This is a genomic window from Halanaerobium kushneri, assembly GCF_900156285.1.
GTDB lineage: Bacteria > Bacillota > Halanaerobiia > Halanaerobiales > Halanaerobiaceae > Halanaerobium > Halanaerobium kushneri.
Map to the genome: position 1 here is coordinate 230,687 of NZ_FTNC01000001.1, position 115,343 is coordinate 346,029.

At 34.1% G+C, this 115,343-nt stretch carries 114 protein-coding genes, 1 tRNA gene and 1 riboswitch (2 of these 116 running past the window's edge); of the genes, 6 read left to right on the forward strand and 109 right to left on the reverse strand.

The window, feature by feature from the left end; genetic code table 11:
• Both BW929_RS01095 and pepV read right to left on the reverse strand, forming a co-directional pair.
• Positions 1 to 116 carry the start of a M18 family aminopeptidase gene (locus BW929_RS01095; RefSeq protein WP_076543513.1) on the reverse strand. Its footprint begins 1,192 nt before the window's first position, so 116 of the gene's 1,308 nt are visible here — the first part of the coding sequence; it begins with the start codon at positions 114 to 116; its stop codon lies beyond the left edge, outside the window.
• Entirely contained in the window at positions 109 to 1,515 is a 1,407-nt protein-coding gene (pepV, locus tag BW929_RS01100; RefSeq protein WP_076543514.1) for a dipeptidase PepV, read from the reverse strand. Before pepV ends, BW929_RS01095 begins: the two co-directional genes overlap by 8 nt.
• 168 nt (positions 1,516 to 1,683) lie before the next feature.
• Here pepV and BW929_RS01105 point away from each other — a divergent pair, with 168 nt between their 5' ends.
• Complete coding sequence (locus BW929_RS01105) at positions 1,684 to 2,478, forward strand: alpha/beta hydrolase (protein WP_076543515.1); 795 nt, start codon at positions 1,684 to 1,686, stop codon at positions 2,476 to 2,478.
• A 17-nt stretch (positions 2,479 to 2,495) separates the two neighbouring features.
• Here BW929_RS01105 and pepF read toward each other — a convergent pair whose 3' ends face one another.
• The 42 genes from pepF to dprA all read right to left on the reverse strand — a co-directional run bounded on the left by pepF (position 2,496) and on the right by dprA (position 50,096).
• Positions 2,496 to 4,292 carry an oligoendopeptidase F gene (gene pepF, locus BW929_RS01110; RefSeq protein ID WP_076543516.1) on the reverse strand — a complete coding sequence of 599 codons (1,797 nt, stop codon included), beginning with the start codon at positions 4,290 to 4,292 and terminating at the stop codon, positions 2,496 to 2,498.
• Entirely contained in the window at positions 4,285 to 4,815 is a 531-nt protein-coding gene (locus tag BW929_RS01115) for a methylated-DNA--[protein]-cysteine S-methyltransferase (protein ID WP_076543517.1), read from the reverse strand. Before BW929_RS01115 ends, pepF begins: the two co-directional genes overlap by 8 nt.
• 1 nt (position 4,816) lies before the next feature.
• The gene (locus BW929_RS01120; RefSeq protein ID WP_076543518.1) at positions 4,817 to 6,658 is read right to left on the reverse strand and encodes an FAD-dependent oxidoreductase; all 1,842 of its coding nucleotides are present in this window, start codon (positions 6,656 to 6,658) and stop codon (positions 4,817 to 4,819) included.
• 35 nt (positions 6,659 to 6,693) lie between these two features.
• The gene (asnS, locus tag BW929_RS01125) at positions 6,694 to 8,085 is read right to left on the reverse strand and encodes an asparagine--tRNA ligase (RefSeq protein ID WP_076543519.1); all 1,392 of its coding nucleotides are present in this window, start codon (positions 8,083 to 8,085) and stop codon (positions 6,694 to 6,696) included.
• A gap of 199 nt (positions 8,086 to 8,284) precedes the next feature.
• On the reverse strand, positions 8,285 to 8,407 hold the full coding sequence (locus BW929_RS01130) for a desulfoferrodoxin FeS4 iron-binding domain-containing protein (RefSeq protein ID WP_076543520.1): 123 nt from the start codon (positions 8,405 to 8,407) through the stop codon (positions 8,285 to 8,287).
• A 113-nt stretch (positions 8,408 to 8,520) separates the two neighbouring features.
• Positions 8,521 to 9,744: an aspartate kinase gene (locus BW929_RS01135; RefSeq protein ID WP_076543521.1), complete on the reverse strand. Its 1,224-nt coding sequence runs from the start codon at positions 9,742 to 9,744 to the stop codon at positions 8,521 to 8,523.
• A gap of 32 nt (positions 9,745 to 9,776) precedes the next feature.
• Entirely contained in the window at positions 9,777 to 11,066 is a 1,290-nt protein-coding gene (locus BW929_RS01140; RefSeq protein ID WP_076543522.1) for a homoserine dehydrogenase, read from the reverse strand.
• 1 nt (position 11,067) lies between these two features.
• A complete protein-coding gene (thrB, locus tag BW929_RS01145) occupies positions 11,068 to 11,988 on the reverse strand; it encodes a homoserine kinase (RefSeq protein ID WP_076543523.1) in 921 nt (306 codons plus the stop codon).
• Positions 11,989 to 12,003: 15 nt separating this feature from the next.
• Positions 12,004 to 12,444 carry a dUTP diphosphatase gene (gene dut, locus BW929_RS01150; protein WP_076543524.1) on the reverse strand — a complete coding sequence of 147 codons (441 nt, stop codon included), beginning with the start codon at positions 12,442 to 12,444 and terminating at the stop codon, positions 12,004 to 12,006.
• The gene (locus BW929_RS01155) at positions 12,434 to 13,231 is read right to left on the reverse strand and encodes a polysaccharide deacetylase family protein (RefSeq protein ID WP_076543525.1); all 798 of its coding nucleotides are present in this window, start codon (positions 13,229 to 13,231) and stop codon (positions 12,434 to 12,436) included. Before BW929_RS01155 ends, dut begins: the two co-directional genes overlap by 11 nt.
• Positions 13,232 to 13,242: 11 nt before the next feature.
• Positions 13,243 to 14,169: a cell wall hydrolase gene (locus BW929_RS01160; RefSeq protein ID WP_076543526.1), complete on the reverse strand. Its 927-nt coding sequence runs from the start codon at positions 14,167 to 14,169 to the stop codon at positions 13,243 to 13,245.
• A gap of 3 nt (positions 14,170 to 14,172) precedes the next feature.
• Entirely contained in the window at positions 14,173 to 16,623 is a 2,451-nt protein-coding gene (locus tag BW929_RS01165) for a helicase C-terminal domain-containing protein (protein ID WP_076543527.1), read from the reverse strand.
• A gap of 2 nt (positions 16,624 to 16,625) precedes the next feature.
• Positions 16,626 to 17,465, reverse strand: coding sequence for a deoxyribonuclease IV (locus BW929_RS01170; RefSeq protein ID WP_076543528.1), 840 nt, complete (start codon positions 17,463 to 17,465; stop codon positions 16,626 to 16,628).
• Between the two features lie 68 nt (positions 17,466 to 17,533).
• A complete protein-coding gene (locus tag BW929_RS01175) occupies positions 17,534 to 19,624 on the reverse strand; it encodes a polyribonucleotide nucleotidyltransferase (protein ID WP_076543529.1) in 2,091 nt (696 codons plus the stop codon).
• A gap of 60 nt (positions 19,625 to 19,684) precedes the next feature.
• Positions 19,685 to 19,951: a 30S ribosomal protein S15 gene (rpsO, locus tag BW929_RS01180; protein WP_076543530.1), complete on the reverse strand. Its 267-nt coding sequence runs from the start codon at positions 19,949 to 19,951 to the stop codon at positions 19,685 to 19,687.
• Between the two features lie 98 nt (positions 19,952 to 20,049).
• Positions 20,050 to 20,973, reverse strand: coding sequence for a bifunctional riboflavin kinase/FAD synthetase (locus tag BW929_RS01185; protein WP_076543531.1), 924 nt, complete (start codon positions 20,971 to 20,973; stop codon positions 20,050 to 20,052).
• 17 nt (positions 20,974 to 20,990) lie between these two features.
• Complete coding sequence (truB, locus tag BW929_RS01190) at positions 20,991 to 21,884, reverse strand: tRNA pseudouridine(55) synthase TruB (protein ID WP_076543532.1); 894 nt, start codon at positions 21,882 to 21,884, stop codon at positions 20,991 to 20,993.
• Positions 21,877 to 22,854, reverse strand: coding sequence for a DHH family phosphoesterase (locus tag BW929_RS01195; RefSeq protein WP_076543533.1), 978 nt, complete (start codon positions 22,852 to 22,854; stop codon positions 21,877 to 21,879). The genes truB and BW929_RS01195 overlap by 8 nt, the downstream gene beginning before the upstream one ends.
• Positions 22,838 to 23,221, reverse strand: a complete 384-nt coding sequence (gene rbfA, locus BW929_RS01200; protein ID WP_076543534.1) for a 30S ribosome-binding factor RbfA — start codon at positions 23,219 to 23,221, stop codon at positions 22,838 to 22,840. The genes BW929_RS01195 and rbfA overlap by 17 nt, the downstream gene beginning before the upstream one ends.
• A 12-nt stretch (positions 23,222 to 23,233) precedes the next feature.
• Complete coding sequence (infB, locus tag BW929_RS01205; RefSeq protein WP_076543535.1) at positions 23,234 to 25,270, reverse strand: translation initiation factor IF-2; 2,037 nt, start codon at positions 25,268 to 25,270, stop codon at positions 23,234 to 23,236.
• A 30-nt stretch (positions 25,271 to 25,300) separates the two neighbouring features.
• Positions 25,301 to 25,561: an RNase P modulator RnpM gene (rnpM, locus tag BW929_RS01210; RefSeq protein ID WP_076543536.1), complete on the reverse strand. Its 261-nt coding sequence runs from the start codon at positions 25,559 to 25,561 to the stop codon at positions 25,301 to 25,303.
• 35 nt (positions 25,562 to 25,596) lie between these two features.
• Positions 25,597 to 26,817, reverse strand: a complete 1,221-nt coding sequence (nusA, locus tag BW929_RS01215) for a transcription termination factor NusA (RefSeq protein WP_076543537.1) — start codon at positions 26,815 to 26,817, stop codon at positions 25,597 to 25,599.
• 18 nt (positions 26,818 to 26,835) lie between these two features.
• On the reverse strand, positions 26,836 to 27,306 hold the full coding sequence (gene rimP / locus BW929_RS01220) for a ribosome maturation factor RimP (protein WP_084566039.1): 471 nt from the start codon (positions 27,304 to 27,306) through the stop codon (positions 26,836 to 26,838).
• Between the two features lie 245 nt (positions 27,307 to 27,551).
• Positions 27,552 to 31,775 (reverse strand): PolC-type DNA polymerase III, encoded by a 4,224-nt coding sequence (locus BW929_RS01225; RefSeq protein WP_076543539.1) that lies wholly within the window; start codon positions 31,773 to 31,775, stop codon positions 27,552 to 27,554.
• Positions 31,776 to 31,806: 31 nt separating this feature from the next.
• The gene (locus BW929_RS01230; RefSeq protein WP_076543540.1) at positions 31,807 to 33,513 is read right to left on the reverse strand and encodes a proline--tRNA ligase; all 1,707 of its coding nucleotides are present in this window, start codon (positions 33,511 to 33,513) and stop codon (positions 31,807 to 31,809) included.
• Positions 33,514 to 33,576: 63 nt separating this feature from the next.
• Positions 33,577 to 34,629 (reverse strand): flavodoxin-dependent (E)-4-hydroxy-3-methylbut-2-enyl-diphosphate synthase, encoded by a 1,053-nt coding sequence (gene ispG, locus BW929_RS01235; RefSeq protein ID WP_076543541.1) that lies wholly within the window; start codon positions 34,627 to 34,629, stop codon positions 33,577 to 33,579.
• A gap of 58 nt (positions 34,630 to 34,687) precedes the next feature.
• On the reverse strand, positions 34,688 to 35,761 hold the full coding sequence (gene rseP / locus BW929_RS01240) for an RIP metalloprotease RseP (RefSeq protein WP_076543542.1): 1,074 nt from the start codon (positions 35,759 to 35,761) through the stop codon (positions 34,688 to 34,690).
• Entirely contained in the window at positions 35,752 to 36,909 is a 1,158-nt protein-coding gene (locus BW929_RS01245; RefSeq protein ID WP_076543543.1) for a 1-deoxy-D-xylulose-5-phosphate reductoisomerase, read from the reverse strand. The genes rseP and BW929_RS01245 overlap by 10 nt, the downstream gene beginning before the upstream one ends.
• Before the next feature lie 27 nt (positions 36,910 to 36,936).
• Positions 36,937 to 37,998: a sporulation integral membrane protein YtvI gene (gene ytvI, locus BW929_RS01250; protein WP_076543544.1), complete on the reverse strand. Its 1,062-nt coding sequence runs from the start codon at positions 37,996 to 37,998 to the stop codon at positions 36,937 to 36,939.
• A 5-nt stretch (positions 37,999 to 38,003) separates the two neighbouring features.
• The gene (locus tag BW929_RS01255; RefSeq protein WP_076543680.1) at positions 38,004 to 38,813 is read right to left on the reverse strand and encodes a phosphatidate cytidylyltransferase; all 810 of its coding nucleotides are present in this window, start codon (positions 38,811 to 38,813) and stop codon (positions 38,004 to 38,006) included.
• A complete protein-coding gene (locus BW929_RS01260) occupies positions 38,806 to 39,525 on the reverse strand; it encodes an isoprenyl transferase (RefSeq protein ID WP_076543545.1) in 720 nt (239 codons plus the stop codon). The genes BW929_RS01255 and BW929_RS01260 overlap by 8 nt, the downstream gene beginning before the upstream one ends.
• A gap of 50 nt (positions 39,526 to 39,575) precedes the next feature.
• Complete coding sequence (locus BW929_RS01265) at positions 39,576 to 39,782, reverse strand: hypothetical protein (RefSeq protein ID WP_076543546.1); 207 nt, start codon at positions 39,780 to 39,782, stop codon at positions 39,576 to 39,578.
• Between the two features lie 2 nt (positions 39,783 to 39,784).
• Positions 39,785 to 40,342 carry a ribosome recycling factor gene (gene frr / locus BW929_RS01270; RefSeq protein ID WP_076543547.1) on the reverse strand — a complete coding sequence of 186 codons (558 nt, stop codon included), beginning with the start codon at positions 40,340 to 40,342 and terminating at the stop codon, positions 39,785 to 39,787.
• 26 nt (positions 40,343 to 40,368) lie between these two features.
• Positions 40,369 to 41,088 (reverse strand): UMP kinase, encoded by a 720-nt coding sequence (pyrH, locus tag BW929_RS01275; RefSeq protein WP_076543548.1) that lies wholly within the window; start codon positions 41,086 to 41,088, stop codon positions 40,369 to 40,371.
• Between the two features lie 116 nt (positions 41,089 to 41,204).
• A complete protein-coding gene (tsf, locus tag BW929_RS01280) occupies positions 41,205 to 42,104 on the reverse strand; it encodes a translation elongation factor Ts (RefSeq protein WP_076543549.1) in 900 nt (299 codons plus the stop codon).
• 172 nt (positions 42,105 to 42,276) lie between these two features.
• Positions 42,277 to 43,014, reverse strand: coding sequence for a 30S ribosomal protein S2 (gene rpsB, locus BW929_RS01285; RefSeq protein ID WP_076543550.1), 738 nt, complete (start codon positions 43,012 to 43,014; stop codon positions 42,277 to 42,279).
• 250 nt (positions 43,015 to 43,264) lie between these two features.
• Entirely contained in the window at positions 43,265 to 44,047 is a 783-nt protein-coding gene (gene codY / locus BW929_RS01290; protein WP_076543551.1) for a GTP-sensing pleiotropic transcriptional regulator CodY, read from the reverse strand.
• A 29-nt stretch (positions 44,048 to 44,076) separates the two neighbouring features.
• The gene (hslU, locus tag BW929_RS01295; RefSeq protein ID WP_199505763.1) at positions 44,077 to 45,474 is read right to left on the reverse strand and encodes an ATP-dependent protease ATPase subunit HslU; all 1,398 of its coding nucleotides are present in this window, start codon (positions 45,472 to 45,474) and stop codon (positions 44,077 to 44,079) included.
• Entirely contained in the window at positions 45,446 to 46,015 is a 570-nt protein-coding gene (hslV, locus tag BW929_RS01300; RefSeq protein WP_076543553.1) for an ATP-dependent protease subunit HslV, read from the reverse strand. Before hslV ends, hslU begins: the two co-directional genes overlap by 29 nt.
• Before the next feature lie 279 nt (positions 46,016 to 46,294).
• Positions 46,295 to 48,373: a type I DNA topoisomerase gene (topA, locus tag BW929_RS01305; protein ID WP_076543554.1), complete on the reverse strand. Its 2,079-nt coding sequence runs from the start codon at positions 48,371 to 48,373 to the stop codon at positions 46,295 to 46,297.
• A 24-nt stretch (positions 48,374 to 48,397) separates the two neighbouring features.
• Complete coding sequence (locus BW929_RS01310) at positions 48,398 to 48,886, reverse strand: DUF494 family protein (RefSeq protein ID WP_076543555.1); 489 nt, start codon at positions 48,884 to 48,886, stop codon at positions 48,398 to 48,400.
• Positions 48,887 to 48,950: 64 nt separating this feature from the next.
• A complete protein-coding gene (dprA, locus tag BW929_RS01315) occupies positions 48,951 to 50,096 on the reverse strand; it encodes a DNA-processing protein DprA (RefSeq protein ID WP_076543556.1) in 1,146 nt (381 codons plus the stop codon).
• 159 nt (positions 50,097 to 50,255) lie between these two features.
• On the opposite strand from dprA, the gene BW929_RS01320 reads away from it, so the two are divergent.
• Complete coding sequence (locus tag BW929_RS01320; protein WP_076543557.1) at positions 50,256 to 51,746, forward strand: TrkH family potassium uptake protein; 1,491 nt, start codon at positions 50,256 to 50,258, stop codon at positions 51,744 to 51,746.
• A 33-nt stretch (positions 51,747 to 51,779) separates the two neighbouring features.
• Positions 51,780 to 52,451, forward strand: a complete 672-nt coding sequence (locus BW929_RS01325) for a potassium channel family protein (RefSeq protein WP_076543558.1) — start codon at positions 51,780 to 51,782, stop codon at positions 52,449 to 52,451.
• Positions 52,452 to 52,488: 37 nt separating this feature from the next.
• Here BW929_RS01325 and BW929_RS01330 read toward each other — a convergent pair whose 3' ends face one another.
• The 5 genes from BW929_RS01330 to BW929_RS01350 form a co-directional block, all read right to left on the reverse strand.
• Complete coding sequence (locus tag BW929_RS01330) at positions 52,489 to 53,265, reverse strand: SIMPL domain-containing protein (protein WP_076543559.1); 777 nt, start codon at positions 53,263 to 53,265, stop codon at positions 52,489 to 52,491.
• Between the two features lie 67 nt (positions 53,266 to 53,332).
• Positions 53,333 to 53,755: an ExbD/TolR family protein gene (locus BW929_RS01335; RefSeq protein ID WP_076543560.1), complete on the reverse strand. Its 423-nt coding sequence runs from the start codon at positions 53,753 to 53,755 to the stop codon at positions 53,333 to 53,335.
• Positions 53,739 to 54,371, reverse strand: a complete 633-nt coding sequence (locus BW929_RS01340; protein WP_076543561.1) for a MotA/TolQ/ExbB proton channel family protein — start codon at positions 54,369 to 54,371, stop codon at positions 53,739 to 53,741. Before BW929_RS01340 ends, BW929_RS01335 begins: the two co-directional genes overlap by 17 nt.
• Before the next feature lie 15 nt (positions 54,372 to 54,386).
• Positions 54,387 to 55,493, reverse strand: coding sequence for an energy transducer TonB (locus BW929_RS01345; RefSeq protein WP_076543562.1), 1,107 nt, complete (start codon positions 55,491 to 55,493; stop codon positions 54,387 to 54,389).
• Between the two features lie 38 nt (positions 55,494 to 55,531).
• Entirely contained in the window at positions 55,532 to 57,352 is a 1,821-nt protein-coding gene (locus BW929_RS01350; protein WP_076543563.1) for a TonB-dependent receptor plug domain-containing protein, read from the reverse strand.
• Positions 57,353 to 57,493: 141 nt separating this feature from the next.
• Positions 57,494 to 57,680, reverse strand: a riboswitch (cobalamin riboswitch).
• A 218-nt stretch (positions 57,681 to 57,898) separates the two neighbouring features.
• On the opposite strand from BW929_RS01350, the gene BW929_RS01355 reads away from it, so the two are divergent.
• Both BW929_RS01355 and BW929_RS01360 read left to right on the forward strand, forming a co-directional pair.
• A complete protein-coding gene (locus tag BW929_RS01355) occupies positions 57,899 to 58,264 on the forward strand; it encodes a YraN family protein (protein ID WP_076543564.1) in 366 nt (121 codons plus the stop codon).
• Positions 58,265 to 58,329: 65 nt separating this feature from the next.
• Positions 58,330 to 59,853: a YifB family Mg chelatase-like AAA ATPase gene (locus tag BW929_RS01360; RefSeq protein WP_076543565.1), complete on the forward strand. Its 1,524-nt coding sequence runs from the start codon at positions 58,330 to 58,332 to the stop codon at positions 59,851 to 59,853.
• Here the strand turns inward: BW929_RS01360 and BW929_RS01365 are convergent.
• From BW929_RS01365 to BW929_RS01540, 36 genes are all read right to left on the reverse strand, one after another.
• Complete coding sequence (locus tag BW929_RS01365; RefSeq protein WP_076543566.1) at positions 59,836 to 60,282, reverse strand: QueT transporter family protein; 447 nt, start codon at positions 60,280 to 60,282, stop codon at positions 59,836 to 59,838. The two genes, BW929_RS01360 and BW929_RS01365, sit on opposite strands and share 18 nt — an antisense overlap.
• A 73-nt stretch (positions 60,283 to 60,355) precedes the next feature.
• Positions 60,356 to 61,168, reverse strand: coding sequence for a ribonuclease HII (locus BW929_RS01370; RefSeq protein WP_076543567.1), 813 nt, complete (start codon positions 61,166 to 61,168; stop codon positions 60,356 to 60,358).
• A complete protein-coding gene (gene ylqF, locus BW929_RS01375; protein WP_084566041.1) occupies positions 61,158 to 62,042 on the reverse strand; it encodes a ribosome biogenesis GTPase YlqF in 885 nt (294 codons plus the stop codon). Before ylqF ends, BW929_RS01370 begins: the two co-directional genes overlap by 11 nt.
• Before the next feature lie 87 nt (positions 62,043 to 62,129).
• On the reverse strand, positions 62,130 to 62,483 hold the full coding sequence (gene rplS / locus BW929_RS01380) for a 50S ribosomal protein L19 (RefSeq protein ID WP_076543568.1): 354 nt from the start codon (positions 62,481 to 62,483) through the stop codon (positions 62,130 to 62,132).
• 32 nt (positions 62,484 to 62,515) lie between these two features.
• Positions 62,516 to 63,100, reverse strand: coding sequence for an RNA methyltransferase (locus BW929_RS01385; protein WP_076543569.1), 585 nt, complete (start codon positions 63,098 to 63,100; stop codon positions 62,516 to 62,518).
• The gene (gene trmD / locus BW929_RS01390) at positions 63,087 to 63,845 is read right to left on the reverse strand and encodes a tRNA (guanosine(37)-N1)-methyltransferase TrmD (RefSeq protein WP_076543570.1); all 759 of its coding nucleotides are present in this window, start codon (positions 63,843 to 63,845) and stop codon (positions 63,087 to 63,089) included. Before trmD ends, BW929_RS01385 begins: the two co-directional genes overlap by 14 nt.
• An 11-nt stretch (positions 63,846 to 63,856) precedes the next feature.
• Entirely contained in the window at positions 63,857 to 64,369 is a 513-nt protein-coding gene (gene rimM / locus BW929_RS01395; protein ID WP_076543571.1) for a ribosome maturation factor RimM, read from the reverse strand.
• Between the two features lie 21 nt (positions 64,370 to 64,390).
• Positions 64,391 to 64,618 carry a KH domain-containing protein gene (locus BW929_RS01400; RefSeq protein ID WP_076543572.1) on the reverse strand — a complete coding sequence of 76 codons (228 nt, stop codon included), beginning with the start codon at positions 64,616 to 64,618 and terminating at the stop codon, positions 64,391 to 64,393.
• Positions 64,619 to 64,637: 19 nt separating this feature from the next.
• Positions 64,638 to 64,901 carry a 30S ribosomal protein S16 gene (gene rpsP / locus BW929_RS01405; protein ID WP_076543573.1) on the reverse strand — a complete coding sequence of 88 codons (264 nt, stop codon included), beginning with the start codon at positions 64,899 to 64,901 and terminating at the stop codon, positions 64,638 to 64,640.
• 49 nt (positions 64,902 to 64,950) lie between these two features.
• A complete protein-coding gene (gene ffh / locus BW929_RS01410; RefSeq protein ID WP_076543574.1) occupies positions 64,951 to 66,291 on the reverse strand; it encodes a signal recognition particle protein in 1,341 nt (446 codons plus the stop codon).
• 12 nt (positions 66,292 to 66,303) lie between these two features.
• Positions 66,304 to 66,648 carry a YlxM family DNA-binding protein gene (gene ylxM / locus BW929_RS01415; protein WP_076543575.1) on the reverse strand — a complete coding sequence of 115 codons (345 nt, stop codon included), beginning with the start codon at positions 66,646 to 66,648 and terminating at the stop codon, positions 66,304 to 66,306.
• Between the two features lie 458 nt (positions 66,649 to 67,106).
• On the reverse strand, positions 67,107 to 68,030 hold the full coding sequence (ftsY, locus tag BW929_RS01420) for a signal recognition particle-docking protein FtsY (protein WP_076543576.1): 924 nt from the start codon (positions 68,028 to 68,030) through the stop codon (positions 67,107 to 67,109).
• Positions 68,031 to 71,639 (reverse strand): chromosome segregation protein SMC, encoded by a 3,609-nt coding sequence (gene smc / locus BW929_RS01425; protein WP_076543577.1) that lies wholly within the window; start codon positions 71,637 to 71,639, stop codon positions 68,031 to 68,033.
• Between the two features lie 70 nt (positions 71,640 to 71,709).
• Positions 71,710 to 71,970 (reverse strand): stage V sporulation protein S, encoded by a 261-nt coding sequence (locus BW929_RS01430; RefSeq protein WP_076543578.1) that lies wholly within the window; start codon positions 71,968 to 71,970, stop codon positions 71,710 to 71,712.
• A gap of 148 nt (positions 71,971 to 72,118) precedes the next feature.
• Complete coding sequence (locus tag BW929_RS01435; protein WP_076543579.1) at positions 72,119 to 72,829, reverse strand: pseudouridine synthase; 711 nt, start codon at positions 72,827 to 72,829, stop codon at positions 72,119 to 72,121.
• 34 nt (positions 72,830 to 72,863) lie between these two features.
• On the reverse strand, positions 72,864 to 73,541 hold the full coding sequence (gene scpB, locus BW929_RS01440) for an SMC-Scp complex subunit ScpB (RefSeq protein ID WP_084566042.1): 678 nt from the start codon (positions 73,539 to 73,541) through the stop codon (positions 72,864 to 72,866).
• Positions 73,542 to 73,545: 4 nt separating this feature from the next.
• Entirely contained in the window at positions 73,546 to 74,274 is a 729-nt protein-coding gene (locus BW929_RS01445; RefSeq protein ID WP_076543580.1) for a segregation and condensation protein A, read from the reverse strand.
• 17 nt (positions 74,275 to 74,291) lie between these two features.
• Positions 74,292 to 74,933 carry a site-2 protease family protein gene (locus BW929_RS01450; RefSeq protein ID WP_076543581.1) on the reverse strand — a complete coding sequence of 214 codons (642 nt, stop codon included), beginning with the start codon at positions 74,931 to 74,933 and terminating at the stop codon, positions 74,292 to 74,294.
• Positions 74,934 to 74,976: 43 nt separating this feature from the next.
• Positions 74,977 to 76,608, reverse strand: coding sequence for a tRNA nucleotidyltransferase/poly(A) polymerase family protein (locus tag BW929_RS01455; protein WP_076543582.1), 1,632 nt, complete (start codon positions 76,606 to 76,608; stop codon positions 74,977 to 74,979).
• A 67-nt stretch (positions 76,609 to 76,675) separates the two neighbouring features.
• Positions 76,676 to 78,004: a nicotinate phosphoribosyltransferase gene (locus BW929_RS01460; protein WP_076543583.1), complete on the reverse strand. Its 1,329-nt coding sequence runs from the start codon at positions 78,002 to 78,004 to the stop codon at positions 76,676 to 76,678.
• 22 nt (positions 78,005 to 78,026) lie between these two features.
• On the reverse strand, positions 78,027 to 79,331 hold the full coding sequence (locus BW929_RS01465; protein WP_076543584.1) for a pyrimidine-nucleoside phosphorylase: 1,305 nt from the start codon (positions 79,329 to 79,331) through the stop codon (positions 78,027 to 78,029).
• 15 nt (positions 79,332 to 79,346) lie between these two features.
• Positions 79,347 to 80,159, reverse strand: a complete 813-nt coding sequence (locus BW929_RS01470) for a purine-nucleoside phosphorylase (RefSeq protein WP_076543585.1) — start codon at positions 80,157 to 80,159, stop codon at positions 79,347 to 79,349.
• Between the two features lie 13 nt (positions 80,160 to 80,172).
• The gene (locus BW929_RS01475) at positions 80,173 to 81,276 is read right to left on the reverse strand and encodes an aminopeptidase (RefSeq protein WP_076543586.1); all 1,104 of its coding nucleotides are present in this window, start codon (positions 81,274 to 81,276) and stop codon (positions 80,173 to 80,175) included.
• 37 nt (positions 81,277 to 81,313) lie between these two features.
• Positions 81,314 to 82,498 carry an endonuclease Q family protein gene (locus tag BW929_RS01480; RefSeq protein ID WP_076543587.1) on the reverse strand — a complete coding sequence of 395 codons (1,185 nt, stop codon included), beginning with the start codon at positions 82,496 to 82,498 and terminating at the stop codon, positions 81,314 to 81,316.
• A complete protein-coding gene (locus tag BW929_RS01485) occupies positions 82,498 to 83,031 on the reverse strand; it encodes an NUDIX hydrolase (RefSeq protein ID WP_076543588.1) in 534 nt (177 codons plus the stop codon). Before BW929_RS01485 ends, BW929_RS01480 begins: the two co-directional genes overlap by 1 nt.
• Before the next feature lie 13 nt (positions 83,032 to 83,044).
• Positions 83,045 to 83,833: a sporulation transcription factor Spo0A gene (spo0A, locus tag BW929_RS01490; RefSeq protein ID WP_076543589.1), complete on the reverse strand. Its 789-nt coding sequence runs from the start codon at positions 83,831 to 83,833 to the stop codon at positions 83,045 to 83,047.
• A gap of 86 nt (positions 83,834 to 83,919) precedes the next feature.
• Positions 83,920 to 85,599, reverse strand: coding sequence for a DNA repair protein RecN (gene recN, locus BW929_RS01495; RefSeq protein WP_076543590.1), 1,680 nt, complete (start codon positions 85,597 to 85,599; stop codon positions 83,920 to 83,922).
• A 24-nt stretch (positions 85,600 to 85,623) separates the two neighbouring features.
• Entirely contained in the window at positions 85,624 to 86,478 is an 855-nt protein-coding gene (locus tag BW929_RS01500; protein ID WP_076543591.1) for an NAD(+)/NADH kinase, read from the reverse strand.
• Between the two features lies 1 nt (position 86,479).
• Positions 86,480 to 87,307, reverse strand: coding sequence for a TlyA family RNA methyltransferase (locus BW929_RS01505; RefSeq protein WP_076543592.1), 828 nt, complete (start codon positions 87,305 to 87,307; stop codon positions 86,480 to 86,482).
• Positions 87,286 to 89,217, reverse strand: a complete 1,932-nt coding sequence (gene dxs / locus BW929_RS01510) for a 1-deoxy-D-xylulose-5-phosphate synthase (protein ID WP_076543593.1) — start codon at positions 89,215 to 89,217, stop codon at positions 87,286 to 87,288. Before dxs ends, BW929_RS01505 begins: the two co-directional genes overlap by 22 nt.
• Positions 89,217 to 89,783, reverse strand: coding sequence for a hypothetical protein (locus BW929_RS01515; protein ID WP_233493697.1), 567 nt, complete (start codon positions 89,781 to 89,783; stop codon positions 89,217 to 89,219). The genes dxs and BW929_RS01515 overlap by 1 nt, the downstream gene beginning before the upstream one ends.
• A gap of 630 nt (positions 89,784 to 90,413) precedes the next feature.
• Positions 90,414 to 91,319, reverse strand: a complete 906-nt coding sequence (locus BW929_RS01520) for a polyprenyl synthetase family protein (protein ID WP_076543594.1) — start codon at positions 91,317 to 91,319, stop codon at positions 90,414 to 90,416.
• A gap of 2 nt (positions 91,320 to 91,321) precedes the next feature.
• Positions 91,322 to 91,612 (reverse strand): exodeoxyribonuclease VII small subunit, encoded by a 291-nt coding sequence (xseB, locus tag BW929_RS01525; RefSeq protein ID WP_084566043.1) that lies wholly within the window; start codon positions 91,610 to 91,612, stop codon positions 91,322 to 91,324.
• Positions 91,605 to 92,861, reverse strand: a complete 1,257-nt coding sequence (gene xseA, locus BW929_RS01530) for an exodeoxyribonuclease VII large subunit (protein WP_076543595.1) — start codon at positions 92,859 to 92,861, stop codon at positions 91,605 to 91,607. The genes xseB and xseA overlap by 8 nt, the downstream gene beginning before the upstream one ends.
• A 13-nt stretch (positions 92,862 to 92,874) precedes the next feature.
• Positions 92,875 to 94,290 carry an NADPH-dependent glutamate synthase gene (gltA, locus tag BW929_RS01535; RefSeq protein ID WP_076543596.1) on the reverse strand — a complete coding sequence of 472 codons (1,416 nt, stop codon included), beginning with the start codon at positions 94,288 to 94,290 and terminating at the stop codon, positions 92,875 to 92,877.
• On the reverse strand, positions 94,290 to 95,120 hold the full coding sequence (locus tag BW929_RS01540; RefSeq protein WP_076543597.1) for a sulfide/dihydroorotate dehydrogenase-like FAD/NAD-binding protein: 831 nt from the start codon (positions 95,118 to 95,120) through the stop codon (positions 94,290 to 94,292). The genes gltA and BW929_RS01540 overlap by 1 nt, the downstream gene beginning before the upstream one ends.
• A 268-nt stretch (positions 95,121 to 95,388) precedes the next feature.
• Here BW929_RS01540 and BW929_RS01545 point away from each other — a divergent pair.
• A tRNA-Leu gene (locus BW929_RS01545) sits at positions 95,389 to 95,475 on the forward strand.
• A 61-nt stretch (positions 95,476 to 95,536) separates the two neighbouring features.
• Here BW929_RS01545 and BW929_RS01550 read toward each other — a convergent pair.
• The 24 genes from BW929_RS01550 to BW929_RS01665 form a co-directional block, all read right to left on the reverse strand.
• Complete coding sequence (locus tag BW929_RS01550) at positions 95,537 to 96,736, reverse strand: pyridoxal phosphate-dependent aminotransferase (RefSeq protein WP_076543598.1); 1,200 nt, start codon at positions 96,734 to 96,736, stop codon at positions 95,537 to 95,539.
• A gap of 141 nt (positions 96,737 to 96,877) precedes the next feature.
• The gene (nusB, locus tag BW929_RS01555) at positions 96,878 to 97,279 is read right to left on the reverse strand and encodes a transcription antitermination factor NusB (protein ID WP_076543599.1); all 402 of its coding nucleotides are present in this window, start codon (positions 97,277 to 97,279) and stop codon (positions 96,878 to 96,880) included.
• Positions 97,280 to 97,303: 24 nt separating this feature from the next.
• Positions 97,304 to 97,540: a DUF2273 domain-containing protein gene (locus tag BW929_RS01560; protein WP_076543600.1), complete on the reverse strand. Its 237-nt coding sequence runs from the start codon at positions 97,538 to 97,540 to the stop codon at positions 97,304 to 97,306.
• A 12-nt stretch (positions 97,541 to 97,552) separates the two neighbouring features.
• Entirely contained in the window at positions 97,553 to 98,092 is a 540-nt protein-coding gene (gene amaP, locus BW929_RS01565) for an alkaline shock response membrane anchor protein AmaP (protein WP_076543601.1), read from the reverse strand.
• A 32-nt stretch (positions 98,093 to 98,124) separates the two neighbouring features.
• Positions 98,125 to 98,565, reverse strand: a complete 441-nt coding sequence (locus BW929_RS01570) for an Asp23/Gls24 family envelope stress response protein (RefSeq protein ID WP_076543602.1) — start codon at positions 98,563 to 98,565, stop codon at positions 98,125 to 98,127.
• Between the two features lie 29 nt (positions 98,566 to 98,594).
• Complete coding sequence (locus tag BW929_RS01575) at positions 98,595 to 99,722, reverse strand: NAD(P)/FAD-dependent oxidoreductase (protein WP_076543603.1); 1,128 nt, start codon at positions 99,720 to 99,722, stop codon at positions 98,595 to 98,597.
• A gap of 25 nt (positions 99,723 to 99,747) precedes the next feature.
• The gene (gene efp / locus BW929_RS01580; protein ID WP_076543604.1) at positions 99,748 to 100,311 is read right to left on the reverse strand and encodes an elongation factor P; all 564 of its coding nucleotides are present in this window, start codon (positions 100,309 to 100,311) and stop codon (positions 99,748 to 99,750) included.
• A 127-nt stretch (positions 100,312 to 100,438) separates the two neighbouring features.
• Positions 100,439 to 101,506: a M24 family metallopeptidase gene (locus BW929_RS01585; protein WP_076543605.1), complete on the reverse strand. Its 1,068-nt coding sequence runs from the start codon at positions 101,504 to 101,506 to the stop codon at positions 100,439 to 100,441.
• Positions 101,506 to 101,952 (reverse strand): type II 3-dehydroquinate dehydratase, encoded by a 447-nt coding sequence (gene aroQ / locus BW929_RS01590; protein WP_076543606.1) that lies wholly within the window; start codon positions 101,950 to 101,952, stop codon positions 101,506 to 101,508. The genes BW929_RS01585 and aroQ overlap by 1 nt, the downstream gene beginning before the upstream one ends.
• On the reverse strand, positions 101,934 to 103,535 hold the full coding sequence (aroB, locus tag BW929_RS01595; RefSeq protein WP_076543607.1) for a 3-dehydroquinate synthase: 1,602 nt from the start codon (positions 103,533 to 103,535) through the stop codon (positions 101,934 to 101,936). Before aroB ends, aroQ begins: the two co-directional genes overlap by 19 nt.
• 218 nt (positions 103,536 to 103,753) lie before the next feature.
• The gene (locus tag BW929_RS01600; protein WP_076543608.1) at positions 103,754 to 105,079 is read right to left on the reverse strand and encodes a type II secretion system protein GspD; all 1,326 of its coding nucleotides are present in this window, start codon (positions 105,077 to 105,079) and stop codon (positions 103,754 to 103,756) included.
• Positions 105,069 to 105,797, reverse strand: coding sequence for a hypothetical protein (locus tag BW929_RS01605; protein ID WP_076543609.1), 729 nt, complete (start codon positions 105,795 to 105,797; stop codon positions 105,069 to 105,071). Before BW929_RS01605 ends, BW929_RS01600 begins: the two co-directional genes overlap by 11 nt.
• Positions 105,798 to 106,256 carry a hypothetical protein gene (locus BW929_RS01610; RefSeq protein WP_076543610.1) on the reverse strand — a complete coding sequence of 153 codons (459 nt, stop codon included), beginning with the start codon at positions 106,254 to 106,256 and terminating at the stop codon, positions 105,798 to 105,800.
• Between the two features lie 12 nt (positions 106,257 to 106,268).
• Entirely contained in the window at positions 106,269 to 106,733 is a 465-nt protein-coding gene (locus tag BW929_RS01615) for a hypothetical protein (protein WP_076543611.1), read from the reverse strand.
• Positions 106,724 to 107,467, reverse strand: a complete 744-nt coding sequence (locus tag BW929_RS01620) for a hypothetical protein (RefSeq protein WP_076543612.1) — start codon at positions 107,465 to 107,467, stop codon at positions 106,724 to 106,726. Before BW929_RS01620 ends, BW929_RS01615 begins: the two co-directional genes overlap by 10 nt.
• 2 nt (positions 107,468 to 107,469) lie before the next feature.
• The gene (locus BW929_RS01625) at positions 107,470 to 107,853 is read right to left on the reverse strand and encodes a hypothetical protein (protein ID WP_076543613.1); all 384 of its coding nucleotides are present in this window, start codon (positions 107,851 to 107,853) and stop codon (positions 107,470 to 107,472) included.
• 33 nt (positions 107,854 to 107,886) lie between these two features.
• On the reverse strand, positions 107,887 to 108,396 hold the full coding sequence (locus BW929_RS01630) for a PilW family protein (protein ID WP_076543614.1): 510 nt from the start codon (positions 108,394 to 108,396) through the stop codon (positions 107,887 to 107,889).
• Positions 108,368 to 108,778 carry a prepilin-type N-terminal cleavage/methylation domain-containing protein gene (locus BW929_RS01635; protein ID WP_076543615.1) on the reverse strand — a complete coding sequence of 137 codons (411 nt, stop codon included), beginning with the start codon at positions 108,776 to 108,778 and terminating at the stop codon, positions 108,368 to 108,370. Before BW929_RS01635 ends, BW929_RS01630 begins: the two co-directional genes overlap by 29 nt.
• Complete coding sequence (locus BW929_RS01640; RefSeq protein WP_076543616.1) at positions 108,768 to 109,250, reverse strand: pilus assembly FimT family protein; 483 nt, start codon at positions 109,248 to 109,250, stop codon at positions 108,768 to 108,770. Before BW929_RS01640 ends, BW929_RS01635 begins: the two co-directional genes overlap by 11 nt.
• Positions 109,251 to 109,254: 4 nt before the next feature.
• Positions 109,255 to 109,698, reverse strand: a complete 444-nt coding sequence (locus BW929_RS01645) for a type IV pilin protein (protein WP_076543617.1) — start codon at positions 109,696 to 109,698, stop codon at positions 109,255 to 109,257.
• A gap of 73 nt (positions 109,699 to 109,771) precedes the next feature.
• A complete protein-coding gene (locus tag BW929_RS01650) occupies positions 109,772 to 110,827 on the reverse strand; it encodes a type II secretion system F family protein (RefSeq protein WP_327077755.1) in 1,056 nt (351 codons plus the stop codon).
• Positions 110,824 to 112,494: a GspE/PulE family protein gene (locus BW929_RS01655; protein WP_076543685.1), complete on the reverse strand. Its 1,671-nt coding sequence runs from the start codon at positions 112,492 to 112,494 to the stop codon at positions 110,824 to 110,826. Before BW929_RS01655 ends, BW929_RS01650 begins: the two co-directional genes overlap by 4 nt.
• Before the next feature lie 278 nt (positions 112,495 to 112,772).
• Positions 112,773 to 114,347, reverse strand: coding sequence for a citramalate synthase (gene cimA, locus BW929_RS01660; protein WP_076543619.1), 1,575 nt, complete (start codon positions 114,345 to 114,347; stop codon positions 112,773 to 112,775).
• A 9-nt stretch (positions 114,348 to 114,356) separates the two neighbouring features.
• Positions 114,357 to 115,343: the 3' portion of a 3-isopropylmalate dehydrogenase gene (locus tag BW929_RS01665; RefSeq protein ID WP_076543620.1), read on the reverse strand. It continues 81 nt past the right edge of the window; 987 of the gene's 1,068 nt are visible here — the last part of the coding sequence; the start codon falls outside the window, past its right edge; its stop codon occupies positions 114,357 to 114,359.

A 115,343-nucleotide genomic window follows, 5' to 3' on the forward strand; every position in this document is an offset into this window, starting at 1 on the left:
GCGTTTAGTTCCTTAAAACCCGCCTTTTTTAATTGTTTTTTCAATTCTGCTGCTGCATGAAAAGCAGTTGGGGAATTATCAATAAATTTTATCAGTTCTTCTGCCTGTCTATTCATTTTCGTTCACCCCGGCTATATCAATAATTGCTTTGGCATAAATAGCAGCACTTTTAACCAGATCATCAATTCTAATATTTTCATCTTTTTGATGTGCCAGTTCAGGCTGTCCTGGAAAGAGAGGTCCAAATGCTACCCCCTTTTTAACTTTACGAGCATAGGTTCCACCACCAATAGCTATTGGATCACTGTCATCACCAGTAAATTCTCGATAGGCTGAAAGCAGCTTTTTGATAAATGGATCATCTTTTGCAACATATAATGGTTCGGCATCGCTCAACAATTCCACTTCAATAAGTCGATTAAGATTTTCTTTAATGTCAGCCACTACTTTTTCAGCACTGGATTTAACAGGATAGCGAATATTAACAATAAATTCTATCTTTGACTGATCTCCTTTAATAATACCTGTATTAAAAGTTAAAGCAGTTGGTACATCATCCTGATCCTTACAACCAATTGAAGCACCATCGTATTCAAGACCAATTTTATTCTTATAAAAATCCAAAAAATCTTTTACTCCTGAATTTACAAATGGAAGCTCAGCCAGTACAGAAATTAAATACGAAATAGCATTTTTACCATCTTCCGGCATACTCCCATGGGCTGAAATGCCATGATAGCTTAGTTTTAAATTTTCATTTTCTGACTCTAATTTTAACTGATTTTTATCATATTCAAGATCAGATAGCAATTCCAGCAATTTTTCTTTTTTGATTCCTGAAATCACTGCTTCTGCATAATCAGGAACCATATTAGTCGCATTTCCTCCCCTGATTTTTTGAAGCTGAAGGCCTTTCTGATTTTCAACTTTTAGGCTGGCTGAAAATTTAAGATCTAAAATCCCTTTTTCTGCATGGATGGCGGGGAAGGTTGCATCAGGACTGAAGGCCAGATCAGGCATTTGTTCTTTTTTCAGATAATAATCAAGAGAAGCCATGCCCGACTCTTCATTAGTACCGAGAATTAATCGCACTTTCTTATTCAACTCAACTCCAAGTTCCTGCACAATCTTCATTCCATAAAGAGCAGCAACAGCAGGCCCTTTGTCATCTATAGTTCCCCTACCATATATCTTATTATCATGAATTTCAGCAGCATAAGGAGGATATGTCCAATCACTACCCTCAGGTACCACATCCAGATGGCAGAGCAGGCCAAGCACTTCCTTTCCCTCTCCCATTTCTACATGAGCTGCCTGATTATCTATATTCTTTGTTTTAAAACCTAATTTCTCAGAGATTTCTAACGCTTTAGCCAGTGCTTTATAGACTTCTTTACCATAAGGATAATCAGCTTCAGCAGCTGCCTCAACACTGGGGATCCTAACCAGTTCCTGAGTGCTTAGAATCATGTTATCTCTTAAAAAATTTGCTCGTTCTTTAATTTTATCATTCATATTTTAGTTTAATAGTTTAAACTATTAAACCTTTCACCTCCTGCAGTTTAAATTTATTTTCTAAATATCATTCTATCACTTTTATTTATGAATTTAAAATAATATTCTTTTGAATTTTAATAAATGATATAATAAGATTAAAGAAAGAGAAAAAATGGAGGGTTTAAATTGCAATTAAATGAAATAGATAGCTTAACAAAGGTTAATCCTCTTGGAAGAGAGATTAAATATGGTTTTAATGATAATAGAATAAATACAGCAGTACTGTTAATCCATGGTTTTGGAGGCAAAAGCAGCAACTGGGATTTTGTTGCAAAAAAAATTAATAATCAGCTTAATTTAGCTGTATATATACCCAGATTGCCCGGCCATGCAACTAATACATCTGATTTTTTAAACAGCAGTGCTGAACAGTGGCTGCGTAAAGCTGTAGATAGTTATCTTTTTTTAGCAAATAATTATCAAAAAATTTATATTTCAGGTCTTTCAATGGGAGGACTGCTGGCAGCAATGGTAGCCTCAAACTTTAAAGTTGATAAATTATCACTTGTTGCCCCAGCCTTTTTTACAGTCAACAAAAATATAGTTTTTGCTCCTTATCTTAAATATTTTATTAAAAAAATGGACAATAATTTCAAAATTGATAAAAGAAATTTATCAAAAGCAGAAATTGATTATCATAATAACTACAGTTTTAATTATTATCCTCAGGCTCTGGCTGAATTATATAAATTAATGAAAAAAGGAAGAAAAAATGTTTCTAAAATAAAAACCCCAACCCAACTTATCTTATCCAACAATGATGAACAGGTAGCCAGTGAACGGATTAAAAATTATTTAAATAAAAAAATGGGACAATTTTTAATAGATCAGAAAATCTATCAAAAATCATCCCATGTAATCGTCAATGATGTTGAAAAAGAAAGATGTGCTCAGGATATCATTAATTTCTTTAGTGAATAAATTGAAAATGAACTAATTTATATTAACTTCTGCAGCTGTTTTAGATATTTTTTGAATTTAGCAGCTGCATTTTCTATAGCATCCGACTTTTCCATATCAACTCCAGCTTTTCGTAAAATATTAAGAGGATAATCACTACCTCCAGCTTTTAAAAATTCTAAATAATCTGCTGCAGCTTCTGCTCCTTCTGTCTGGATTTTTTCAGCCAGGGCAGCTGCGGCAGAATAGCCAGTAGCATATTTATAAACATAAAAGTTATAGTAAAAATGAGGGATCCTGGCCCACTCATAGTCCAGCTTTTCATCAATTACAAGAGTCTTACCAAAATATTTCTGATTTAACTTTCTATACATTTCTTTCATTTTCGGAGAAGTTAACCCTTCACCCGTCTCTACAGTCTCATGAATCATTTTTTCAAATTCAGCAAACATTGTCTGCCTGTAAACGGTTCCTCTAAAACCTTCTAAAAAGTAATTTAAAAGATAGAGTTTTTCCTCTCTGCTTTCTGCATTTTCTAGCATATAATCTAAAAGTAAGTTTTCATTTAGAGTTGAGGCTACTTCAGCTACAAAAATCTTGTAATCGGCATATAAATAGGGCTGATTTTTATTGGAATAGTAACTGTGCATAGCATGTCCCATCTCGTGGATTAAAGTGAAGAGATTGCTAATATCCTGAGTATAGTTCATCAGAATATAGGGATGAACCCCATAGCAGCCGCTGGAATAAGCACCGGAACGCTTACCTTTATTTTCATAAACATCAATCCAGCCCGAATTAAAACCCTCTTCAACCTTATTAATATAGTCCTCTCCCAGCGGTTTAACTGCTTTTTTTATTATATCTTTTGTTTGTTCATATTCAAACTTAAGGTCAACTTCCTTGATTAATGGTGTATAGGTATCATAAATATGAAGCTCATCCAGATCTAGCATTTCTTTTTTTAGTTCCATGTACTGATGCAGTGGCTTGAGATTATCCGAAACCGTATCAATTAAATTATTATAAACCTCTGTACTAATATTATCATTATCAAGAGCAGATTCCAGTGCACTGTTATATTTTCTGGCACGGGCATAAAAAATATCTCCCTTAACTGAACTGTCAAGTACAGCTGCAAAGGTATTTTCCAAATCCTGATATTCACCATGCATTCCCTCAAAAGCATCTTTTCTAACTCTTCTATCTTCATTTTTTAATAAGTCAATATATCTACCATGAGTCAGACGCAGTTCTTGATTATTTTCATCTTTAATCAGCGGAAATTCGAGGTCAGCGTTATTTAACATGCTAAATATGTTTTCTGAACTCTGTGTAACTTCTCCCGCTAAAGCCAGAATTTTTTCTTCTTCAGCAGAAAGATAATGTTTTTGCTGTCTTAAGATATTATCAAAAAAATGATCGAAAAATTCCAGCTTACTATTTTCTTTTTTATACTTATTTAATCTATCCTCGCCCAGCTGAATAATAGCTGGAACCATAAAAGAGGTTGAGTCAGACAATCTATTATAACACATCATTGCTTTATTTTTGTAGTTCTGATATTTTTCCAGTTGCGTATTTTGATCATATTTCATGTGAGCATAGGCGTATAACCGAGCTGTTTTTTCTTCAATATCAATAATTTCATTTAAAGAAGAAAGTAATTGATCAGCGCTTTCAGTAAAATCTTCTTTTAAATCTTTAATATTTTTAACTTTCTTTAATACCAGTTCCAGTTCAGTCTCAAAAGTTTCATCATCAGCATAAATATCATTTAAATTCCACTTATATTTATCATTAATTTCTGTTCTTTGTTTTAATTCTTTAGACAAAAGAAATCTTCCTTTCTAATTTTTTACTTCTATTATTTTCATGTTTTAATAACCATTCTTTACGCCAGACTCCACCTGAATAATGACTGAGTTTACCCTCAGCGGCAATCACTCTGTGGCAGGGTATAATAACTGCAATGGGATTACGAGAACTTGCATGACCAACTGCTTTTGCACCACCTGAATTTCCAATTGCTGCTGCCAGTTCTGAATATGAAAATGTTTTACCATAAGGAATCTTCTGAATGAATTTCCAGACTTTTAACTCAAAATAACTTCCGCTAAGTTGAATAGGAATGTCAAAAAAGTTTCTCTGCCCCATAAAATATTGATTTAATTGATCAAAAATCAGATTATAAATCTTTAAAATTTCTGGATCTTCATAAAAATTTTTCTGACAGTTGTTTTTTACTTCCCTTAGATGATCATCATATTCAACTCTTAATAATGCCTGGTTATTAAACTCAATTTTTAAGATACCAATTGGTGAGGGATAATATGTATGGTAGCTGGCTTTAGTCAAATTATTCACCCCTTATGTATTTCAATTCCGATGGAGTTCTAAAACGATCTAAAAAATGTGCTGACAAAATAATCATTTCTCTGCGACTCATATTTCTATTTTCAGCCAAAATACCTTCTAAATCTTCAGGTATTAATTTTAATTCTAGAGCTTTCTTAAAATAATCCTTCTGTTCCATTTCTAAAACCCGCTGACTTTCTGCTGCCAGCAATAATTTTAGTGCATTATAAGTACTCAATTTTTGATCTCTACTTAAAGTTTCAAGACTACCAGGAACCCATTCGTATAGAGTTTCTGCTTCCTTTTTCTGCATGATTTTTAAAATTATAGCTGTAAATTCTTTTTCCGTAGGAATAATATTTAATTTAAAATTATTATTATAGCCACCAATAGTAATCCCCCAGGAAAGTAATTTTTCCAGGCTCAATAACAGTTTCTCTTCTTTTATAATTGGTTTTTCGAGAGGATAATTACTTAAATCAAGATTTAAATTGAACCGAATTTTATTTAAACTTGCTTTATCTTTAGCAATCTCCAGCAGATTTTTATTTTTATTTAATGCCTCGGCAGCAGCTATAGCTGCTGCTTCTGCCGTATTCATTCCAACCGGTAAAACTCGACTGCTGGCAGCTGCCAGAGAACTATAACCACTACTGCGTCCAACTATCAATAAATTGTTATTTTTTCGAGCAATTAAAGACCTTAACGGAATAGAATAGTATTCTGGATTAAAAATCACAAAACCTGGATAATCATGATCCGCAGCCTGATAATCCAGCGGATAAGATGCCAGAGTTATAGCATCAAAAAATATTTTCTGACGAAATAAATCATCCACACCAAGCTGATACTCTGTTAAAAAATGTCTGCTTTCTCTACGATAAAGTTCAGGCGGTAAATCAGCAAGTTCTGAGTTTTTAAAGCCAGCTAAGTTTTGTTGAAGATAAACGAGTATTGATTCTGCTTCTACTGCAGCCTTCTTTTTTGCCTGTTTAAGAGATGATTCTAATAGAGGATTTACCCTGAATAAAAGCAGTGCATTGATATAAGCGTCATAGCTTTCTTGATTCTTTATAAAAACAATATTTAAACCCCGCAGACGTAAGTTTGAAGCCTGCGGCTGATAACTTTTGCCAAATTCAGAAAAACCCCAGGCATGATCATCTCTAAAATAACTTGCCCGATATTTATTATTTTTAAGAGCCTCTTTTAGTCTTGCAGGTTTAACATTGGAAAACTTTAAGATCTGGGTAGAAGCCATCCAGCTATTTTTTAAATTCATATCAGCTGTACCCAGGAAAAATTTTTCTCCTGCCTCTGCAGCAAGATCTCCATCCTGAGAAGCATCAATATAAAAATCAGACTCTATATTATAAACAAGATTTCCTTTTTTTATTCTTAACGATTTAATTGTATCATTATTTAGCTTAACTTGCTGCAGTTGAGCTGAATTAATAATTCGAATATTTTCTTCTGCTGCCAGCATTTCCATAAATGCTTTTTCAGCTTTTTGAGGAGTAAAAGAAATGGATCCGCCAACTTTTTGATGCCACTCTGAAAATAATCCTTTATTTATATTATTTGAGTTTCCATCATAATTTAAATCCAGAAAATTGAGAGCAGCATAGGTCATTAAACCTCCCGGCTTTTCTCTTTTCATCACCAGAGTAACTTTTTTATCCTGCCGCGCAGCAGCAACAGCTGCCATGACTCCTTCTGGTTCAGCTGAATAAATTAGAATTTCACTTTTAATGTTCTCAGCTGCAAAGAGCGAAAAATTTATAACTACAACAAAAAATACTGCAATTATAATAATCAGTAATGTTTTTTTCTTTATTAACATCTCTTTTCTCCTCTTATAAAAATAATTAATTATAGTTAAAATTTAGCGTTACCCGGTGTACGTGGGAATGAAATAACATCTCTAATATTTTGCATTCCTGAAAGATACATTAGCAGTCTTTCAAAACCAAGTCCAAAACCAGAATGCGGTACTGAACCATATTTTCTTATATCTAAAAACCACTCATATTTTTCCAGATCCATTTCCAGTTCTTCCATTCTGCTTTTTAGTTTATCATATCTTTCTTCACGCTGACTTCCGCCGATGATCTCACCAACTCCAGGTACCAGACAGTCTACAGCTGCAACAGTTTTATTGTCATCATTCTGACGCATATAAAATGCTTTAATTTCTTTTGGATAATCTCTAACCATAATTGGTTTTTTAAAATGCTTTTCTGTTAAATATCTTTCGTGCTCAGATTGCAAATCTACACCCCAGCTAACTGGATATTCAAAATCCTGGTCACAATTCTCTAAAATCTCTATTGCCTCTGTATAGGTTATACGACCAAAATCAGCTTCAATAATTTTTTCGATCATTTCCCGGCGACCTTCATCAATCCACTGATTAAAGAAGTCCATCTCTTCCTCTGCTTCCTCTAGAGCAAACCTGAATAAATTTTTAATAAAATCTTCCATTAATGTCATCATTTCATCCAGATTACAAAAAGCCATTTCTGGTTCAATCATCCAAAATTCTGAAGCATGACGGGAGGTGTTAGAGTTCTCAGCTCTAAAAGTTGGCCCAAAAGTATAAACATCACCTAAAGCTGTAGCAAGTAATTCTGCTTCCAGTTGACCACTTACAGTTAGACCTGTCTCCTGAGCAAAGAAGTCCTGAGAATAATCAATTTCCCCTTTTTCAGTACGGGGTAAACTATCAAAATCAAGTGTGCTCACCTTAAATATTTCCCCGGCTCCCTCTGCATCACCAGAAGTAATAATTGGGGTATGTATGTATTTAAAATCCTTATTGTAAAAATAATCATGGATCGCATAAGACATTTTGCTACGGAAGCGATTTACAACCCCGAAGGTGTTGGTTCTGGCTCTTAAGTGGGCAATATCTCTTAAAAATTCAAAGCTGTGTCTTTTTTTCTGAAGAATAAAATCTTCTGGTGCTTCCCCAATAATTTCAATCTCTTCTGCTTTCATCTCTACATCCTGTTCTCTACCCTCAACTTTATCAATATAACCTTTGACTTTAATACTTGCACCAGTATTAATCTCAGCCAGAGGATGTTGCTCAGGATTTAAAATAACAAGCTGCAAATTTTTCAAAGCACTTCCATCATTGATTTCTATAAAGGCAATATTTTTTGAAACTCTTTTAGTTCTTACCCAGCCCATGACAATGACATCTTTATAATCATTAATCTTATCTTCCAGAATATCTTTTATTTTTTTCTTTTCAAAATAATTCATTTTATAAATTTCCTCCCCGAAGTTCTTTTAAAGTTATTCAATTTAATATTTTAAACTATTTTTGGATTAATTTCTATTATTATAACTTCTCGCAAGCAGAGCGAAATCCTTTAAGAAATAATTAAATTTTATAATTTATTTCAAATTAAAGCATTTAAAAGCCCGGAGTATAAACCCCGGGCCCAGATTATTTTTTTAATTATTCTTCTAATTTCATCGGCTCCCCACAGCAAACCAGTTCGCCTCCACCAGCTTCTTTTACCTCAACAACATTACCACAGATTTCACAGCGATAAACTTCACCTTTCTTCTTTACATTCATAATTTGGCCTCCTTAAAGTATAATTAGAATAATAAAGTCAGAGCAGTAATTTAAACTGCGAATTTTCTACTGCCTGTTTTAATTATACGCGAAAAATCAAATTTTTGCAATATTTAATTATTAATCTGGTCCAGCTGAAATTCTTTATGCAAAACATTTAAAGCTTTATCTGCTTCTTCTTTTTTTATCAAACAGGAAATTTTAATTTCAGAAGTTGTAATCATCTCAATATTAATATCATTTTCGCCAAATGAAGTAAACATTCTTGCAGCTATGCCTGGAGTTGACTGCATACCGGCCCCAACAATAGAAATTTTTGCAACATCCTGATCTATTGTGTAATTATCAAATTTTAGCTTTTCTTTTATCTTATTTAGAACTTTAACTGCCAGTTTTTCCTGTTCCTGATTAATAGTAAAGGTAATATCATTTAGTTCATCCCGCTGCAGATTCTGAATAATCATATCAACATTGACACCCGCATCTGCAAGAGCTTTAAACATTTTGCCAGCTATACCGGGCTCATCTGGCACTCTCTCAACAGTAATTTTTATTTCTCCTAAATCACTCGCTGCTCCAACTACATTTTTTTTGCCTTCCATTTTCTCATCTCCTCTAACAATAGTTCCTACTGTCTTATTAAAACTTGAAGCTATATATAACTCTAAATTATAATTATTTGCCAGTTCTACTGCTCTGGGATGAAGAACATTGGCACCAAGATTTGCAAGTTCCAGCATTTCCTCATAAGAAATAGAATCAAGTTTACTTGCATCACTAACAACTCTGGGATCTGCAGTATAAACACCATCAACATCAGAATATATTTCACAGCGATTGGCATTCATGGCTGCAGCAACAGCAACTGTTGTTGTATCAGAACCGCCACGACCCAGAGTTGTAAAATCCTGATTATCATTAATCCCCTGAAAACCGGCTACAATGACAATCTTATTCTCTGCCAGTTCTTTTCTGAGTCGAGTAGTATCAACATCTGTAATCATGGCCTGGTTATGTTTTTCATTAGTTTTTATCTTCATCTGACTTCCTGTTAAAGAAATTGCCGGATATCCCAGCGAATGTATTGCCATTGTTAAAAGAGCAATTGAAACCTGCTCTCCAGTGGTTAAAAGCATATCTACTTCTCTTGGATCTGGATCATCAGTTATATTTCCCATCAACTCTATCAAATGATCTGTAGTATCTCCCATTGCAGAAACTACAACTACCATCTGGTTGCCTTCCTCATAACCCTCAATTACTCTTCTGGCAACATTTTTAATCAAATCGGGATTTGCTACTGAACTACCTCCATATTTTTGTACAATTAGTGACAACTGTTTCACCTTCCTATTGTTAATTATATTTGCTAGTGTGTTTTAACTGCTATTACATTATTAACAGTCAGAACTCCTTCTACATTCTCTACTTCTTTTAATAATTTTTCTAAAACTTTTTCTTTAATTTCTTTGGTTATAATTATTACTGGCAGTAGTGGTGTTTCAGTTAAATCATCATGTAAAATTAAATCCGCCAGATTTTTTTCTGAAAATATTTTTTTGATATTTTCTATTATTTTCTTGTCTTTTTCAAGCTGGAGCCTGACATAAAAAGAATTTTCCTGATGCTGATAAAGATCTATTAATTTATTTTCATTTAGTCCAGGCTCTTCTAATAAGACTTTATCATAACCACCTCTAATTCGGGCTGCTTTAATCAAATCCTGACTTAGAAGATTTAAAGGAGCTAAATCATTATTTTCCGCTTTAAAAATAACTTTAGAATTATAATTTGAAATAATTTCAATTCCATTACTGTTTTCATTTACATCTGCCAGAAAAGAATCCTCTGAAATTAAATTAGGCCTTACTCCCAAATATAATTTACCTTTTTCTTTTTTTATAGTACAAATCAATTTTATTTTATAACCCAGTTCAGCTGCATAAATCAAATCATAACTGGTGATTCCTTTAATTCCCCGGGAACTAACTGCTGAAAAATCAAAAGCCTTATTAAAAATTAGCTCAGTCATTAAAATAGATTTATTAAGGCTGTCCGAACCACTTAAATCCAGCTCAGGATTATCTTCTGTATAACTTGCTTCCTTTGCCTGTTCAACTGTTTCCTTCATACTTACAGTGTTTTTTCCCATCTCTGATAAAATATAATTGGTTGTTGCATTTAAAACAGCATTTATTTCAGTTACTTCATCCAGAGCATAAAAGTTATCAATAAGCGTTTTTACTGGTAGTGGTGAAAAAGAAGCTGAAAAAAATAATTTAGTATTAAATTCTGCTTCCGCTTTTTTTAGGATTAGATAATTTTCAGCCAGTACTTTATGATTACTTGTAATTACAATTTTTTTATTTTTCAAAGCCTGAAGTAAATAATCTGCAGAATTAAATTTTCTCTCCAATTCAATGATAATATCAATTTCAGCAGTATTAATAAGGCTCTGATAATCTTTAATAAGCTCTATTTTATTTAGACTGGCAGCTAAAAAATATTCAATTTTATTTTGATCAGAAACATCATAAATATATTTAATTTCCAGCTTTTGTGAGCTTAACTTTTCTATTTTAGTTTTATTTTTATTAAAAAAATTAAGAAAAAGCTCTAATGATTCTTTTTGATTGGCAATCAGGGCCAGTTTAATCATTTTAAGATATCTCCTCTTTTAAATTCTGATACAGACTCTGATTACAGGCTTTTACCTTAAAAATATCCGTTTTGACAGCATTAGATGCAAAAACTTTTTTCATGTTTTGGGCAATCTGATCAGATTTTTTCTGAGTACAGGCTAAAATAGTTGGGCCAGCTCCACTTAATGCAGCTCCATAAGCACCACTTTCATAGGCTGCTGCAAGCACCTGGTCAAATCCTTTAATTAGTTTTTTTCTATATGGTTGATGCAGCTGATCCTCCATTGCTGTTTTTAACAGATGATATTCTCTATTTATAAAGGCAGCTGTAAGCAAACTGACTCTACTCAGATTATTAATAGCACTTGGATAATCTACTACTTCTGGTAAAACCTGTCTTAATTTTTCAGTTTTTAATTCAAAATCGGGCACTACCAGAATAAAATCAAGTTCCTGCTCAATATCTATTTTATAATAATCATAGTTATTTTTGCAATAAAAATTTATTGTTAGTCCACCAACAAGGGCTGGAACTACATTATCAGGATGTTTTTCTAAATCAACAGCCAGCTGAATAAAATCAGTCTTACTAATTAATTTCCCAGAGACAATAGCCGCTGCAGCCAGCCCTCCAATAATAGCCGAAGAGCTGCTCCCGAGACCCCGGGCGAGTGGTGTGTGCATCTTTTCAGTTATTTCGGCTCCAATTAAATCTTCAGCAATAAAGTCAAAATATTTTTGATAAGCCAGAGCCACTAGATTATCTTTTCTGGCAATTTTAATTTCTTTATTTTTGTTTTGATCAATAATTGTAATTTTTAATTGCTGATCTTTTCGCTTTTTAATATCAAAATCATTATACAGGCTTAAAGCAAGCCCCAGAGTATCATAACCGGGACCTAAATTTGCAGATGTTGCTGGAACTTTAATTGTAGACATAACAATTTCCCTCTCCTAATTCTTTTTTATTCCGGTGTGACCAAAACCGCCTTCTCCTCGCTGGCTTTTACTTAAATTATCGACTTCCTGCCACTCGATAATATTTACCTTCTGAATAATTAATTGAGCTATTCTATCATTAAAATTAATTTTGAAATCTTGCTCCCCGTGGTTAATTAAAATTACTCCTACTTCACCTCTATAACCAGAATCAATTACTCCGTCAGCATTTAAAACTGTTACTCCTTTTTTTAAAGCCAGACCACTGCGAGGATAAACAAAGGCTGCATACCCTTCAGGAACAGCAATTTTAAGTCCAGTTTTGATTAATTCATATTCCCCACTTTTAATTGTTAATTCTTCTGCAGCATGCAGGTCAAGTCCTGCATCCTCACCCAGGTGCTGATATCTGGGTAACTCAATTTCTTTATTTACTCTCTCTACCTTAATTATCATTATTATCACCTTTCATTTTATATTGTAAACCAGTTAGAGAACTTATCTGATAATTATTATTATAAATTAGCTCTTCAATTTTGACAAATTGGTAATCTTTTTTTAAGAGTGGAATAATTTCTCTTAATATCTCAACAATATTATTTGAATTATTGTGGAATAAAAGTATATCACCGGAATTAATATTGGAAACAACTCTCTGCAGAATATACTCTTTACCTGGATTCATCCAGTCATGAGAATCAAGACTCCACTGGATCACCTGATAACCTAATTTCCTGGCTGTTTTAATTACAAGATTATTATATTCGCCATAAGGTGGTCGAAAAAGTTTGATTTTATTTTCATGGTTTTGATATTTATTAATTATTGCTTCAGTTTTTTTAAGTTCACTGATTATTTCATCTTTATTTAAGTTGTTAAAATGAGGATGACTGTAGGAATGATTATAAATTTGATGCCCAGCTTCTAATATTTTTTGAACCAGCTCAGGATTATTTTCAAGCCAGATACCGGCAAAGAAAAAGGACACTTTTATTTCCTGCTGCTCAAATAACTCCAGCAGTGCTTCTGTTTTATTACTTCCCCAGGCACCATCAATTGTTAAAGTTATTTTGTTATCATCTCTATCTACTTGATAAATTGGTACCAGCCTTTGGGAACTATAATTATTAATAAAGTTTTCTTGAGCCAGAACAGAGCTGCTGAAAAGTATAATAATTATAGTAAAAAAATAAGCCAGCTTTATTTTAGAAAGCTGGAAAGTTCTGCAAAAATTATTTAACAAAAAGTTCACCCCTATTCTACAAAAACATGATCTCCTATTTTAGTTACTACCCTTCTCCCTTTAAAAAAGCTAACTCTGGTAGCTGTTTTGGGATTATAAAAATAAAGTGCTCCATTTGTCGGGTCACTGCCATTTAAAGCTTCTCTTGCTGCTCTATAAGCAGTCTGATTGGGGCTTAAATTAATTTGGCCATCACTAACTGCAGAAAATTGCCCCCCCTGATAGATTACTTCAGCAAAGGTATCTGGAAACTGATGGCTCAAAACTCTATTGATAATAACTGCTGCTACCGCAACCTGACCGGCATATGGTTCTCCCCTTGATTCACCATAGACTGCACGGGCTAAAAGATCAAGTTCCTGTTTGCTAACTCTCTGATTTAAAATTTGATGTGAAGTTAAATTATTAATTGGAAGCCGTATTCTTTCTCCACTTCGCAAAAAACTATTTTCCCTGTTATTAAGAGCCAGAATTGTCCCGATGGTAGTACTAAAATCTCTTGCCAGATCATATAGAGTATCTCCAGGCCCCACATAATAATTTATAATTTTATCTTCTGGAATTTTATCAATATTTGGTGCCTGATGACCCGGATTAATTCTGGCAGCATAATGAGTATTTATAGTAAAAGATAATTCTTCTTTGGTAGAGTTAAATTCCTTAAATAACAATTTTTTCTTATTTTTGCTTTTCTCACTTTTTTCCTGAGGAATTATTAACTCATCTCCCATTTTTATATTTGCTTTATTGGAAATGTTATTTACTGCTTTTAATTTATTAATATCAACATCATATTCTGCCGCAATCTCGGATAAGGTGTCTCCCTGCTGAATAACATAAATCAAACTTAAGTCTGGAGCAGCAATAACAGTAACTGAAAGTAAAACTATTATAAATGATATTAAAAAGTTTATTGTAAATATTTTTATTTTTAGCATATTCTAAACTCCATTATCTTCAATTTTTTTAATAATATCCTTAGCTTTTATTTCCAGAATCGGACAATCTGATGGAATTGAATCCAAAAATTGGCGTCCATAAGATCTGCTTATAACTCTTCGGTCAAATAGAATGATAAATCCTGTATCTTTTTTAGAACGTATTAATCTGCCAAAACCCTGTCTAAATTTTATAACTGCCTGTGGTAAAGCAAGATTATAAAATGGATTTAAGCCTTTTGATTTTAAAAGATCTTCCCTGGCTTTATAAAGGGGCTCTCCAGGAACCGGAAATGGCAGTTTAACCATAACTAAATATTTGAGTAAATCTCCGGGCAAATCAACCCCTTCCCAAAAACTTGAAGTCCCAAAGATTATTGTTTGATATTCACTTTGAAACTCCTGCATTATATAATTTCGAGATAATTTTGACTGGGAGAGGATCCGAATCCCTTTTTCTTCAAGTTCTGATTTTAAATTATTATAACAATAACTCAGCATTCTGTAAGAAGTAAATAAGACCATAGTTGATCCCCGGGATTTAGATATAATTTTTTTTAAACTGCTGACAAGTTCTTTTAAAAAATTTTTATTACCTGGATCAGGAAAATCTAAAGGAATTAAAAGCTCAGCCTGCTTTGAATAATCAAAAGGAGATTCCACCTTTAGTTCTTCAGCTTTTTTAATGCCAGTTTCTCGATAAAAATAATCAAATGAACCCGCAGCTGTAATAGTAGCAGAAGTAAAAATTACATTTGTTAATTTAGACCAGAGCATGTCAGGCAGAAATTTCCCAGCATCAATTGGAGCTGATTTCTGTACAATCTGCTCAGAACCTCTATAATAGCTTGATTCCAGCCAGAAAACATAATCATCATCTTCGGCCTGCAAATTGAATTCTATACGTTTAATCAGATCCTGGCAGCGATTTAAACTAGATTTGATTTTCATTTCGCTCTCATCAGTTTCGGCTTCTAAACCAAGATATAAATTTTCGTATATGATCTGCAGAAAAGAAAAATTATTTTTCAAATAAGCAGCCAGATCTTCTGCTGTTTGATAAAATTCGTTCCATTTAGGGTTATTTTTCAAATTATCATCGATGGTTATTTTTTTATCTTTATAATTTGAAATTAAATTTTTTAGTTCATTGAAATACTGTGGAATCAGATCTCTAATCTTTTGCGTTGTAGGAATAATTTTTTTGTCCAATATTTCTCGCAATCTTTTTTGATCAGAATCAACTGTAAATGCAATATCTTCCCTAATCTCTGCTAAAAGCGATTTCTTATCACCACTTAATCTTTTAAGCCAGTTGTCCATCAATGGTTGATAAAGAGGGTAGCCAAGATGATCAGTTGCAATTTCACCAATATTATGAGCTTCATCGATAATTAAATGATTAAAGTTAGGCAGAATACCTCTATCAACTGAACCTGTATCATCTTTTACCCTCGCATCAGAAAGTAAGAGATGATGATTGACAATTAAAATATCTGCTTTATAGATCTTCTTGCGTGCTTTCATAAAAAAACAATTAGAATAAAAGGGACAGGAGGTTTTTAAACAAAGGTCACTTTCAGCAGCAATTTGATTCCAGATCTTATTTTGTAACTGAAAATTAATTTCGCTTTTTTCTCCACTTTCAGTATTTTTTTTCCAATCATCTAATTCATAAAAAATTTTTTCTTCAAGCTCTAATTCTTGATTATCAAAATTCTTTTTAAAATTTTTAAATTTTCTTAAACAGAGGTAATTACTTCTTCCTTTGACTAAAACTGCATTAAAATCAAAATCCAAAACTCGTTTTAGAGTAACTAAATCTTTATTAATCAGCTGTTCCTGTAAGTTAATTGTATTTGTAGAAACTACTATCCGGGCCTGATTTAAATTATTATAAAAAAGAGCAGGTATTAAATAAGCAAAGGATTTACCAGTCCCGGTTCCAGCCTCAATAAAATCAAATTGATGTTGATTAAAAGAATCAATAATTTTTTCGGCTGTTATCAGCTGTTCTTTTCTCTCAGAAAAGCCTTTTAATTCCTGGGACAACTTTCCCTCTTTTTTAAAATAACTTAAAATTTCCTTTTTGTTCAATTTTTGCTTTTCTTTTTTAGTTCCAGCTTCGACTACTACATAAATCTGATCTGCCTGATTATTTATAATTGCAAAACCAATTTCTCTTGCAGCCATTTTGGCGGCCAGTCGGATATCTGCTGCTGAGGGAGTTAAATCTCCCGATGGATGATTGTGAATAACTATTTCCCCGGGCATTAAATTATTTATTACTGCAGGTGCAGAATAACTGTTGCCTCTAGCCAGAACTTCAATTTCTTCTATAATATCTTTATTATTCAATTGAGCTCTAATAAAAATTTCATTGCCGGATGCTGCCTCTATTTCTTGTTTTATTTCCTGGCTAACTTCTAATAACATTTCAGCACTAGCAGACAACTTTAGTCCTCCCTTAGTTTTTTTAATAAAATAACATCATCATCTTTCTCTTTATCAAACCATGGTGTTTCTAAAATAAAAACTTTATCTCTTAATTTAGAATGATTAATTATTCGTTTAAACGCCTTGCTTCCAATTTTACCCTCTCCAATATGAGCATGTTCATCTTTGTTAGTACAGCAGTCAAATTTAGAATCATTAAGATGAAAAACTTTTAATTGTTCCAGACCAAGAATATTATCAAAATCACTGATTAATTCTTCTAAACCATTTTTCTCTGCCAGATTATAGTGAGCTGTAAAAGCATGACAGCTATCGATACAAACTCCAAGCCTATTTGACTGATCAACCTGATCAATAATTGCTTTAAGCTGAGAAAATCCTTCGCCAATGCTGGTACCTGCACCAGCAGTATTTTCTAAAAGAATCATGGTTTCACTCTCAACTTCAGCAAAAATAATATTTAGTGCTCTGGCAATCTTTTGGATACCATTTTCTAAACCAGAACCAGTATGACTGCCGGGATGAAAAATCAGGTATTCAGCTCCGAGCCTGTCACAGCGCTGGTATTCAGACTTAAGAGCTGAAATTGATTTTTCCCATAAATCTTTTTTAGGAGATGCCAAATTAATTAGATAGGCAGCATGTACTACAACTGGATTAATTTTATGTTTTTGTCTCGCTTTCTTAAACCTCTCTATTTCAGCTTGCTCAACCTCACGCATTTTCCAGCCACGTGGATTTTTAACAAAAATCTGCATTGTATTACAGCCAATATCAGCTGCTCTTTGAAAAGATTTATCAAGACCACCAGCTATAGAAACATGTTTACCCAGTATCATTTAAGAGTCATCTCCAGTTATCAAGATTATTATTCACTAATATAATACTTTAACTTTATTTATTATATTTATTCTTTATTGTCCAGCTCTTTTTTTGCATCTTTTAGAGATAAATTAATCCTATCCTGATTATCTATTTCAATAACTTTAACAGGAATTTCATCTCCTACAGAAACAACATCGCCAACTTCTTTTACATGATGATCAGCCAATTTAGAAATATGAACAAGCCCTTCTTTATTTGGTAAAATTTCTACAAAAGCACCAAAGTTCATGATTCTCTTTACTTTACCCTGATAAATTTTACCAACTTTAACTTCCTCAGTTAAGCGCTCAATCATTTCTTTAGCCTGCTGGCCGCCTTCCTGATCTTCGGTCATAATCTTAACCAGACCGTCGTCTTCGATATCAATGCTGGCTCCAGTTTCATCAATAATCTTATTGATCATCTTTCCACCAGGACCAATAACAAATCTGATCTTTTCTGGATCAATATTCATGGTGATAATTGCAGGTGCATTTTCTGATAGTTCTGGACGAGGTTCAGGTATAACTTCCAGCATTTTACCCATGATATGCATTCTACCTTTTTTAGCTTTTTCTAGAGCTTCTTCTAAGATATCATAAGATAGACCCTTTAATTTAATATCCATCTGTAAAGCTGTAATTCCATCTTTAGTACCAGCAACTTTAAAGTCCATGTCTCCATTAAAGTCTTCAAAGCCCTGAATATCAGACAAAATTACAACATCATCATCTTTTTTCATTAATCCCATAGCAATACCAGCAACAGGTGCTTTAATTGGTACCCCAGCAGCCATTAAGGCTAAAGTACTACCACAGATACTTGCCTGTGAGGAAGAACCATTAGATTCTAAAACCTCAGAAACAATTCTGATTGTATATGGAAACTCATCTTCGGATGGAATTACTGGCAGTAATGCCTTTTCACCTAAGGTACCATGACCAATTTCTCTTCTTCCTGGTGAGCGCATAGGCGCAGTTTCGCCAACACAGAAGGATGGGAAATTGTAATGGTGCATATAGCGTTTGGTTTCATTTTCCCCAAGACCAAATAGAGTCTGTTCATCACTTGAAGAACCCAATGTTAAAACACTTAAGGCCTGAGTTTCACCTCTGGTAAAGATACCAGATCCATGAGCCCTTGGTACAAAATCAACTTCTGCCCAGATAGGTCGGATCTCATCATAATCTCTACCATCAGGACGAATTCCATCTTCAACTACTAAACTCTTAACTGATTTCTTTAACATTTTTTCAAAAGCTAAAGAAATTTGAGAATCGAGTTCTTCATCCTCTTCAGGATTAATGGTTTCTTTGAGTTCAGCTTTTAATTCATCAATTCTATCACTTCTAGGCTGTTTTTCCTGAATCTGAATAGCTTCTTTCAGCTTATCACCTAAAATCTGATCAACTTTGGCCTGAATTTCCTGATCAACAGTTGGTGGCTCAAAGTGGAATTTTTCTTCTCCAGCCTCTTCGCGCATTTCTTCCTGTAAACTAATAATCTTTTTGATCTCTTCATGCGCAGCTTTCATTGCTTCTAAAACAGTTGCTTCACTTACTTCGTTCGCACTTGCTTCTACCATCATAATAGCATCTTTACTACCTGCAACTACAAGATCCAAATCACTATTTTCTCTTTCTTCTGCATCTGGATTAATAATAATTTCGTCATCAACAAGTCCAACTTTCACTCCTCCGATAGGTCCTGCAAAAGGTATATCAGATAAAGTTAAAGCAGCAGAAGCACCATTTAAAGCCAGAACTTCAGGATCATGATCATCATCTACAGATAAAATTGTTGCTACAATCTGTACATCATGACGAAAACCATCTGGAAATAGTGGTCTGATAGAGCGGTCAATCACTCTAGCAGCCAAAGTAGCTTCATCTCTGGGTCTTCCCTCTCTTCTCATAATACTACCAGGAATCTGTCCGATTGCATAAACTCTCTCCTCATAATTAACCATTAAAGGAAAATAGTTCATTCCTGGTCTCGGTTCATCCATAACAGCTGTAACTAAAACCTGTGAATCTCCACAGCGGACTACTACTGAACCATTGGCCTGTTTGGCCAGTTTACCGGTTTGAAAATTAAAATCATCACCGGCAAAATCAATTGTCCATTCTTTCATGTTTTTTCCTCCTTATTCAAATAAAGAGCGGGGATTGCCCCGCTCTTTTAGTATGCATTATTAACCGCGAATACCTAATTTAGAAATTAATTCACGATAACGCAGAACATCATTATTTTGTAAATATCTAAGTAACTTTCTTCTTTTACCTACCATTTTTAATAATCCTCTTCGTGAATGATGATCATTTTTATGGTCTTTTAAGTGTTCAGTTAACTCAGCAATTCTTGCAGTTAAAAGAGCAACCTGTACTTCAGTTGAACCAGTATCGCCTTCTTCTAACTGATATTCCTTAATTATTTCTTGCTTTTCTTCTTTACTTAACATATAAATTCACCTCCTGTAAAAACAATTCGCCACAGGCCAAGAAGACGTCGGAGAGTCGAAATCCTAGCCAGCGGTAATTTAAAACTTTCTTTATAATTTTAACATAAAAGCTCGCGCGTGTAAAGAATATCTTGCTGCATCTGGTTGATTAATTCTTCTTTAGCAGCAAAATCTTTTTCGCCTCTAATAAATTCTATAATATCCACACATAATCTCTGTCCGTAAAGATCACCTTCAAAATCTAAAATATAAACTTCAAAAGAAATATCCTGATTATTAAAAGTGGGATTATAACCCAGATTAGCTGCTCCAATATATTCTTTTCCACAATGATGTACTTTAACAGCATAAACACCTTCAGGTGGAAGAGCATAATTGGTCTCCAGACTTAAATTTGCTGTGGGAAATCCCAATTTCCTGCCTCTTTTTTTACCATGTACTACCTTACCGCAAATCTGATATGATCTTCCCAGCAGCTTTTTAGCTTTTTTTATTTTACCGTTTTTAAGCAGACTTCTAATCCTTGTACTTGATATCCGGTCATCACTAGCATGAAGTTGAGAAATAATTTTGGCCTGATAACCATGCAGCTCACCCATTTTTTTTAAAATTTCAACATTTCCCTCATTTTTATAGGCAAAACGAAAATCATCACCAACAACTACAGTATTTACTCTTAAGCTAGCAAGCAAAATGTTATTGATAAATTCTTCTGCTCTTAATTGAGCAAATTCCTGATTAAACTCCTGTTCAAAATAATAATCAACACCCATGGCTTCCAGAAGAGAAATTTTCTGCTGTCTGGAAACTATAGAAGGGGGTGGGTTTTTGCCAGGAATAATTTCTAAGGGATGAGGATGAAAAGATAAAACTGCAGCTGGATAATTATTTTTTTTGGCCTCCTTAAGCGCCTGGCTAATAATTAATTGATGACCTTTATGTAAACCATCAAAAGCTCCAATTGCAAGACAGGTATTACTATCTCTAAATTTATTATATTCATTACTTGTTATAACCTGCATATAGATTTCCTCCAGAACTAAATAAAAACTTTATGTGGCTGATAAATATGATAATCATCTTCAAGTTGATGCTGACTGATTGCTAAAAACTTTCCTGATTCTGAAAAGAGAAGAAAATATTCTCCAACTTCAATTTTTAGCTCACTTTCCACAAAATTTTCTTTAATTAAATAGTTGCCATTTTCAGCTCGTTGATATTCCTCGTCTTTAATCGTATAACGGGGTAGTTTTAGTGGCTCATACGGTTTAAGTAAGATATCCGGACCCATTTTTTCAATCTGCTCATAAGTCACTGAATTTTCGAGCAAAAAAGGACCTGATTTAGTTCTAAGCAGAAAAGTCATCACAGCATTGGTATTTAATTTTTCACCAATATCTCTCACCAGTGAACGAATGTAAGTTCCGCGGGATACTTCTGCCTTGAAGCGAATTAATGGCAAATTAATTTCCAGCACTTCAAGATTGAATATCTCAACCTCTCGGCTTTTTCTGTCCACCACAATCCCCCTCCTGGCTAACTGATAGAGTCTTTTCCCCTCGTAATGAAGAGCCGAATACATTGGTGGTATCTGCTGCTGTTTACCCTTAAAACTTATTATAGCTGCCTCAACTTCAGCTGAGCTAAGATAATTCCAATTTAAATCTTCTCTGATAACCTGGCCTTCTAAATCCAGAGAATCCGTTCTTGTCCCAAGTTTCATTTCACAAATATATTCTTTACGACTATCATCTAAAAAGGGTATAGTTTTAGTTGCTTTACCAAAACAGACACCCAAAACTCCAGCGGCAGCTGGGTCCAGAGTCCCTGTATGGCCGGCCTTTTTTTCATCAAGCAGCCAGCGCAAACTTTTGATGAATGCAAAGGAAGAAATACCCGGAGGTTTTAATATATTTGCAGTACCATTAAACATATTTTTTCGCTGCCTCTACCACAGAATCGATTGTTTCCGCCAGAGTTTTAGTAACAGTTGCACCTGCAGCTCGAGGATGACCTCCACCATCAAATTCGGCCGCCAGTTTATTTACCTCTGCATAAAAATTTGACCGCAGACTTACCTTGATTTCCTTTTTTTCTTCCTCTGTAAATAATATTCCTATTTCTACATTTTCTATATCTCTGGCCAGACTGACCAGGCCTTCAGTATAATCGGTTTCAGCTTCATGCATCATTTCTCGGCTGACATAAAGCCAGGCTATTTTACCATCCTTACTTCTATTTAGTGTAGCTAAAGCCAGACCTTTTAACACCAGCGCCTTATAGCTTAAACTACCAAATATTTTTTTGTTTATTTTATAAATATTAACCCCGAAATCCATTAAATCAGCCAGTATTCTTAAAACTCTAGAAGATGTGTTTTCGTAACGCAGAGCACCGGTATCAGTTATAATTGCCGTAGCCAGAGGTTCAGCAATAGTAAGCGGAATATTATCTCCCAAAAATTCTACAGCAAAATTATAAATAATTTCTCCCACTGCAGCCCGATCTGGTTGAACCAGGTTTACTTTGCCAAAACAGCTGTTATCCTCATGGTGATCAATATTAATAATTGCTTGCGCTGATTCTATAAATCCTGGATCCAGATCAATTCTCTCTAACGTTCCGGAATCCAGGGTGATTAATATAAAATCATCAGCCTTTATTTCATTTTTTAGTTTCTCTGAATCAGTATAAAAGAATTCTTCTTTAACTTCCAGAAAAGAAAAAGGAGCCAGAGTATCTCGATTCAGATAGGCTCTGGCTTTTTTGTTTTCTTTTTGTAATAATCGAGTTAAAGCAGTTACTGAACCGATACTGTCACCATCTGCACCAACATGGCCAACAATTAAAAAATTATCATTTTCATTTATAATTTTAATAATTTCTTTAATTTTCTTCTGCATCAGAGTCAGACTCCTTTATCTCTCCTGATTCTTTAAGGTCTTTGATTATTTCTGAAATATGAACTCCATTTTCAATGGAATCATCATAACGGAAAATTATCTCCGGAGTATGATGAATTTTAATTCTTTCTCCCACAAGTTTACGGACAAAACCCTGAGCCTGCTGGAGACCTTCCAGAGTTTCTTCCTTTTCTTTATCACTCCCATAAACACTGATAAAGACCTTTGCATGTCTTAGATCTCCGCTGACTTCGACATCGGTTACAGAGACAAATCCAATTCTTGGATCTTTCATTTCTCTAAGAACAATCTGACTAATTTCCTCTTTTAATAATTCTCCAACTCTTATTGCACGTTTATTTGTCATTTTACCTCACCTCTATAAGGATCTTTTGATCTCCTTATAAGTATAGAATTCAATAATATCTCCAACTTTAATATCATTATAATTTTCAATTCCAATTCCACATTCATAACCTGATTTTACTTCTCTGACATCATTTTCAAACCTCTTGAGAGAAGAAATTGTTCCCTCATGAATAACTACTCCATCCCTGATCAGACGGGCATCATAATTTCGGTTTACATGACCATCAGTAATATAAGCTCCGGCAATAATACCTACATCAGGAACTTTAAAAGTATCTCTAACTTCTGCCCGACCTGTAACTTCCTCTCTTAACTCAGGATCAAGCAGTCCAGCCATAGCATCTTTAATATCTTCTAAAGCTTTATAGATAACTCTATAAGTTCTAATATCAACTTTTTCTTTTTCAGCTGCCCTGAGAGCATTATTATCAGGTCTAACATTAAATCCAATAATAATTGCATTGGAAGCACTGGCAAGGTTGACATCAGTTTCATTTACACCACCAACACCTGTGTGAATAACATTAACTGTTACTTCCTCTGTACCAAGTCTTAACAGAGAAGCTTTAAGTGCTTCAATTGAACCCTGAACATCAGCTTTAATAATAATATTCAGTTCTTTAACTTCACCTTCCTGAATCTGCTTATAAAGATCATCTAAAGAAACCTTGGCATCAGATCTAAGTTCAGCCTGTCTTTTTTCAGCCTGTCTGTCAGAGGCTACATCTCTTGCCTGACGTTCATCTTCTAAGACCTGAACAAAATCACCTGCTGCAGGAACCTCATTAAAACCAAGTACCTCAACAGCTGCAGAAGGGCCTGCTTCATCCAGAGAATCTCCATATTCATTGAACATTGCTCTGACCCTACCGGAAGTTAAACCAGCAAGTATTGGATCACCTACTTTTAAAGTACCATTTTTGACCAGCACAGTTGCAACAGGTCCCCGTCCTTTATCAAGTTCGGCCTCAATAACTATACCTTCCGCCAGTCGATTAGGATTTGCTTTCAATTCTTCCATCTCTGAGACCAAAATAATCATTTCTAAAAGCTCACCTATGTTTTGTTTCTGAAGTGCAGAAACATTAACACAGATTGTATTTCCACCCCAATCTTCAGGAACTAAACCATATTCGGTTAACTCCTGTTTTACTCTTTCGGGCTGGGCATTTGCTTTATCAATTTTATTTATCGCAACAATAATCGGAATCCCTGCAGCCTTAGCATGGTTAATTGCCTCTTCTGTTTGAGGCATAATTCCATCATCTGCAGCAACTACTAAAATCGCAATATCAGTAATTTGAGCTCCTCTTGCTCTCATAGCTGTAAAAGCTTCGTGACCTGGTGTATCAATAAAAGTAATCTTTTTATTATCAACCTCTGCCTGGTAGGCACCAATATGCTGGGTAATTCCACCAGCTTCACTGCCTGCCACCCGACTTTCTCTAATTACATCTAAAAGAGTAGTTTTACCGTGGTCAACATGACCCATTACTGTAACAATAGGGGGTCTAACTACTAAATCTTCCTCTTTATCTTCAATCTCCGGTCCAACTCTTAGAGAAGCCTTCTCTTCTTCCTCGGATTTCAATTTTATCTTTATTCCAAGCTCTTCAGCCAGTAATTCCAGAGTGTCTTCATCCAGACTCTGATTCACATTAGCCATTACTCCCATATTCATTAATTCTACAATTAAATTATTGGGAGCCTCTCCTACTTCTTCAGCAAATTCTTTAACTGTAATTGGAGTTTCGATTTCTACTGCATCCTCATCAGCTTCAATTTCAGTTTCAGTTTCCACAGCTGTCTCTGCTTCTTCTGCAGTCTCAGCCTCAGCTTCAGCTTTGATAGCCTCTTTGTGAGCCTTTTCGTTTTCTTCTGCAGTACTATCTTCTGCATACATTCCTTTTACAAGTTCTGCTGTTTCGTCAGTTATTGTACTCATATGACTTGATACCTCAATATCAAGATCATTTAGTATTTCAATTACTTCTTTACTATCCATATCCAGCTCATGAGCCAGATTATAAACTCTAATTTTTGCCATACTTGCACCTCCAAAATATTCTACTGTTAGTTAATCATGTTTAATCTCCTCCGAAATTTTTTCATAAATTTCATCAGAAATATCTTTCCTTAGTGCTTTTTTTAGAGCACCTTTTTCTACTGCTTTATCTAAACAATCCATATTAGGACAGAGATAAGCACCTCGTCCAGGGGTTCTTCCACCTGGATCAACTAAAATTTCTCCTTTATTATTTACGACTCTTAAAAGTTCAATCTTGTCTCTTCTGGCACCACAACCTACACATTGACGAATAGGGCTTCTACTCTGCAATCTCAATCCTCCTTAAGATTTTTTATTTGATAAATTTAATCCAGTTTTTCTAGCTCTTCAGAATCTTCTTCGACTTCAGCTTCGGTATTAGCCTTAGATTTTTCAGCTGCTTCAGTCTCTATTTCATTCTGATCTAATTCCTCATTACTTTCTTCAAACTCATCTAAACTCTCTGCCAGTTCGGCCGCACTCTGTTCAATCTCCTCAATATTTTCAGGTTCTGCTTCAACTTCAGATTCCTTTTTAATATCAACTTTCCAACCAGTTAACTTTGCAGCCAGGCGGGCGTTCTGACCTTCTTTACCTATTGCAAGAGAAAGCTGAAAATCTGGAACAACAACCTCTGCAATCTTTTCTGATTTATTAATATTAACACTAACTACCTCAGCCGGATTTAAGGCATTGGCAACAAAAACTTCAGGATTATCATCCCACTTAACTATATCAATTTTCTCATTGTTTAACTGATCTACAACTGCCTGAACCCTCATTCCCTTTGGACCAACACAGGCTCCAACAGGATCAACCTGACTGTCAGAACTGCTTACTGCCATTTTAGAACGCTGACCAGCTTCTCTGGCTACAGCTTTAATCTCCACAAGTCCCTGGAAAATTTCCGGAACTTCAATTTCAAAAAGTCTTTTTAAAAGTCCAGGATGAGTTCTGGATACCAAAATTCTTGGACCTTTATTTGTAGTGCTTACTTCAACTACATAGAGTTTAATTCTTTCTCCAATTTCATATCTTTCGCCAGCAATCTGCTCAGATGGTGGCAGTAAAGCTTCAGTTTTCCCCATATCTATTAGTATATTATCATTATGGAAACGCTGAATAGTACCTGTTATCAGATCATCTTCTTTTTCTTTATACTGATCAAAAATTACATCCCTCTCTGCTTCTCTGATTCTCTGCATTACAACCTGTTTTGCTGTCTGGGCTGCAATTCTACCAAAGTTTGCAGGTGTAACCTCTATCTCAACAATATCTCCAATATCATATTTGCTGTCTATATTTTCAGCTTCCGCTAAAGCAATCTCGCTATTTTTATTTTCAACTTCTTCTACAACTTCTTTACGAGAAAAGACTTTAACTTCTCCTGCTTCTGCAGAAATTTCAATTCTAACATTATCTTTAGAACCAAAATCTTTTTTATAGGCAGAAACCAGTGCTGTTTCAATGGCCTCTAATAATACATCTTTAGAAATACCTTTATCCTTTTCTATATCATCCAGGGCCTGAATGAATTCTAGATTCATATTTTTCCCCCCTCAAATTTAAATTTCAAAAGTTAAATTAGCTCTTGCTACCAGACTGTAATCAATAGATATCTCCTGCTTATCAGCCAAAATCAATATTATTTTATCCTTTTCAAAATCTTTCAAAGTACCTATAAACTCTTTTTTTCCATTAATCTTTTTAAAAGTTTTAACCGCAATTAACTCTCCCTTAAAACGCTCAAAATCCTCTTCCGTTTTAAGTGGCCTTTCCAGCCCGGGAGATGAAACCTCTAATATATAACTTTTATCAATTGGATCTTCTTCATCCAGAATTACACTTAAGGCTCTGCTGACTTTTTCGCATTCTTCTATAGTTAAATCACCATCTTTATTTTCAAGAAAAATACGTAAAATCCAGTTACTACCTTCTTTTAAAAATTCAACATCAACCAGGTTTAATTCTTCACTATGGGCAATAGGAAGTACAAAATCGGTTACTGTTTCAGCAACTTTCCCCAAATAAGACACCCCTCTTTCTTAAATATTTAATTTTTATTAAAAATTACCTAAACTATAATAAAAGAGTGGGAAGACACCCCCACTCCTAAAATCAACATTAGTATTTATCAGAACTCTTTCCTTTATAATTCTATCACAGCTTATTTGGACTTGCAAGTTTTTAATGGTACCGGGTTCTCGTAAATATTGAATACATTATTAAATCATTTATTTTAATTTAAGATCAATATTTTCAGGTGTCCAGTAACAATAATTTAAAACAAAGAGAGCTGGTTCCGTTCTGGCATACCTTCCAGGGAACCGTGTTCTCTCAATACTTCAATAACTGTTGAGGTAAGAGAAGTTCTATTTGACAACTCCTCAATTGAGGTGAAATCTGATTTCTGTCTTTCAATTACAACACTTTCAGCAGCACTGCCACCAAGTCCCTGCAGACTGATCAGCGGTGCTAGAAGTTTATTTTCATCTTTTTTGATAAAGTGATCTGCCTCAGATTCATAAATGTCAACTGGCAAAAATTCAATTCCTCTCATCATAGCTTCCAGTACAATTCTTAAAACAGTAAGAGTCCCACTTTCTTTAGCTGTCATGTCATTCCCCAGTGCTTCCAGCTCTTCTATTTTATTAACAACCTTTTCTCTACCATTACAGGCAAGCTGAGCATCAAAATCATCAGCTTTAATCGAAAAATAAGCAGTATAGAAAGCAGCCGGATGATGGACTTTAAAATAGGCAATTCTATAAGCCATTGTTACATAAGCAGCAGCATGTGCCTTGGGAAACATATATTTAATCTTCTTACAGGAATCTATATACCAGTCAGGAACATTATTTCCCCGCATTGCTTCTTCCTCTTCTTCTGTCAGTCCCTTACCTTTTCGAACATGTTCCATAATCCAGAAGGCTGTTGAAGGTTCAACTCCTCGCTGAAGAAGATAATTCATTATGTCATCACGAACTGAAATAACTTCTGCCAGTTCTGCTTTATCATCTCTTATTAAATCCTGAGCATTATTTAACCAGACATCAGTACCGTGCGAAAGCCCACTAATACGAACTAATTCTGCAAAAGTAGTGGGTCTTGTGTCACGTAACATTTGTTGAACAAACGAAGTACCAAATTCGGGAATTCCTAAAGTCCCTATGTCAGTTCCCAGCAGTTCAGGATCAACCCCCAGAATATCAGTACCAGAAAAAATGCTCATTGTATCCGGATCATCAAGTGGTATATCCTGTGGTTCAATACCGGTCATATCCTGCAGCAATCTGAGTGAAGTCGGATCATCATGCCCAAGTAAATCAAGCTTAAGTATCCGACCACTAATTGAATGATAATCAAAGTGAGTTGTTCTAATATCGGTATCCTGATCATTGGCTGGATGTTGAATTGGACTAAAATCAAAAATGCTATTTGCCTTCGGTACAATCATTAATCCACCTGGATGCTGACCAGTAGTTCTGCGAACACCTGTGCAGCCTGCTACAAGTCGATCAATTTCTGCTCTTTTAACTTCCATCCCTTTATCATCAAGGTAATTTTTAACAAAACCAAATGCAGTCCGATCTGCAATTGTAGAAATCGTACCGGCTTTATAGACATAATCTCTACCAAAAAATTCTTCAGTGTATTTATGAATTTTGCCCTGATATTCACCAGAAAAGTTCAAATCAATATCAGGTACCTTATCTCCTTTAAAGCCCATGAATACTTCAAAAGGAATATCAAAACCATCTTTAATATATTCAGTCCCACAGTCAGGACAGATTTTGTCCGGTAAATCAACTCCAGTTCCTATTGATCCATCGGTAATAAACTCATGCTTTGAACACTGAGGACAGCGATAATGAGGTGGCAGGGGATTAACCTCTGTAATTTCGGTCATTGTCGCCACAAAAGAAGAACCAACTGAACCTCTTGATCCCACCAAATATCCATCTTCCAGTGATTTTTTAACAAGTTTATGCGCAATTAAATAAATAACTGCAAAACCATTTTCAATAATTGAAGAAAGTTCTTTTTCCAGCCTGTCAATTACTAATTGTGGTAACTCTTTACCGTAAAACTGATGTGCCCGTTCATAGGACATATTTCTGATTTCTGCTTCTGCTCCCTCAATCTCTGGAGTAAATAATCCGTCAGGAATTGGTTTAATTTTACTAATCTGCTCAGCAATTTTATTTGGATTTTCCACTACAATTTCTCGAGCAGTATTTTCTCCAAAATAAGAAAACTCTTTTAACATCTCCTCAGTTGTCCGGTAATAAATTGGAGGTTGCTGATCAGCATCATTAAAACCCTGACCTGTCTGCAAAATTTCTCTAAAAATACTATCTTTCGGATCCAGAAAATGAGAATCAGTTGTTGCCACAACAGGCTTATTTAATTCCTGCCCCAGCTGATAGATTTTTCTGTTTATCTCTTTAAGATCATCTCTTGAATTAACCTTATCAGGAATCAAAAATTGATTATTCCCCAGCGGCTGCAACTCCAGATAATCATAAAGTTTTGCTACTTTCTTTATTTCATTTCGAGGCCTATTATTAACAAAAGCTTTATAAATCTGGCCTGCTTCACAGGCCGAACCTATAATTAATCCATTCCGGTGCTGTAAAAGTACACTCTTTAAAATCCTTGGTTTTTTATAGAAATTATTTAAATGAGAAATAGAAATTAATTTATAAAGATTTTTAAGCCCCTTTTTATTTTTGGCAAGAATAACGGCATGGAAAGGTCTTAAATCTTTCCAGTCAATCTTAGAAATATAATTATTGATCTGATCTAGATTTTCTGAACCATCCTCTTTAATAATCTCCAGTAAATGAGAAAGTATCTCTGCTGTTGCCGCCGCATCATCAAGTGCCCGGTGATGATTTTCAAGATCAACTCCAAAATATTTAGCCAGAGTATTCAGTTTATGATTTTTACTATCTTTAACAAGAGCTCTGGACAGACCCAGTGTATCAAGCACTGTATAATCATCTTTTTTAATTTCTAAACTTTCCAGGGCTGTTCGAATAAAACCATAATCAAAATCTGCATTATGAGCTACCAGGACCCCAGATTCAACAAAGTCAACAAATTGATTAATTACTGTCTTTAAATCAGGTGCATCAGCTATCATACTGCTGTTAATTCCTGTTATTTCAGTAATTTTTGCTGGAATTTTCACTCCAGGATTGATAAATGATTTGAATTCATCAATTTTTTTCCCATTTTTAATTTTAACAGCACCAATTTCAATAATTTCGTGCTGGGAGGGATTTAAACCTGTAGTCTCTAAATCAAAAACTATAAATTCTGTTTCATCTAAATGAGAGGAATAAGGATTATTAACAATCGGTTCTCCATCATCTACAAGATATGCTTCAACACCATAAATTATTTTTACACCATACTTTTCTCCAGCTGAATAAGCATCTGGAAAAGCCTGAACAACTCCATGATCAGTAATTGCAATTGCTTTATGACCCCAGTCCCCCGCTCTTTTAACTACATCTTTAACATTAATAACAGAATCCATGGCACTCATCTGAGTATGGAGATGCAGTTCAACTCTTTTTTTCTCAGCTTTATCCTGTCTGGTCTCTTTTTCCAGAGGGATCAGATCATTAAATATAATTCCCCATTCCTTGCTGTAAGGATCAAAGCTCACCTTACCCCTGATTTTTAAATGCTGACCTTTATTTAAACCATCTAAAAAATCATCTTTCTTATCAGTAAAAGTTTTAGCTGATATCGAGCTGTCATAATCTGTTATTTTTAAGATATACAGATAACTGCCCTTTCTGGTCTGGCGAACATCAATATCGAAAAGATCAGCTTCAACAATAACCGAAGGAATTTCTGTATCTAATTCTACCAGATCATGGGTCTTCTGACCTCTAATAACTCTGCCATAGCGATTTTTATTCTTTCGTTTACGACCAGAGTGAGAGCTGCCACCTCCCGAACTTCTCCCCTGAGAATAGTTTTGAGCTGGAGGAGCAGTCCTTTCTGAACGCTGCTTAAACTTAGCAGGATCTGATTTTTCTTCTATTTCCGGCAAAAAATCTCCATTATGAACACTGACTTTTTTTATTTCATCTAAATATCTGCTCAAATTGTTTTCTAAAAAAGCAATTACTTTTGGCTGTGCCAGCTTTTTCTGAGCCATTTTTGTTTCTACTTTAATTTTCACTTCCCGCTCTTCTAAAAAAAGCTGAGCTCTTTTTAACCAGTTATTAGAAAAAGAGAAATAGACCTCAAAATTTGCAATTATTTGAGGCCAGATTAAAAATAATTCTTCCTCCAAAGAAAGATCCGAAATGATTTTTAGCTGAAAATCATTCTGCTCTAGAGGGATTTTTCTTTTTATTTCAGCCTCTGCAGCAGCTGATTTTTCAGTTTCTGTAATACAGTAAATAATACTATCTTCCTGATTATAAACTAAATATTTATATAGATTTGATTTTTCTCTTAAGATTACTGCCTTTGTCATTAAATACTCCTTCCAGATGAAAAATTAAAACTTAAGAGATATCTGCAAAAAGTTTTTCTACCTCTTTTTCCAGATTATCAAGTTCAATTTCTAACTTCTTATTATTCTCTCTAATCATTGCCTCCACTACACCATTTTCTAAAGATCGTGAACCAATTGTTAGACGTAATGGAATTCCAATTAATTCTGAGTCGTTAAATTTAACTCCAGCTCTTTCGCTGCGGTCATCAATTAGAACTTCCCAACCCTGAGCTTTTAAGTTTTGATAAATTTCCTCAGATTTTTCCTGAACCTGATCATCATTACCCAGAGGCAGAATAATTATTTGATAAGGAGCAATTGCTTTTGGCCACTTAATACCATACTGATCATTATTCTGCTCAATCGCTGCAGCAACCAGTCTGGTTATACCAATTCCATAACTGCCCATTACAATCGGCTGGGCTTTTCCATTTTCATCAAGGTAATTGGCTCCCATATTTTCGCTATATTTGGTTCCCAATTTGAAAATATGACCAACCTCAATTCCATCTTTGATATTTAATTTACCCTGGTCACATTTTGGACATCGTTCCCCACCTCTTACAGAGCGAAGATCTGTAAATGCCTCTACTTCAAAATCTCTGCCAGCCTTAACCTGTTTTAGATGGTAATCTTTTTCGTTTGCTCCAACAACTGCTCCCGACATATTTTTTAGCCTTTGATCAGCAACAATTCGTACATTGTTCAGATTTACAGGTCCAATGAAACCGGCAACACTGTTAAAGAGCTCTGCAAACTCTTCCTCTTCAGCAGCCCGCAGTTCATTTGCCTGTAGATAGTTTGTTAATTTAATTTCATTTAGTTCATCTTCACCAGAGACCAGAGCTAAAACAGCTTCGCCATCAGCCACCATAGCAACCGCCTTAATCATTTTAGCAGCTGGAACCTCTAAATATTCCTCCAGCTCACTGATAGTTTTTATCTCTGGAGTATGTATTTTTTCTAATTCAGCTTCAACTTCAAAATCTATATCTGTTTTTTTAGAAGTAGCTCTTTCCACATTGGCAGCATAGTCACAGTGGCTGCAGAAGGCTATCTCATCCTCACCAGAATCAGCCAGCACCATAAATTCATGTGAGTCTTTACCACCCATAGCACCAGTATCAGCCTCGACTGCAACTGCTTCCAAGCCACATTCAGCAAAAATTCTTTCATAAGCATCATACATTGCCTGATAGCTTTGATCAAGTCCCTGATAATCGGTATCCAGGCTATAAGCATCTTTCATAATAAATTCTCGTCCCCGCATTACCCCAAAACGTGGTCTAATTTCATCTCTGACCTTAGTCTGAATCTGATATAAATTAAGAGGAAGATCCTTATATGATCTAACTTCATCCCGTACCAGATCAGTTACTACTTCCTCGTGAGTTGGTCCAAGACAATATTCTCTGGACTTTCGATCATTAAATTTAATCATTAATGGTCCAAATTTATCCCAGCGTTTAGAATCTTTCCAGATTTCCGAAGTCTGCATAATAGGGAGCAGCACTTCCTGTGCCTCACTGTTGTCCATATGTTTTCTGGTTATTTTTTCAATTTTTTTAATTACTCGATAACCCAGCGGTAGATAAGAATAGATTCCGGAAGAATGTTTTCTCATCATTCCGGCCCTCAACATCAATTTATGACTAATAACCTCAGCCTCAGCTGGATCTTCTTTTAACGTTGGTAAATACAATTTTGACATGCGCATTCTAATCACTCCTATTTCCAATCTATAAATATATTTTGTCTTCTAAAAGTTTTCTAATATATTTTAAAGTTTTTTGATTTCTTGCATTAATTCTGCTAAAAGTTGATCTTCTTTTACTTTTTTTATAATCTTTCCTTCTTTAAAAATCAAGCCTTCTTCTATACCACCGGCAACACCTATATCAGCTTCTTTTGCCTCTCCCGGACCATTAACAGCACAACCCATCACTGCAACTGTAATCTCTTTATCTATCTTCAACAGCTCTTTTTCAATTTTTTCTGCCAGAGCTATTAAATCAATATTTGTACGGCCACAGGTTGGGCAAGAAATTATTTCAACTCCTTTTTTTCTAAGCTCCAGTGATTTTAAGATCTGCCAACCAACCCTCACTTCTTCAATGGGATCACCGGTCAAAGAAACTCTCAATGTGTCACCATAGCCCTGAGTTAAAAGAGAAGCAATACCTGCTGCTGATTTAATTGTTCCCCGCCAGGGGGTCCCAGATTCTGTAATTCCAATATGAAACGGGTAATCAACTTTTTCAGCCATCAAACTGTAAGCCCTGATCGTTGTGGAGATGTGACTTGATTTCAATGAAATCACTATATCTCTAAAATCATTTTCCTCCAGGATTTTAACATTTCTCAGAGCACTTTCCACCATTGCCTCAGCAGTAGGTCCACCATATTTTTTCAGCAGTTCTTTTTTAATTGATCCGGAATTACTGCCTACTCTAATTGGTATCTGATTTTTTTTGCAGGCCAGCGCAACTTCCTGTACCCGCTGATTACTTCCTATATTTCCTGGATTAATTCTCAGTGCATCAACACCATTTTCAACAGCCATTAAGGCCAATCTGTAGTCAAAATGGATATCAGCAACTAGAGGAATATTAATTTTAGATTTTATCTTTGAAAGCGCTCGAGCAGCCTTTTTATCGGGCACTGCAACCCTAATAATCTCACATCCAACTGCTTCCAGTTCCTTGATCTGCTTTACAGTTGCTTCTACATTCTCTGTTTTAGTATTGCACATTGACTGCACAGAAACTGGTGCTTCTCCTCCTACAGGTTGTTCAGCAAAATTCACAACTCGAGTTTTTCTTCTATTATACATAATCCACCTCTGTAAGTTAGCATTGATAAATTTAAATAATTTTCAACTTCAATTTTGCTCAAAAGAAAGTACGCATTAAATCATTATAGATAATAAAAAGCATTAACAGAATTAAAATCGCAAATCCAATCATATGCACAAAACTTTCTTTGCGCGGATCTACGGCCTTTCCTCTAACCATCTCTATTAATATAAATAAGATTCTTCCACCATCAAGAGCCGGAAAGGGAAGTAAATTGATAATACCTAAGTTAATACTGATTATAGCTGTCCAGTTTAAAACATTCAAAATACCAACTCTGGCTGCCTGACCAATTATTGAAGCGATCATTATTGGACCACCAATATCTTCGGTCGAGCTCTCCCTAAACATCTGCACAAAACCAGAGATTGTCATTACAAAAACCTGATATGACTGCTGTAAGCCAAGAGAAATTGAACTTATAAAAGACACATTTTCTCTAATTAACTGAGGATAAACTCCAATTACTCCACGTTCATTATCTTCACTCTGGACCGGAGTAATATTAATTGTGTTGACCTCTCCCTTCCGCTGATAGCGGACAGTTATTTCCTGATCAGCATTTTCTCTAATTAAAGCAGACATTTCCTCCCAGCTATTAATCTGCTGACCATTTATAGCAAGAATTTTATCATTTGCTCTTAAACCTGCTTCAGCAGCGGGCTGTTCCGGTATAACTTCACCTAAAACTGCATCTTTGGTAGTAGAAGTTGGTACACCAAAAATAGCAAAAGCAAGAATAAATATCACAACCGCAAGCAGAAAATTCATAATTGGACCCATCAAGATTACAGCCAATCTTTTAAGACTTGACTTTTGAGTAAAAAGACGTCCTTTTTCTTTTGCCTGATCATAGATTTTTCTTTCCTCTTCAGGCATTGAATCATCTGCCGGAAATTCTCCCACCATATTGCAAAAACCACCCAGCGGAATTGCTCTAATTGAGTATAATGTCTCACCGACTTTTTTAGAAATCAGCTTGGGACCAAAACCAAGTGCAAACTCAGAAACCATAATATCAGACTTCTTTGCTGTAATATAATGTCCAAATTCGTGAATAAAGACTAAAACTCCAAGGACAATTATAAATGATACAATTGTTAGAACCATTCTTTAATAACCTCCACTGCCAGTCGACGAGCTTCCTGGTCAGAATTCAAAATGTCCTCTAAATCAGGGGCAGTAATATTGTGATGCTGATCCAGAACAGATGCAACAACTCGACTCATAGCTAGAAATGGAATTTCTCCTCTTAAAAAACTATAAACTGCTATTTCATTTGCTGCATTTAAAACCGCCGGAAAAGTTCCTCCCGCTTTACCAGCAGTATATGCATATTTTAAATTTGGAAATTTATCAGTATCAGCCTGGAAAAATTCCAGAGCAGCAATCTGATCAAGTTCAAGCATATTACCTGCAGTTTCAGACCGGCGAGGATAAGTTAAACAATACTGAATTGGTATTTTCATATCAGCTGGACCCATTTCCGCCAGGATTGTTCCGTCAATCAGCCTGATCATCGAATGAACAATGCTCTGAGGGTGAACTAAAACTTTTATATCTTCATAATTACAGTCAAATAACCAGTGAGCCTCAATCACTTCCAACCCCTTGTTCATCAGAGATGCTGAATCAATAGTTATTTTGCTCCCCATCTCCCAGTTTGGATGATTAAGGGCATCTTCAACCGAGACCTGACTTAGTTCTTCTCTGGAATAAGAAAAGAAAGGACCTCCAGATGCTGTTAAAATAATTTCCTCCAGTTCACTTTGATGACCCTTTAAAAGCTGAAAAATTGCATTATGCTCACTATCAACCGGAAGTAGTTTAACTTTATTTTCTTTGACCAGCTCAGTCAACACCGGACCTCCACTAACCAAACTTTCTTTATTAGCTAGCGCAATATCATTACCAGCTTTTGCTGCAGCGACTGAGGGCTCCAGACCAGCAAATCCAACAATTGCATTTAATAAAATATCAACTTTTTCAGCTGCAGCAGTTTCTAAATTTTGTTTACCACTTAAAATCTCTGTTTTTATTGTTGGCTCAGCTGCCAATCTGTTTTTTAATTCAACAGCAGCTTCTTCTTCAACAACAACGACAAATTCCGGGTTGAATTTTTTTATCTGTTTAAATAATAGTTCAGTCTGCTGGTAGGCAGTTAAAGCTTTAACCTTCCAGTTTTTTAATTCACTTATTACTTCTAAAGTCTGGGTCCCAATTGAACCTGTTGAACCCAGTATTGTTATTTCTTTCATGATTTTCACCTCAAAAACTAAATTTGATTATTCTTTTATATCAATTAAGTCAGAATCGACTATTGCCTTAATAATAACTAAAAATGTTGGTCCAACAACAAAACCAATTGCACCTAAAATTCGGTACCCCGAAAAAAGAGCTATCATTGTTGCCAGCGGATGCAGGCCGAGACTTTTCCCCATAATTTTACCTTCAGAAGCAGAACGTATTCCGGCCAGAAATAAATGCAGTATAAAAAGGGCAAAAGCCTGAGAAAAATTACCGAAAATTATCGACATTATAATCCAGGGATAAAATAATAAGGCAGGCCCAATAATTGGTATTAAGTCCAGTACTGCTGCTGTAACTCCAACTATTAAAGCATACTGATTGCCGATTAACTTGACTCCTATTCCCGCCACCAGACCACTAATAGAGATTAAGATCAGCATCGCTCTAATATAACCGACAGCAGATCGATTTAACTGAGTAAAAACATTAGCAATTTTAGGCTGCACATCTTCCGGAAACAGGTTAACTAAAAACTCCTTAATGCTGTCCCGATCTCTGCTAATAAAGAAAGTAGCAATAAAAGCAATAAACAAAATCATAAACAGACTAGGTAATTTAGTTAAAAACTCTAAAATAGAATTTATAACAGAAATCAAAGCATCCCTGACCCCATTATATAAAAGCTGTAAATTACTGTTAATTGCTTCTTTTACTGCATCAGATATTTCCCAGTTTTCCATAAAATTTTCTAACTGCTGATTCTGTTCTGAGATCCATTTAAGCTGAGAATCAATTGATCTGTAATCTGGTAGATTTTTGAGAAGCCTGTTTAACTCCAGATATCCCTGTGCTCCTCCAATTATAATCATTGTCACCAAAATCACGATAACTAGTATGAGCACAATAATAACAGTAAAACCACGATGAATTGGAATTTTTCGATCCAGATAATCTACAATTGGATTTATTAAACTTGCAATTACAGCAGCTATTATAAAAGGAGTGAAATAGATAAAGACATGTTCTAATATTACTAAACTAACTAGTAAAAATAAGAACATTAAAAAATATTTAATATACCATTTATTAATCTTCATTTAACTCACCCCAGCAGTAAAATAATAAAATAATATGTAAAAGGTGCTGTGAAAATAAAGCTGTCAAATCGATCCAGTATCCCACCATGTCCGGGAATAATGGTCCCCGTATCTTTGACATCAAAATTTCTTTTGATACAGGATTCAAAAAGATCACCCATAATTGCTATAATCGGGAATGTAAAAGCAAATATAAGGTAATAGATATTAAAAACATTTAAAAAAACAGCTGTAACTATAATAAAAAGAGCTGTTGTTAATACTCCTCCGACAGCACCTGCTACTGTTTTATTTGGGCTAATGATAGGAGCCATTGGTGTTTTACCAAATTTTTTGCCAGCAAAATAAGCCCCAGAATCCGTTAACCAGGTAGCTATTAAAACCAACCATAATGCACTAGTAGTAAAGAAAGGTCCCTGATTAATATCTCTTAAAAAGACAGCAAAAGATAAGCCCCCACCTATATAAATAATAGAAAATAACTGATGACTTATATTATTAATGAAATTTTCTTCCTGATAATTGTTTAAATTATAAATATAAAGCGAAAAAATAATAATAAAAAATATAATACCTGAAGGAAGGTAATTAAAATTATTTGAGATCAGATAAACATTAAAAACTATTAAAACAGCAGATATAGTAATAATACTTTTCAATATCTTAGATTCAATTTTAAGCATACGATTATATTCTCTGACAGCCAGTCCAACAATCATACTTACAGTCAAAAAAAATGGGAATGAACCGGAAAATACTAAAAAAATTAATAATAAAATACCTATAATTGCACTAATCACTCTTTTTTTAAGCATTACTATCACCGTCTTTTAAGCCACCAAATCTTCTTTCTCTATTTTTAAAATCATTGATTGCCATTTTTAAATCATCTTCAGTAAAATCAGGCCAAAATTTATCTGCAAAATATAGTTCGGCATAAGCGGACTGCCAGAGCAGAAAATTGCTCAAACGAAGATCACCACCGGTTCTAATTAATAATTCTATGTTTTGCAGATTCTGATTATATAAATAACTACCAAAATAACTTTCTGTTAACTTATCCAGGTCAATCTGACCATTTTTATAGTCTTTAGCTATTTTTTTGGCAGCATCAATAATTTCTGCTCTGCCACCATAATTAAAAGCAATATTTAAAGTAAGATTCTTATTATTATTTGATCTAGCCTCAATATATTCAATTTCTCTAATTAAGCTTTGAGAAAGATTACGCTTTCGTCCCAGGAAATTAACTTTAACCCCATTATCTAATAGTTCATCTACCTCATTACGCATTGTTTTTTTCATTAGGGTTAATAAAAAGTCCACCTCGGTTTTTGGTCTTTTCCAATTTTCAGTAGAAAAAGCATAAACAGTTAATGACTCAACTTCTAAATTTACTGCTGCTTTTACTATTTTTTTTAAAGTTTTAACACCCTCTTTATGACCGGCACTTCTACCTTTATTTCTCTGTTTTGCCCAGCGGCCATTACCATCCATAATAATTGCAATATTTCTGGGAGTATTCATAAAATCATTCCTTCCAATTAATTAATTACCCCCTAAAAAGGGGGTATAAATTAGCTGTTATATTGAAAAGACCAGGTTATAAGATAATAATCTGTTACTTTTTCAAGCTTAAGAACTCTCTTAAGACCCTTATTTTTAAATTTATTATCATAATGAGATGGAGGTTTAACCTGTGTCAGTTTGTAATTAAACTGATTTTCTTCCATAAAATCTACTGCTTTTTTTAGTGGAGAAGCTAAAAATTTTTCAAATTCCATATCTATACTTCCATTATCTCTTCTTCTTTTTTCTCTACAATATCATTTAGTTTTCCTATATAATCGTCAGTTAATTCCTGCACGTTATCCAGACCTCTGTGCATATTATCTTCAGAAATCTCACCTTCATCTTCTAACATTTCCAGTTCTTCATTGGAATCTCTTCTGATTGCACGAATAGCTATTCTACCTTTTTCAGCTTTTTCATGTAAAATCTTAACAAGCTCTTTTCTTCTTTCTTCAGTTAACTGAGGAATATTAATTCTAATAACACTGCCATCATTACTGGGATTTAAACCAAGATTTTCCTGCATAATTGCTTTTTCAATTGCTTCAATATTATTTTTATCCCAGGGCTCAATTACAATCTGTCTTGCCTCAGGTGCGAAAACTTTTGCCATCTGCTGAATCGGAGTAGCTACTCCATAGTTGTTTGCTTTAATATTTTCCACAAGTGAAGGTCTAGCACGTCCGGTTCTAATAGTATTTAAATCTTCTTTTGTTTTTTCAAGAGTTTTTTCCATCTTTTTTTCTGTTTCTTTCATTACTTCTCTAAACATAAATTTGTCCTCCTCAAATCTAATAGTTAACTAACAGAAGTTCCAATGTTTTCGCCCAGCAAAACCCGCTTAATATTGCCCTCTTTTTTTACTGCAAATACTTTTAAAGGAATTTTGTTATCCATACAGAGAGAAACTGCTGTGAAATCCATAACTCTTAAAGAATTATTTAATAAGTCAATGTAAGATAGAGTATCGTGTTTTTGGGCATCTTCATTAACAGCAGGATCAGAATCATAAATCCCGTCTACATTTTTAGCCATTAAGATTGCATCTGCAGAAATTTCAGCAGCTCTTAAAGCAGCAGTGGTATCTGTTGAAAAGAAAGGGTTACCGGTTCCAGCAGCAAAAATTACAACTCTCCCTTTTTCAAGATGTCTAATTGCTCTTCTTCGAATATAAGGCTCAGCTATCTGACGCATTTCAATTGCAGACTGAACTCGGGTTTCGATGTCAAATTTTTCTATGGCATCCTGTAGGGCAAGAGCATTAATTACAGTTGCCAGCATCCCCATATAATCAGCAGTTCCACGGTCCATTCCCTTTGCACTCCCAGCAATACCTCTAAAAATATTACCTCCACCAACTACAACTGCCATTTCAACACTTGTAGTTTTAACAACATCACTTATTTCGGATGCAATTTTTTTGATCATTTCCGGGTCAATACCAAAGCCGTTATTACCGGCGAGAGCCTCCCCACTAATCTTAAGCAGTATTCTTGAATAAACTGGTTTTTCTGTCATTATATAATTAACCTCCATTAAATATTATTCTTCAATTTTAAGCTAATTCCTTTTTTATAAGCAAATTTACTTAAAAAAAGAGAACACTTTCTCTAAGTGCTCTCCTTTTTTAATTATTATTGATTTTTTGTCATTGCAGCAACTTCAGCAGCGAAGTCTTCTTCTTTCTTTTCGATTCCTTCACCAATTTCAAAGCGAGTAAACTGCTTAACTTCCATATCATTTTCTGATAATATTTCACCAACAGTTTTGTCATCGTCTCGAACAAAGGGCTGCTCTAAAAGACAGACCTGGGTATAATACTTATTGATCTTACCTTCTACAATCTGATCAATAATATGCTCAGGTTTACCTTCATTTAACATTTGCTCTTTATAAATTTTCTTTTCTTTTTCGATAGACTCTGCATCAACAGAATCACGATCTAAGAATTCTGGATTGATTGCTGCAATGTGCATGGCAATATCTTTGGCAGTTTGGGCTTTTTCTTCAGTGAATTCATTAGCAAATTCAACTAGCACACCAATTTTTCCACCCATATGGATATATCCAAATAAATAACCATCGGTTTCAACTCTTTTAAATCTTCTCAAGTTGATATTTTCACCAATATTGGCAATTGCTGCTTTAATAACATCACTAACTGTTTCATTTTCATCCTTAAACCAGGATTCATTCTCAACAGTTTCTACTGTTTCTGCCTCACTCTGCATTAGATGTTCGGAAATCTCAGCAACAAGAGTCTGGAAATTATCATTTTTTGCAACAAAATCAGTCTCAGAGTTAACCTCAACCAGAACACCTTTTTTACGATCATCACTTATATTTAAGCTAACTAATCCCTCAGCTGCAACTCTACCTGCCTTTTTCGCAGCAGCAGCCATTCCTTTTTCTCTTAAGTGTTCAACAGCTGCTTCAATATCGCCGTCAACTTTATTAAGAGCCTTCTTACAGTCAAGAACACCAGCACCGGTTCGGGAACGAAGCTCTTTTATATCTTTCATTGTAACTCCCATTTATTAAAACCTCCTTATAATAACAAATAAATTATTTATTCTGTTTTGCAAAATAATACTTCAGCATATTCAATCAATATTTAACTAATTTTTGCTAAATATAATTAAATTATGCTAGAAAAAAAGCGCTGCAAAGCATAAAAACTTTACCAGCGCTTTTATTAGTTCTAAATTATTCAGCAGTATTTTCTTCAGCTTCAGCTTCTTCTTTAACTTCAGCTTCCTGTTTACCCTGCTTTCCAGCAAGTACTGCGTCAGAAATAACACTGGTAATCAATTTGACAGCTCTAATAGCATCATCATTACCAGGAATGACATAATCTATCAGATCTGGATCACAGTTAGTATCTAAAATTGATACAATAGGGATATCAAGTTTTCTTGCTTCAGAAACTGCAATATCTTCTTTTCTTGCATCTGTGATAAAGATTACATCTGGTAAACCATTCATATCTCTAATTCCACCGAGGAATCTCTGAAGTTTATCGTGTTCTTTGTTTAACTCGATAACTTCTTTTTTAGGAAGAACTTCAAAAATACCTTCTTCTTCCATCTGCTCAATCTCTTCTAAGCGATCAATACGCTTTTTGATAGTATGATAATTAGTTAACATACCACCTAACCAGCGCTGATTAACATAAGGCATTCCGCATCTTTCAGCTTCTTTTTTAACAGTTTCCTGTGCCTGACGCTTGGTTCCAACGAACAGTACATTTTTTCCTTCAGCAGCTTCTTCTTTAACAAAGTTATAAGCTTTATCAATTAACTTAACTGTCTGCTGAAGATCAATGATATAAATCCCATTTCTTTCGGTGAAAATATATGGTTTCATCTTTGGGTTCCATCTCTTAGTCTGGTGACCAAAATGAACACCCGATTCGAGGAGTTGTTTCATGTTTACAACTGACATAACTCCTGCACCTCCTTTCTGGTTTTAGCCTCCGACAGCATCAACTCTAAACACAACTGTATAAAATACAGCACCAGCATTTAGATCAACTATCGTGTGTATTTTGCCACAAAAAAGTATACCATAGACTTAAACTTTAATCAAGCTTTTTAGAAAAAATATTTTTTTGCTAATATTCAAAAGGCTCCTCATTATATAAGAGGAGCCCGCTAAATCAAATAAAACTGTTAATCTATCGGCAAATATAAATTTATGCTTTAAGTTTTTCTAATTCGTCTAATAGATTATCATTAAGAACTTTAATATAGGTACCCTTCATTCCCAATGAACGAGATTCTATAACTCCAGCACTCTCAAATTTACGCAGTGCATTTACAATTACTGATCTAGTAATACCGACTCTATCTGCAACTTTACTGGCTACTAATAGGCCTTCTTCTCCATCCAGTTCTTCAAAAATATGTTCAATTGCTTCTAACTCGGAGTAAGATAGAGTGTCAATCGCTATTTGAACAGCTGCCTTTTTACGGGCTTCTTTTTCTACTCTCTCACTGCGGGAACGTAAAATTTCCATTCCAACAACTGAAGCACCATATTCTGCCAGAACTAAATCTTCATCATTAAACTCAGACCCATAACGAGCTAAAACTAAGGTGCCAAGTCTATCTCCGCCCCCAATTACAGGTACGATAGTTGTTAATTTATCTTCAAATAAACAGTCCTCACCATCAGCAAATACACACTTGCCATCTTTTTGTTCAATATTTGACTTTGTTTCTCTAATTCTTAACAGACCTTTATTATAGTCTTCTGGAAATTCACCGTGGTCAATCACTTCTTCTTCCATAATATCACATTCAAAATCATCAAGCAGACTATAACCTAAAATTTTACCCTTTTTACTTGTTACATATACATTACACTGCATTGCTTCTTTTAGCACATAAGCCATATCGGAAAAATCTACTGCATTACCACCTGTTCTCTGTAATAAACGGTTGATCTTCCTACTCTTTTCTAATAAACTACCCATTTTTATCTCCTCCATTTTCAGTTTTTAAATTATAGAATATATTTACTTAAGTCTTTATTTGCAACTACATCTTTCAGTTTTTCGTTTACATAATCTACATCAATATCAATTTTTTTGTCTGCCATAGTTGGAGCCTCAAAGGAAAGATCTTCAAGCAATTTTTCCATTATTGTGTGCAACCTTCTGGCTCCTATATTTTCTGTCTCTTCATTAATATCATAAGCAAAGCTGGAAATTTCCTCTATTGCAGTTTCGGTAAAATTAATTTTTATACCCTCTGTTTCAAGTAAGGCTTTATACTGTTTAACCAGAGAATTCTGAGGTAGTAACAGTATATCTTTAAAATTATCGCGACTGAGACTATCTAAATTCACCCGTAAAGGGAATCTCCCCTGAAGTTCTGGTATTAAATCAGCCGGCGAAGATACATGGAAAGCTCCTGCAGCAATAAAGAGAATATGATCGGTCTTTACTGAACCATGTTTGGTACTTACAGTTGATCCTTCAACAATCGGTAAAATGTCACGCTGAACACCCTGGCGAGAAACCTCAGGCCCCGAATTTGATTCTCTTCCTGCTATTTTATCAATTTCATCTAAAAAGATTATTCCATCTTCTTCTACTTTTTCAATCGCTTCTGACTTAACCTGATCCATATCAATTAATTTTTGTGCTTCTTCATCTTTAAGCATCTCTTTTGCCTGAGCAACAGTAACTTTCTTTTTCTGCTTTTTATTTGGAAAAATATTGCCCAGCATATCCTGAAAATTAATTCCCATCTGTTCCACACCAGATTCAGAAAAAACTTCCATCATCTGAGAATTACTTTCTTCTACTTCGATTTCTATTTTTTGATCATCTAACTTACCTTCTTTAATTCTTTTAAACATTCTTTTTCTTCTGGCAGCAACCCGATCGTCAGTATCAGAGTTAGAAGCATTAATATCATCAACCAAGTTCGAATAATAATCATCTTTCCCTTTTGATTTAGCAGGGAACATATGATTAACAATTCGCTGGATCGCCTGTTTTTCAGCCTCCTTTTCGACTGATTCCATTTTTTCTTCCTTTACCATTCTGATTGCTGATTCAGTTAAGTCTCTAATCATAGACTCAACATCACGGCCAACATAACCTACTTCTGTAAATTTAGTCACTTCTATTTTAATAAATGGAGCTCTGGCAATTTTAGCAAGTCTGCGTGCAATTTCAGTTTTACCAACTCCAGTAGGTCCAATCATCAAAATATTTTTCGGAATGATTTCATCTTTCATCTCATCTTTAACCAGTTTTCTTCTGTATCTGTTTCTTAAAGCTATTGCAACTGATCTTTTAGCTTTATTCTGTCCAATAATGTATTTATCAAGTTCAGCAACAATTTCCTGTGGGGTTAATTGATTAATCACCTGTTTCAGACTCACCTCCATCCAACTCCTCTAAAGTAATATTTTCATTGGTATAAATACAAATAGAAGCCGCTATTTTAAGTGCTTCACTGGCAATATCCCCGGCATTCAGACCCTGGCTGTGTTCTGAAAGTGCTGTAGCAGCCGCACGTGCATAAGGGCCACCAGAACCAATAGCAGTAATATTGCCATCAGGTTCAATCACATCACCATTACCCGAAATTATAAGGATTTCCTCCAGATTCGCAACAATTAGCAAAGCTTCAAGTTTTCGCAAAATTTTATCTGTCCGCCATTCTTTGGCCAGCTCAACAGCTGCCCGCTGCAGACTTCCATGATATTCTTCCAGTTTACCCTCAAATTTTTCAAACAGAGTAAAAGCATCTGCAGATGTCCCGGCAAAACCAGCTAAAATTTCACCATTATATAATCTTCTGACTTTTCTGGCTGTACTCTTCATAACTGTATTGCCCAGAGTGACCTGACCATCTCCAGCTAAAGCCATACAACCATTATGTTTCACAGCAACTATGGTAGTTGCATCAAAATCTGTAATTGACAATTTAGAACCTCCTTTACTTATAAGCTTATATTTTTTAAATTGTCACATGATTCAAAATATTTTAATCTATTTTGTTTATATTACCATGAAAAGATCAAAAAAGTCAAGTTATCGCTCTAAATTTCACAATATTTTAATCAATTTTTAATCTTTTACATAGGCAGCGTTTAGTTTTATTAGTTATCATTATTATTGCAAACGCTTTCCTAACAAGGTTTCTAAAAGCTTTCTCCAGAAATAACGCTAATCAATCTGGAGAAAGCTAATTTTTCTGGTTAATTAGTCTGCTTTTTCTGTATGTCCACATTCTTTATTAGTACACTTATAATGTTTACCTTTAGCCTTGGTAGTTTTCTCCACCATTAAACTGCCGCATTCAGGACATGGTTTTTTAACCGGTTTATTCCAGCTCATAAAATTGCAGTCAGGATAATTACTACATCCATAAAAAGTTCTACCTTTTTTGGAAGTTCTTTCTATAATCTCTCCATCCTCACATTCAGGACAGTCAACCCCTGTCTTAATCAAATAGGGTTTTGTATTTTTACATTCTGGATAACTTGAGCAGGCTAAAAATTTACCATAACGCCCGTATTTGACAACCATTGGGCTACCGCATTTATCACAGACTTCATCTGTTTCCTCAACTATTTGAACATTTTCCATATTTTCTCTTGCATTTTCAAGTCTCTCATAAAAAGGTTCGTAAAAATCTCTTAAGATTTTTTTCCAGTCTTCATTTCCATTTTCTATTTCATCAAGTCTCTTTTCAAGTTCAGCAGTAAATTCAACATCTGTTACATCCGGAAAATATTCAGTCAACAGCTCAGTTACAGTCTCCCCAAGTTCTGTTGGTTCAAAATAACGACCATCTTTTTTTACATAATCTCGAGATTCTATAGTTGAAAGTGTAGGCGCATAGGTACTCGGACGTCCTATACCTTCTTCTTCCAGTGTTTTTACCAGAGTTGCCTCAGAATATCTGGGAGGTGGTGTAGTAAAATGCTGCTCGGGATTTGTATCTATTAAACTATAGCCGTCACCTTCCTTTAAAACTGGAAGATCAATATCATCTTCCTTTTCTTTACCAGTTAAAATCAAATGACCTGGGAATAAAAGTCGAGAACCGCTGACTCTAAATTTATATTTATCTCCAGCCTTAAACTGAGCTGAAATACTTTCATAAAGAGCTGGACTCATCTGACTGGCTACAAATCTTTTCCAGATTAAATTATATAATTTATACTGATCCTTGGAAAGATGCTTTTTCATCTTCTCAGGAGTTCTCTGAGTATCAGTAGGTCTAATAGCCTCATGAGCATCCTGAGCATTATTATTATTCTTTGATTTTTTCTTAGAACTCTTTAAAAATTTATCACCAAATTTATTTAAAATATAATCTTTAGCTCCATTTTTTGCTTCATTAGAAAGTCGGGTACTGTCAGTTCTGATATAAGAAATCAGACCTACTGTACCTGAACTGCCGATATCTATACCTTCATAAAGCTGCTGAGCCAGGTACATAGTCTTTTTAGCAGTAAAATTAAGCTTATTAGAAGCTCTCTGCTGTAAAGTTGAAGTTGTAAAAGGTGATTTAGGATTACGTCTTCTTTTTCGCTTTTTAACTTTAACTATCTCAAACTCTTCTTTTTTAATATCAGCTATTACCTGATCAACCTCTTCTTTACTTTCCAGATTAAACTTTTTATTATCAATTCTATATAAATCTGCTTTAAGCTTTTCACCATTTTCATTTTTAAGAACAATCTCTAAAGTCCAGTATTCTTCTTCTTCAAAATTGCGAATTTCTTCTTCCCTCTCACAGATGATTCTTACAGCAACTGACTGCACTCTACCAGCACTTAAACCTTTACGAACTTTTTTCCAGAGTAAGGGACTTAAACGATACCCCACAAGTCTGTCCAATAATCTTCTCGCCTGCTGTGCATCGACCAGATCTTTATTAATTGAACGTGGGTTTTTGATTGCATTTTGAATCGCATTTTTGGTAATTTCATTAAATTCTATTCTGTTATTTTCTGTATCAGATAACTTTAAAGCATAAGCTAAATGCCAGGAAATAGCCTCTCCTTCTCTATCAGGGTCAGTCGCAAGATAAACATCTTCACTTTTTTTGGCTGCTTTTCTTAATTTATTTAAAGTCTTACCTTTACCTCTGATCGTTATATAATTTGGTTCAAAATCATTTTCTAAATCTATACCTAATTTACTTTTAGGTAAATCACGAACATGTCCCATAGAAGCTTCCACTTTATAATTTCTGCCTAAAAACTTTTTTATAGTCTTTGCCTTTGCTGGTGATTCAACAATCACTAGATTCTTTTTTTTCTTTGCCATTAAATTGATACCTCCAGTAAACTCTTAGTTTACTCTCTGCTGTTTTGAAAAATTTCCATCAAATTCGTTAATTTCAGCTGATATTGTAATCATTAATTCAGAATCATCTACAACATCATTTATTATATCCCAGACAAGATCAGCTCTTAAATCATCTACTGATGCAACCTGCATCATTCTATAAATTATTATTTCCAGTTCATCTGCTGATAAAATACCAAGTCTATTAAGTTTATAAATTATTGTTTTTATTTCATTACTAAAATAAAAGCTCTCTACTTTAGTAAATACTCTATTATAGCCACTATTCATTTCGTAGTCTATATAAAAATCACGATCTTCAACTGAAATAACTTCACTAAATATAACTTCAAATGCCTCACTAATATCTTCAATTGTATATCCCTGATCTTCAAGTTCAATTATAATATCGTCCTGTTTTCGCCAGAGATCCTCATCATGGAGCATTTTCTGAATAAGAATGCTTAAGATTTCTATAACTTTTTTATTCATATTATTCTGGCATTTCTGCCGTTTAGACCTCCCTACCATAAGAAAATCTTTAACTAGTATATTATTATATTGGTTTAAGGAGATTTTGTAAACCCTTAAACTGATATTTTTTCCCTTTTAAACGAATTATCAGGTTCATCAGTTCTAATTTTACCAGTATTTGATCCAATTTTTCTGTAGTCAAATTACTTAATTTTAATAAATCATCATAATATATTTCTATTTCATGCTGAAAAAGTTTTAAAACAGTAATTTCCTCCCTATTTAATTCTGGATAAACAGAAGCAATTTGCTTATTATCATCTATAAATTCATTATGATGACATTTGTTTTTTTGTAAGTATCTGCTTAAATAATCAATTATATCATTTATATCTGTAAAGATAGCTGCCCCTTTTTTTATTAATCTGTTACAACCAATCGAAGCAGGGCGGTCAATATTTCCCGGTACTGCCATGATATCTTTGCCCTGATCTAGAGCATAATCTACTGTGATTAAAGTACCGCTTTTCTCTCCGGCTTCTACCACCAGAATTAAATCCGCTAATCCACTAATTATTCTATTTCTTCTGGGGAAATTTTTTGCCCTGGGAGCAATATTAGGATTAAATTCTGTCAGCATCAATCCCCGCTTTATTATTTTTTTTGATAATAACTTATTTTGAGAAGGATAAAGATAATTGAAGCCATTTCCGAGAACAGCCGTTGTTATACCATAATCCGCCTTCAGGGCACCTTGATGGGCTGTACTGTCTATACCCCTTGCCAGCCCACTAATTATATTAATTCCTTTATCAGCCAGAGTTTCAGCTGTTTTTGCTGCCACTTTGCGGCCATAAATAGTCGAATTTCTGGAACCAATCACTGCCACTGCTGGCAACTGAAAGTTTAAGCAGCCTCGATAAAAAATAACAGGAGGGGGATCGTATATTTCCTTTAATCTGTCTGGATAATCTTTATCGGTTAAGGTAAGATAATTTATATTTTCTTTTTTTAAATTTTTTAAAATTTTTACGGCATCAAATTTTTTCTTTTTTCGATTGAAATGTTTTATTTTAGAATCTGTCAGACCAAGCTCTTTTAAATATCTTTTATTTAATGACCACAGTTTTTCCAGATTCTCAAGTTTATTTGTTAAGTTAATTATCGTTCGCGGTCCAAAACCACTTAACTGATTTAAAAAAATTATTACAGCAGCATTTATATCCATATTTTACCTCCTAAGTTTTAATTATATTATATACCTAAAAAATACTAAAATCAATTTTTGTTTCAAACAATTATATCTAAGTTAAAAAAGGAAATAACCCTCGATCCTTGAATAATATAATTAACAGAAATTATCAAAAATCTAAAGGAGGTAAATTTATTGCTAAAATCTACTAAGTATAATACTATTTTATATTTTTTAAGTATTCTAGCCTTTATTATGGCTTTTATTATAGTTATACCTCTAATTCTAGCTTTTATCTATCAGGATGGTAATAATATTTATCAGGCATTTTATTATACGATTATAATTTCTTTAATTACTGGTACAATTCTAAAACTACCAACAGATCCAGAAAATATATATATTGATTTAACTACCGCCATGCTGCTCTGTGCTACAGGCTGGATTATTGTTTCCTTACTTGGGGCTCTTCCTTTTATGATTGGCATCGAAAAATCATTCATTGATTCTTTTTTTGAGGCTGTAAGTGGGTTTACTACTACTGGGATTACCGTTTTTACCGGTCTTGATTTAATGCCAAAATCTATAATTTTCTGGCGCAGTTTAATGCAGCTCCTGGGAGGACTTGGAATTTTAACTTTTTTTCTTTTAATTTCTACTCGAGCTCAGGGAGAAACCTGGCAGCTTTTTAGTGCGGAAAGTCATAAAATTAATGTTTCGCGGCCGGTTCCAAATATCTTTAAAACTGTAAAGATTCTCTGGATGATTTATTTAGGCTTTATGTTTTTAGAAAGTATTATTCTAATTTTTTTGGGCCTATCTGTTTTTGATGCTTTTACTCACAGTTTTACTACACTTTCTACCGGAGGATTTTCTCATTATGATGCAAGCATTGCCCATTATGCTAATAGTGGTTATTCTCATTATATTTTAATTGAATATATAATTACTTTCTTTATGTTTTTAGGCGGAGTCAATTTTCTGCTTCATTTTAGATTCTTTACTGGAAATTACAAAAGTATTAAAAACAACAGTGAATTAAAAACTTTTATCAAGCTAATTCTTTATTCGACAATTTTTATTACTATTTTGATTATTATTTTAAATACTGCTGGTAATTTTAACGCTGAAGAAATCTTTAGAAAAACTTTATTTCAGGTTACTTCTATTATAACTACTACAGGTTTTGGAACTCATGATATTAACTCTACTTTTTTCCCGGCAGCAGCCAGACAGATCTTTCTAGTTTTCATGCTAATTGGGGGTAGTGTTGGCTCTACTGCTGGTGGTATTAAAGTAATGCGACTAAATATCCTGGGACGCTTATTTAAAAGAGAAATTAAAAAAATTTATTTGCCAGATCATGCTGTTCTACCGGTAACACTTGATCAGGGTATTATTGATAGTGATGAAATAAATAAACTAACAGGTTTGTTTTCTTTCTGGCTGGTTTTAATTGTAGTAGGAGGTATTATTACTTCTATCTTTTCTGATTTGGATGGCTGGCAGGCTTTTTCAGGCATGTTTTCAGCCATGGGAAATATTGGACCTTTTTTCTTTTCAGTAGAAAAAATGGCTTCACTCTCTCCAATTATAAAAATGACTTATATAATAGGAATGCTGGCCGGAAGGCTTGAAATTTTACCGATAATCATTTTATTTACTAAAAAAGCCTGGGAGAAATAATCTTTATATTATTTTGAAAATGGAGGTATTTATATGTATATAATAATTGCTGGTGGAGGTATTGCAGGTAGAAATCTTACTAAAAATCTTGTCCAAAAGCACGATGTAATTGTGATTGAAAAAGAACAGAGTGTTGCAGAAAAAATATACAGTAGATATGGGGCAGTAACTGTACTGGGTAGTGCCACCAGAATCGATATCTTAAAAGAAGCTGGAATAGAAAAATGCGATGTGGCAATAGCTGTTATGAGAGATGATGCAGATAACCTTTCTTTTTCACTTTTAGCCAAAAATTTTGGAGTTGATAAAATTCTGGTGAGAATGAGAGAACCTGAGTACGAAAATGCTTATCAGATGGCTGGAGCTACAAATATCGCAGCTACAATGGAGTTGATTGTGGATCGTTTTATTACAGACATTGAAGAACCTGATGTCCGCAAAGTAGCATCACTGGGAGATGGCAAAGCTGAAGTTTCAATTTTAACTATACCCCCGGAATCTCCAATTTCAGGAATGAAAATTTCTGATATAGTAAGTCAAAAAACTTTTCCTGAAAATTGTGTAATCGCAGGAATTTATGACAAAGCTCAGGACAGATATATTGTTCCAAGAGGAAATAGAGAAATTTTTGCTGGCAACCAGGTTTTTCTGGTCGCCTCAAAAGATGATATGGAAAGCGCTGCTGATTTCCTTTTAAATAAATAAAAAGACTGAGTGCAGTTGCTGCACTCAGTTTCTTTTTTTAATATAACTCTAATTCAGCTGAAAGTGAAACACTAATATTAACTTTTTGTTCTGCAAGAGGCACTTCAGAAAAATCTGCTGCTTCTGAACTTCTACTTAATGACCTTAAAGCATCACTGCCATAAATATTTTGCTGGCTAAAATTAAGCTCTTTTATTCTGTAATTTTCTTTGCCCAAATTTTCTGCCATGAAGGAGGCTTTTTCTTTAAGGCTGCTCAAGGCTGCTGCTGTAACTTCCTCTAATGCTTTTTCATTACTTTCTAAACGATAGTTTACATTAACAACTCTATTTGCCCCTGCATTCAGCAATCTACCAAGAAGAACAGGCAATTCTCCTAAATTTTTTGAACTAAATTTTATCTGATTTTTCACCTGATAATAGGTTACTTTTTTTTCAACATTTTCTTCGTCCTGTTTTACATATCTGGTATAGGGATAAACTCTAAAACCCTGTGTTTCTATTTTTTCCAGTTCTTGCGCCTCTAAAATAGTCATTAGATTACTCATTATTTTATTATTTGCTTCTACAGCAGCTGACTGCTCTGTGTCTTCATTTTCAAATCCAAGTACAACATCTACAATATCAGGATCATATTCCTGCTGCTGGCTGATACTTAAATTAGTAGTAATATAATCTTGATCTACTTTTTCTACTGATGTTTCTTTTTCTGCTTTTTCTACAGCTGGAGTATTAAAATACAGACCATTAACTACTATCACTGATAATAAAATTAAAGCTATAAAAACTAAAAACATACCTACATTTCTGTTCATAATTACCCCTCCATTTACTAATAATGCTCTTTATTTGCTTATTAACTAATCTCTTAATTATATAATTCTAATAAGATTGGTAAAATCCTTTTTTATTTTTTTCTCGAAGAGCAAAAGAAATATTTTGATAGCCGTTATTTTTAAATTTTTCTATAAGAAATACCAGTGAAGCAAAATTACTCTCCTGGTCAGCATAGATTTTAACTTTTTCTACCGGGCCAGCATTTAATTCAGCAAATAATTTATCCAGCTGCTGCCTGGTGTATTCATTTTCCTGATAATATATCTGGTTTTGTTGATCCAAAAAGATACTTATACTTTTCTGCTCAGAACTCTGACCGATACTGCTGTCCGGTATGGTAATATTATATAGGGCTTCTTCTCCCTGCAGTGTAGAAGATACTAAAAAGAAAATTAAAAGCAGAAAAACAATATCTATCATTGGAGCCAGATTTAAAGTTGAACTTTTCTTTTTAGACTGATATTTCATTATTATTCAGCTCCTTAATCTCTTTTTTATAAAGAATACTCTCACTTTCTAATCTTAAGTTATTGAGCTGATTATGGAGTTTTTCTATTTTAGCATAAAAATAGTGGTAAAAAGCCGCAGCAGGTATTGATATAATTAAGCCAGCAGCAGTGGTAAATAAAGCTTCTGAGATTCCTACTGCCATCTGCTCCGGACTGCCCCCAACACCTAAAACCTGAAATGTTTTGATCATCCCGCTCACTGTCCCCAGCAGACCTATGGTTGGTGAAACCTGAGCAATAAAATTTAAAAATCCTAAATGTTTTTCAAGCTGTGGTAGTTTATCAACTTCTTCTGCATCGAGATATAAGTTAAACTCTTCTCTATTTTTTGGCTTTTTAGTTAAAGTATTACTATAAATCTCAGCAGCTATTCCTTTTTTATTATTTAAAATACTGGCTTTTTGTTTATTATCATTAAAATTAAGAACTGCCTCTAAATATTTATCCTTATTAATCTGTCTATAATTTAAAAAAAATATTATACTCCTCTCAAAAACTATAAAAATCATTAAAAATGCTGCTAAAAGTAGTGGGTATGCAGCAATACCTGCAGTTTCAATAAACTCTGTAATCATAAATTTTACCTCCATTTAATTTAACTTAAAACGAATTGGCAGATTAACAATTACCTCAACTTTATTACCATCTTTTTCTGCAGCTTCAAATCTCCAGTTGGAAACTGCACCAAGAGCAGCCTGATCAAAAGAATCATAACCCGAGCTCTGACTGATTTTTAAATCATGAGGCTTACCAGCTTTATCTATTCGCAAAGACATTATTACTTCACCTTCAATATTTCTTTTCCTCAAGTTAGAAGGATATTCTGGCTGAGAATAATTTATTATTCCTGGTTTTTTAATTGAATTTGATCTGTCTTTTCTTAAATCATAAACTTTATTTTCCTGACTGACTTTATTTTGCTCCTCATTAGAATTAAGAGGACTATTAGCTGAAGCTTTATCTTCTGTTACACCCTTATCACGAGCTTTATTATTTTTTTCTTCAGAAATGCTGTCCTGATTTGATTGAATATCCTCTCTATCTTGATTCTTATTCTCTGCAATTTGATCAATATTTTCGTCTGCATCCGCCTCCAAATTGGCTATAAAACTATCTAAATCAAATTTTTCTTTTTGATTGTTAGCTTCCGGTTGCTCAGATTTTTCTTTTTCTGGCTTATTTGATGAATTCTGAAGCCAGGCCGGCGGTTCATCTCTATTATCTGCTGTAGTTTCTTTTTCTTCAGTTGTTTTGGCAGGTGGATCTTTCTCTTCTATAATTTCTGCATCAGTTTTCTGAACTTCCGGATTTTCCTGAACCTCTAGCTCTTCCTCAATTTCTTGAGCCTCCGTAGTTTCTGTAGTTTCCATATTTTCTTGAGCTTCAACTTTTTTGACATTTTCTTTCTTTTTATCTCTAATTTCTTCGTCTCTTGGTTCTGAACTATTTTTATCTACTTCCTCTTCTGGCTCTAATTCTGCTGCCGGAGCATTTTCAGCTGAACTTTCTCTGCCAGCTTCATTCTGAGTATTTTCGGCAGGGTTATTAGAAGCAGATAATAATAGTTCAACCTTAACCTCATTTTTGTCTAAAGGTTTTATATCCTCTGCCAGAAGCCCTAAAGAACCAGCTTCCAGCAGCAGGATAAGGGATAATGATAAGAGGAAGGCAGTTAGATATATTAATTTTTGCTTCATTATCATCATCCTTTCTATAGGTTAATTTATAGGTTTAACTAAAATTTGGTGCTGAGGTTAACCATAAAGTTACGACCAGGCATTGGATAGCCATCTACTACTTCATAGTCTTTATCGAAAAGATTGTTAATTTCAAAATCTAATTCTTTGCTTTCGCTTAAATCAGTAACTAATTTTAAATCAGAGATGAAATAAGAATCTACTTTACCTCCACCATAAGAGTTTGTTTCATCAACATAGCTATTGTCTAATACAAAATTATAATTTTCTTTGTCGTACTTTACATTTAATGCAAGCTGATTATAGGGCATATTTAATGACTGACCGTCTACACTATCATCTCTAGCCTCTAAATAGGTATAGGCAAAATCAATAGTCCAATTATCATCAAAGCTTCTTGATGTTAATAACTCAATTCCTTTAATATCAGCTTCATCAATATTTTCCATCATAGATGTATTAGAATTATAAGTAATTAACTGCTCAAAATTTCTTTGGAAAAATGTAATTTCTCTTCTGCAGATTGAATCTAAATATTTAAATCCAAGATCAAAAGTTTTTCCTGATTCTGCCTTTAAATTTTCATTACCTCCAAAACCATATAAATCAAGAAATGTTGGAGCTCTATAAGCTTCTCCATAATTAAAATTAAAATTCCAGTTATCAGTTAATTCATAGATATAGCCAAATTTCGGGCTAAGATTTGCTCCATATTCATCATGATCATCATATCTAGCACCATAAACAAAAATATTATTATTTAATCTAAACTTATCCTGAATATATAAGGCTTTGTTAAGATTTTCATGTGTATTATTAGTTGATAATTCATTATCTTCTACTTCATTTTCTATTATTTCAAAACCATAATTTATTGTGTGGTTATCAAAATTATAATTAGTTTCTTTAAAATTTAAACCTCTTTTTAAAATATCTACATCAGTTATATTATAACCTGCTGGTCCAAACATTGACGCTGGATATCTAGTCTTATCATACATCTCCCGCTCATTATTGTAGACTAAAAGTGTTCTGTCTCTGTTTTTTAAATTTTGATCTAAAGAGATTCTAATGTTTTTATCCTGATCATCACGAAAACCATAATCATCATTTGCATCTGAACCAGGATAATTCGATTCAGTATTATTATATCTGTATGTAAAATTTAAGTTAGATCTTTTACTGAGATTATATTTGTACTTGATAAAAATATCGTCCCGATCTAAAGCTGACTTCTGATCAGGATCATCTCGATGTTCATCACTGCTCAATTTGTCGTAAGAAATAAATACTGAAGAGTTATCAAAATTATAATTTGTTGTCAGAATATAATTTTGAGTGTTATATGAGCCAAAACCAAAATTAACCTCTGTTTCATTATCTTTATCGGCAGCTTGAGTTACAATATTAATTACTCCACCCATAGCATTTGCTCCATAAATTGATGATGAGGCAGACTTAGAAATTTCAATTCGTTTAATAATAGAAATTGGTATATCCTCTAACCTAATAACCCCATCCTGAGGACTATTTAAAGGCTGTCCATCGAGTAAGTATAATATTTGATCCTGTCTTGCTCCTCTAATTATTACATCTTTTTTTCCAGTTAAGCCACTAAAATTTTTAATATAAACTCCACCAGCATCCTGTAGAAGATCTGCTAAATTTCTGGCATTGCTAGCTTCTATCTCTTCCTGATCAATAACTTCAATACTGACTGGAGTCTCCATAATACTTTCCTGATAACGACTTGCTGTCACAACAATTTCATCCAATTCCATAACTTCTTCCTGGGCACTTACCGGCACTGCTAAAATCAAGAGTGCTGTAAGCATGACTAAAACTGTTTTCCTTAACATAAATAATTCCTCCTTAAGTTTTTGTCTGCTCACAGCCACCTAAGACAAAAAAGGCTAAATAAATAGAAAAAGACACCCTAAGGATACATTGAGGGTGTCATAATAGATATAGTTAGCCCACAACCAGTCCTGTCTCGAAGATGGCTGCCATCCTTTCAGGCAGGTCTCCTGACTTTACAGCTTTACCGATTTACCTTCCCCAGCACTATTGATGAGTGAGTGGTAATTAATCGGCCTACTGATTAACAGTGGCGGACCCGTTCAGGAATTTCACCTGATTCCCTATTATCTTCTAATTTAAAGAAGCACCTAAAAAGAGAACATTATTTTCTTTTCTAATAAATAATATTCTTTAAATTTAGCTGAATTCCTTTAATTAATTTTTAATATTGCAAAATAATTATCTTTTGAATATTATAGAAATTACTTATTTAGATATGTCATTATTTATCCTCTCCCAGATTATAATAAAAAAATAATTTTTATGCAGGAGTTTCTATATTTTTACATAATTATATAATATATTCTATTTAAGGAGGTATTTTGATGGCTTTACACAATAAAATTGGAAAAATCGGTGAAGATATTGCAGTAAAATATTTAAGACAGGAGGGTTATTATATTATTGAAAGGAATTATAGAAATAAATTTGGAGAAATTGATATTATCGCTGCTAAAAATAATTACACAATTTTTATTGAAGTTAAGAGCCGCAGCTCCGAAAATTATATTGAGCTGGCCCAATCTCTTTATTATAAACAAATTGCTCACCTGCGTCGAGCCGCTATCTTTTATTTTTCTGAAAAAAACATCCATTTAAGTTTAATCCGTTTTGACCTGATTGCTTTAAAAATTGATCCTGCTGCCAGAAGAATTGATAAATTGAAACATTTTAAAAATATAATTGACTAAATTAAATTATAAGAATTTAAGTAACTAAAAATATAATATACATTTATTGGGAAGGAGAAATCTAAATGTATTCCTATCTTTATTCAGCTGTTATTTATGGTGTTAAAGCAGAAATGGTAAAAGTTGAAGTAGATATTTCAAGAGGGCTACCCAGTTTTAATATTGTAGGTCTGGCCGGAAAAACTGTTAGAGAATCAGCTAAAAGAGTCCGCTCAGCAATTATTAATTCTGGTTTTGAATGGCCAGTCAAAAAAATTACTGTTAATCTGGCCCCGGGAAATATTAATAAATATGGATCTCATTTTGACCTGGCAATAGCTGCAGTGCTGCTTGAATGTTCGGGACAGATTAATATTAAAAATAAAAAAAATAAATTTTTTGCTGGAGAATTAAATTTAAATGGTAATATTAATCATGTAAAAGGACTACTCTCCATGCTGCTTGCCGCTTCCAAAAATAATTATCTCCAGGCTATTATACCTCAGGCAAATCAAAAAGAAGCCCTGCTGGTTAAAAATTTAACACCATTTTTGCTTAAGCATCTGCGTGATGTTAATAATTTAGAAGCAGCAGAAAAAAATAATTTTATATCTGATTCAAATCAAAATTCTACTCTAAACTATCCAGAGTTAAGTCAGATCAGAGGTCAAAAAAATGCTAAAAATGCTCTAATCACAGCTGCAGCTGGCGGACACAATTTACTTTTGATTGGGCCTCCGGGCTGCGGTAAAACTGTTCTGGCAGAATCAATAGTAAAATTGCTGGCCCCACTCAACAAAAAAGAACTGCTGGAAACAGCCTCTATCTACAGTATTAATAATAACTTGAAAGAACTCAATTTAGAAAAGAAATACCGTCCTTTTATCGCTCCTCACCATTCTATTACCTCGGCTGCTCTAATTGGTGGAGGTCAGATACCAGTACCTGGAGAAATATCTCTGGCTCATAATGGTGTCCTCTTTTTGGATGAGCTGCCGGAATTCAAAAATTCTGTTCTGGCAAATCTAAGAGAACCACTGGAAAAAAAGGAAATTAAAATTGTCCGCCAGCAGGGAAGTTACTATTTCCCAGCAAATTTTCAGTTTGTAGCTGCAATGAATCCCTGCCCCTGCGGTTTTGCAGGAGTTAAAGATAGAGAATGTAAGTGTTCAGAAAGAGATATTGTCCGCTATCAGCAGAAACTATCAGGACCACTAAAAGATAGGATTGATCTACAAATTGAAGTTCTTCCTTTAAAAAAAGATGAAATCCTAACTAAAAATATCCCCGAAAAAGAAGTTAATTATCTTAAGAAAATAAAAAAAGCCCGCTTAATGCAGGCTCAACGATATGAAAAAACAAAAATAAAGAAAAATTCGGAATTGATGTTAGAAGATATAGAAAAATACTGTCAGCCTGACAGGAGAGGTAAAAAAGTTTTAAACCAGGCCTATGAGAACCTCAAATTAAGTGTTCGTGGTTATATAAGGCTAATGAGAGTAGCCCGAACTATTGCTGATTTAAACTCCAATTCTAAAATTACAGAATCCGATCTGATTAAAGCTATTGACTTTCGCTGGTATGCTGAAAAATCAGAAATGCTGCTTTAGATATCTAATTAAGGGTACACCAAGGATTAAAACAACAGCTGCCTCACTTAGACCAATCTGGATTACATTTAACCAATAAGGCAGTTCAAATAAAATATGAAGATAGATGCTGATCAAAAATGCGTTAAATAAAATTGGACTTAAATAGGCAAAAATATTATCACTATTTTTGTAGGTAACATAAGCCGCCAGCAAAGTAACCAGACTACCACCAATTATATCTACTAAACCAAGCCCTCCAATAATATTGGCCAGCAGTACTCCTAAAAATAAAGCAGGAACTGCTTCCGGAAATAAAATTGGCAATACAGTTAAAGCTTCAGCAGCTCTAAACTGAATCGGACCAAAACTTATTGGAGCTAAAAAATAAGTTATAACTACATATAGAGCAGTAATAGCTGCACCGCGGGCTAATCTTTTTGTATTCATTTTTCATCTCCTTTCAAAAAAATTGTAACTTTCTATTTTAAACAAATAATAAATTTTTAAATCAAAATCAATACTATTCAGGAACTCGGCCAAAGGATTTACGATGGATTGGAGAAGAGCCATATTTTTCTAAAGCAGCAATATGTTCAGCTGTACCGTAGCCCTTATTTGATTTAAAATTATACTGAGGAAATTTTTCTGCATATTCAAAAATAATATTATCTCTCGTTACTTTGGCAATAATTGAAGCAGCTGCAATAGCATTTACATCTGCATCTCCATTAATAACTGCTTTTTGCTCCACTGTTAAATTAGGGATAACCGCATTTCCATCAACAAGTAGAAGTTCAGGATTTTGATCCAGCTCTGGCAGCAGATCTTTAACTGCTCTCTTCATAGCAACAAAGGTCGCCTCCCTAATATTATACTTATCTATTTCACTACTTGAAGCCTGGCCAATCCCAACCTTTGCTCTGGCTTTGATTTTTGAAAATAAGATTTCTCTTTTCTTTTTAGATAACTTTTTAGAATCATCCAAACCATAAATCTTCGCTTCAGGATCCAGTACCACTGCAGCAGCTACTACAGGACCTGCCAGAGGTCCTCTACCGGCCTCATCCAGACCAACAATTACCTGATAGCCTTCAGCGGCAAGCTCAGTTTCAAGCTGGTTCATCTGCTCCCACTTAGCCCTGATTTTTTGCTGCTTTTTTATTTTACGCTCCAACCTGGCAGCTATCTTTTGAACTCCCTTACGAGAATCCTGATTTAGAATTTCGATTATTTTAGGCAGCTCCTTTTTAACTTTCAGCTCAGAAGTAAATTTTTTTACTTCTTTAACAGTCAGCTGACTGAATTCTGGTAAATTCAAATCATTATTTTTCATTGTGATCAGCTGCTTTTAAATTTTCAGCTTCTGCTGGCTTTTCTAAAGTTATCTGGCCCAGCCTGCCATCTCTAAAATCATTAATTATAATTCCTGCTGCCCGGTTGCGATCTACCTTACCACCGGTCATCAAACATCCTCTTTTACGGGCAATATCTGCCAAAATATCATAGGGATGAGCTTCTAAATAATCAAGACTGTAAGCATCAAGCAGAATATCCTCATTAATTTCAATAATGAATTTAATCAATTTGTAAGCTGCCAGCTCAAAATCAAAAATGTCATTATCCACAGCACCGGTTAGAGCTAACTTATAGGCCTTATCTTCACTACTGAATTTAGGCCATAAAATTCCGGGAGTATCAAGCAGGCGCACCTTTTTGCTGACATTGACCCACTGTCTCCCCCTGGTTACACCCGGTTTATTACCAATAGTAGTAATATTAGAACCGGCTAAAAGATTAATTAAAGCTGATTTTCCGACATTAGGAATTCCAATAATCATTGCTCGCAGACGGCGAGGATTTCTACCTTTTTTAGATAGTTTTGATGCTATTTGATCATAGGTATTATTTAAAATACTCTTTAATTCACTAACTCCCTCACCAGTTAATGAATTTAATAAAACTGCATCTTCCCCGGTTTGTTTTTGAAAATAATTGATCCACTTCTGATTATAAGCTGGATCAGCCAGATCTTTTTTGTTTAAAACAGTAACCTTAGCCTGCTCATTAATTAATTTTCTTAAGTCAGGATTCTGACTGCTAATCGGAACTCGAGCATCAGCAACCTCAATTACAATATCAACTAACTTTAAATCCTCTTTTAATATTCTTTTTGCTTTGGCCATATGGCCGGGATACCACTGTATCATAATCAAAACTCCTTAAAACTTTTTCTGAATATTTTTTAAGTCCATAAATATTGAAAAAAGGTGGAGAAAACCCCCACCTTAAAATAATTATTTTCTTTCTTCTCTTTTTTCTTTAATTCTAGAAGCCTTACCTCTTCTATCCCGCAGATAGTAAAGACGAGATCTTCTAACATCACCACGGCGTACCACATTAATAGTATCAAGTTTAGTACTATGTAATGGGAAAGTTCTTTCCACTCCAACACCGTGTGCAATTTTACGAATAGTGAAGGTTTCGTTTAAACCACCACCATTTCTTCTAATTACAACCCCTTTAAAAGGCTGAAGTCTTTCTTTTCCACCTTCAGAGATTAATACTTTTAGATCTAATGTATCGCCAACAGCAAATTCGGGGATATCATTACGAATTTGTTCTTTCTCTATTTCATTGATAATGTTCATCTATAAACCTCCTCTCAAAAAATAATTAAATTTTATGCCTCCCACCAGGGATCAGACAACAGACGATCCATAATAATTGAAGCAGCACTTCTAACTGAAAGATGATTAAAATCTCCTCTACCCCAGATAGGATAAAGCACATAATCACAGTCAGCAACCATCTCCTTGGTTAAACCATAACCGGTTCCATAAATAATTAAAAACGGGCGGTCAATTTGCTGTAATTCACTGCGCATATCTTTATAGGATATTGTATTTGGATATTCACGAGCATCAGTAGCAATCAGCAGAGGCTCCTGCCCTGTTTCTTTTCGGATTTCTTCTTTTACTTCCTCAAGTTCTGAAGCAATCTCGAGCACCGAAAAAGCCTGATGACGGTTATAAACATAATCAGCACCACGACCACCAGTCCAGTAATCTCTGACTCTTTCTACCAATTCCTGCTGTGATTTAAGATTATTGATAATATAGTATTTATTGATATCATAGGTTTTTGCAGCTCTTGCTATATCGTGTAGATCATAATTTGTTACAGTTGTTGTTATAACTTCACCCAGTTTATTATAAATAGGATTATGGACTAAGCCAAGATAAACATCTGCCTCAATTTTTGCCATCAACTTCACCCTTTAGTTCCAGCTTAATTTCTTTAAGTAATTCTTTTTCTAAATCACTAAGTTTTTTATCTTCCAGTAAATCTTTTCTTCTTAAAAGAGTTCTTTTTAAAGACTCTTTTTTGCGCCATCGCTCAATTAACTGATGATTACCACTTAGTAATACATCAGGAACCTTGAGGCCATTAAATTCTCGTGGTCTGGTATAATGAGGATGTTCTAAAAGGCCATTATAAAACGAATCCTTTTTAGAAGAATTTTCATCTCCCAGTACTCCACTCAAAAGTCTGGAAATTGAATCAACAAGAACCATTGCCGGCAGTTCTCCACCAGTAAGTACATAATCACCGATAGAAATTTCCCGGTCAATAATTGTTTCTCTGACTCGTTCGTCCACACCTTCATAACGGCCACAGATTATTGTTAAACCCTGCTCCTGGCTTAGATCCTTAACTAAATCCTGGGTCAATTCTTCACCCTGCGGACTCATTAAAATAGTTTTTGATTTTTGCCCTCTCTTATCCTGAGTATTCTGCCAGGCCTTGAAGATCGGTTCTGCCTTCATCACCATTCCAGCTCCTCCACCGTATGGTGGCTCATCTGTTGTATGATGTTTATCCTCAGCAAAATCACGGATGTTTACTGTTTTTATATCTATCAAATCTTTTTCTCTGGCTCTTTTTAAAATACTCTCACTAAAAGGTCCCGCAAACATTTCCGGGAAAAGAGTTAAAATATCAAAAAACATAAATTCAGCTCCTAAAGATCTAAGATCCCCGGGATAGGATCAACAATAATTTTTTTGTTTTCAAGATCAATTTCTAAAATCATTTCCCGACTGGCAGGCAGCATATATTCTTTATCCTTGCCTTTGACCAAAAAAATATCTGTGCCTGAAGTGTCAATAACATCTATTAATTTTCCCAGATAGCTGCCGGATGCAAGATAGACCTCACAGTCTATTAAATCATCGACATAAAAGTTATCTTCTGGAAGTAAATATTTTTCAGACTCATCAATTAAAACCTGATAATTTTTAAGTTCTTCTGCTTCATTAATTGAATTAATGTCAAAAAACTTTATTATTACAAATTGTTTATGGAAACGAATATACTCTATCTCCAGTTCCTTAAGCTCATCTCCTCTTTTAAGATAGACTGTATCTAAATCAAAGAATCGCTCCGGAATGTCGGTGGTTGCCTTAACCCTAACTTCTCCTTTATTTCCCTGGAAACGAGTAATTATTCCAATTACTAAGTAATTATCACTCAATTATTTCACCAGCCTGAAAAATTATTTAATATCAACCCTTACTTTTGTTCCTTCTTTAGCAGCTGCAGCATTAACAACGGTTCTAATTGCTTTTGCAATTCGGCCTCTCTTACCAATGACCTTACCCATATCTTCATCTGCAACCGAAAGCTCAATTGTTATCGAATTGTTATCTTCAACCCTGTTAACTGAGACTTCAGAAGGATTGTCTACTATGGATTCGGCAATAAATTTTATCAATTCTTCCATGGAGAAAACCTCCTTTTAATTACTCATTACCGTGGTACTTAGCCATAACACCTGACTTCTTTAATAAAGTCTTAACTGTATCTGAAGGCTTTGCACCATTATTTAACCACTTGAGTGCTTTTTCTTCATCAATATTATATGTTTCTGGTTCAGTTGTAGGGTCATAGAAACCTAATTCCTCAACAAAGTATCCCTGAGGAGCTCTCTTGGAATCAGAAACAATAACTCTGTATGATGCATTACGCTTACTTCCCATTCTTTTTAAACGAATCTTAACTGCCATCTATCAAACACCTCCCTCCGTTAATAATAAAAATTACAAGTCTATTTATTTAATTGAAAAATGGCAGATTGAAACCTCCACCTTTTTTCATTTTACCGCTGTTTAACTGCTTCATCATTTTTTTAGTCTGTCTAAACTGTTTTAAAAGACGATTTACTTCCTGAATACTGGTTCCACTACCCTGAGCAATACGCTTACGGCGTGAACCATTAATGACTTCAGGGTCTCTTCTTTCTTCTGGTGTCATTGATGAAATTATTGCTTCAATATAATCAAGCTGTTTATCATCAACCTGCATATTTTTAAGCTGTTTGGCTCCACCTAAACCGGGAATCATTCCCAGAATTTCATCCATCGGCCCCATATTTCTCACCTGGTCCATCTGCTCCATAAAATCTTCTAAAGTGAATTCATTTTTTCTGAGCTTCTCTTCCAGTGCCTGAGCCTTTTCCTTATCAATGCTCTTTTCTGCCTTTTCGATTAAACTTAAAACATCTCCCATTCCCAGAATACGTGATGCCATCCGATCTGGATGAAAAGTTTCTAAATCAGCAAGTTTTTCGCCTGTACCAGCAAATTTTATTGGTTTACCTGTGACTGCCTTAATAGATAAAGCAGCACCACCACGGGCATCACCATCCATTTTGGTTAGAACTATTCCATCTACGTCAAGGCGCTGATCAAAGTTTTTAGCTACATTTACAGCATCCTGACCTGTCATTGCATCTACAACAAGTAGAATTTCATCCGGTTCAACTGTAGACTTAATAGACTCCAATTCTTCCATCATATCCTGATCAATATGCAGACGTCCTGCTGTATCAAGAATAATAGTATCACAGTTGTGAGAAGAAGCATAGTTAATACTTCCCTTTGCAATATCAATCGGATCACTGTCTTCTCCCATCGAAAATACGGGTAAATCAAGTCTTTCTCCCAGAACCTGAAGCTGTCTGATAGCAGCAGGCCGGTAAACATCTGCAGCAACTAATAAAGGACTCTTACCATCCTTTGATAATTTACGGGCCAGTTTACCAGCACTGGTAGTTTTACCTGAACCCTGAAGACCAACCATCATAATAATTGTAGGGGGTTCAGGTGCAATAGCAATATCTTCTTTACTGCCACCCATTAGTTCCTGCATTTCTTCATTAACAATCTTAATAACATGCTGTCCAGGAGTTAAACTATCCATAACTTCCTTACCAACAGCTCTCTCTTCAATTTTAGAAATAAAGTTTTTTACAACTTTATAATTAACATCTGCTTCCAAGAGGGCCATCTTAACCTCTTTTAGAGCAGTCTTAACATCTTTTTCTGTCAGTTTACCCTTTCCTCTTAACTTATCAAAGGTATCCTGCAGTTTTTCAGCGAGATTTGAAAAAATCATATTTTACCTCCTCTAGAGGATCGATTTAATCGATTCCAGTTTTTTGCGCAGATCCTGATTCTGGTCTGCAGCTAAAATACCCTTAGCCGTCATCATCTCTTCTAAATCATTTATATTTGTTCTGATCTTATTATATTTTTTTAAAAGCCCGAGCTTGGCTTCATAATCTTCCAGGCTCTCCTCACTTCTATGTAGATGGTCATAAACTCCCTGACGACTGATCCCTATATTATCAGCAATCTCAGAAAGAGATAAATCATTATAGAAGTAGCTTTTAATAATCTTTTGCTGCTTTTCTGTCAGCAAAGAGCCGTAAAAGTCAAATAACATTGTAATTTTAATTGTTTTCTTTAGCAAAAAAATCACCTGTAAAGTTAATTTACTTAACACAGGTGATAGTATATGATATTTTGGAGCTTTTGTCAAGCTAAAATTTCAAAACATCCTTAAATTTTTTAATAGGTTAAGATTGAGCCCAGAAAAAATTATCTAAATCTCCAAATTAACTTTTTTGTAGCACTAAAAATTTATATTCATTTAAAATCAGACTACCTTCTTGATCAGCACCTCCTGTGCTGCATTCAGCTACAAACCTCCTGTTTGTAGGTCTGATTTTAAATAAATACTCATTAAGTACTACAATAAAAAGTTACTAAGTCAAGTTTATCTAATTTTTTCTGGGCTCAATCTACTCTTTAATTAAATTTTTAATTAAGTTTTGAAATTTTAAGCTTGCAAAACTCTCTTTTTAAATATCTGGAGGAGAAAGTCAGGCAGATATTTTATTTCTCTAATACTCTAAATAACTGACCTATCTAATCTTCACTGCTGAAAAGTGCCTCTATAAATTCTTCTGGATCAAAGTTCTGCAGGTCTTCTGCTGCCTCTCCAACTCCAATCAGTTTAATTGGAATATCCAGTTCATTTTTAACTGCAATTACAATACCACCCTTGGCAGTTCCATCAAGTTTGGTTAGAGCAACCCCATCAACTTCTACAGCATCATTAAATAATTTAGCCTGAGAAATAGCATTCTGGCCGGTTGTTGCATCTAATACCAGCAGAACTTCAACTCCAGCATTTATTTCTGCTGCCTCTCTATCGATTACTCTTTTAACTTTTTTGAGCTCTTCCATTAAGTTAGTCTGGGTGTGCAGTCGGCCGGCTGTATCGACAATTAAAAGATCTACTTCTTTAGCTCTGGCAGACTGGACAGCATCATAAGCAACTGCTGCTGCATCAGAACCTTCCTGCTGAGCAATCACATTAACTCCCAGACGGTCTCCCCAGATCTGGAGCTGTTCAATTGCACCCGCTCTAAAGGTATCACCTGCTGCCAGCATTACCTTTTTACCCTCTTCTTTATGCCGGCCCGCAATTTTAGCAATTGTAGTAGTTTTTCCGGCACCATTAACACCGACTACCATGATAATATTAAGATCTTTATCGAATTTAAAGCCGCCTTCGTCATTCTGCAGCAGACTCTGCAGTTCTTTTTGAAAATAATCCATTAGTTCTTCTGGTTCAGTAATTTCTTCTTCTTCTACATTTTCTTTTAATTTTTCAATTAAGGTAAAAGTGGTTTTAACACCTACATCTGCCTGAATTAAAACCTCTTCCAACTCTTCAAATAGTTCATCATCAATATTTGTTCTGCCGGTAAAAATATTTGTTACCTGATTTACAAAACTTTCCTTTGTTTTTTTAAGCCCATCCTTTAATCTCTGTAAAAATCCCACTTATAAAGCCTCCTTGATATAATTATCATTAAATTCCTCTGCCTGGTCTAACTTTAAAGAAACCAGACGAGATACACCAGATTTTTCCATAGTCACACCGTAAAGCGAATCAACTTCAGTCATCATATAACGTCGGTGAGTGATGATAATAAACTGTGCTACCTTTGCATACTTTTTAATAAAACTGGCAAATCGAACAATATTAACATCATCCAGAGGAGCATCTATTTCGTCCAGAACATAAAAAGGACTTGGTTTAACCTGAATAAAGGCGAAAATTAAGGCAATCGCTGTTAAAGCCCTCTCACCACCTGAGAGCAGAGATAAACTTTTTAAACTCTTTCCCGGCGGTTGAGCATGGATTTCCACCCCTGTTGTTAAAAGTTCGTCTGGATCAGTTAACTTAAGTTCTGCTTTCCCTCCCTGAAAAAGGGCTTTAAAAACCTTAGAAAACTCTTCCTTGACCTGATAAAAAGTATCTGCAAACATTTTTTCCATAGATTCCTCAATATCCGAAATCACAAGTTCAATTGAATTCCGGGCATGTTTTAAGTCAGCCTGCTGTTCATGCAGATAATCAAGTCTTTCCTTTAGTTCAGCAAATTCTTCTACAGCTGCTTCATTAACCGGATGCAGGCTGTCCATCTTCTTTTTTAAATCATGAATTTTGGCCTCTGCTTCTGCCTCATCTTCATCTGTAATTTCAATTAATTTATTTTCATCAATCTCATTCGGTTTAAGTTCATAATCATTAATTAAAATTGATTTAATGTTTTCTAATTTGTCATCTAGCTTGGTATATTTTAAATCAAGCTGGTGAAAATCATCTTTAACCTTGTTTAACTGCTGCTGCAGTTCTTTTGCTTCTTTTTCCTTGGTTTCAACTTTTTTTTCCAGATTTTTAACTTCAATTGTTAAATTATTTTTTTTCTGCTTCAGCTCTTCACCCTCAGACTCCAATTTCGTTTTCTGCTGCTGAAGTCTAATTTTACGATCAGCGATTCTTTCCAGATCACTGCTAATCTCATCAATCTCTTTTTTTCGCTCTTTTATTTCTTTCTCTTTTAACTCTAAAGCGCGCTTTCTATCAGACAACTTTTCCTGCGCATTATTTCTTTTTTCCGAAATTCTGGCCCCATCCAGCTCTAATTCTTTTAACTGAGGTTCCAGTTCTGCAAGATTTTCTTTTTTTATTTTAAAAGCGGCTTTTAGATCATTGATTTCACTATCCAAATTTTTAATCTCTATTCTGAATTCTTCAATGTTTTGCTGCTTAATTTTAATTGTTTCTTTGTTATCTTTAAGATTATTATCCAACTCAGAAAAATTATTCTGTCTTAAATTCCTGTCTGATTTTAATTCTTTTAAATTTTCTTCAGCTCTATTTTTATCATTTATAATATTGTTTTCTTCCATTTTTAAAGACTGAAGTTCTGATTTTAAAAGCTCTAATTTTTCCCTTTTTTGGTCAAGTTCTTTTTTGTTATTTTCCAGTTTTTGGACAAGTGATTTTCCTTTTTGCTGCAGTTTGTTTTTGCGCAATTTTAGCTCTTCAATTTTTCGACTGCGGCCGATTAAATCTCTGCTGTTACTGGAGCTGCTTCCACCAGAAATAGCACCACCGGGATATACAACATCTCCTTCTGTGGTAACAATTCGAAAACTGCGCTTAATATTTTTCGCCATCTTAACAGCATGGTCAAGATTATCACTGACTACAATTTGACCTAAAAGAAAGTTGAATATATTTTCCAGGCGCTCCGGAAAATCTACCAGATCAACTGCCAGACCAATAAATCCTTTCTGATTTCTCAATTGATTTAAATAACGATCACTAAGCCGGGAACCATTAACCATATTAAGTGGTAAAAAAGTTGCTCGCCCTCTGTTATTTTTCTTTAGGTAGCTTACTGCATCTTTAGCTGTCTGATCATCTTCGACAATAATATTCTGCATTTTGGCTCCAAGTGCAGTTTCTATAGCTTCTTCGTATTCGGCTTTAACTGAGACTATTTCGGCCACTACATCAATTAAACCACTAAACTGTTCTCGTTTTTCTAAAATGCTGCGCACACCATTATAATAACCTTCATAACTTTCCTGCATTTCTTCCATTAACTGCAGACGAGAATTATAATGCTGATAATTCTCCTTTGTCTCTAAAAGCTGATCTTTACCTGCTTCCAGAGCCTGATCTTCTTTTCGGATTTTTTCTTTTAGAGTTTCTAATAGCTGCTTCTTTTTTTCAATCTTAGTTCTAACTGCAGCCAGCTCTTCTTTGATTCTTGAGGTACGAGCAGATTCCTTTTCAATTTTTTGATCTATCTGATTTTGGTCTAAAGATATTTCCTGCAGCCGATCATTAGAAATTTCAACTCTTTCTTTTAATCTTTCCAGTGCTGAATTTTCCTGCTGTATTTTTATTTCTTTTGCTTCAATTTTATTTTCTTTAGAATTTATTTGCTTTTTTAGAGATTCAATTTTTTCCTGATTTTGTCTAATGCTATTTTTTAATTTATCAATTTCATTTTCAATATTCTGCTGGTCAGAATTTATCAGCTTAAAATTTTCTGCTGCCTCTTTAACTTCTTCCTGCTGCCTTTGTCGTTCCTCTTTTAGCTCAGCAATTTTATTTTTTAGATTTTCTTTATTTTCTATGTAATTATTTTTCCTTTCTTCCATAACATTTAGGTTATTTTTAATCTCATTAACCTTATTCTGATTCTGAAAATAGCGATTACTGAGCTCTTCCTTTTCATTTTTAAGAGTTTTAAGCTTGTCTTTATCATTATCAAGCTGATAAGAAATTGCATTATAGGAGCTCTGTTTTTCATTTAAAGTCTTCTGCTGAGCATCTCTATTTTTGCTCAATGCTTTGAACTCAGCTGAATTTTTTTTCCACTGTTTATTTAAAAGGCTAATCTCTAAATCTGAAAGTTCTTCTTTAAATCCTTTATACTTTTTAGCTTTTTCAGCTGCATTTTTTAAAGGATCATGTCTTTTTTCAAGTTCATCCACCAGATCATGAATTCTCTTTAAATCATTATTAGTATTTTCAAGTCTTTTTTCGGCTTCTTCTTTACGAGATTTATGTTTCATAATTCCTGCAGCTTCTTCAAAAAACAATCTCATTTTATCCGGCTTGGATTTAATGATTGAATCAATTCTTCCCTGTCCAACTATTGAATAACCATCACTGCCCAGACCACTATCCATTAAAAGCATTTCTATATCTTTTAACCTGCAGGAAGCTCCATTGATTAAATAATCACTGCGACCATCATCTCTTACCTCACGTCCTAAAGTCAATTCTTTGCCTTCAACAGGAAGGTCTCCACTGGAGTTATCAAAAAATAGAGTTACACTGGCTTTCTTTTTGGCGTTTAATTCTTCACTTCCAGAAAAAATAATATCAGCCATTCTGCTTCCCCTCAGATTTTTGGCACTCTGCTCGCCCAGAACCCAGCGGATAGCATCTACAATATTACTTTTACCACTGCCATTTGGTCCTACGACAGCAGTTATATTTTCTTCAATTTCTATATCAGTTTTACTGGCAAAAGACTTAAATCCTTTAAGCCTAATTTTTTTAAGAAAAATATTAACCACCTACCTTATAAGTAGCCTGATTTTACATTTAAAAACCTACCCTCACGGATAGGTTTTAAAAAATCGTGATTTATCTCGGCTCAACTAAAAATTTAATAGCTGTTCTTTCTTCTCCATCGATTTCAATTTCAGCAAATGCAGGAATCATAATTAAGTCCATTCCATTGGGAGCAACATATCCCCGGGAAATCGCAATTGCTTTGATAGTTTGATTGACTGCTCCAGCTCCTACCGCCTGTAACTCAACCCTTTTTTCTTCCCTAACAACCGCTGCTAAAGCACCAGCAACAGCTTTTGGATCAGAATTTGATGAAACCTTTAATTCTTCCATAAATAATTTAACTCCCCCTTAAATGTAATTATAATTTTTTAAAACAGGTGGAGAATCTTCAGGATTATTAAGAATAATCTTGAGAATATGTAAACAGCTAATTATTTAATTCTTGATTAAAGTACTTATTCCTTCTTTATTACTTAAATTAAAGCATATTTTTCAATTTCGTTACTTCCCTGTCATTTAGATATCTAAATTCACCTTCTTTAACACCATTGAGTGTTAAAAAAGCAAAAGAAATTCGCTGCAGTGAAACGACCGGAAAACCAGCAATTTTGGCCATCCGTCTAACCTGTCTGTTCCTACCCTCATGAATAATTATATCAAACTCGGTCTGATCTTTTTTCTGATTTACATTTGATATTTTAGCAGGTGCTGTTTTTTGTCCATCGATTATCATTCCATTTTCAAATTTTTTAAAATCTTCTTCTTTCATTTCTCCCTGCACAAGAACTCTATATTTTTTATCAACTTCCTTTTTCGGATGAGTTAATTTATAAGTTAAATCACCGTCATTAGTCATAATTAAGAGTCCTGAACTATCATAGTCAAGTCTTCCTGCTGGATACAGACGCTGTTTTAAATCAGGAATTAAGTCCATAACAGTAGGTCGACCTTCCGGATCAGATACAGTTGTAATATAACCTTCTGGTTTATTTAAAAGAATATATCTTTTTTTCTCTTCACTAATCAGCTCACCATCAACAACTATTTCATCCTGTTCTGGATCAACCTTAAATCCCATTTCGGTAACAGTTTGTCCATTTACTTTAACTCTCCCTGCTGCTATAATTTCCTCCGATTTTCTGCGAGAAGCAACCCCTGCATGGGCCATAACTTTCTGCAGTCTCTCCATTATTTCACCTCAAAATTATATTATTTTAAACTTTTTAGTTTGTTTCCTGCTCTGCTTCTAATTCCTTTTTTTCTGCAGCTTCTTCTGCTGCCTCTTCAATTTCTGCAGCAAATAATTTTTCTACTCTTTCAATTTCTGGTAGTTCAGCTAAATCTTCAATATCCAGATATTCTAAAAATTGATCTGTTGTTCCATAAATAATCGGATTACCAATAGTTTCTTTTCTCCCAACTTCTTCTATTAACTCATACTTACTTAGAGTAGTTAAGGTCCTCTCAACACTGACTCCTCTAATTTCCTCAATTTCCGAACGTGTTACTGGCTGTCTGTAAGCAATAATTGCCAGGGTTTCCATAGAAGCAGTGGAAAGAGAAGATACTTTAGTGATATCAAATAGCTGTTCTATCTCGCGGGCAAACTCTTTTTTGGTCTGGAATAAATAACTGTCATTATATTCCTTTAGCTGAATACCAAATTCTCCCCCCTGATATTTTTGCTCTAAATATATAATTACTCTTTCTAATTTTTCTTCTGAAAATGAAGTTATCTCCTTAATTACAGATCGTGGAAGTTTCTTCTTGCTGCTAAATATAAGGGCCTCTACCAGTGCGATATCCTTTGGTTTTAAGTCTTCAAAGCCAAGATTTTCCAGTATTTTTTGTGCTTTTTCTTTTCGTTTTTCACTGAGATAACTTATATTGTCTTCGCTCATTAAATCACCTTTCCATACTAATCCGGATATCAGAAAAATTATTTTCCTGAACCACCTTAATTCTTTTGCGTTTCATCAGTTCCAGTAAAGCAAGGAGACTGACAACTATTTCCAGCTGATTATTTTCTTCTTTTATTAAATGAAAAAATGAAACTTCCTGGTTGACCCGCCTAATATCTTTCAAAATATCTCTAATCTTGTTGCGGATATTAAACTTTTCTTCTTTAAGATATTCCAGTTTAGGGTTTCTTAAAACTTCTGTTTCTTCTTCTTTTTCGGCAGTTAATGCTTTAATAACCAGTTCATGTAATTTAGACACAGAAATTTCCAGATCTACCTGCAGCATTTCCGGCATTAATTCTTCTATATCCACCTGGGCCCGGTAACGATTGCCAGCCTCTTCTTCCCATTCTTTTAACATCTGAGCAATATTTTTAAATAATTCATATTCCCGGAGGCGGGTAATTAATTCGTGTTCACTCTCTTCTTCCTCACTTTCCTCTTCCTGAGGCAGAAGTGCTTTAATCTTGATCTCTATTAATTCTGCTGCTATAATTAGAAATTCACTTGCCAGATCTATGTCAAATTCCCGCATCTGATCTAAATAGTCAAGATACTGATCAGTAATTCTAGCAAGTGAGACTTCACTGATATCAATTTCATTTTTTTTGACCAGCTGGTATAAAAGTTCAAGTGGTCCCTCAAAGTCATCCAGTACTAGTTTATAATCCATAAATTAACCTCTTTCGCTTAGAGTAAGATTCCGTAGATTGTATTAACCAGTGGACCAATAATGCTCCAGAGAATGCCGGTATAGGCCAAAAGCAATAGCAAAACCATTCCGTAAGGCCCTTCCAGTTTGCGGATATATTTATCAAATTTAGGTGGTAAAATACCCATTAAAATTTTCGAACCATCCAGTGGTGGCACTGGTAATAAATTAAAAAAACCAAGACTTAAATTTATAATTACTGCCAGTTGAAAGAAAACAAAAAATGTCTGGACAAGATTTCCATAGCCAGCTGCTTGCAGTTGATATAAACTGGCTGAACTAAAGAATACTATTACTCTTGCTATTAGAGCAAATAAAGCTGCCAGAAAAAAATTTGACCCTGGACCAGCCAGACTAACCAGCATCATTCCTCGCCTTGGATTTTTATAGTAATTCGGATTAATCGGAACCGGTTTGGCCCAGCCAAAACGTCTGGTTAAAATTAAAACCAGACTACCAATGGGATCTAAATGAGCCAGTGGATTTAAAGTTAATCTCCCCTGCGATTTAGGGGTTGGATCTCCAAGTTTATATGATATATAACCGTGCATAAACTCGTGTAAGGATAAAGAAAGTAACAGCACGGGTATTAATAATAATAATTCATAAATTGTACTCATTATTTCACCTCTCAAAATTTAGCTTTTAAAAAATCTACCTAATTTATATAATCTCTTTTAAATATTCCAATGCCTCTCTGCGACTGCTAATCTGCCTGCGGAGTATCTGATCCCGCACTTCCAGCAGATACTCTCTAATTTCCGGGCCCTGAGCAACTCCCATTTTCAGTAAATCATGACCGGAGATAGGGATTTCTATTTCATCTCTCTGCTGGAGATGATTAAATATTTCTTCCACATATTCCTGTTTAAAATTTTGCACAGTAAACATAATTAATTCCTCAGGCTGATAGGATTCCAGCTCTCTAAATCTTAAAGCAGGATCTTTAAGATCAAAAACAGAAGCATTTAAATCCTGCCAATTTTTACGAATAAAAGTCTTTTTTTCAGGAATCGAAAGTGGCCAGGATTTAATTATTCTTTCTTTACTATTATAAAACAAAATCATTAATCTGACAAGAAAATGGTTCACTTCAACTTCTTTTTCCCTACTTAAAGCAAGCATTTTTTCTCCTTTAAGAAAATTAGCATCGATACTGCTGTTAAATTCAAAATTATCTTTTATTAACTTTAAAACTGGAATCTGATTTAGCAGTATAGAAGAAAACTGAGAAATATCTCTTTTAGAATCAAATAAATATGCCAGTTCTGTAAAAACTCTTTCCAGTGCAAGTTTATGATAATCATAATTTTTTAAGGAACGTCTGCTTAATTCCACTGTTTCTGCACTCAATTTAAAATCTTTTAATATTTGAAAACGAATCCCTCTCAAAATTCTTAAGGGATCATCTCGAAAACTATAATTATGAAGAACTTTTAAAATGCCATTTTTTAAATCATTAATTCCACCAAAAAAATCATATAATATTCCTTTTCGATCTGGATGTAAATCTATTACTAAAGTATTAATTGTAAAATCTCGACGAAAAAGATCGGAAAAAAGATCAGCCTTTTCTACCAGAGGCAAAGAACCCGGAAAATGATACTTTTCTTCTCGACAGCTTGCTATATCTATAGAATATCCGTATTCATTGTGCAAAAAGCCAGTAGAAAATTTATTATTATAATCATACTGATAGCCAAATTTTTCTTCTAAATGATCAAAAAATTCTTTTAAATCACCATCGAGTAAAAGATCTAGATCTTTATTTAAAGGCAGATTAATCAATAAATCTCTTACCTGTCCTCCAACCAGATAAAGATTATAGCCAAGTTCGGCCGCTTCTGCAGCAAGTTTCAGTAAAAGTTCTTTCCTTTCTTCCGGAAGTTCTGCTAATAAATTTGATTTATAATGAAGAAATGAAGCCTGATTATGATTGTTTTTTTGATATTTCTTTAATAAATCGAGTCCTTTATCAAGATCAATACTGAGACTCTGATATCTGTAGTTATTAAGATAAGGTACTTTATGCTGACCGGATTTAATCTTGCCTAAAAATTGAATTTTATACTTTAACAAATTTACACTTTCTTTATTAAAATATACATTATCCTGATCAATTAGATAATTATTTTCTATATAATATTTCTGGTCTTCTTTATCAATTTTAAGAGCAATCTTTTGAAAATCTACTTCTTTTAAATTATTAACCTTAATTATTTTATTATTAAAACTAAAATATTCTTCGGCCATTGAATTAAGAAGCTTATTTAACAAATCATTTTTATTTTTCATAATTAGTCACCACTTTAAAAGACTGTCTCCAAAGAGACAGCCTGAATTATAATCAAATTTTATCTCTTTATTGGATTTCACTCAGATCGATTTTTTCCAGTTTTGAATTATCTGCAGGTGAACGACCTACCTTTGCCAGATCAATCCACTCTCCATCAACTTTAACCTTAACTACATCAGCTGTAAAATCATTTTTTGTACCTTCACAGGAACAGTTCGATAAAAGCCAGCTGCCCACTCCATAAATATCAACCGGTACCTGAGATGATTCAAACCGGTCAATTTTAGCTGGTTTAAAACCACCAGTTGCAATGATTTTTACTTCCCGACAGTAATTTTTAGCCATTTCCAGATCCTCAGGTCTTAAATCCCAGTCCTTATAGGCATTATCCAGAGCATTGCGCAGATTAAAAATCAATCTGGCATTAACACCATTATCGAGTTCTTTTTTTCCAAGAGGCTCAACACTCTTATCCCTTAAGTCCGAAGAATTATCAGGTCTGACTCCAAATAATTTGTATTTTTTTGCTTCTTCTTCCCGACCATTTTTCAACAAATCAAGGTATTTATCAAACATTGATTTTAGAACCTCAAGACTGGTATTAACACAGTCATTATCAAAGTCTACCAGAGCAATTCGATTTACATTAAGCGGCATCAGACGGCAAAACTGCAGCATAGCTTCTGCAGTATCCCCTAAAAATGAAGCTACATAAGAATGGCTTATTGTTCCTCCACCCTTACCTCCCCACCAGGCTCCCTGTTCATCTGTAGAAATATAGCGCTGCGTATTAGTTCCATATTCATTATTATATGCATTAACACCTAAAGAATAAGCATAACCATGCATAGCCTGCGACTTATAATGAGTAAATCTGGCCGGGAAGAATAAAATATCCTTTCCCCGGGCAGCAACCATAACCTGATAGACATTTGTAGCAATTCTCGAAGCCTCAGTTAATGAACCGAGCATAGGAGTTTCTAAAATCGAAAAATCACGATACCTACCTCTAATTTTAATAACTGGATCAACATTATGGGGATTACCCTTATAATAAGCTTTCTCACCATCATGACAGGCTTCTACTTCAAGATTTGAAGAAGTATTTACAAAGTTTCCAGCTTCATCTTTATAACCAGTTGCAGTTTTTAAAATTGAAAGTGCCTCATCTATACCACCTAGAATACAAAATGGCTGTCGTCTGGGGAAAATCTGCATTTCCACTTCAATATTTCCAATATCCTGTTCCTTAAACTGATATCCTTCTTCAGATAAGGCAGTTAAAATACCTGCAATATTTCGAAAATAAACATCTGAATACCAGCCCTCGGCCATTCTTTTTCTGTCTAACTGGAATAATTCAGTCTCCAGACGCTCACCATTAAAAATAGTCATAAACTCACCTCTAAAAATATACTTATTTAATTATCTCATATATTAATTTGTTTTTCTCTTTTTTTGCCTCTGTAATTGTAAATGCTTTTAATAGTTTTTGTTTGGCTTCTTCCAGATTCTTCTTATTATTATAGTGAAGAATAGCCAGAGTATCGCCCTTACTTACCTGATCTCCAATTTTTTTATTAAGCTCTAAACCAACAGCGAGATCTATTTTAGATTCTTTATTTTCACGTCCAGCACCCAAAATCATTGCAGCTACTCCAACATCTAAAGCTTTAATTTCCGAAACATAACCTGATCTTTCCGCTTTTACTTCAAAAGTAGCATCTGCAGTTGGAAGCAGTGATAAGTCTTCTACCACCTCTGAATTACCACCTTGAGCTGTTATCATTTCTGCAAATTTAGCTAAGGCCTGACCGTTATTTAATTTTTCTCTTAAAATATTTTTACCTTCTTCTGTATCTTTAACCTTACCTGCAAGCTGCAGCATACCTGAACCAAGTTCAATACATAACTCGGTTAAATCTTCCGGGCCTTTTCCCTGCAGTGTTTTAATTGCTTCTTTGACTTCTAGTGCATTACCGACAGCATTACCCAATGGTTGATTCATATCAGTTATATAGGCGGCTGTATCTCTTCCCAGCTCTTTTCCGATTTCAACCATTGCTTCCGCCAGCTTTTTAGCACTTTTAAGGTCTTTCATAAAAGCACCATTACCTGTTTTAACATCCAGCACAATTGCATCTGCTCCTCCTGCAAGCTTTTTGCTCATAATACTGCTTGCAATCAGCGGAATAGACTCGACAGTAGCTGTTACATCTCTTAAAGCATAAAGCTTTTTATCTGCTGGGGTCAGATTACCGGTCTGTCCTACAACAGCTACTCCATGCTGATTTACATTATCAAAAAATTTATCTCTACTAAGTGAAGTATTAAATTTAGGAATTGACTCAAGCTTGTCTATTGTTCCACCGGTATGGCCCAGACCACGACCGGACATTTTTGCAACTGGAATTCCGGCTGAAGCCACCAGTGGTGCTAAAACAAGGGTAGTAGTATCCCCCACACCTCCAGTGCTGTGCTTATCAACCTTGGTACCTTTTATGGGACTTAAGTCTATCATATCACCCGATTTAGCCATCAGCATGGTCAAATTGGCTGTCTCTTCAGCATCCATCCCCTGAAAATAAACCGCCATTGCCCAGGCTGACATTTGATAATCTGGAATATTTTCCGCAACATAACCATTGATTAAAAATTCCAGTTCTTCTTTATTCAATTTTTGACCTTCTCTTTTTTTATATATTATATCATATGCACGCATCATTAAACCCTCCTGCTAAATATTTTTAATAATACCGCTCATTAATTTGATAAAATCAGGTCTTACTTTTTCTGCAATCTCTACCACTTCTTTATGATCAAGCGGCTGCGGCAAAACCCCCGCTGCCATATTAGTTATACAGGATACACCAACAATTCCCAGCCCCATATGGTTTGCAGCAATAACTTCCGGAACTGTAGACATCCCAACTGCATCAGCTCCAATTGTTCTTAAAAATTTAATCTCAGCTGGTGTTTCATAACTCGGACCTGATTCGGCAGCATAAACTCCCTTTCTAGTTAAGATACCATTTTCCCTGGCAACATTTTCTGCTACTTCGATCAGTTCTTTGTTATATGCCTCTGACATGTCAGGAAAACGAGGACCAAATTCAGCAAAATTCTCCCCAATTAGCGGGTTATCTCCCATTAAATTAATATGATCAGAAATTATCATAAACTCACCCGCAGAAAACTCTTCATTAACTCCACCTGCAGCATTGGTTAAAATCAGTTTTTCAATTCCAACTTCCTTCATAATTCTAACCGGCATTACCAATTCCTGCATAGAATAACCTTCATAATAATGGGTTCTGCCCTGCATAGCGATAACTTTTTTTCCTTCCAACTCACCAATCACAAAGCGACCAGCATGTCCTTCTACAGTAGAAATCGGAAAATTATTAAGCTCACCATAATCTATATAAACAGGATTTTCAATTTCTTCAGCCATTACTCCCAGGCCTGAACCTAAAATAAGTCCAACTTCCGGCCTATAATCAATCTTCTCAGTAATAATCTCAGCGTTATTTTTTATCTCTTCAATCATTTTAAAACCTCCATTAAATTATAAATTTACCATCACGATAGATCAATTCTCCATCAGCATAAATTTCTCCGCCATCCTTCATATCACAGAGCATATCCCAATGAATTGTAGAAATATTCTTCCCACCTGTCTCTGGATAACTGCGGCCAAGTGCTAAGTGGATAGTACCTCCAATTTTCTCATCAAATAACATATTTCTAGTAAACTGGGTAATACCTTTATTACAGCCTACTGCTACTTCCCCTACATAGCGAGATCCTTCGTCTGTATCCAGTAGTGAGTGCAGCAATTTTTCGCCTTTAGCTGCTGAAGCGTTGATTACTTTGCCATTTTTAAATTCTAATTGAATATCTTCAATTTCTTTACCACTATAGATACCGGGGAAAGAGAATCTAATTTTGCCTTCAACACTGTCCTCAATTGGGCCGGTAAAAACTTCACCACCTGGATAATTTTCTTTACCCTTATCTGCAACCCAGGTTCTGCCCCCAACCCTGCATTTTAAATCTGTCGCTTCAGAAATAAAATGAAGTTCATCTTTTTGATTTAAAATTTTAGCTATTCTTTCCAGCTCTTTACCAAATTCTGTCCAATAAGCTACTGGATCCTTTTTATCCAGATGACAGGCCTGATAAACAAATTCACGATAGTCACCTAAAGACATACCTGCTTCCTGAGCATCAGCGTGAGTCGGAAACTGACAAATATTCCAGTTTAATGTACCTTCTGCAGCTCTGTTCATTACAATTTCACTAATCTCTTTGCGGGCAATCGAATGTCTTTTAATTTTTTCAGGGTCAACTCCTGCCAGATTTTTAGTATTATTATGTCCCAGAATCCTTAAAGAGGCATCTACATTTTCCATTAGGTATTTAGTAAAAGGAGCACTGTAGTCAAGCTGTTCTTCAGCTGCATATTTATAAAACAACTCTTCCTGTTCGGCAAATTTAGTTATTACCAGCGGGTGACCACCCTTTTTTAGCACTTCTTTATAAACTTCTTTAATCAAATCCTGACTGATATCTTCACCCTGAATTAAAACCTGATCACCTTTTTTTACTGCAAGTGAATAATCAACAAGTAATTCGGCATATTTGCTTAATTTATTATCTGCCATCATTTAACCTTCTTTCTTTATTTTATAAGAATCAATCTCAAAAAATCACTTGACCATAAGTTCCACCGCCACCGGATTTAAAATCAAAATCATGCTGACGGGCTTTTTTTATTTTCTGAAAAATCCTGGAACTCATACAATCCTTCAGTTCAGCCTGAGATAAATTATGAATAACATCCATTTCTGTACCACAATTTTCAAAAAGTTTAGCTGCAGTTTTTTTGCCAATACCAGGAATATCCAGAAGTGGTACCTGATAAATATAATCCGGTCTGTGCTCTGGATGTTGGGGAACTTTATTTTCTGCTATCTCTAAAATCCTATCCTTTACTCCAGTAATAATTTTATCAGAATCACACTCTGGACAATCTAACACTGCCTCTGGACCACTAAAAATAGTTTCACATTTTTCACAGTATGTTCGGTGGTATTTTCCCAGTTCAGGATTTAAACCATAATTTTTGCTAATCCGATTTCCTGATTCTCTTTTGAGTGCCTTTAGAACCGATTCAAAATCTAGAGATTCTAGTTCCATAATATTATATTCTCGAGCAATTTTAGGAAGTGAATGAGCATCAGAATTACTCAGGAAAGTTTTGCTGCCTAGTTCAGGCAACAAATCCGCCATCAAAGTATCAGCACTAAGTCCCAGTTCAATTGCTGGTATTTTATCCCATTCTGCTTCAGTAAAAACTTCTCTGTAATTACTAAAGGCTCTACCGTAAAAACTTTTGTGGGGGGTAAATATGTGAGCAGGTATCATTATTCCACCATGATATTCTATAATTTTTAAAAGTTCTTTGCCTGTCAAACTTGCAGCCTGAGAACTTAAAGTTATATTAGTAATATAGTTATCCATTGTGGTACTAAAATTTTTAATCTGTTTTATCTTTGGAAAGAAAGCCAGATAATGTACCTGCCCACCATTTTTTTCTCTACTTTCAATTTCGGCTCCTGGTAGTACCAAAAGCTGATCCTGATAAAGAATTCCACCACTGGAGAGCTCCCTCATTTCTCCTGCAGCCAGCATTTTATCAATATCGTTTAACACCACTGGAGAAGCACAGTCAATAATACCAATAATATTAAGCCCTTTTTTAAAAGCTGCTTCTTTTAAAATATTAGGAAAGTTTAATTTTCTGGAAGCAGTAATTTTAACCGGACTCCCATCACTGCCACCGCCAATATGAATATGTAAGTCTGCAAAGTATTTCTTTAACATTAAAAATCACCAAGATAATACATTATTGCAATTAAAGTTTTACTATCTTTAATTTTTCCATTTAAAAGAAGTTCCTTTAACTCTTTTCTGCTTTTAGGAACAACTTCAATATATTCTCCCTCTTCTAAATCTCTACCAACAAAATTTAAATTTTCAGCCTGATAAATGTAAATAGTTTCAGTACTGTAACCGGGAGTAGGGAAAAATTCAAATAGTTTTGTAAATTTTTCAGCATCATAACCCGTCTCTTCCCTCAGCTCTCTTTTGGCACAATCCACTATTTCTTCAGCCGGCTCCAACTTTCCAGCTGGAATTTCATAAATAACCTCATCAACAGGATATCTATACTGTTTGATTAATAAAACCTCAGACTTTTCATTTTCTGCCAGTATAGAAACACCTCCACTATGTTCAACTACTTCCCTGGTGGATCTGTGTTGATTTGGAAATTCAACTTCATCCCGGTATAATTTTAAAATATTGCCCGCATAAATTGTTTTACCTGAAATCTTTTTTTCTTTTTTTATCTGCATTATAGGCCTCCATTTATGAAACTTTTAAATCAACCATAATTTTATCTGCAATTCTGGCAATAAATTGAGAATTGGTTGGCTTAGCATTTTCTTTTATATTGTTTTTAAAATATTTTTCCAGAGCTCTTTGATTACCCCGCTGCCAGACAACATCAATTGCATGTCTGATAGCTCTCTCCACTCGGCTGGGAGTAGAATCAAAGTTTTCTGCCACCTGGGGATACAACTCTTTTGTAACAGCTCCCAGTAAATCCATATCTTTGATTACAAGTTCAACAGCCTGTCTTACATAACGATAACCTTTAATATGAGCTGGTATCCCAAGCTCCTGAATAATTTGAGTAATTAGTGGTTTGTAATTTCCATTTTCAACTTCTAATTTTGCTTCTTGAACTCTTATGTTATCAGCTATTACAGTGTTTTGATCCATTAACTGTTTTATTCGCTGACTTAATCTATCAAGATCAAAAGGTTTCATAATATAATAATGGACACCAAGTTCAAGAACTGTTTTCATAATTTTATCATGACCCATTGCAGTTAAAGCAATAATCTTCATCTCATCTATTAATTCCTGTGAGTTTAACTCTTCTAAAACTCCAATACCATCCAGATGAGGCATAATTAAGTCTAAAATTAAAACATCAGGTTGTTTTTTATTTTCGAGATAATCCAGAGCCTGTTCACCATCATAAAGCATTTCAAGAACATTAAAATCGTCTTTTTCAGAAAAGAATTCAGCCAGCAGCTGACAAAATTCCTTATTATCATCAACAATCAAAACATCAATAGTTTTCTCCAATTTATTTCCCCCTCAATTATTTAAAAAAACATTTTCAGTCCCTGCTGAAAATTTTTTTTGCTCCCAATCTAAATTATTATATCTCCCTATTTATTGGCCAGTAACAGCATCTCCTCTGCATGAGCCAGAGTTTTGTCAGTAATCGTTGTCCCACCGATCATCCTGGCAATCTCTCTAATTCTTTCGGCTCTGTCTAAACTATGAATCTTAGTGAAAGTCCTATTTTCTCCCTTTTCTTTTTTGATTAAAAAATGATGATTTGCTGCACTGGCTAGCTGTGGTAAATGTGTAATACAGATAATCTGGCGATCATTTGAGATCTGGGTAAGTTTTGCCGCCATTTTAGCTGCTGTCTTACCACCAACACCACTATCAACCTCATCAAAAATTAAAGTATCAACCTGATCCAGAGCGGCTGTAATGGTTTTTAAAGAAAGCATTATTCGGGATAGTTCGCCTCCAGAGGCAATTTTTGAAAGTGGTTTTAAATCCTCACCTCTATTGGGTGAAATCAAAAATTCAATCCGATCAGTACCAACTGCCGAAATTTCTTTTTCGGTAAAACTAACTTCAAATCTAACATCTTCCATTGCCAGATCTTTTAATTCATTTTTAAGCTGAACTTCTAAATTTTTAGCATGCTTTTTTCTGGTCTCAGATAATTTGCCTGATTTTACTTTTAAACGCTGAATTAAATTTTCTTCTTTTTTGGTTAAAGAGACAATTTTTTCTTCAACATTTTCTAATTTATCTCTTTTTTGATAAAGTTCCTGTAAATAAGAGATTACAGTTTCTACATCTTCACCATATTTTCTCAAAAGTGTATTTATCAAATCCAGGCGATCACTTAGTATTGATATTCTTTCTTCATCATAAGCAAAAGAACTTTCAAAATCTGCCAGATCAAAGCTAAATTCTTCCAGACTATAATAGATATCTGTAAATTTTTTGTTAAGTTCTTTTAGTTCCTGGTTATAATCTTCGACTTCTTCGAATTTATTTTTCAAAATAGAAAGGCGATCCATTATTCCCTGATCTTTATAGTTATCACCACTTAGAGATGACATTATTTCTGTAATAACTCGATAGATTTCTTCACCGTGAGATAATGTTTTATATTCATCTTTTAACTTTTCATATTCTCCAGCTTCAAGACCCGCCGCTTCAATTTCTTCAATCTGAAAATTAATAATATCCAGCTCTCTGGCTCTCTGAGCATCATCTATTTCAATTTCTGAAAGTTCATTTCTGAGATCAAGTAATTCCTGGTATAAATTATTAATTTCAGCTTTTAAGTGAGTTATCTTGTCACCAATAAAGGCATCAAGGATCATCAAATGAGAACCCTGATCTAAAAGTAATTGATGTTCATGCTGACCGTGAATATCAATTAAATAACGACTAATTTTTTTAACAATTTTTAGAGTAGCAAGCTGACCATTTATTAATGTTCTATTGCGACCATTCTCCCTAATTTCTCTGGCAATCAATATCCCATTTTCTTCCTGTTCAATACCGGTTTCAGTTAATATATCATTGATAATTTTAAGCTCTTCAGGCTGAAAAAAAGCAGAAATATAGGCTGCTTTTTTACCACTGCGAATTATATCACTATTTGCTCTGGCACCCAGCAGAAGATCAAGAGCACCAATTATTATTGACTTACCGGCACCGGTTTCTCCACTCAAAATGTTTAAACCCTGTTTAAAATTGATATTGACCTTATTAATTAAGGCAAAGTTTTTAACCTGTAAATCACTGAGCATATTTTTATCCTCCTGTCAGTTCAATTAGGCAAGATGCATTTTTTCTTTTACAGTTGTATAAAATGTTCTATCCGGCAATTTTATAATTGACAATTCCTGATCTGCTCCACTAATATAAATTTCATCCCCAGGTATAATTTCATTTTTTTGTCTGCCATCTGCACAGCCCTTAACAGAACGACCATCACTGTCAACTCTAATCCTAATTCTTTCTTCAGGTGAAATTACCATTGGTCGCAGATGAAGATTATGAGGGCAGATTGGAGTTATTAATATTGCCTTAATCTGACGCGGATTGATTATTGGGCCTCCTGCCGAGAGAGAGTAGGCAGTGGATCCAGTTGGAGAAGCAATGATTAGACCATCTCCTCTAAAATTATTAACAAGTTCATTATTAATATAAAGTTCGATTTTAAGCATCTGTGAATCGGGATCTCTATTGATCACATAATCATTAAGAGCATAACTGCTGTTAATTTTTTTTTCACTGCGATAATGTTCTGTCTGAAGCATCATTCTTTTTTCTATATTATAGTTATTGTTATCAATCATTTCTAAAGCTTTAGTTAATTCTTCGGTTTCTACATCGGTTAAAAAACCAAGATGACCTACATTGATTCCTAAAAGAGGAATCTCGCTGCCAATAAAATGATGAGAACTATGTAAAAAAGTTCCGTCCCCTCCGATGATTATAATATAATCAGCTTCTCGTTTTATCTTTTGATAATCAGCTGCTCTTTGCTTCTGATCCAGTTGAAATGCAGCCCTTTTTTCAATTAAAAATTTTTTGTCTTTATTTTTAAACCATTCGATAGCTCTTTCAGCAACAGTAAAAGCTTCTTTTTTATCCAAATTAATTATTAACGCAGCTTTATCCATTTTAAGAACCTCCCAGCTCTGTATGAGCAAACCTGACAGTTTGATTAATCTTTTGCTGCCAGTCTTGTCGGTTAAACTCGTCAATTTTTTCTCTATATCGCAGATGAACTAAATATTCTATATTTTTACTGGCAGCACCGGTAATTGGTGAATAATCGAGAGCAGCCGGCTCAAATCCTTCTTTAAGAAAAAAATCACTTAAATTTTCAATCACATCTAAATGAACTGCTGGATCTTTAACCACTCCATTTTTTCCGACTCGATCTCTACCGGCTTCAAATTGCGGCTTTATTAAAGCAATGAAATCTCCATTTTTAGTGATAAATTTTTTAACTCCAGGAACAATTAATCTCAGAGAAATAAAAGAAACATCAGTAACTACTAAAGGAACTTCGACCGGCAATTGTTCTTTTTCCAAATAACGAAAATTACATCTCTCCAGCACCTCAACTCGATCATCCTGGCGCAATTTCCAGGCCAGCTGACCGTAACCAACATCAACTGCATATACTTTACTGGCCCCATGCTGTAATAAACAATCTGTAAATCCTCCGGTAGAAGCACCAATATCTATTGCCTCTTTTCCTGCAGGATCAATAGTAAAAATTTTCAGTGCTTTTTCTAACTTCAGACCTCCGCGACTCACATAGGGGTTTTTATCACCTCTAAATTCGATATCTGCTTCGGGATCAACCTGAGTTCCCGCCTTATCTTCTCTTTCTCCATCAACAAAAACTAGACCTGCCATAATTGCTCTTTTAGCCTGGGAACGGCTCCTAAATAATCCCTTTTCAGTTACTACAACATCTAGTCTTTCTTTTCTGGCCATAACTTATTTACCTCCTCAGCTGGTGCCAGCAAAGAAAGTGCATTTTCAAGAATACCTCTACCATCCAGCTGATATTCTTCTTTCATTTCTTCCATTCCACCCTGACTGACAAATTCATCTCCAACACCAATTCTTTTAATGTTTTTTAAAGTGACACCTCTATCGGCAGCCAGTTCGAGAACTGCAGAGGAAAAACCTCCTGCCAGAACCTGTTCCTCTACTGTAATAACATTATTTGAATTTTTAATCGCTCTGATAATCATTTCTTCATCCAGAGGTTTAACAAAGCGGGCATCAATTAAAGCCGTTTTATGGCCATTTTCATTTAAAATTCTGGCTGCTTTTTGAGCAGGATATACTGTTGATCCTATAGCAAGGATTGTCAGATCCATTTCTGATTCAACTTTAATCAACTCTTCTGCCTTGCCGATTTCTAATTTTTTTAAATCTGCTATCTGATGAGATATATAATCTCCAGCAGCTGCACCTCTAGGATAGCGAAGAACAGCTGGACCTTTATAATTAACAGCAGTAAATAGCATATGCTGCAGCTGTTCTGCATCCCGGGCAGCCATCATAACAAGATTGGGGATCGGACGCAAAAATGAGTAGTCAAATAACCCCTGATGTGTTTCCCCATCATTACCAACAATACCTGCTCTATCAACAGCCAGAGTTAAATCTAAATTCTGAATAGCAGCATCATGAATAACCTGATCATAGGCTCGCTGTAAAAAAGTTGAATAAATCGCACAGACAGGTTTCATTCCACCTCTGGCCAGTCCTGTACTCATTGTTACCGCATGCTGTTCTGCAATTCCAACATCATAGTATCTTTCCGGAAAAGATTGAGCAAATATCTCCATACCAGTTCCAGAGGGCATAGCGGCAGTTATTCCAGCAATCTTTTTATCTTCAGCAGCCAGCCTACTTAGAGTTTCACCAAAAATTTTGCTGTAACTCGCTTTCGACTTTGTTTTTCGAGAACTTCCATCTGCAATATTAAAAGCTCCAACTCCATGGAACCTGTCTGGATTTTTTTCTGCCGGGGGATAACCCTTTCCCTTTTTGGTTATTACATGTAAAAGAACAGGTCCATCTATTGTTTCCGCCTGTTTAAAGTGTTTCATTAATTCAATAATATTATGACCATCAACAGGACCTAAATAATTAAAGCCAAATTCTTCAAAAAGCACACCCTGAATAAAACTATATTTTAAGGCACTTTTAACCCGCTCAACCGTATTCGAAACAGTATTACCAAAACGAGGAATTTTATTAATTAAAAATTCTATATCTTCTTTTACTCGTTTTAATTTAGGGTCATTTCTTAAAGTTGATAAATAATTAGAAATAGCTCCAACATTATTGGAAATTGACATTTCATTATCATTTAAAATTACATTAATATCAGCACCAATGTGACCGGCATGATTTAAAGCCTCAAAAGCCATCCCTCCGGTTAGAGCTCCATCACCAATTACTGCATATATATCTCCCATTTGATTTAAGTTTTCTCGTGCCATAGCCAGTCCGACCGCAGCTGAAATTGATGTACTGCTGTGTCCGGCACCTATTATATCATGAGGAGATTCAGTACACTTAGGATAACCACTAAGTCCATCTTTCTGCCTTAAATTTGCAAAACAATCTTTGCGGCCAGTTAAAATTTTATGAGTATAAGCCTGATGGCCAACATCCCAGATTATTTTATCCGTGGGGCTATTTAAATAATGATGCAGAGCAATGGTCAGTTCTACTGTTCCCAGGTTTGAAGCCAGATGACCACCAGTTTCCGAAATATTATTTAGTAAAAACTCTCGAATTTCAGCCGCCAGTTCTTTAAGCTGTGATCCTTTTAATCTTTTTAAATCATCTATTCCATTTATTTTTGCTAAATAGTCACTCATTAAATCCACCTCTTTTTTAAAAAACCGTAAATTTTATCATAAAACAGATAAAAAAACGCCAGTAATCTGCCAACCAGAAAAATTATTTTTGTAGAGTTTTTCATTCCATAATACTTAAAAAAAGCTTTACCACCAACAGTTAAAGCGGAAGCCAGACCAATTATTATCAGATTGGTCCATAAATTTGAAAAACCATAATAATTAATTAAATCAATAGCTATTACTGCACTAATTGCTCCACTGATAGTTCCACAAATATCTCCAACTATATCGCACATTAAACTTGCTACTTTGTCACCATTTTTTGCAAGATATAAAGAAGTTTTAGCTCCAAATATTTTTTTGGCAGCTTTAGCATTAAATGGTTCAGTTCGCGATACTGTAGCAGCAACCCCAACCATATCAGACAAAACACCTATTATAATAATAATTAACAGTATTATTACTGCCATCGGTAATGGTACAAACTGTACCTGTGTCTGTGAGACTGATGAGACACTTACCGCAATAAAAAAAGTCATAATAGCAATAATAATACTGCTCTTTAAATTAGCCAAAATATTCACCTCAATTAATAAAATAACAGATGGTAATATAATAGATAAATGCTGTGTCATAGGTCCAGCAGGTTTTCCCCGGGAATTCCCATCTGTCACCATCCAGGAGATTTCTCATTAAATTCCCGCTGTAGGGTCTCCCTCTACAGAGCTGAATTACCACTCAGAACACACTTTAATCCCTATTATATCCCTTTATAGACAGTCTAGAAGTTTTCCTTGACAGCATTTGAACTATCTCCTAGCTTCTTTTGCAGTACTGGTTTCCAGCAGGTTCAACCCAGAGCTGGATCCTGGCACCTGTGTTTTGCTACTGTCTCCAGTACCACTTCAAAGCAGGCTACACTGTTTAACCTTGCGGTTAAAAACAGGTGAACCTGGCCTTGCTATGTATCCATTAATATAACTCGACCAGGCCTCCGCGAGAAAGGGGTCAACGCCCACATGCCGTTGTGGATCGCCCCAAACCCTTATCTCTCTGCAATGGCCCCCGACTGGGCGTCAGCAGCCATTACAAAGAACTTCATCGATATGCCCGTTGACGGATTTTTAGGCCCGCCTTCAAAGATAGTATGCTGACTAGAATACTGCACCATCTGCATTTTAACTAATTATAACACATTTATAATAACCCTTCAATTAATGCTCTCTGTTCAGAATATAATCAACTAAATCCTTTAAATTCTGAGCCTCATCACCAAAAATTTTTAATTCTGCTTTTGCCTTCTGAGCATATTCCCGGGCGGCCTTTTGAGCATATTCCCGGGCGGCCTTTTGAGCAGCTTTTGTTCCCATTAGTTTAGGATAAGTGGCTTTATTTAACTCCTGATCTCTACCAACAACCTTCCCCATTTTTTCTGTTTCACCTGTAAGATCAAGTAAATCATCAACAATCTGGAATAAAACACCAATATTTTCTGCATAATTTAACAGTGCTTTTTTTTCTGGCTCAGTAAACTTAGAACAGTAAAGTCCACTTAAGACAGAAGCCTTAATCAAGGCACCTGTTTTTGCTCTGTGAACTTGCTGCATCTCTTCAAGACTAAGTTTTTTATTCTCAGCCTCTAAATCCAGAATCTGACCACCAACCATTCCCTGATAGCCAGAAAATTTTGCAGTATTTGCAATTATTCTTATTTTAGCTTCAGGCTCAATTTTAAGTTCTGATAAAAGCTCAAAAGCATATGTAAGAAGCGCATCACCTGCTAATATTGCTGTAGCTTCTCCAAAAACAAGATGATTTGTTTTTTTACCCCGCCTCAGCTGATCATCATCCATTGCAGGTAGATCATCATGAATTAAAGAATAACTGTGAATCATTTCCAGAGCAGAACCCGCCTTTAAAGCAGCCTGGTAATTCCCTTCCAGCAATTCCACAGTTAAAAGTGATAAAACCGGTCTAATCCTTTTACCACCTGAAAGCAGAGTATATTTCATCGCCTCCGTTAATCGGGGAGCTATCTCTTCTCTTAAATTCATCAGCTCTTCTAAAGTAGCTTCAACTTCTTTTGCTTTTAGATTCAATATTTCTTTTATTGCATGCAAATTTAATCCTCCTCAATCTCAGTTTCAAAAGGTATCTCCTCAGTAAACTCCCCATCATCTTTAAGCATTAATTCAATCTTCTTTTCCGCCTTATCAAGTTTTTGATGGCAAAATTTAAGCAGCTTCATCCCCTGACTGAATTCAGCCAGAGTTTCATCCAGTGATAAACCACCTTTTTCAAGGTCTTCTACAATTTTTTGTAATTTCTCCAGAGCTGATTCAAAATCAAGTTTTTCTCTATTAATTCCTTCATTTTCTTTTTTAATTTTAGCTTCCTTTTTATTTTCACTCATTTATATCACCAACTTTTCTACTAGCTTTTACTTCCAGTTCTAAAAGACCATCACTCAAGCGTGCTCTAAGCTGATCACCAGCAGCAGTTTGCCTGATTGAGCTGATTGTTTTTTTATTCTGATCCTGAAGAATGGTATAACCACGGTCCAGAGTTTTAAGTGGACTTAAATTATTCAACCTCTGATAAAATAATTGATATTTATTTTCCCAATCATTATATTTCCTTTCAATCTGATGGTTTAATTTTGTTTCTATACTGTCAAGTTCCTGTTCATAATCTCTAAACAGTTCTTCCGGTGAGGCAAATATTCTGCGTTCAGAAATACCTTTTAAATGATTTTTTAATTCTCTAAGCTTAGTAGCACTGCTGTTTACAAGCCTCTGTGATAAATTATTGAGCCTATTTAAAATTTCTTCTCGATTTGCAGTTGCCAGTTCCGCTGCTGCAGAAGGTGTCGGAGCTCTTAAATCAGCTACAAAATCTGAAATTGTAAAATCAGTTTCATGACCAACACCGCTGATTACAGGTAGTCTGGAAGCATAAATCGCCCGGGCCACCTCTTCTTCATTAAAGGGCCAGAGATCTTCGATTGAACCTCCACCGCGACTGATAATAATTAGGTCAATATCATCTCTACTATTTAAATACTCAATTCCGGCTTTAATTTCACCTTTAGCCAGATTTCCCTGAACATGAGCCGGAACTATCAGTACAGAAAAATTACCAGTCCGTCTTTTCATCACCGAAAGAATATCTCTAATTGCTGCTCCAGTGGGAGAAGTAACAATTCCTATTTTACTGGCCAGAAATGGAATTTCTTTTTTCTTGCTTTCTGCAAAGAGGCCTTCTTTTTCTAATCTGGCTTTCAATTTTTCAAAGGCTTGATAAAGTTTTCCTTTGCCGGCTCTTTCCATTTCCCTGGCATAAAATTGATATTCTCCTCGCTGGGCATAAATATCTAAATTCCCCCTGGCTTCAACCTGCATTCCCTCCTCAGGCTCAAAGTCAAGAGAAGAATTATAGCCTTTAAACATAACTGTTTTCAGCTGGGAATTTTTATCTTTTAGAGTAAAATACATATGACCGGAACTGTGATGATAAAAATTAGAGATCTCACCACTTATCCAGAAGTCAGAAAGAAGAGCATCTTCTTTAATTAAAGCCTGAAGATACTCTGTAATTTCCTCTACTGTATAGATCTTTTTTTCTTTTTTTGTAAATAGATTATCCTGATATAAATCTGACATAAAATCAACCACTCTATTTTTTAGATTTCTCTAACAAGTAATTCTTAATATTTTCTGCAGCTGTTTTGCCGGCACCCATTGCTTTAATAACAGTGGCAGCTCCAGTAACAACATCTCCTCCAGCATATACACCTTCCCGACTGGTCTGCTGATCTTCATTGACCTCTATTCCACCCCAGCTTTTCGTCTTTAGATCTTTTGTATTAGAAGTTAAAAGCGGGTTTGGATTCTGACCAATAGCTATTATTACAGTATCCAGATCCAGCATCCAGTTAGAACCTTCAATTGGAATTGGCCGTCTTCTACCTGAATCATCCTTTTCTCCAAGTTCCATCTGCTGGCATTCCATTTGAGAAACTCTGCCCTCTTTTCCATGAATTGCAACCGGATTATTTAAAAGTTTAAATTCAATCCCTTCTTCCCGAGCATGATGTATTTCCTCACTACGTGCAGGCATCTGCTCTTCAGCTCTTCTATATACTATATAAACATCTTCTGCTCCCAGTCTTTTAGCAGTTCGAGCTGCATCCATCGCAACATTTCCAGCCCCAACAACTGCAACTTTATCCTTAACAACTACTGGTGTTTTATATTCTGGATATTTAAAGGCTTTCATCAGATTAACTCTGGTTAAAAACTCATTGGCAGAATAAACTCCATTTAAGTTTTCACCAGGAATATTTAAAAATCTCGGCAGACCAGCACCAACACCAATAAATAGTGATTCATAGCCTTTTTCAAATAGTTCATCAACTGTAATTGACTTACCAACAACTACATTTAATTGAATATCTACACCGAGTTCTTTGATTGCTTCAACTTCCTGATCAACAATAGCCTTGGGAAGTCTGAATTCAGGAATCCCATAGCGCAGCACTCCACCTGTTTCGTGTAGAGCTTCAAAAATTGTAACTTCAAGCCCATATTTTGCAAGATCAGCAGCCGCAGTAAGACCTGCAGGACCGGCTCCAATTACCGCAACCTTTCTGCCTTCTAATTCTGGTACCTTCATTTTTTCTATCTCTTCCGCACTGGTACTATCTGTGCCCCGCTCCATATTATAATCTGCAACATAACGCTCCAGGCGACCAATAGCTACCGGCTCATTTTTGATTCCCATTACACATACATCTTCACACTGCTCCTCCTGAGGACAGACACGTCCACAGACAGCTGGAAGATTATTTTTGCTTTTAATAATCTGATTTGCTTCAACTACATCACCATCTATTACAGCCTGGATAAACTGGGGTATTGGCACATGAACTGGACATCCTTCAACACAGGGTTGATGTTTACACTGTAAGCATCTTTCCGCTTCAACAACTGCTTCTTTGTCACTATAGCCAAAAGGAACCTCTTTAAAATTTTTAATTCTCTCTTCAGGCGCCTGCTCTTTCATCGGCGTCTTCTTTTTCTGTAAAGCCATTAATTATCCTCCTCGACTGCTGTATCATATACTAAATCTTCTTCATTTTGATAAAAATTAAGCCTGTTCATTAATTCATTAAAATCAACCTGATGAGCATCAAAAGCAGGTCCATCAACACAGGTGAATTTCCTTTCTCCACCGACAGTTACCCTGCAGGCACCACACATTCCTGTCCCATCAACCATAATAGTATTTAAACTAACAATAGTTTCTACTCCATACTCTTTAGTCAAATCAGCCACTGCCTTCATCATTGGCACAGGTCCAATGGCAACTACTAAATCTATGTCATCTTCTTTTTCCAATAAATCTTTTAAAATATCAGTCACAAAGCCATGATGACCGTAACTACCATCATCAGTTGCAATAAATAATCTGTCACTATACTTCTCTAATTCTTCTTCTAAAATAATTAAATTTTTGGTTCTGGCCCCGGTAATGCTGATTACTTCAGCTCCCTGCTCATAAAAACCTCTGACCTTAGGATATAAGAGAGCAGTCCCTGAACCACCACCTAATAATACTACCTTTTCATATCCTTCCAGATCAATATGATGACCAAGAGGCCCAACTATATCCTGTATCTGATCACCTTTATCCATCTTACCTAATAATTTTGTAGAATAACCAACTTCCTGAAAAATAATAGAAATTACACCAGTTTTACGATCGTAATCTGCAACAGTGAGTGGAATTCGTTCCCCTTTTTCATCCACTCTTAATATAATAAAATTACCTGGTTTAGTTTTTTTGGCAATCAAAGGTGCTTTAACCTTTAACTTTTTAATTGTGGGTGCCAGAACTTCCTTTTCTAAAATTTCGTACATATTTTCCCTCCTGAATTTTTAAAACTTGAGCAAAAAAAGCCTGCTTCTATATATTATTCTTTAACCGCTCCCTTAAATCCTCCTTAATTTCAGAAATAATTCGAACTGGAGTCAAGTTATTTTTTTCTTAAAGTTTTAAAATCACCGCGTGCATTTAATTATACAATTTATCTTAAAGTTTTAATGTAAGATTTTATTTTCATAAACAATATTTGAAAAAATCACCTTGACAAATTTAAATATTTAAGTTAAAATATTATTTGTCAGTGCGAAAGTGGCGGAACTGGCAGACGCGCTAGGTTCAGGGTCTAGTGGTCTCACGACCGTGAGGGTTCGAATCCCTCCTTTCGCACCATTTTAATTTAATAATGAATTTAAAGAGCAGATTTCTCTGCTCTTTTTTTATTTACTTAAAACTAATTGAGACTTGCTACAAAATCTCCTATCCTCTTAATTCCTTCTTTAATCCTTTCTTCTCCCAGAGCAAATGAAATCCGGATAAAATTATCCATTCCAAAAGCAATTCCTGGTACTACAGCTACTTTCTTTTCCTCTAAAAGTAAATCAGCAAAAGAGAGTGATCCTTTAATTTTCTCGCCATTAATTTTTCTGTTTTTTAATCCCGAAATATCAATAAAGAAATAAAAAGCTCCTGCAGGTTTGATTGCTTTTAAACCTTTAATATCAGCCAGCAACTCGGCTGTAAGATCTCTTCTCTGCTGATAAATATCTTTCCGCTTTTTAATAATTTGATCCAGTTTATCATTATTCAGAGCCTTTGCACTTGCATACTGAGCAATGGTATTTACATTGGAAGTAGTATGACTCTGAATTTTAGCCATATTTTTAATCCACTCCTGATTTGCAAACCCAAAACCCACCCTCCAGCCGGTCATGGAATATGATTTAGACATTCCATTGACTACTAAAAGTCTATTTTTTAGCTGAGGGAAAAGTTCAATCATTGATTTAAATTCTCTGTCATCATATAAAAGTTTATCATAAATTTCATCACTAATAACAAAAATATCCTTTTCAATCAAAACACCTATCAGTTCTTCTAATTCTAACTGAGTATAAAAATGTCCATCCGGATTAGAAGGTGAATTAATAATAACTGCTTTTGTATTTTCAGTAATATTTTTTCTCAATTCAGCTGCTTTTAATTTATATTTATTTTTAGCCTCTGTTTCAACCAGAACAGGTCTCCCACCAGCTAATTTTACTAGCTCTGGATATGAAACCCAGTAAGGTTTAGGAATTAAAACCTCATCATTTTCTGCTAAAATAGCTGATAAACCATTAAATAATACCTGCTTACCACCATTACAGACAATTACTTCTTCTGTAGAATATTTATAAGAATAATCAGAAGCAAATTTATTAACTACTGCCTGTTTTAATTCTGGCAGCCCTGAAGCAGAGGTATAACCTGTATATCCTTTTTTCATCGCTTCTGCTGCAGCTTTTTTAATAAAGTCCGGTGTAGGAAAATCTGGCTCTCCTGCACCAAAACTTACCACATCTTCTCCTGCTGCTGTCAATTTATTGGCGGCTGTACTGACAGCTATTGTCTTTGATTCTTCAATTTTTGCAATTCTTGCTGAATATTCCATCTCCACACCCCATTAACTTATTTAATCTTATTAGTTCCAGTTACCAAAACCTTTTTATTTCTCTAACTACCATAGTTTACTAAATAAAATATACCATAAAAATATTTAAAAAACAAAAAAAGAAGGCTTTAAGCCCCCTTTTTAAGCAAATTTAGACAGTATCCCATTAATAAATGATGGTGAACTCTCATCTGCATACTTTTTGGCAATCTTTACAGCTTCATTAATAGCTACTTTTGTTGGAATATCATGCTGAATTTCATAAGCAGCAATTCTTAAAATATTTCTATCAATTGCAGACATTCTTTCTATATTCCAGTTTATAGCATACTGATCAATCTGCGCATCCAGGAGTTCAAGTTCCATAATAATACCATCAAGCAGCTCTTCAGCATATAAATCATCAGCCAGAGCACTTTTTTCATTCATAAAATCTCTGTAGCTTTTTTTTGAGTTTTCAAGATCAAGCTTTTTTCTGATGTCCAGTCCGTAAAGAATCTGGAGTACCCAGATCCTCTGTTTGTGTCTCGAAACTTTTTGCATAAAGAAAATACCTCATTTCTAACTCTATTTAAATCTTTCTGGAATAATTCTTAGTATAAAATCTTTTAAATCTTCTTCAAAACGCCAGCGAGAACCAAAGTAATAGCCGAACAAAGTAGTCAGACAGAGTAATAATGTTTTAAAAAACCCAACTGTTAAAAATAAAATCCCAATAATTAAACCAATCACAGCTCCGGTTATTTTTTTGAGATTCACATATATTAATTGAACTAACTCTTCTTTCAGTTGATTTTTATCCATTTATAGACCACCTCATTCCACATTTTCAGGCAGTTTACTATCTTTTCTTACATCATCAATTCTAATTTGAACCTTTTCCACCTGAATTCCCGTGGTCTGTTTAATATAATTGTTTAAATCATGCTGGATATTCTCACTAATAGCCGGTAGATCTCCAGGTACCGTTAGCTTTCCGCTTAATATAATTTTTAAACCTTCTTCTTTTTCTTCCAGTTTAATTCTTATATCCTCAAATTTTTCTTTTTCTTTAACTCGATCTTTGATCAGATTAGAAAGAGCAGAAATTGTTATAGTAATATCTCCAGATTCTGAACTTAATAATCTTGTTGATTTAAATTGGCGGTCTGTAAAATAAGGATAGATTACAAAAATCGCCATTAAAAGAAATAGTAGATATACTACTCCAATTTGCCAGTTATTATAGCTGCCAGATATTAGATCAGGAATAAAATTAGCAGATAAAAGTCCAAAACTATATAGAGAAAGAGTAATTGTTAAAACGATGAGAATTAAAGCGATTAAAAAGGAAAATATATTTTGTATAATTTTCATGGCTTAACCTCCAATCATTTTCAAAGAATAAATTATTCTTCGGTCTCTACTTCCTCTACTTTATTTTCCGTTTCCTCTTTTTCGTCTTCAGGAAAATTTACCCCCTGAACATGAACATTAACTGCTTTAACATTTAAACCAGTCATTCCTTCAATAGCCTGTTTTACATTATCCTGAATCTTCCAGGCAACATCTGGAATAGAATTACCATATTCTATAATTACATAAACATCAACAGAAGCTGTTTCATCACTAACTTCAACTTTAACACCTTTACTCAAACTTTTTCTACCCAGCATATCAGCAATTCCACCTGCAAGACCACCACTCATACCAGCTACACCTTCTACTTCAGTTGCTGCCAGACCAGTTATTATTCCTACTACTTCGTCAGCGATCTTAATACTGCCCTCATCAATTTCTTCTGCTTCTACTTCTTCTGCTTTAATATCTTTAATTTCTTCATCACTCATAATTTAACCTCCCTCATTTTACTAAATAATCATCTTTTTATGTCAGCCAGAATTTGATTTTGTTCTGAATACTGTCCAACAATTAGAGCCCCAATTTTTTCTCCCTTATTCTTTATTACTTTAACATAGGTTTCATTATCTTCCAGAATTTCTTCCTCAAATTCTCCTTCTTTATTTAATTCTCCCAGAGAAACTACATTAATTCCGGCAACCTTTAATTTATGAGATGGTACATAACCATCAAATTCAGCCTGACCACCACTCATAACTGTACCAGCAACTCTTCCCTGGGCCAGCGAAGGAGGCCAGATCCCATAGATTTTATCATTAAACTCTGCCACATCCCCCGCTGCATAAATATCAGAATTTGAAGTCTGCATTCTTTTATTAACAATAACTCCCCTATTTTTATCAATATCTAAATTTTCAACTAAAGAAGTATTAGAGCGAACACCGGTCGAGATTAAAACAAGATCAGCCTCAATCTCCTGATTTTCTAAAATTACTTTTTCTACGTTCTGCTGACCTTTAAAACCTTTAGTTTTAGCATCAGTAACAACTTTGACATTATTTTGTTTCAATTTAGCTTCCAGCAGATCTCCGCCCTTTTTATCCAGCTGCATCGGCAGCAAATAAGGTGCTACTTCCAGCACAGTTGTATCCAGATCCGCTTTAGCAAAATTATAAGCAATTTCCAGACCTAAAAGTCCCCCACCAACGACAACAGCTTTTTGGGCAGTTTCTGCGGCTTTATTAATCTCTTTTAAATCAGCAGCCGTTCTTAAAGTGAAAATATTATCCAACTCTACGCCAGTAAATGGGGGAACAAAACAGTGCGAACCATTTGCCAGCAGTAATTTATCGTAAGAAAATTGATCTTTTTCACTCTTAACCAATTTATTCTGGCTGTCAATCTCGATGATCTTTTGATTGAGATAAAGATCGATATTATTATCTTCAAACCACTGTTGATCATTAATAATAATATCTTCAACTTGAACCTCACCGGAAAGACATTCTATAAGTCGAGGTCTATAATAAAAAGGATAATTTTCATCTGTAAAAATAGAAATTTGATCCCCATTATCCCGGTTTTTCAAAATCTCTTTTGCCGCAGAAACTCCAGCAGCTCCCGCGCCAATGATTACATAATTCATCTTTAAATTCCCCCCTCAAAAATATTTAACTGTTAACTCGTTCTATATATTCATTACTTCGGGAATCAATTTTAAGTATATCTCCCTCTTCAATAAATAATGGAACCTGAACAACAAGGCCTGTTTCCATTGTAGCTGGTTTGCTTCCACCAGAAACAGTATTACCTCTAATATTTGGCTGAGTATCTTCAACTTTTAGTTCAACAAAAGTTGGCAGTTCAATATCGATCGGCCTACCCTGATAGACAGCTATATCAAGTTCCATATTTTCTTTTAAATATTTCACCTTATCTCCAAGCTGTTCTTCACTTAAATGAAACTGCTCATATGTATCATTATCCATAAAAATATAATCACTACCATCCCAGTATAAAAACTGCATCTTTTTTTTCTCTACATGAGCTGTTTCAACCTTTTCTCCTGCCTTGAAAGTTTTGCTAATTGTATAACCTTCCTCAACATTTCTTAATTTCGTTCTAACAAATGCACTACCTCTGCCGGATTTTGAATGTTGAAATTCAATTACCTGATAAACCTCTCCATCCAGCTCTATTGTTAAACCTGTATTGAAATCATTTGTTGAAATCATTTAAAGCACCTCCACTATTTTTTGTTGCAGTTCAATTATAGCAGAAATTAGCTTTTTAAACAAATTATTAAACTGAACAATATTAAGTTAATTAAATTAATTCTTGCTTAATTTCAGCCGTATAAGTTTATAAAACAATCAGTTCTTTAGGAGCTGAATTTAAAACTTCACATCCCTCTTCAGTTATTAATAAATCATCTTCAATTCTAACTCCACCCAGACCAGAAATATAAATACCAGGTTCATCCGTAACTACCATTCCTGGTTTCAAAATCCCGTCCGAAGTATAAGACAACCTTGGATTTTCGTGAATTTCAAGTCCTATTCCATGGCCCAGACCATGACCAAAGTTATCTCCATAGCCGGCTTCTTTAATTAAATCTCTAGCAATCTTATCTGCCTCAATACAGTCCATTCCACTGCTAATTTTAGAAATCACTTTTTGCTGGGCCTGTAAAACAAGCTGATAGATTTCTTTAAGTTCGGAATCAGGCTCCCCGACAGCCACTGTTCTGGTAATATCAGAATGATAGCCCTGAAAAACTGTACCAAAATCAATGGTTATCAGATCTCCCTTTTCTATAATCTTTTTTGAAGCAACTCCGTGAGGTAATGCTCCTCTTTTACCGGAAGCTACTATAAAATCAAAGGCATTTGCCTCCCCACCATTTTTTTTCATAAAAAATTCAAGCTCAAGCGCAATTTCTTTTTCACTTTTACCAACTTCAATAAATTCGAGTAAAAAATCAAAGGCTCTATCAGCAATTTCCACAGCTTTTTTTATCTTATCTACTTCATTTAAATCTTTAATCATTCTTAAGTCTTCAACCACTGATTCAACAGGATTTAGACTTTCTACTTCTAATTTATTCTTCAATTTCTGATATGTTTTAAAATTAAGGTCCTGACTTTCAAAACTTAAATTGTTAATTTTTTTTCTTTTTATTAACTCTGCAAAACCCTCAATGAAATTACTGCTAATTTCTTCAATTACACAGCCATCAGTCTGTTCTGCAGCCTGATCCAAATAGCGAAAATCAGTAATAAAAACACTATCAGTTTCTGTAATTAAAAGCTTACCTGCAGTTCCAGTAAATTGACTTAAATAGCGAACATTTTCTTTTTTCGTGACCAAAAAAGCCTCAATATCTTTTTCTTTCATTTTTTCTCTAAGTTTATTTATACGTTTTTCCACTAATATTTCTCCTTTCGCAAAACCTCTTTTAAAGCATCTAAAGCCAGAAGATATCCATATACTCCAAGTCCGGTAATCTGACCAACAGCCGCTTCGGCAGTTATAGATTTCTTTCTAAACTCTTCCCGGCGGTGGATATTACTAATATGCACTTCAATTACCGGTATTCTTACAGAAGCCAGTGCATCCCTCAATACAACACTAGTATGAGTCAAACCACCTGGATTGATAATTACACCATCCAAATTTTTATAATTTTGATGTAAATAATCACAAATCTCGCCCTCATGGTTGCTCTGAATAATTTCAATTTTTACATTTATCTCTTTAGCTTTCACTTTTAAATCTTCATTTAACATTTCTAAATTTGTTGTCCCGTAAATTTCTGGCTCTCTCAATCCCAGCATATTTAAATTAGGACCATGTATTACAGCCACTTTTTGCATAAGTATTCCTCCATATATTTTTGAATATTTTTGTGATCAAATTCATCACTTAAGTATGTAGAACCTAAATCCTTAATCAAAACCCACCACATTTTATTATCACTAATTTTTTTATCATGTGCAATATATGATGCCAGTTCTGCAGCTTCAATGTCTTGAGATGGAAAAATTTGATAATCAAAAGTTTGAATCAAATCAATAATTTTATTAAAAACATCTTTCTTTAAATCACCAATTTTATACGATAAAAAAGCTGTAAAAGCTATTCCCATCACAACAGCCTCACCATGTTTAAATCTAAATTTTTCCGCGCCTTCTACAGCATGACCAAAACTGTGTCCCAAATTCAATTTTTTGCGTAATCCCCGATCTTTTACATCTTCACTTACATAATAATCTTTCATTTCTAGAGAAATTTTTGAGATTTTAAGCATAATGTCTTTATTTAAATTTATAATTTCTTTTCTGTTCTTATTTAAAATATCAAAAAGCGGATTACCACCCAGGATAGCATATTTAATTACCTCTCCCAGACCTGATTTTATTTCTCTCATCTCCAGACTATCAAGCCAGTGCAATTGATAATAGACAAGATCAGCCTGATAAAAACTACCGATTAAATTTTTAGTATCTCTAAAATTTACAGCTGTCTTCCCTCCTACACTACTGTCAAGCTGAGAAATCAAAGTTGTAGGCATCTGAATCAATTTTAATCCTCGTAAATACGTTGAAGCAATTAAGCCTCCAAGATCTCCAATTGTACCTCCTCCAAAAGCAATTACATAATCTGAACGAGTAAAATTATTTTCATATAAAATATCATATGCCTGCTTTAAATACTCAAGGTCCTTGATTTTTTCTCCAGCCTCAAGTTCTAATTTGATAAGTTCAGCATTTTTTTTGATTAGACTAAGAATTGGTTCTGCATGGTTGTCCATTACTATTTGATCGGCCAGTAAGAATACTTTTCGTCCTTTTATCTTCTCTAAAATTATATTAAAACTGCTCTGTTTAAAATTTTTATCAACTATTACAGGATAAGAAGAGTTTTGAGCCTTAATTTCAATTTTAAGTTTTTGATCAGGAATCTCTGCTAAAATTTGGTCAGCAATTTCAGCTGCTGAATATCGTTCACTATCAAAATGAATGGGAATCTCCTGATAATACTTTTCCCTTTCAGTTAAAAGAGAATTAATTTTCCCCAGAGGATTATCGACCTCCAAAAGAGGTCTGACAATTTCATCATTTTTATTTCGGCTCAGTACTTCCTCAGCACTAACATCAAGACAGAAAACTTCAGCCTGATTCAGCATCAGCTGCCGCAGTTCATCATTTAAAACAGCTCCTCCTCCCGGAGATAAAACCAGATCTTCGTCTGAATTTAGCAGCTCACCTATAATATCTTTTTCAACTTCTCTAAAATAATCTTCTCCTTTAACTGTAAAAATCTCCTCAATACTCATCTTTTCTCTGGCTTCTATTAAATCATCACTATCATAAAAATTAAAATTCTTTTTATCAGCCAGAATTTTGGCGACTGTAGTCTTTCCTGCAGTCATAAAACCGGTTAAAACTATTTTCATCTACTATTCTCCTCCTCAAACTAATAATCTTTAAAATTTATAATATAAGCCCCGGCAAAACCTAAAATAGTCCAGAATACTGGAGCTACTGTAACTACACTTATATTGAATACTGCCTGTAGTACGTAAGCAAATATAGAAAAAAATGAAATTAATTAAAAGAAAATTCAGGGTTTCCCCTGAATTAAATTTCTCTAAAAACTGCAAATATCCTTTTATTAATTGATAATTTCTTTTAATTCTTCCTCAGTTAGTGTTTTAAACTCTCTATTGTTTTTATTCTGCTTTTCCCCTTTAATCTCCTCTTTTTGACTATTTATTTTTTTATTAATTTCATTATTATTACTTTCTGTTATTTTATTTTGAACCATTCTGACTTCTGATTCTATTATTTCTGGAGTTATAAATATTATAAGTTCTGTTTCTATATCTGTATTCTTTGCGGCAGAAAAAAGAGATCCAAGAAGTGGTAAATCAGCAAGAATAGGAATTTCTTTAACAGTTTTAAGTTCATCCTTTTTAATCAAACCACCAATTGCAAGTGTTTCTCCGTCTTCTAATATAACCGTAGTCTCTGCACTGCGCGAATTCACTGCCGGTAATCCATCTGCCAGTATTTGTCCTATACTATTTACTGAAGGCTTTATTTCGAGAAGAATTTGATTTTGATTAATAATTTTAGGGAGAAATTCAAGAACTATACCTGCTTCAATATAACTTATAGTTGATACAGTTTTATCTGATTCTATTCTTTCCAGTTTAACTGGAATTTGATCACCAATTACAAGTTTTGCTTTTTTTCGATCCAGTGTCATCAGGCTGGGATTTGCCAGAATATTGGAAAGCCCTTTTTCATTCAGCGCTTTAAGTGTTTCCGGCCACCCCGGTTTTAATTTTTCAATATTTCCAGAATCATTTTTTATAATCTTTAATTCAGCCAGCTGATTGGGATTAATACCCAATTCTTTTATCTTTGTTCTGCTTATTTCTTCTATTCTAGCTTTGATCATTATTTGTTTTTGAGGCTGATCTATCTGAGATATTATTTTTTCTAACTCTTTTAAATTTTTCTCCTTGCAGTTAATAATCAGACCTTCACTATTTAAGTTAATAATCTTAATTTCTTCAAAGTTATTTCTTAAAATCTCAGCAGCTAATTCAGAACTTAAATTATTGAATTTATAACTTTTACTGACAAATTTTTGATTTCTGGCAGCCATTTTTTCTCTTGTACTAATATAAATTATTTGTTTTTGATAACTGTAATCAAGATTAAAACTGTCAGTAATTAAATTCAAAGCATTTTCAAAGGGAATATCATTAAAAATAACTGTAATTTTTCCTTTAACTGAACTGTCACAAATCAAATTTTTATCAGCAGTATTTGCCAGCATAATTAGAGCTGTTTCCAGCTCTACATCTCTTAAATTAATTGAGATCAAATTATTTTCCGATCCTTTTTCTGCTTTAACAAAAGCGGAAACCAGCAAAATAATAACTAAAATAATTGATATTTGAAACACTTTCTGTACTTTACTTTTCATTTCCTTCAACCTCCCAGAGATTGATCATTCTTTCAGCTTTTTGATAACTGATAGTTAATTTATTGTTATTAATTTTTTTAATTGTAAACCTACCAATTTTATCATTTTCTTTTTTAGTCACAGTTTGTCCGCGGTAGAGAAATAAAGCAGTAGATTTTGTTCCTTTTCGAATAATACCCAATAATTTAAAGGGAAGTTTAACCCTTTCTATATTTATTTTTTTTGCCTCATTAGAATTATTATTTTTAACCTGCAGCTTATTATCTTTACTGGAATGGTTATTTAAATCATCAGCTATAATATTTTTTTCTAAATCTATAAGTTTTGGATTATAATTTTCTTTATTATTACTTTCTGACAACTGATCTGGTTTATTTATACTTTTTAAAGCTCTTTTTTTAGAGTTCTGAGAGCTGTTAACAGACTTAAAGGGGTCTTTGATCTCGCTGATCAAAGCAATTTCTTTAATTTTTGTTTTCAGTTGTGTTTCATTTTTTACTTCATTTATTTTTTCTTTAGAAACCTCATTTTCTGTTTTAACTATTTTTTTCTGCTTCGATTTCTCAGCAAATATTTTATCATTTTTAAACTTATCAGGCTGATCATAAATATCGCTTATTTCAACTCCAAAAAATTGGGTCCAGATCAAAAAGACTATAAGCAATAATCCAACAGCTAAAAATAAAATCATTTTTTTATTTATAAGAATTTTCTTCATCTAAATCAGCTCTTTTTTTAATTTCAAAAAGAAAAATAAGCTTTTACTATTGTCCTTTATTTTAAATTCTTCAATCTTTAAAACTTTTAGTTCATTTTCTATATAGTATAGAAATTTCAGAAAAGAATTAAAGTCTCCAGTTAAATTTAAATTAAGTTCATTTTTTGTACTGCTAAAATCAATTAATATTAAATGATAAAGCTTTAATTCCGCAAGTATTTGGGTAGTTATTTCTTTTAAATTAACTATTTTTTCTCGAGAAGCAGCTTGAGAAAAGGTCTCATTTAAAGAATATTTATTTTTTAATAAAATATTTTTCTGCTGCTGTTTTTCTATGTTTTCTTTAAGTGTTTTTTGTCTATCAAATAATACTCTGCTATTTCCAATCTGTATAATTAATAAAAAACAGACCAAAAAAGATAAAGAAATTATTAGTGGTTTGTTCATATTTTTTTCCATCCTTACACCCCATTACCGACTTGTATTTGCTTCAAGTTGAAAAAAATATTTATTATTTTGTCTGATCTTAACTAAATTTATATTGGTTAAATTATTATTAGTTTTTAAATGCTCAATAAATCTAAATATATTTTTCTGGTTTTCACTTTCTGCATTCAGAATAATTTTGTTATTTTTGAAATATACAGAATTAAAAATCACGTTTTCAGTCTTTGCTGCCAGAGTTTTTAATAAAATATATTTTTTGGGAGTAATATTTTGTTGGTTTTTATTTTTACTTTTTTCTTTATTTAAATAAAAGTATTTGTCTGCCTCTTTTTTAAGCTGTTCTAATTTGGATTGATAAATGTTATTTTTATTTTTGAGATTATAATTTACAATAATTAGGGCTATAAGCAGTACTAAAATAATAACTAAAAAATATTTTATTAAAATCAATGTTCGGTCAAAATTCTTTTCTTTAAAAATCACTGGCATTTGCTGATACTCCAGAGTAAAGAAGTCAAAAACACAAAATCATCTGCTTCTAAATCTATTAAATCACCAAGATTTAGCAAATCACTTTTTCCTTCCAGAATCTCAAGTTTAATATTTTTATTATTTAAATAATATTTTTTTGTTCTTTTAATTTCCTGTTTCAACTCTTTCTCTTTAATTGAGGACTGAAGTAGATCAAGTTTTTTATTCAATGCAGTCAGTAAGGTATAACTGCCATTTATTTGATAATAAAGAAGATAGTTTTCTGCATCTACAATTTTATTGATTACTGAAAATATAGCAACTGGAAGAGCAGAAACCAAATAATTATTTTTATATTTTTCCATATCTGCAGTTATGGGATCCAGCATTCTTTTATCCGCTGCAAAAAATTTAACCTCTCGTTCCTGAGTCTGATTGGAGACTATTTCTAAATAATCATAGTAGTATTCGTCTTCAAAATTACTTTTTACCTCAGCAAATTTACTCAAAATATTATCTTCACTAATTCGATAAGGGTTCTTTTCTTCCAGTGCAACTGAGTGATAAAAAAGTGAAGCTGCAGGCAGCAAAACTATATACTGACAGTTAAAATTAAATCTTTTGATTTTACCTATAGAAGAAATCTCATTAATACCATCTACAAAATTAATCTTATTGTCTTTTGCTCTGGCAACTAAATTCTTCAGACTGTCCTCAGCCGGTATTGTTACTGAATAATAATTATTAAACATTATCAATCACTCCTATATATTTTTTTCTCAATGATTCTTAAACTTTCTTTTTCCAGTTTCATTTCAGCATTATAAGGAATTTCACTATCAATTCTGGCAAAAAGATAGATAAATGTATCATCCTCCCTTCCATAAATATTTACTTTTAACTCACTAGTTAATTCCAGTTTTTCATTAAGCAGTAGATCTTCGTTTTTCAAAAAATAGAGCTGATACTGCAGAGCTGAATCAACTGCTTCTTTATTTTGAGCTGCCACAATTCTATTATCTAAAATTTTAAAATTAATTCTTTGTTGTTGAATTAAAAGAGGTATAAACAGCCCAATTAATGTAATCAAAATCAAATTTAGAAATAAAACAAAGCCATTATTATTTTTTATCATCATAATCTAAACCTGCTTTTATTATTGTTTTTAAATCTATAAATCTATTAACCTGCTAATAATTAATTTTTTCTCTCCTTTTTTTACCCAAAGAGTGATTTTAAGCAAATCTGGATCTACTAATTTAAAATTTAAATCTTCAATCTGATCTACCAGAGCAAGGTTTCTACCAAAATCTTTAAAATCAGGATTATTACTTCCAATTGCTCTCCCAAGAGCATTATGTCCCCCACTCTGATAGATATTAAATTTAAGCCACTGATATTCTTCGCCATAATAGCTGAAAACATCAATTTCTTTCTGATTAATAATCTCAACTTTACTGGCATTTTTAATTTGTAAGGACATAAAATCAACAACCAAATAACCATCCAGCTGCCAGGAATTTTGAAGGTTTAAAAAATTATTGCTTTGATAGAGGCTGATAATTAATTGCATAAAGATTGCAGCCAGCAAAGATGAGATAGTAATTACTATCAATATTTCTAACAGAGTAAATCCTTCTTCAACCTTAAGTTCATTTCTGCAACAAACTGAAAACTTCATTCTGATGCTCCTTATTCCTACATTTAAAATCAACTTCAACCTTTAACTTATATAAACCATCATATTTTATTCCATCTTTTTCATATGGAATCACCTCAACTCTTGTCATCTCATAATCTCTGGGTAGAGATTCATTTTCCAGCATTTCTAAATTTCTAATAAACTCACTGCTGCTGTCTTCAACCCCCTCACTAATTAATTCTCTATTTTTATAAGCCTCTAATACAGACTCAGTCCAGTTTACAGCTGCATTTTTGTCTGCAAGAAAAGTGTGTACTTCCAGTCCAGTTTTGATTGTTCTGCTCATCACTGCCAGAACAGCTCCTGCTAGAGAAATTGTTATTATAACCTCCAGTAAAGAAAATCCAGCATTATTTTTCAACTTTAACCCTCCCTAATTGATTTACTGTAATTGAATATTTTCTGGCCCCTGTTTTTGCCTTAGCCAGGGCAACTGTTCCGCCTCTAGCTGTAGCTGTATTATTAAATCTAATCCATTCATAATAATTATCTGTTACCGCTTTATAGCTTAAGGTTTTATAAAGAATCAAATCAGAAGAATAGTACCCTTTTTTCTTAATAATCATATTTTCATCTTCTTCAACATAAAAGTAATAAGGGATTTTACTGGATTCAGGACTTTCCTTAATTGTATAAATTCTAAAAATATAAGTCTGATTATCCAGGATTGCCTTATTTCTGGCCCACCTAAAATCTGCTGCTAAACAGTTAATTTCCTGCCTGATTGTAAAATCATTTTTAAACTGTGGACGATAACTTATTGTAAATAAAATCCCCATTACTGTAATTACAACTAAAATCTCAATCAAAGTAAAACCCTGCCTCTTTTCCATTGAGCTATAATGTAGGTTCTGTAGCTTCAGGTCCTGTTAGGGAAGATTCGGCAGTAGAAATATAATAAAATTCATCTGCAGCAGCTTGATAAATTATTATATATTTTTCTGCTCCAGTATCAGAATCACTCTGATAACTGTAATCAGTCTCTGAATTTTTTATATTTAATTCAGTTAAATCACTGCTAATCGAACTTATATCACTTTTAGTACTTTGGCCGGGATATTCACCATGATCAAGATAATACATTTCAAGACTCTGCATGATATTATGAAGATCAGCTTTAGCTACTGCTGTATCTGCTTTATTTTTAACTCCACTTAATGCAGGTACAGCCATTGACATTAAAATTCCAAGTACTACAATTACTATTAATAATTCAATTAGAGTAAATCCCTCTTCATTTTTAGTCAAATTTCTGTTTATTAAATTAGATTCAATTATCATTAATAAATTCCTTTCTCTGTTAAGTTTCCATTAAGTTAAAGCTAAATCAATTTAAATCAGCCTAAACATAAAATTAAATAATTAAATAGATCTGAAACATTGGCATTATTACTGCTGCAGCAAGTAAAGCAACAAAAATTGCAGTTAATGTTATTAAAAACGGCTCTAAATACTGCAGCATTTGAGCAATTTCATCATTTAATTTTTGATAATAATAATCACCTGCTCTTTCCAACATAGTTTCCATTCGGGCTGTCTCTTCGCCAGTCATTATAAGATAGTAAAATAGATCAGGAATATATCTACTATCCGCAAAACACTCCGCTAAAGAAGCCCCTTTTGAAATATTCAAAGTTGTTTTATCTATAAAATTTTGATAATGATAATCACTGATTATATTCTTTACAAGTTCCAGGGCAGAAATTAATTTTAAACCACTTTTTAAGAATAGAGCTAAATAAATAGCTATTTGAGTTAAAATCAGATCACGATAAACAACTGATAAAAACGGAATATGCATAATGATTTTACTTTTTAAATCTCTCTTCTTCTCACTTTTGTAAAAATATACAAAAGATATTATTGAAAATATTATGAAAATTATTATTATATAGAAATAATCATTAAATGCTCGACTCAACACCAAAAATATCTCAGTAATTAGCGGTAGTTCTCCACTAAATTCTGCGAATAGATCCACAAATACAGGTAAAATAAATTTAAAAATAAAAACAGCTGCAGTAAAAATAGTAATAATTACAGTAAGTGGATAAAAAGCTGCTTTTTTAATTTCTTTTTTCAGCTTTTCTCGGCTGCTGTAATATTTCTCCAGCTTTTCTAAAACTTCAACCAGAGTCCCACTTTCTTCTCCCGCTCTAACTACTTCAGTAAAAAGACTGGTGAAAACTTCTTCCTCTTCCATTGCTTCAGCAAGACTTAAACCTGACTCAATATTTTTTAACAGCTCTCCGTAAATTTTTTCTTCCTGCTGAACTTTTGTCTGTTTTGAGATGATCATTAAAGATCTGTTTAAATTCAAGCCAGAATCTAACATTATTTTAAGCTGAGACGCAAAAAATTTAAGATCAAATTTTCTATTTAAATTAATTTGAATCTCCTCCTGTCTCAGGAATTAAGTTCGATTACTCTTAGAATTTCCTCGCTTGAGGTGACACCTTTTTTTAACTTTTTAAAAGCAGAATCAGCCAGACTTAACATTCCTGAAGTCAGCGCTGCTTTTTTGAGCAGCTCATAATCTGCCTGCTGACTGATCAGTTTTCTTAATTCCTTATTAATCAGTAGTACTTCTGCTGCTGCAGTTCTTCCCAGATAACCCTCACTACAGTTTTGACAGCCTACAGCCTGAAAAACATATTTACATTTTTGTTCTCCAATAAAATTAATCTCTTCTCGGGTGATTTTTCTTTTTTCTCTGCAATCCGGGCATAATTTACGCAGTAACCTCTGGGCTACAACTGCTTTAAGAGTACTGCTAATTAAATATGGGGCTATCCCCATATCAATAAGTCTTGTTACAGCAGAAACACTATCAATGGTGTGTATAGTACTTAAAACCAGATGGCCTGTAATGGCTGCTCTTACTGCAATTTCTGCAGTTTCTTTATCCCTTATTTCTCCAATCATAATAATATCAGGATCCTGTCTTAATATAGATCTCAAAATAACAGGAAAACTTAAGCCCTGAGCATTATTAATTTCAATTTGATTTAGAAGCTCTAATCTATATTCAACAGGATTTTCTACAGTAATAATATTATTTTTTTCTGCAGCCAGCCTATTTAAAATTGAAAATAAAGTTGTTGTTTTACCACTTCCGGTAGGGCCTGAAAGTAATATTATTCCAGAATTATATTTAAAAATATTTTTGAATCTTTTTAGATTATAGCTATTTAAATTTAGTTCTTTAACTGACAATAATTTTTCACTTCTTAAAAGAAGTCTCAAAACCGCCTTTTCTCCATAAATAGTTGGAATGACTGAACAGCGAATATCATAATTAGAATTTTGGAATTTAAATTCCAGTTTTCCATCCTGAGGTAAATGACGTATTGTAATATCCATTCCTGAAATTATTTTAATTCTTGAAATAACAGCTGCTGCTATTTCGACAGGCAAGTTATAATAACTTTTTAAAATACCGTCAATTCTGTATCTAATTTTAAAGTAATTTTTCTTTTTTTCCAGATGAATATCACTTGCATTTAATGAAATTGCTTCAGTTAAAATTTTATTGAGTAATTTAACCACTGGTGCATCATCAACAAGATCTTTTAAGCTATCAATATCCCTGCTATCAATTTTTTTAAAATTCCCAAAATCACTCAGCAGTTCCTGCTGATCCAATTGAAAATAACTATTATAAATTGAATTTTTTACTCTATTAAATTCAACTTCGGTCATTAAATAAAATTTAATACTGCTTTTAAACTGGTATTTTAACTTTTCTTTTAAAAACAAATCAGGAGGATAAATACTGCCAAATATTATTATCTTTTCATTTTTTTGCAGTAATAAAAGCCTATATTTTTCAGACTGAGAAAGATCAAGCTTAAGAGCAATTTTTTTATCTACCTTAACCTGCGAATTTTCAAACAATTCAATTTCAAAATATACGGATACTGCCTGCAGCAACTGTTTTTCGCTTAATATATTTTCTTCCTTTATATAATTTATTAAAGACTTAGTTCCTTTTTCTGTAATTTTTGATTCAATTTCATTTCTAATTTTCTGATCAAAACTATATTTTTTGTATAAATATTCACAAAAATTTTGCATAAAATTACCACCCATTTATCTTTTCTCTTTAATTAATTACCATATTTTTATTTTATTTAAATTAATTGTTAAAAAATTCTATGATAATTTATTAATTCGTGGTCAAAAAAAATTCTCCTGCATATTTTTGTAATTTTTTTCTTTTTATACAAATTAATAGTTAAATTATTTCTAATTTTATACATTAATAACTATTTTATTAGTGAAAAATAACACAATAACATAGTAAAACAGCTGCAGATCTTACTCTACAGCTGTCTCTTTAAATTATCTCATTTTTAATTTATACTTATTCCTGCTTCAATTAAAAGCCAGTATTCTATACTATCCAGTAGTGCATCCCAGGATGCCTGAATAATATTGGTAGAAACTCCAACAGTTGTCCATGATTTTTCCAGATCAGCAGTTTCAATTAATACTCTTACCTTAGCTGCGGTACCATCATTTCCGTTCAAAACCCTAACCTTATAATCAATTAGTTTGGTTTCGGTTATTTCCGGATAAAATGATACTAAAGCCTTACGAAAACAATTATCCAGCGCATTAACAGGACCATCTCCTTCAGCAGCAATATGAACCTTCTCACCATTAACCTTCATTTTTACTACAGCTTCTGAATAGGTTTTATTATCACGGTTTACACTATTGGTTCTAAAATCTTCTATCTCAAAAAAAGGATTATAATCCTTAAATTCTCTGAAGGCTAGAAGAATCAGTGAAGCCTCTGCTCCTTCAAACTGATAACCCTGATTTTCTAATGATTTAACTTTTTTGATCAGTTTTTTTATCATTGCATCAGAAAAATCTTCAAGATTAAAACCAATTTCTTTTAACTTATACCTCAGATTTGACTTTCCAGCTAACTCAGAAACAAGTACCCGGCGCTCATTACCAACCAACTCCGGCTCTATATGCTCATAAGTATGAGGATTTTTACGAACCGCACTGACATGAATTCCTCCCTTATGAGTAAAAGCACTTTTCCCCACATAGGGCTTATTATTAATTGGGATTAAATTGGCAGTTTCAGTAACAAAGAAATAAAGTGGTTTTAATTGTTTTAATTGTTCAGAGGTCACCAGTTCTTCACCATACTTTAACTGTAGAGCAGGAATAACACTGCACAAATCAGCATTACCACAGCGCTCTCCCAGACCTCCAACCGTGCCCTGAACCTGAACTGCACCTTCCTCATAAGCCGCCAGAGAATTTGCTACAGCCAGATTGCCATCATTATGAGAATGAATACCAAGTGGAGTATCACACTCTGCCTTAACTTCCTGCACTATTTTTGTCACCTGAGAGGGAAGCATTCCTCCATTAGTATCACATAAAATTAAAAGTTCAGCTCCCGCTTCAGCAGCCACCTTTAATGTTTTTAAAGCATAATTTGGATTAGCAAGATAACCATCAAAGAAATGTTCAGCATCAAAGAATACATTTAATCCTTCTGACTTTAAAAAAGAAACAGTATCTTTAATCATTTCTATATTTTCCTTTAGTGGAATCTGAAGAGCATCAGTTACATGAAGATCCCAACTTTTAGCAAAAATAGTAACATAATCAACTCCTGCTTCAACAAGTTTTAAAATATTACTGTCTTCTGCAGCTCTTATATTAGCTCTTCTGGTTGAACTGAAAGCAGTTATTTTAGCGTGATCTAAATTCATATTCTGAACTTCGCGAAAATAAGCCTCATCTTTAGGATTGGAACCCGGCCATCCTCCTTCAATGAAATCAATTCCAAAACGATCTAACTGTCTTGTAATTCTGAGCTTATCATCAAGTGATAAAGAAATTCCTTCTCCCTGTGAGCCATCTCTTAAAGTTGTATCATAAAGTGTTAATCCCACTAGTCATCACTACTCACCTTCCTCTTTGCTTTTAAGATTTTGAACCAGATAATCCCCAACTTCATCTGTACTTAAGTCTCCACCCTGATCGGAAGTAACCATATTATTCTCTAAAGCATCCTTAACTGCCTCTTCTACCTTTGGTGTCAAATTACCATGGCCAAGTTCTCTGAGCATCATTCCCGCTGCTAAAACGGCTGCCAGTGGATTAGCTATATTTTGACCGGCAATATCGGGTGCACTTCCATGAACGGGTTCAAACATAGAAATGCTTTCTGGATTTATATTACCAGAAACAGCCATTCCCATTCCTCCCTGAATTTCTGCTCCAAGATCAGTAATGATATCACCAAAAATATTACAGGTAACAATTACATCAAAAATTTCCGGATTACGAACCATTTTCATGGTAATTGCATCAACTAAAAAGTGATTTTGTTCAACATCAGGATAATTTTTACCCATTTCTTTAAAAGAGCGCTGCCACAGATTATGAGCATAGGTCAATACATTACTCTTATCACAGACAGTTAGTTTAGGTTCTCTACCAAATTCTTGAGCATACTCAAAAGCATATTTGATTACTCTATCCACACCTTTACGAGTAGAAATCATTTCCTGAGTAGCCACTTCATCTGGAGTATCTTTCTTTAAAAAGCCACCTATACCAGCATAAATTCCTTCAGTATTTTCTCTAACAACAGTAAAATCAATATCTTTAATTCCTTTACCTTTAAGAGGAGAAAATTCTTCTTTATACAATTTAATAGGTCTTAAATTTACATACTGGTCAAAATAAAAGCGAAGTTTAAGTAAAATTCCCTTTTCTAGAATTCCTGGCTCAACTCGTGGATCCCCAACAGCTCCCAGATAAATTGAGTCAAAGGTTTCCAACTTATTTAAAACATCATCAGGTAAAATATCGCCTGTTTTTAAATATCGTTCAGCCCCCAGATCAAATTTTTCGAACTTCAGACCAAGATTATAGGCATTATC

Bases quoted from the DNA above. Each gene is read 5' to 3' on its own strand.
- BW929_RS01120 (WP_076543518.1), bottom strand. From the start codon at position 6,658: ATGTTAATAAAGAAAAAAACATTACTGATTATTATAATTGCAGTATTT.
- BW929_RS01540 (WP_076543597.1), bottom strand. From the start codon at position 95,120: ATGTACGAAATTTTAGAAAAGGAAGTTCTGGCACCCACAATTAAAAAG.
- xseA (WP_076543595.1), bottom strand. From the start codon at position 92,861: ATGTCAGATTTATATCAGGATAATCTATTTACAAAAAAAGAAAAAAAG.
- BW929_RS01265 (WP_076543546.1), bottom strand. From the start codon at position 39,782: ATGGAATTTGAAAAATTTTTAGCTTCTCCACTAAAAAAAGCAGTAGAT.
- thrB (WP_076543523.1), bottom strand. From the start codon at position 11,988: ATGTCTACAATTAAAGTTCCAGCAACATCTGCAAATTTAGGTCCCGGT.
- BW929_RS01480 (WP_076543587.1), bottom strand. From the start codon at position 82,498: ATGTTAAAGAAATACTTTGCAGACTTACATATTCATATTGGCGGTGGC.
- scpB (WP_084566042.1), bottom strand. From the start codon at position 73,541: ATGAGCGAAGACAATATAAGTTATCTCAGTGAAAAACGAAAAGAAAAA.
- BW929_RS01185 (WP_076543531.1), bottom strand. From the start codon at position 20,973: ATGCAGGTTATAACAAGTAATGAATATAATAAATTTAGAGATAGTAAT.
- BW929_RS01335 (WP_076543560.1), bottom strand. From the start codon at position 53,755: ATGAAATATCAGTCTAAAAAGAAAAGTTCAACTTTAAATCTGGCTCCA.
- ffh (WP_076543574.1), bottom strand. From the start codon at position 66,291: ATGATTTTTTCAAATCTCGCTGAAAAACTGCAGGATACCTTTGATAAG.
- rbfA (WP_076543534.1), bottom strand. From the start codon at position 23,221: ATGACAAATAAACGTGCAATAAGAGTTGGAGAATTATTAAAAGAGGAA.
- BW929_RS01655 (WP_076543685.1), bottom strand. From the start codon at position 112,494: ATGCAAAATTTTTGTGAATATTTATACAAAAAATATAGTTTTGATCAG.
- BW929_RS01355 (WP_076543564.1), top strand. From the start codon at position 57,899: ATGGCTTTACACAATAAAATTGGAAAAATCGGTGAAGATATTGCAGTA.
- frr (WP_076543547.1), bottom strand. From the start codon at position 40,342: ATGTTTAGAGAAGTAATGAAAGAAACAGAAAAAAAGATGGAAAAAACT.
- BW929_RS01370 (WP_076543567.1), bottom strand. From the start codon at position 61,168: ATGAAAAATAATGATTTGAATTTACCAGAATTCAGTCAGCTGACTGTT.
- BW929_RS01475 (WP_076543586.1), bottom strand. From the start codon at position 81,276: ATGGCAGATAATAAATTAAGCAAATATGCCGAATTACTTGTTGATTAT.
- BW929_RS01485 (WP_076543588.1), bottom strand. From the start codon at position 83,031: ATGCAGATAAAAAAAGAAAAAAAGATTTCAGGTAAAACAATTTATGCG.
- efp (WP_076543604.1), bottom strand. From the start codon at position 100,311: ATGATTTCAACAAATGATTTCAATACAGGTTTAACAATAGAGCTGGAT.
- ispG (WP_076543541.1), bottom strand. From the start codon at position 34,629: ATGTATAATAGAAGAAAAACTCGAGTTGTGAATTTTGCTGAACAACCT.
- BW929_RS01130 (WP_076543520.1), bottom strand. From the start codon at position 8,407: ATGAATGTAAAGAAGAAAGGTGAAGTTTATCGCTGTGAAATCTGTGGT.
- rpsB (WP_076543550.1), bottom strand. From the start codon at position 43,014: ATGTCAGTTGTAAACATGAAACAACTCCTCGAATCGGGTGTTCATTTT.
- dxs (WP_076543593.1), bottom strand. From the start codon at position 89,217: ATGAGTGACTATTTAGCAAAAATAAATGGAATAGATGATTTAAAAAGA.
- rpsP (WP_076543573.1), bottom strand. From the start codon at position 64,901: ATGGCAGTTAAGATTCGTTTAAAAAGAATGGGAAGTAAGCGTAATGCA.
- truB (WP_076543532.1), bottom strand. From the start codon at position 21,884: ATGTTTAATGGTACTGCAAATATATTAAAACCTCCGGGTATTTCTTCC.
- asnS (WP_076543519.1), bottom strand. From the start codon at position 8,085: ATGAATTATTTTGAAAAGAAAAAAATAAAAGATATTCTGGAAGATAAG.
- BW929_RS01325 (WP_076543558.1), top strand. From the start codon at position 51,780: ATGTATATAATAATTGCTGGTGGAGGTATTGCAGGTAGAAATCTTACT.
- aroQ (WP_076543606.1), bottom strand. From the start codon at position 101,952: ATGCAAAAAGTGGCTGTAATACATGGTCCTAATTTAAATATGCTGGGA.
- recN (WP_076543590.1), bottom strand. From the start codon at position 85,599: ATGCTCAGTGATTTACAGGTTAAAAACTTTGCCTTAATTAATAAGGTC.
- BW929_RS01575 (WP_076543603.1), bottom strand. From the start codon at position 99,722: ATGAATTATGTAATCATTGGCGCGGGAGCTGCTGGAGTTTCTGCGGCA.
- BW929_RS01570 (WP_076543602.1), bottom strand. From the start codon at position 98,565: ATGAGTGATGAAGAAATTAAAGATATTAAAGCAGAAGAAGTAGAAGCA.
- BW929_RS01600 (WP_076543608.1), bottom strand. From the start codon at position 105,079: ATGAAAAGTAAAGTACAGAAAGTGTTTCAAATATCAATTATTTTAGTT.
- BW929_RS01625 (WP_076543613.1), bottom strand. From the start codon at position 107,853: ATGATGATAAAAAATAATAATGGCTTTGTTTTATTTCTAAATTTGATT.
- pepV (WP_076543514.1), bottom strand. From the start codon at position 1,515: ATGAATGATAAAATTAAAGAACGAGCAAATTTTTTAAGAGATAACATG.
- BW929_RS01630 (WP_076543614.1), bottom strand. From the start codon at position 108,396: ATGAAGTTTTCAGTTTGTTGCAGAAATGAACTTAAGGTTGAAGAAGGA.
- rseP (WP_076543542.1), bottom strand. From the start codon at position 35,761: ATGGTTCTAACAATTGTATCATTTATAATTGTCCTTGGAGTTTTAGTC.
- BW929_RS01500 (WP_076543591.1), bottom strand. From the start codon at position 86,478: ATGGATAAAGCTGCGTTAATAATTAATTTGGATAAAAAAGAAGCTTTT.
- BW929_RS01455 (WP_076543582.1), bottom strand. From the start codon at position 76,608: ATGAAAAATAAAAATGATTTGTTAAATAAGCTTCTTAATTCAATGGCC.
- BW929_RS01195 (WP_076543533.1), bottom strand. From the start codon at position 22,854: ATGCAGAAGAAAATTAAAGAAATTATTAAAATTATAAATGAAAATGAT.
- topA (WP_076543554.1), bottom strand. From the start codon at position 48,373: ATGGCAAAGAAAAAAAAGAATCTAGTGATTGTTGAATCACCAGCAAAG.
- BW929_RS01350 (WP_076543563.1), bottom strand. From the start codon at position 57,352: ATGTTAAGGAAAACAGTTTTAGTCATGCTTACAGCACTCTTGATTTTA.
- BW929_RS01435 (WP_076543579.1), bottom strand. From the start codon at position 72,829: ATGGAGAGACTGCAGAAAGTTATGGCCCATGCAGGGGTTGCTTCTCGC.
- BW929_RS01170 (WP_076543528.1), bottom strand. From the start codon at position 17,465: ATGATACTGGGTAAACATGTTTCTATAGCTGGTGGTCTTGATAAATCT.
- aroB (WP_076543607.1), bottom strand. From the start codon at position 103,535: ATGAAAATAGTTTTAACCGGTTTTATGACTGCAGGAAAGACTACAGTC.
- BW929_RS01225 (WP_076543539.1), bottom strand. From the start codon at position 31,775: ATGACAAAGGCAGTAATCTTAAGAGAAAAATCAAATCTATATAAATAT.
- infB (WP_076543535.1), bottom strand. From the start codon at position 25,270: ATGGCAAAAATTAGAGTTTATAATCTGGCTCATGAGCTGGATATGGAT.
- BW929_RS01330 (WP_076543559.1), bottom strand. From the start codon at position 53,265: ATGAACAGAAATGTAGGTATGTTTTTAGTTTTTATAGCTTTAATTTTA.
- BW929_RS01610 (WP_076543610.1), bottom strand. From the start codon at position 106,256: ATGGAAAAAAATATGAACAAACCACTAATAATTTCTTTATCTTTTTTG.
- BW929_RS01260 (WP_076543545.1), bottom strand. From the start codon at position 39,525: ATGAATACTCCCAGAAATATTGCAATTATTATGGATGGTAATGGCCGC.
- BW929_RS01175 (WP_076543529.1), bottom strand. From the start codon at position 19,624: ATGAAAGAATGGACAATTGATTTTGCCGGTGATGATTTTAATTTTCAA.
- BW929_RS01645 (WP_076543617.1), bottom strand. From the start codon at position 109,698: ATGATAATTGAATCTAATTTAATAAACAGAAATTTGACTAAAAATGAA.
- BW929_RS01310 (WP_076543555.1), bottom strand. From the start codon at position 48,886: ATGAATAAAAAAGTTATAGAAATCTTAAGCATTCTTATTCAGAAAATG.
- gltA (WP_076543596.1), bottom strand. From the start codon at position 94,290: ATGGCTTTACAGAAAAAGAAGACGCCGATGAAAGAGCAGGCGCCTGAA.
- BW929_RS01340 (WP_076543561.1), bottom strand. From the start codon at position 54,371: ATGATTACAGAGTTTATTGAAACTGCAGGTATTGCTGCATACCCACTA.
- BW929_RS01430 (WP_076543578.1), bottom strand. From the start codon at position 71,970: ATGGAAGAATTAAAGGTTTCATCAAATTCTGATCCAAAAGCTGTTGCT.
- BW929_RS01470 (WP_076543585.1), bottom strand. From the start codon at position 80,159: ATGATTGAAGAGATAAAAAATAACGCTGAGATTATTACTGAGAAGATT.
- dprA (WP_076543556.1), bottom strand. From the start codon at position 50,096: ATGGATATAAATGCTGCTGTAATAATTTTTTTAAATCAGTTAAGTGGT.
- ylqF (WP_084566041.1), bottom strand. From the start codon at position 62,042: ATGATACAGTGGTATCCCGGCCATATGGCCAAAGCAAAAAGAATATTA.
- BW929_RS01245 (WP_076543543.1), bottom strand. From the start codon at position 36,909: ATGAAAGAAATAACAATACTGGGTTCAACAGGTTCAATTGGGACCCAG.
- BW929_RS01160 (WP_076543526.1), bottom strand. From the start codon at position 14,169: ATGCTAAAAATAAAAATATTTACAATAAACTTTTTAATATCATTTATA.
- BW929_RS01365 (WP_076543566.1), bottom strand. From the start codon at position 60,282: ATGAATACAAAAAGATTAGCCCGCGGTGCAGCTATTACTGCTCTATAT.
- BW929_RS01255 (WP_076543680.1), bottom strand. From the start codon at position 38,813: ATGCTTAAAAAAAGAGTGATTAGTGCAATTATAGGTATTTTATTATTA.
- BW929_RS01230 (WP_076543540.1), bottom strand. From the start codon at position 33,513: ATGCGCATGTCAAAATTGTATTTACCAACGTTAAAAGAAGATCCAGCT.
- BW929_RS01605 (WP_076543609.1), bottom strand. From the start codon at position 105,797: ATGAAGAAAATTCTTATAAATAAAAAAATGATTTTATTTTTAGCTGTT.
- BW929_RS01385 (WP_076543569.1), bottom strand. From the start codon at position 63,100: ATGGCAAAAATTGAGGCAGATGTTTATCTTGGCTTAGTCCATAATCCT.
- BW929_RS01620 (WP_076543612.1), bottom strand. From the start codon at position 107,467: ATGTTTAATAATTATTATTCAGTAACAATACCGGCTGAGGACAGTCTG.
- trmD (WP_076543570.1), bottom strand. From the start codon at position 63,845: ATGTTTTTTGATATTTTAACTCTTTTCCCGGAAATGTTTGCGGGACCT.
- hslU (WP_199505763.1), bottom strand. From the start codon at position 45,474: ATGGAGGTGAGTCTGAAACAGGTGATTAATCAATTAACCCCACAGGAA.
- dut (WP_076543524.1), bottom strand. From the start codon at position 12,444: ATGATAATTAAGGTAGAGAGAGTAAATAAAGAAATTGAGTTACCCAGA.
- ytvI (WP_076543544.1), bottom strand. From the start codon at position 37,998: ATGAAGATTAATAAATGGTATATTAAATATTTTTTAATGTTCTTATTT.
- BW929_RS01505 (WP_076543592.1), bottom strand. From the start codon at position 87,307: ATGGCCAGAAAAGAAAGACTAGATGTTGTAGTAACTGAAAAGGGATTA.
- BW929_RS01360 (WP_076543565.1), top strand. From the start codon at position 58,330: ATGTATTCCTATCTTTATTCAGCTGTTATTTATGGTGTTAAAGCAGAA.
- tsf (WP_076543549.1), bottom strand. From the start codon at position 42,104: ATGGGAGTTACAATGAAAGATATAAAAGAGCTTCGTTCCCGAACCGGT.
- pyrH (WP_076543548.1), bottom strand. From the start codon at position 41,088: ATGACAGAAAAACCAGTTTATTCAAGAATACTGCTTAAGATTAGTGGG.
- rpsO (WP_076543530.1), bottom strand. From the start codon at position 19,951: ATGTTAAGTAAAGAAGAAAAGCAAGAAATAATTAAGGAATATCAGTTA.
- nusB (WP_076543599.1), bottom strand. From the start codon at position 97,279: ATGCAAAAAGTTTCGAGACACAAACAGAGGATCTGGGTACTCCAGATT.
- nusA (WP_076543537.1), bottom strand. From the start codon at position 26,817: ATGAATCTAGAATTCATTCAGGCCCTGGATGATATAGAAAAGGATAAA.
- BW929_RS01400 (WP_076543572.1), bottom strand. From the start codon at position 64,618: ATGGAAGAATTGATAAAATTTATTGCCGAATCCATAGTAGACAATCCT.
- BW929_RS01560 (WP_076543600.1), bottom strand. From the start codon at position 97,540: ATGGATAAAAATCAACTGAAAGAAGAGTTAGTTCAATTAATATATGTG.
- BW929_RS01465 (WP_076543584.1), bottom strand. From the start codon at position 79,331: ATGCGTGCATATGATATAATATATAAAAAAAGAGAAGGTCAAAAATTG.
- codY (WP_076543551.1), bottom strand. From the start codon at position 44,047: ATGGGTAGTTTATTAGAAAAGAGTAGGAAGATCAACCGTTTATTACAG.
- BW929_RS01140 (WP_076543522.1), bottom strand. From the start codon at position 11,066: ATGATTAAACTGGCCCTGATTGCCAATCAAAAAGAATCATTAGAGCTT.
- BW929_RS01550 (WP_076543598.1), bottom strand. From the start codon at position 96,736: ATGGAATATTCAGCAAGAATTGCAAAAATTGAAGAATCAAAGACAATA.
- BW929_RS01640 (WP_076543616.1), bottom strand. From the start codon at position 109,250: ATGGAAAAGAGGCAGGGTTTTACTTTGATTGAGATTTTAGTTGTAATT.
- BW929_RS01450 (WP_076543581.1), bottom strand. From the start codon at position 74,933: ATGAGTACAATTTATGAATTATTATTATTAATACCCGTGCTGTTACTT.
- amaP (WP_076543601.1), bottom strand. From the start codon at position 98,092: ATGAAAATTATACAAAATATATTTTCCTTTTTAATCGCTTTAATTCTC.
- BW929_RS01460 (WP_076543583.1), bottom strand. From the start codon at position 78,004: ATGACTATTTTTAATGGTGAGCGTCTGGAGACTGAATTATTCCAGTTA.
- BW929_RS01615 (WP_076543611.1), bottom strand. From the start codon at position 106,733: ATGCCAGTGATTTTTAAAGAAAAGAATTTTGACCGAACATTGATTTTA.
- xseB (WP_084566043.1), bottom strand. From the start codon at position 91,612: ATGAGTGAAAATAAAAAGGAAGCTAAAATTAAAAAAGAAAATGAAGGA.
- BW929_RS01445 (WP_076543580.1), bottom strand. From the start codon at position 74,274: ATGGATTATAAACTAGTACTGGATGACTTTGAGGGACCACTTGAACTT.
- BW929_RS01345 (WP_076543562.1), bottom strand. From the start codon at position 55,493: ATGAAGCAAAAATTAATATATCTAACTGCCTTCCTCTTATCATTATCC.
- rplS (WP_076543568.1), bottom strand. From the start codon at position 62,483: ATGAACATTATCAATGAAATAGAGAAAGAACAAATTCGTAATGATATC.